This is a genomic window from bacterium (assembly GCA_036382775.1).
Lineage (GTDB): Bacteria > Hydrothermota > Tepidihabitantia > SM23-42 > JAOAFX01 > DASVHD01.
In genome coordinates, this window is sequence record DASVHD010000012.1 from 1 (window position 1) to 85,457 (window position 85,457).

General features: G+C 50.9%; 72 protein-coding genes, 1 tRNA gene and 1 pseudogene. 41 read left to right on the forward strand and 33 right to left on the reverse strand.

The window, feature by feature from the left end:
- Positions 1 to 481: 481 nt before the first annotated feature.
- Positions 482 to 4,774 carry a hypothetical protein gene (locus tag VF399_02165; GenBank protein HEX7319146.1) on the reverse strand — a complete coding sequence of 1,431 codons (4,293 nt, stop codon included), beginning with the start codon at positions 4,772 to 4,774 and terminating at the stop codon, positions 482 to 484.
- 263 nt (positions 4,775 to 5,037) lie between these two features.
- Here VF399_02165 and VF399_02170 point away from each other — a divergent pair, with 263 nt between their 5' ends.
- Positions 5,038 to 6,033, forward strand: a complete 996-nt coding sequence (locus tag VF399_02170; GenBank protein HEX7319147.1) for a LamG domain-containing protein — start codon at positions 5,038 to 5,040, stop codon at positions 6,031 to 6,033.
- 201 nt (positions 6,034 to 6,234) lie between these two features.
- Here the strand turns inward: VF399_02170 and VF399_02175 are convergent, their stop codons facing one another.
- Positions 6,235 to 7,047 (reverse strand): hypothetical protein, encoded by an 813-nt coding sequence (locus VF399_02175; protein ID HEX7319148.1) that lies wholly within the window; start codon positions 7,045 to 7,047, stop codon positions 6,235 to 6,237.
- Between the two features lie 192 nt (positions 7,048 to 7,239).
- Here VF399_02175 and VF399_02180 point away from each other — a divergent pair, with 192 nt between their 5' ends.
- The 5 genes from VF399_02180 to VF399_02200 all read left to right on the forward strand — a co-directional run bounded on the left by VF399_02180 (position 7,240) and on the right by VF399_02200 (position 13,458).
- A complete protein-coding gene (locus VF399_02180; GenBank protein ID HEX7319149.1) occupies positions 7,240 to 9,522 on the forward strand; it encodes a glycosyltransferase family 4 protein in 2,283 nt (760 codons plus the stop codon).
- 6 nt (positions 9,523 to 9,528) lie between these two features.
- On the forward strand, positions 9,529 to 10,500 hold the full coding sequence (locus VF399_02185) for a glycosidase (protein HEX7319150.1): 972 nt from the start codon (positions 9,529 to 9,531) through the stop codon (positions 10,498 to 10,500).
- A 671-nt stretch (positions 10,501 to 11,171) separates the two neighbouring features.
- Positions 11,172 to 11,378 carry a cold shock domain-containing protein gene (locus VF399_02190; GenBank protein HEX7319151.1) on the forward strand — a complete coding sequence of 69 codons (207 nt, stop codon included), beginning with the start codon at positions 11,172 to 11,174 and terminating at the stop codon, positions 11,376 to 11,378.
- Positions 11,379 to 11,651: 273 nt separating this feature from the next.
- A complete protein-coding gene (locus VF399_02195) occupies positions 11,652 to 12,938 on the forward strand; it encodes a radical SAM protein (GenBank protein ID HEX7319152.1) in 1,287 nt (428 codons plus the stop codon).
- Positions 12,939 to 13,245: 307 nt separating this feature from the next.
- The gene (locus VF399_02200; GenBank protein HEX7319153.1) at positions 13,246 to 13,458 is read left to right on the forward strand and encodes a cold shock domain-containing protein; all 213 of its coding nucleotides are present in this window, start codon (positions 13,246 to 13,248) and stop codon (positions 13,456 to 13,458) included.
- Positions 13,459 to 13,575: 117 nt separating this feature from the next.
- On the opposite strand, the gene VF399_02205 is transcribed toward VF399_02200, so the two are convergent.
- Positions 13,576 to 17,124, reverse strand: a complete 3,549-nt coding sequence (locus VF399_02205; protein ID HEX7319154.1) for a T9SS type A sorting domain-containing protein — start codon at positions 17,122 to 17,124, stop codon at positions 13,576 to 13,578.
- Positions 17,125 to 17,270: 146 nt separating this feature from the next.
- A complete protein-coding gene (locus VF399_02210; GenBank protein HEX7319155.1) occupies positions 17,271 to 17,771 on the reverse strand; it encodes a hypothetical protein in 501 nt (166 codons plus the stop codon).
- Positions 17,772 to 18,090: 319 nt separating this feature from the next.
- Between VF399_02210 and VF399_02215 the strand changes: the two genes are divergently transcribed.
- From VF399_02215 to VF399_02235, 5 genes are all read left to right on the forward strand, one after another.
- Complete coding sequence (locus tag VF399_02215) at positions 18,091 to 18,984, forward strand: efflux RND transporter periplasmic adaptor subunit (GenBank protein ID HEX7319156.1); 894 nt, start codon at positions 18,091 to 18,093, stop codon at positions 18,982 to 18,984.
- Positions 18,965 to 19,894, forward strand: a complete 930-nt coding sequence (locus VF399_02220) for an ABC transporter ATP-binding protein (GenBank protein ID HEX7319157.1) — start codon at positions 18,965 to 18,967, stop codon at positions 19,892 to 19,894. Before VF399_02215 ends, VF399_02220 begins: the two co-directional genes overlap by 20 nt.
- 175 nt (positions 19,895 to 20,069) lie before the next feature.
- Positions 20,070 to 20,984 (forward strand): ABC transporter ATP-binding protein, encoded by a 915-nt coding sequence (locus VF399_02225; GenBank protein HEX7319158.1) that lies wholly within the window; start codon positions 20,070 to 20,072, stop codon positions 20,982 to 20,984.
- 1 nt (position 20,985) lies between these two features.
- Entirely contained in the window at positions 20,986 to 22,116 is a 1,131-nt protein-coding gene (locus VF399_02230; GenBank protein ID HEX7319159.1) for an ABC transporter permease, read from the forward strand.
- Complete coding sequence (locus VF399_02235) at positions 22,116 to 23,246, forward strand: ABC transporter permease (protein ID HEX7319160.1); 1,131 nt, start codon at positions 22,116 to 22,118, stop codon at positions 23,244 to 23,246. Before VF399_02230 ends, VF399_02235 begins: the two co-directional genes overlap by 1 nt.
- 119 nt (positions 23,247 to 23,365) lie before the next feature.
- Here the strand turns inward: VF399_02235 and queA are convergent, their stop codons facing one another.
- The 4 genes from queA to VF399_02255 form a co-directional block, all read right to left on the reverse strand.
- The gene (queA, locus tag VF399_02240) at positions 23,366 to 24,526 is read right to left on the reverse strand and encodes a tRNA preQ1(34) S-adenosylmethionine ribosyltransferase-isomerase QueA (GenBank protein HEX7319161.1); all 1,161 of its coding nucleotides are present in this window, start codon (positions 24,524 to 24,526) and stop codon (positions 23,366 to 23,368) included.
- A gap of 120 nt (positions 24,527 to 24,646) precedes the next feature.
- Complete coding sequence (locus tag VF399_02245; protein ID HEX7319162.1) at positions 24,647 to 25,474, reverse strand: methyltransferase domain-containing protein; 828 nt, start codon at positions 25,472 to 25,474, stop codon at positions 24,647 to 24,649.
- A gap of 6 nt (positions 25,475 to 25,480) precedes the next feature.
- Entirely contained in the window at positions 25,481 to 28,228 is a 2,748-nt protein-coding gene (locus tag VF399_02250; protein HEX7319163.1) for a hypothetical protein, read from the reverse strand.
- Entirely contained in the window at positions 28,185 to 28,958 is a 774-nt protein-coding gene (locus VF399_02255; GenBank protein HEX7319164.1) for a hypothetical protein, read from the reverse strand. The genes VF399_02250 and VF399_02255 overlap by 44 nt, the downstream gene beginning before the upstream one ends.
- Positions 28,959 to 29,145: 187 nt before the next feature.
- Here VF399_02255 and VF399_02260 point away from each other — a divergent pair.
- The 6 genes from VF399_02260 to VF399_02285 all read left to right on the forward strand — a co-directional run bounded on the left by VF399_02260 (position 29,146) and on the right by VF399_02285 (position 34,051).
- Positions 29,146 to 29,218, forward strand: a tRNA-Ala gene (locus VF399_02260).
- A gap of 25 nt (positions 29,219 to 29,243) precedes the next feature.
- Positions 29,244 to 30,476 carry a tetratricopeptide repeat protein gene (locus VF399_02265; GenBank protein HEX7319165.1) on the forward strand — a complete coding sequence of 411 codons (1,233 nt, stop codon included), beginning with the start codon at positions 29,244 to 29,246 and terminating at the stop codon, positions 30,474 to 30,476.
- Positions 30,473 to 30,835, forward strand: coding sequence for a hypothetical protein (locus tag VF399_02270; GenBank protein HEX7319166.1), 363 nt, complete (start codon positions 30,473 to 30,475; stop codon positions 30,833 to 30,835). Before VF399_02265 ends, VF399_02270 begins: the two co-directional genes overlap by 4 nt.
- 13 nt (positions 30,836 to 30,848) lie before the next feature.
- Positions 30,849 to 31,355, forward strand: coding sequence for an HNH endonuclease (locus tag VF399_02275; GenBank protein HEX7319167.1), 507 nt, complete (start codon positions 30,849 to 30,851; stop codon positions 31,353 to 31,355).
- Positions 31,321 to 32,661 (forward strand): POTRA domain-containing protein, encoded by a 1,341-nt coding sequence (locus VF399_02280; GenBank protein HEX7319168.1) that lies wholly within the window; start codon positions 31,321 to 31,323, stop codon positions 32,659 to 32,661. Before VF399_02275 ends, VF399_02280 begins: the two co-directional genes overlap by 35 nt.
- Positions 32,662 to 32,695: 34 nt before the next feature.
- Positions 32,696 to 34,051 carry a hypothetical protein gene (locus VF399_02285; GenBank protein HEX7319169.1) on the forward strand — a complete coding sequence of 452 codons (1,356 nt, stop codon included), beginning with the start codon at positions 32,696 to 32,698 and terminating at the stop codon, positions 34,049 to 34,051.
- 279 nt (positions 34,052 to 34,330) lie between these two features.
- Here VF399_02285 and purH read toward each other — a convergent pair whose 3' ends face one another.
- Both purH and VF399_02295 read right to left on the reverse strand, forming a co-directional pair.
- On the reverse strand, positions 34,331 to 35,773 hold the full coding sequence (purH, locus tag VF399_02290; protein HEX7319170.1) for a bifunctional phosphoribosylaminoimidazolecarboxamide formyltransferase/IMP cyclohydrolase: 1,443 nt from the start codon (positions 35,771 to 35,773) through the stop codon (positions 34,331 to 34,333).
- Positions 35,774 to 35,839: 66 nt separating this feature from the next.
- Positions 35,840 to 37,033: a 2,3-bisphosphoglycerate-independent phosphoglycerate mutase gene (locus VF399_02295; GenBank protein HEX7319171.1), complete on the reverse strand. Its 1,194-nt coding sequence runs from the start codon at positions 37,031 to 37,033 to the stop codon at positions 35,840 to 35,842.
- A 517-nt stretch (positions 37,034 to 37,550) separates the two neighbouring features.
- Here VF399_02295 and VF399_02300 point away from each other — a divergent pair.
- Positions 37,551 to 38,255 (forward strand): UDP-2,3-diacylglucosamine diphosphatase, encoded by a 705-nt coding sequence (locus VF399_02300; protein ID HEX7319172.1) that lies wholly within the window; start codon positions 37,551 to 37,553, stop codon positions 38,253 to 38,255.
- Here the strand turns inward: VF399_02300 and VF399_02305 are convergent.
- Genes VF399_02305 through VF399_02315 form a run of 3 tightly spaced genes read right to left on the reverse strand, consistent with a single transcriptional unit; the run spans position 38,246 to position 43,706 of the window.
- Positions 38,246 to 40,252 carry a diguanylate cyclase gene (locus VF399_02305; GenBank protein HEX7319173.1) on the reverse strand — a complete coding sequence of 669 codons (2,007 nt, stop codon included), beginning with the start codon at positions 40,250 to 40,252 and terminating at the stop codon, positions 38,246 to 38,248. The two genes, VF399_02300 and VF399_02305, sit on opposite strands and share 10 nt — an antisense overlap.
- Positions 40,243 to 41,751, reverse strand: a complete 1,509-nt coding sequence (guaA, locus tag VF399_02310; protein ID HEX7319174.1) for a glutamine-hydrolyzing GMP synthase — start codon at positions 41,749 to 41,751, stop codon at positions 40,243 to 40,245. The genes VF399_02305 and guaA overlap by 10 nt, the downstream gene beginning before the upstream one ends.
- Positions 41,748 to 43,706 (reverse strand): HEAT repeat domain-containing protein, encoded by a 1,959-nt coding sequence (locus VF399_02315; GenBank protein HEX7319175.1) that lies wholly within the window; start codon positions 43,704 to 43,706, stop codon positions 41,748 to 41,750. The genes guaA and VF399_02315 overlap by 4 nt, the downstream gene beginning before the upstream one ends.
- A gap of 250 nt (positions 43,707 to 43,956) precedes the next feature.
- On the opposite strand from VF399_02315, the gene VF399_02320 reads away from it, so the two are divergent.
- The 3 genes from VF399_02320 (at position 43,957) to VF399_02330 (ending at position 47,565) form a co-directional block, all read left to right on the forward strand.
- The gene (locus VF399_02320) at positions 43,957 to 45,264 is read left to right on the forward strand and encodes a nucleotide sugar dehydrogenase (protein HEX7319176.1); all 1,308 of its coding nucleotides are present in this window, start codon (positions 43,957 to 43,959) and stop codon (positions 45,262 to 45,264) included.
- A gap of 103 nt (positions 45,265 to 45,367) precedes the next feature.
- A complete protein-coding gene (fbp, locus tag VF399_02325; GenBank protein ID HEX7319177.1) occupies positions 45,368 to 46,456 on the forward strand; it encodes a fructose-1,6-bisphosphate aldolase/phosphatase in 1,089 nt (362 codons plus the stop codon).
- A 98-nt stretch (positions 46,457 to 46,554) separates the two neighbouring features.
- The gene (locus tag VF399_02330) at positions 46,555 to 47,565 is read left to right on the forward strand and encodes a PorV/PorQ family protein (protein ID HEX7319178.1); all 1,011 of its coding nucleotides are present in this window, start codon (positions 46,555 to 46,557) and stop codon (positions 47,563 to 47,565) included.
- A 13-nt stretch (positions 47,566 to 47,578) separates the two neighbouring features.
- On the opposite strand, the pseudogene VF399_02335 reads toward VF399_02330, so the two are convergent.
- From VF399_02335 to VF399_02375, 9 genes and pseudogenes are all read right to left on the reverse strand, one after another.
- Positions 47,579 to 48,592 (reverse strand): annotated as a pseudogene (locus tag VF399_02335) (putative glycoside hydrolase).
- On the reverse strand, positions 48,501 to 49,124 hold the full coding sequence (locus VF399_02340; protein ID HEX7319179.1) for an endonuclease III domain-containing protein: 624 nt from the start codon (positions 49,122 to 49,124) through the stop codon (positions 48,501 to 48,503). Before VF399_02340 ends, VF399_02335 begins: the two are co-directional and overlap by 92 nt.
- Positions 49,125 to 49,180: 56 nt before the next feature.
- A complete protein-coding gene (locus VF399_02345) occupies positions 49,181 to 49,864 on the reverse strand; it encodes a hypothetical protein (protein HEX7319180.1) in 684 nt (227 codons plus the stop codon).
- Positions 49,854 to 50,312: a hypothetical protein gene (locus VF399_02350; GenBank protein ID HEX7319181.1), complete on the reverse strand. Its 459-nt coding sequence runs from the start codon at positions 50,310 to 50,312 to the stop codon at positions 49,854 to 49,856. Before VF399_02350 ends, VF399_02345 begins: the two co-directional genes overlap by 11 nt.
- 52 nt (positions 50,313 to 50,364) lie before the next feature.
- Entirely contained in the window at positions 50,365 to 51,453 is a 1,089-nt protein-coding gene (dprA, locus tag VF399_02355; protein ID HEX7319182.1) for a DNA-processing protein DprA, read from the reverse strand.
- A complete protein-coding gene (locus tag VF399_02360; protein ID HEX7319183.1) occupies positions 51,446 to 52,033 on the reverse strand; it encodes a HEAT repeat domain-containing protein in 588 nt (195 codons plus the stop codon). Before VF399_02360 ends, dprA begins: the two co-directional genes overlap by 8 nt.
- Positions 52,034 to 52,061: 28 nt before the next feature.
- A complete protein-coding gene (obgE, locus tag VF399_02365) occupies positions 52,062 to 53,009 on the reverse strand; it encodes a GTPase ObgE (GenBank protein HEX7319184.1) in 948 nt (315 codons plus the stop codon).
- A gap of 135 nt (positions 53,010 to 53,144) precedes the next feature.
- Positions 53,145 to 54,329 (reverse strand): MFS transporter, encoded by a 1,185-nt coding sequence (locus tag VF399_02370; GenBank protein ID HEX7319185.1) that lies wholly within the window; start codon positions 54,327 to 54,329, stop codon positions 53,145 to 53,147.
- A gap of 9 nt (positions 54,330 to 54,338) precedes the next feature.
- On the reverse strand, positions 54,339 to 54,728 hold the full coding sequence (locus VF399_02375) for a hypothetical protein (protein ID HEX7319186.1): 390 nt from the start codon (positions 54,726 to 54,728) through the stop codon (positions 54,339 to 54,341).
- Positions 54,729 to 54,845: 117 nt separating this feature from the next.
- On the opposite strand from VF399_02375, the gene VF399_02380 reads away from it, so the two are divergent.
- Together VF399_02380 and VF399_02385 are read left to right on the forward strand one after the other, a co-directional pair.
- Entirely contained in the window at positions 54,846 to 55,928 is a 1,083-nt protein-coding gene (locus tag VF399_02380; protein ID HEX7319187.1) for a hypothetical protein, read from the forward strand.
- Positions 55,929 to 56,258 carry a metallopeptidase family protein gene (locus VF399_02385; GenBank protein ID HEX7319188.1) on the forward strand — a complete coding sequence of 110 codons (330 nt, stop codon included), beginning with the start codon at positions 55,929 to 55,931 and terminating at the stop codon, positions 56,256 to 56,258.
- 298 nt (positions 56,259 to 56,556) lie between these two features.
- Here VF399_02385 and VF399_02390 read toward each other — a convergent pair whose 3' ends face one another.
- A complete protein-coding gene (locus tag VF399_02390; GenBank protein ID HEX7319189.1) occupies positions 56,557 to 56,793 on the reverse strand; it encodes a hypothetical protein in 237 nt (78 codons plus the stop codon).
- On the opposite strand from VF399_02390, the gene VF399_02395 reads away from it, so the two are divergent.
- Genes VF399_02395 through VF399_02405 form a run of 3 tightly spaced genes read left to right on the forward strand, consistent with a single transcriptional unit; the run spans position 56,761 to position 59,519 of the window.
- Complete coding sequence (locus VF399_02395; protein ID HEX7319190.1) at positions 56,761 to 58,557, forward strand: hypothetical protein; 1,797 nt, start codon at positions 56,761 to 56,763, stop codon at positions 58,555 to 58,557. The genes VF399_02390 and VF399_02395 overlap by 33 nt on opposite strands.
- Before the next feature lie 43 nt (positions 58,558 to 58,600).
- Positions 58,601 to 59,092, forward strand: coding sequence for an RNA polymerase sigma factor (locus VF399_02400; GenBank protein ID HEX7319191.1), 492 nt, complete (start codon positions 58,601 to 58,603; stop codon positions 59,090 to 59,092).
- A complete protein-coding gene (locus tag VF399_02405) occupies positions 59,079 to 59,519 on the forward strand; it encodes a zf-HC2 domain-containing protein (protein ID HEX7319192.1) in 441 nt (146 codons plus the stop codon). Before VF399_02400 ends, VF399_02405 begins: the two co-directional genes overlap by 14 nt.
- Positions 59,520 to 59,570: 51 nt before the next feature.
- Here VF399_02405 and VF399_02410 read toward each other — a convergent pair whose 3' ends face one another.
- Positions 59,571 to 60,137, reverse strand: a complete 567-nt coding sequence (locus VF399_02410; protein ID HEX7319193.1) for a hypothetical protein — start codon at positions 60,135 to 60,137, stop codon at positions 59,571 to 59,573.
- Positions 60,138 to 60,317: 180 nt separating this feature from the next.
- Positions 60,318 to 61,223 carry a hypothetical protein gene (locus tag VF399_02415; GenBank protein HEX7319194.1) on the reverse strand — a complete coding sequence of 302 codons (906 nt, stop codon included), beginning with the start codon at positions 61,221 to 61,223 and terminating at the stop codon, positions 60,318 to 60,320.
- 105 nt (positions 61,224 to 61,328) lie between these two features.
- On the opposite strand from VF399_02415, the gene rlmD reads away from it, so the two are divergent.
- The 8 genes from rlmD (at position 61,329) to VF399_02455 (ending at position 71,178) form a co-directional block, all read left to right on the forward strand.
- Positions 61,329 to 62,648, forward strand: a complete 1,320-nt coding sequence (rlmD, locus tag VF399_02420) for a 23S rRNA (uracil(1939)-C(5))-methyltransferase RlmD (GenBank protein ID HEX7319195.1) — start codon at positions 61,329 to 61,331, stop codon at positions 62,646 to 62,648.
- A gap of 63 nt (positions 62,649 to 62,711) precedes the next feature.
- A complete protein-coding gene (locus tag VF399_02425) occupies positions 62,712 to 65,345 on the forward strand; it encodes a hypothetical protein (GenBank protein ID HEX7319196.1) in 2,634 nt (877 codons plus the stop codon).
- Positions 65,346 to 65,434: 89 nt separating this feature from the next.
- Positions 65,435 to 66,505: a DNA replication and repair protein RecF gene (gene recF, locus VF399_02430; protein HEX7319197.1), complete on the forward strand. Its 1,071-nt coding sequence runs from the start codon at positions 65,435 to 65,437 to the stop codon at positions 66,503 to 66,505.
- Positions 66,486 to 66,776 carry a DUF721 domain-containing protein gene (locus tag VF399_02435; protein HEX7319198.1) on the forward strand — a complete coding sequence of 97 codons (291 nt, stop codon included), beginning with the start codon at positions 66,486 to 66,488 and terminating at the stop codon, positions 66,774 to 66,776. Before recF ends, VF399_02435 begins: the two co-directional genes overlap by 20 nt.
- A 98-nt stretch (positions 66,777 to 66,874) precedes the next feature.
- A complete protein-coding gene (gene gyrB, locus VF399_02440; GenBank protein ID HEX7319199.1) occupies positions 66,875 to 68,776 on the forward strand; it encodes a DNA topoisomerase (ATP-hydrolyzing) subunit B in 1,902 nt (633 codons plus the stop codon).
- Between the two features lie 66 nt (positions 68,777 to 68,842).
- Positions 68,843 to 69,901, forward strand: a complete 1,059-nt coding sequence (locus tag VF399_02445) for a M42 family metallopeptidase (protein HEX7319200.1) — start codon at positions 68,843 to 68,845, stop codon at positions 69,899 to 69,901.
- Between the two features lie 13 nt (positions 69,902 to 69,914).
- On the forward strand, positions 69,915 to 70,403 hold the full coding sequence (locus tag VF399_02450; protein HEX7319201.1) for a transposase: 489 nt from the start codon (positions 69,915 to 69,917) through the stop codon (positions 70,401 to 70,403).
- A gap of 97 nt (positions 70,404 to 70,500) precedes the next feature.
- Positions 70,501 to 71,178, forward strand: coding sequence for a class I SAM-dependent methyltransferase (locus tag VF399_02455; GenBank protein HEX7319202.1), 678 nt, complete (start codon positions 70,501 to 70,503; stop codon positions 71,176 to 71,178).
- Between the two features lie 36 nt (positions 71,179 to 71,214).
- Here the strand turns inward: VF399_02455 and VF399_02460 are convergent, their stop codons facing one another.
- The 6 genes from VF399_02460 to VF399_02485 form a co-directional block, all read right to left on the reverse strand.
- Positions 71,215 to 72,483 carry a T9SS type A sorting domain-containing protein gene (locus VF399_02460; GenBank protein HEX7319203.1) on the reverse strand — a complete coding sequence of 423 codons (1,269 nt, stop codon included), beginning with the start codon at positions 72,481 to 72,483 and terminating at the stop codon, positions 71,215 to 71,217.
- A 63-nt stretch (positions 72,484 to 72,546) separates the two neighbouring features.
- Positions 72,547 to 73,098 (reverse strand): lytic transglycosylase domain-containing protein, encoded by a 552-nt coding sequence (locus tag VF399_02465; GenBank protein ID HEX7319204.1) that lies wholly within the window; start codon positions 73,096 to 73,098, stop codon positions 72,547 to 72,549.
- 85 nt (positions 73,099 to 73,183) lie between these two features.
- Positions 73,184 to 74,863 (reverse strand): adenylate/guanylate cyclase domain-containing protein, encoded by a 1,680-nt coding sequence (locus VF399_02470; protein HEX7319205.1) that lies wholly within the window; start codon positions 74,861 to 74,863, stop codon positions 73,184 to 73,186.
- A gap of 42 nt (positions 74,864 to 74,905) precedes the next feature.
- Positions 74,906 to 75,829, reverse strand: a complete 924-nt coding sequence (locus VF399_02475) for a carboxypeptidase-like regulatory domain-containing protein (protein ID HEX7319206.1) — start codon at positions 75,827 to 75,829, stop codon at positions 74,906 to 74,908.
- A 15-nt stretch (positions 75,830 to 75,844) separates the two neighbouring features.
- Entirely contained in the window at positions 75,845 to 76,669 is an 825-nt protein-coding gene (locus VF399_02480) for a tetratricopeptide repeat protein (protein ID HEX7319207.1), read from the reverse strand.
- Between the two features lie 20 nt (positions 76,670 to 76,689).
- Positions 76,690 to 78,816, reverse strand: coding sequence for a serine/threonine-protein kinase (locus VF399_02485; GenBank protein ID HEX7319208.1), 2,127 nt, complete (start codon positions 78,814 to 78,816; stop codon positions 76,690 to 76,692).
- A gap of 128 nt (positions 78,817 to 78,944) precedes the next feature.
- Between VF399_02485 and VF399_02490 the strand changes: the two genes are divergently transcribed.
- From VF399_02490 to VF399_02520, 7 genes are read left to right on the forward strand one after another with little or no spacing between them, the layout of a single operon-like run.
- Positions 78,945 to 79,487: a LemA family protein gene (locus VF399_02490; GenBank protein HEX7319209.1), complete on the forward strand. Its 543-nt coding sequence runs from the start codon at positions 78,945 to 78,947 to the stop codon at positions 79,485 to 79,487.
- Positions 79,488 to 79,508: 21 nt separating this feature from the next.
- On the forward strand, positions 79,509 to 80,423 hold the full coding sequence (locus tag VF399_02495) for a M48 family metalloprotease (protein HEX7319210.1): 915 nt from the start codon (positions 79,509 to 79,511) through the stop codon (positions 80,421 to 80,423).
- Positions 80,424 to 80,449: 26 nt separating this feature from the next.
- On the forward strand, positions 80,450 to 81,127 hold the full coding sequence (locus VF399_02500) for a DUF3108 domain-containing protein (protein HEX7319211.1): 678 nt from the start codon (positions 80,450 to 80,452) through the stop codon (positions 81,125 to 81,127).
- The gene (locus VF399_02505; protein ID HEX7319212.1) at positions 81,114 to 82,163 is read left to right on the forward strand and encodes a sugar phosphate nucleotidyltransferase; all 1,050 of its coding nucleotides are present in this window, start codon (positions 81,114 to 81,116) and stop codon (positions 82,161 to 82,163) included. Before VF399_02500 ends, VF399_02505 begins: the two co-directional genes overlap by 14 nt.
- Positions 82,164 to 82,174: 11 nt before the next feature.
- The gene (locus VF399_02510) at positions 82,175 to 82,873 is read left to right on the forward strand and encodes an SPOR domain-containing protein (protein HEX7319213.1); all 699 of its coding nucleotides are present in this window, start codon (positions 82,175 to 82,177) and stop codon (positions 82,871 to 82,873) included.
- Positions 82,874 to 82,884: 11 nt separating this feature from the next.
- Positions 82,885 to 83,466, forward strand: coding sequence for an RdgB/HAM1 family non-canonical purine NTP pyrophosphatase (gene rdgB / locus VF399_02515; GenBank protein ID HEX7319214.1), 582 nt, complete (start codon positions 82,885 to 82,887; stop codon positions 83,464 to 83,466).
- A gap of 27 nt (positions 83,467 to 83,493) precedes the next feature.
- Positions 83,494 to 84,750 carry a hypothetical protein gene (locus VF399_02520; GenBank protein ID HEX7319215.1) on the forward strand — a complete coding sequence of 419 codons (1,257 nt, stop codon included), beginning with the start codon at positions 83,494 to 83,496 and terminating at the stop codon, positions 84,748 to 84,750.
- Between the two features lie 27 nt (positions 84,751 to 84,777).
- Here the strand turns inward: VF399_02520 and VF399_02525 are convergent, their stop codons facing one another.
- Entirely contained in the window at positions 84,778 to 85,011 is a 234-nt protein-coding gene (locus VF399_02525; GenBank protein ID HEX7319216.1) for a DUF167 domain-containing protein, read from the reverse strand.
- 31 nt (positions 85,012 to 85,042) lie between these two features.
- On the reverse strand, positions 85,043 to 85,457 hold a 415-nt coding region (locus tag VF399_02530; GenBank protein ID HEX7319217.1), incomplete at its 5' end, for a hypothetical protein.

Sequence of the window (85,457 nt, forward strand, 5' to 3'; positions counted from 1 at the left end):
CTAAACGGCAAGCGTGGGGAAATCATTCAGAGGCGAACAGAAAAACTGGCTCTGGCCAGGGTCAAACGGTCGGAATATTATAACCAATTTTCCACCTTAAATCCGACCCCTGTTTTGTCCGATTCCCGCTGAACCAGTACAGCGGTACTACCCAGCCAGCCGGTAAACAAAATCAATATCCCGAACAAACGGCAAAAACGAATAAATGACAATAGGCCTTTATTTGTTATAAGCATATATGTATTCAATCCTCCGGATCTATTACATGCATAATCCATGCCTGATAAAACCGCAAAAAGTTGTGATTTTTCTATCTATTCGGAGCGAGAGGTGTCTCAGCTGTTAAACCTGTCTCAAAACGATACAATGAATAAATCCTCCAATTACTAATTACGTAATCGTATAATTACTTTCATTTATCCAGTGCCACGCAGAGGAACGCGGGTTTAGTGTTTACGTAGCAGTGAATCGATCGTTATCGTTATATCTTAAGCGCCTTCACTACGAACTGATGAGTTCTTTTGCTGCCTTCACGAACTTCCATCATCAGGAAATAAACACCCGGTGATAATTTGTCACCATAGCTGATCTTGTGATATCCAGGCGAAAATGTTCCTTCGCAGATCTTATCGATCAATCGGCCCGAAATATCATAAACCAGCAACTTCATCCACGCCGGCGCGGGTAATGCCAACCTGATCACGCCTTTTTCATAAAATGGATTGGGGACAAAACCGGTCAGGGAGAATTCCGTAGGCACTGCGTTCGCAGGAGTTTCCATGATGCTGAGCGCTTCGATGACAAAAGAATCGCTGGTATAGAAGATCGCAGTATTGCTGCTGTTCGTGAGTTTTATCCGGGCGTCCATGGACGTTGCACCGCTCGGTATAGTCCACTCATAATTACCCTGATTTGTCAGGTTGGCAACGATCTGAGTATAGCTGCCACCGCCATCCAGGGAATACCCCAGGGTGACCTGCGCAATGCCGCCAAGCTGGTTCCACGTAATATAGTACTTGCGTGATGTGAACCATACATTGCCCAGAGCCGGTGAGGTGATAGCGAGTATCGGAGGAATAATGTTAAACGTATCACTCAGTCCACAAACCGAAGGAAGCGCCGTATTGGCAACCTTTATCCTGCTTACATATGAGAAGACTTCTGGTAGCGTCCATTCGTAATAACCGGAGTTTGTGACATTCGTCGCGATTGACGTCCACGTCTGTCCACCGTTCAGAGAATAGGAAATATCAGCATTGCTGAAGGAACCGACGGTCCGCCATGTAATGTAGTATTTCCTGCCGGAAATAAAGATATCGGCAGATGTCGGCGTGGTTATATCTATTATCTGTGGATGTATTGAGAAAAGTTCACTTTCATCATTGACAATCGGATTTTGGACGTTGATAACCTTTACCAGACAGACATCGGAGCTGACAGTTGGTGCCGTCCACTCGTAGCTGCCGCTATTGGTAACGTTGTTAACGATGTTTATCCAGCTGCCGCCGTTATCCGTTGAATACTGGATATTCACCGTCGCGATGGTTCCAGCCCATTGCCAGACGATAAAATATTTCCTACCCGAGATCATGTGGTCGCCGGTTTTTGGCGAAGTGACATTGATCATCTGCAGGGGGATCTGGAATATATCGCTCTGATCATAGACCGCGAGATTACTGTAGTTGGTGACTTTGACCACACAGTTATTCGAAGGCGTATTGGGAATGGTCCATTCATAACTGCCGGAATTAGTAACGGTCTCAATGATCGTGTTCCAGACATTGCCACCATCGGTCGAATATTCTATCTTAACATTCGCAAATGCGCCGGTATACCACCAGGTAATGTAGTATTTGCGGCCGATTATCCACTGGACGTTCAGAGCGGGTGATGTCACAGTTATCGTCTGCGGAATTATGGCAAAAGTATCGCTCCAGCCAAAACAGTCAGTATTGGCGGCGTTTATTACCCGAACGACCGCGAGATCGGTTGGCGTATTGGGAATGGTCCATTCATAGTATTGGCTGTTAGATATATTGGTCGCGACCTGAGTCCAGTTCAAACCGCCGTCGATCGAGTATTCGATATTGACCAAAGCAAATTCTCCCTGGTAATCCCACGTAACGTAATACTTCCTGCCGACAATGAAATCATCACTGGCTATCGGATAGGTGACATTTATTGTCTGTGGCCATATGGTGAAAGTCTCGCTGATGGCTTCAACGCCGGGATTTTCATAGTTTCTGATGCGTATCAGACACTCATTAGAGGGAGCATTCGGGATCGTCCATTCGTACTCACCGTCATTGGTTGTCGGGGACACGATATTTACCCAACTGAAACCGCCGTCATAGGAATAATCGATTACGGCACTTACAAAAGTACCGTTCGTTTTCCAGATAATGAAATATTTCTTACCTACGACCCAATAGCTTGCCGCCGTCGGGTATAATATCTGGATCTGCTGGTGAACTATTGAAAAATACCCGCTTTCAAAAAAATCGGAGCCACTGGTGTTTTGGACCCTGATCCGGCAACTATCGGTCGTATAATTCGGGACGTCCCACAAATAACTGCGCTGGGTATTACTCACCGTGGCAATACTGATCCAGGGACCGTTGTTGATTGAATATGAGATGGTTACCTGATTGGGCGCTGTAAAATTCTTACTGTACCAGGTTATAGGGCACTTTGCGCCGACCAGGAATGTATCGCAACTAAGCGGCGCGAGAACTCTGATCTGATATGGTATGAGCGAAGACGTATCCGCGATAACGAATTGATCGCTTGCGTCCCATATAGCTGAATTTTGTGCATTACCGACGTTTATAACGGCATTCGTCAGCGGAAAAGTATCGCAAGTCCATACATAATAGCCGGTATTCGGCGCGGACAATGTGATATTCCCCAGCGTATATGTTATCCATACGTTCGGGAACCCGCCGGCCCATTTCCACCTTATCGGATGCTTGTTTTTAATGAAGAACGTATCTACCAATGCTGGTCTGGTGACTGTGATCGTACCGTCACCTATCACGAATGTCGTATCACTCATGTCGTAACAGTCAATGTCGCTCGTATTTATTACTTTCAAAAGGCAGGTCGCCCAGACGCAGCTCGGGACTTCCCACAAATAATCGCCATCGTTAGCCGTACTGGCTATGATCGTCTGCCAGTTCAGGCCGCCGTCGATCGAATACTGCAGCATCACATTGGCAAAGCTTCCATTTGCATTCCAGTTAATCTGCATGCTGTCGCCCTCAATGAGAAATTCACCGCCGTTCGGATGGGTCACGGTTATGGTCGGTCGCACAATCCTGAAAACTTCGCTCAGATCATAGCTGTTCGCGTCGTCGTTACTGGTTATCTTTATACCGCAGGAATCGGAAATATAATAAGGCAACGTAACAATATAGCTACCGTCATTGGCAGTGCCGGCAGTGATCAGCCACCACTGTACTCCGGATTGGGTCTTATACCATAGTTCAAGTTTCACACTGCTCACGTTGCCGCGCCAGTTCCAATGGATGGGATAGATTTCGCCGGCTACCAGAGATTTTCCGCTGTCCGGGTCGAATATAGAAAATGTCGGGATCTGGACCGTGAAATTGCCATCACTTGCATCCCAGCAGTTGATATCGGCAGTATTTGTTATCTTGACGCGGCACTGATTCGATGGAATATTGGGAACCGTCCAGACATAATCACCATCATTTGTCGTCGATGCCACGATCTGATTCCAGTTTAGACCGCCATCCGAAGAGTACTCAAGCTTGACTGCGCTGATCGTACCGGTCCAGTACCAGTGTATCGGGCAGAGGTCTCCCACGACATAATTCTCCCCTCCATTAGGTGTTATGACCTGTAATCCGGTCGACAATATCGAGAAATTCGCATCGCTCATGTCAACACAGCCTGGATCTGCCGTATTTGACACCTGGACGCGGCAGTTATTGGAAGGCGTGTTTGGGGCAGTCCAGAGATAGCTTCCGTCATTTGGCGTAGAACCGACGATCGAAATCCATGTCGAACCGGCATCAGTCGAATAGTCTATCTTTACATTCACAATACTACCGGTCCAATCCCAATAAATTGGATAGGAATATCCGGCAGTATAACCTTCGCTGCCGTTAGGCGCGATCACCGTGATCGTATTGGACGAAATAGTAAAATCACCATCGCTTGTACCATAGCAATTCGCGTCAGTTGTGTTAGTAATTTTGATACGGCAGTTCGGCGAAGGGGCATTGGGAACCTGCCAGATATATTCACCGTCGTTTGGCGTCGATGCAATAACCGTTGTCCAGGAACTCCCGCTGTTCGTTGAGTACTCGATCATGACATTGGTAAACTGACCGGTCCAATCCCAGTGGATCGGGAAGTATTCGCTGATCCTTATGACATTACCTCCATCAGGTTTCTTGACATCGATCGTCGGACGCGCGACAGTAAAACTACCGTCGCTGAGATCATTAATGGCAGGATTTGCAACACTCGCTACTCTTACAAAACAGTTTGTCGAAACGGTATTAGGGATCGTCCACAAATAATCACCATCATTTGAGGTTGATGATGCAATAAGGAGCCAGTTACCACCCCCGTCGGTCGAATACGCGATCTCTACGTTGGTAATTGTTCCTTCCCAGTTCCAATGAACCGGATGTTTATTGCCAACAATCCACGATTCGCCTCCATTAGGCATTGTAACAGTGATACCTTGTCCCACGGCTACAACCATGGATATCAATACTAAAACAATCATCTTTTTAAACATAACAACCTCCTTGTTCTATAAAACTATAGCTTTATAGTTTTACAGCTATATAAAATATAACCATTCACGCGGTATTGTCAATATCTCGATTGAATGCATAATATATTCCCAAAACGCTCATAAAAACTTACGATTTTTCTATCTATTCGGAACGAAAGGTGTCTCAGCTGTTAAACCTGTCTCAAAACGATACACCGGTCAAATCCTCCAGTGCTTGACATTATTTTTCACGCAGATATAATTATCAGCGAGGTGAGAATACCATGATAGTTGACACACTTTTATTATCCACCGTTTTAATGATCTCCAGCGGTTTTGCTTTTGAAAATGACGCGCACACGGTCGCTTTGTGGCATTGCGACGAGGGCAGCGGGAATATTCTCAGGGACGCGAGCGGCAACGATCATGACGGCGAATTGAACGGCGGCGCCGGCTGGGACACAAAGGGCGCCTCCGGATCGTGCCTTTCGCTGGATGGCATCAATGATTATGTCGAAGTACCTACAAAGGACGATCTTATTCCGTTGAAGGAATTGACCCTTGAACTCTGGGTCAAGATCTCGGACTATCCTCCCACTCATTTCGCCCTTCTGTCCAAATCAGACAATTACCACGGCGGCAGCGGATATTTATGGGGAATTGAAAATACCGGCAAACCCAAATGCTATTTTAGAACCACCGACTGGAAATTTTCGCAGACCCAGGTGCCTCTTGATGAATGGGTATACTTAGCCGTGACGATAAGCCAAAAAAAGCTGCGGTATTATCTGAATGGCAAGGAAACTGACCATTTCGCTGTAGATACCAAAAACGATAACGCCTCCACGGAACTAAAAAACAACGATTTTCCGCTGATCATCGGTCGCACGGAGAATACCAATATTTATTTTTTGAATGGCCTGCTCGATGAGATACGAATATCCGACATCGTCCGTTCAGCCAAAGAAATCAACGACACATGGCTGCGCAATAAAGGTTTTAAACAAAAAACGTCTGTCATATTCCTGAAAAACGGTGATAAAATTTCCGGTGAAATAATAACGCCGGTCAAAATCGCATTTGAGACACCATACGGATTATTGGATGTGCCACTTATAGAAATAACAACGGTCGAATTTGGAGACAATCCAGGAACCGACCTGATGATAGTCCCTTCCGGGCAGTTCCAGGGTTCAGCTAAGGCAGATTCTTTCTATATTCAGAGCGATTACGGAAAGATGACAGTCCGCAAAGAGCAGATCCAAAGAATAGAACATTAAGTCCTTTTACCCTTAATTATTTTTAGGTAGTTCTCGACCCGCCAAATAGTGTGGCGGGCTCGAATAGTATTAACCTTCGAGTAGATTTTGTGTTCCTTACCGGGAATTAACTCGTAAGAGTTTTATAAAAGCCTTACGGCTTAACTCCATGACATTGAATAACCCAATTTCCAATTACATAATTACCGATTACTTAATAACTTATTTTTTCTCCTTTTCCAGCGCCACGCCGATGGGCGTGATCGAGGTTGTATGGGGCGGCCCCTCCCATCCCCAGTGCGACAATACCAAGGGAATGAAAATAACATTGGGATCGAACGGATCCTGGATAAATCCGGGTATGGAAAATCCGATCGCGACGTAATCACTGTATTTATCATAGATCACCTGACCGGAACCGCTCTGCCCGGACGTGCTCAGCGTAATTGCCAGGGAATCATAACAGGGAAATCCGTACGGGCTGCTGTCCGCTTCGACCCAATTCGTATCCGCACTCCACATGATGGTATCGTTTCTGTTATCATGCTTTGATACGATAGGGAATTTTAACAGTCTGATCATGCTCTTCTGCTGGATGAGTCCAAAACTGTCCAGCAGCCGGCTAAAAAACTTTTTGTTCTCGCGCCAGATCGTATCGAACGGAGTTTCAGTCCAATACTCTTTTTCCGGAGACAGCTGAACCAGGATCGTGTCATTCTTCGCGTCAAAAACATAAAGCGTCAGCCAGGCCATGCCGCTCGCGTCATAATCGTCAAAATAAGTAAAATATGCGAATTTACCCTGGCGCGACCAGCCGACCGGGAAGAACCTTGTCTCCATGAATGAGCCATACACGTTACTCGTATCACTGGCATCGACCGGCGGACTGTTATCATAAAAGCTGACTTCTTCAGGCTGCCGGTACATCATCGCCGATGTTTTCTGAGCCCACGCTGCTGGTGCCATGAAGATGATTGTGACAGTAACGGTGGTCGTGACTAAGATCATATTATGAAAATAACGTCGATACCTCATATACCCTTTTCGCATTTATCATTCTAATCTACGGATAGCCGTTGTCAACCAGTTGAATGTATTTGAGATTGCTTCGACTCCCTCGACAAACACGGGATCCTGCGATGACAGAACAACCGCGCCACGATAGCATTGACAGAGCATGCTTTTCCGGGTATCATAGATAAACATGATGATCAATAGAAAGATATAGTGGAACACACGAAGAAAAAGAAAGTAAAACGCATAGCTTTTATCGGCAACTATTTACCGCGTAAATGCGGTATCGCCACTTTCACAACCGATCTATGCGAATCCATCGCTTCCGAATTCAACAAATCAACCTGTTTTGCCGTGGCAGTGAATGACGCGGATTCCGCTTACACGTACCCGCCGCGGGTCCGATTCGAGATAACCGAAAGCGATATTGTATCCTACCGCCGGACCGCCGATTTTCTGAACATTAACAACGTGGATGTTATTTCGCTGCAGCATGAATACGGCATCTTCGGAGGCGTAGCAGGCAGCCACATACTCGCCCTGCTGCGCGAGCTGCGCATGCCGCTGGTAACCACCCTCCATACGGTTCTTCGCCAACCCGATCCCAATCAACGCAAGGTGGTGGAGGAACTGATCCGTTTGTCGGACCGGATGGTGGTCATGAGCCACAAAGCGGTGGAATTCATGCATGATGTCTACAAAGCGCCCCGGGAGAAGATCGAACTGATCCCCCACGGCATCCCTGATATTCCCTTTGTCGACTCGAATTTTTACAAAGACCAATTCGGCGTTGAGGGAAAGATGGTCCTGCTCACCTTCGGGCTGATGTCCCCGAACAAGGGCATCGAGAATGCGATCAAAGCCTTGCCTGCCATCCTCAAGCAGCATCCCAACACCGTGTATATCGTAGTGGGCGCCACGCATCCCAACACCCTGAAAAACGAAGGCGAAGCTTATCGTCTCTCGCTGGAACTTCTGGCCGAGGAATGCGGCGTCGAAAAGGGAATTATTTTTCATAATCGTTTTGTGAGCCTGGAAGAACTCATCCAGTTCATTTGCACGACTGACATCTACATCACGCCCTATGTCAATCCGGAACAGGTCGTCTCGGGAACTCTGGCCTACGTTTTAGGCGCAGGAAAACCTGTGATCTCGACCCCATACTGGTACGCGCAGGAGTTGTTGGCTGACAACCGCGGCGTACTGGTTCCCTTTAATGACCCCGAGGCAATCGCCACTCAAACGATTTCCCTGCTGGAGGATAATATTAAACGTCACGCGATCCGAAAGCGCTGCTATCTATATGGACGGGAAATGATCTGGCCGATAGTTGCCAGTCGTTATATGAAATGTTTTGAAAGCGCTTATGAAGAACGAATGAGGAAGAGACGATCCATTTTCGTGGCTAAAACCATGAGCCAGAGACCGCCCGATCTGCCGGTTCTGAACCTTAATCATCTTTTTTCATTAACGGATGATACCGGCATGCTCCAGCATTCTGTTTCGATCGTACCCAACTATGGAGAGGGATATACGACCGATGATAATGCCCGCGCATTGATCCTGACCACGATGATCGAAGAAATAACGCAAGACACAAGGCAGAACGTCGACAAGCTGGCGATCCGTTATCTGGCTTTCCTCCAGTATGCTTTTAATCCCAAACTCGGCCGGTTCCGCAATTTTCTTGCTTACAATCGCACGTGGCTGGAAGAATCAGGTTCCGAAGACAGTCATGGACGAGCCTTGTGGGCGCTGGGTATAATGCTGGGTCGGTCAAAATCTCAAAAGCTGCGCAACCTGGCCGGACTGCTCTTCAGCACCGCCTTACCCGCGTCAGTCAAATTCAGCAGCCCGCGCGCTTGGGCTTTCACGCTTATCGGCATCAATGAATACCTGCGACGTTTTGCAGGAGACCGGGCAGCCCAGAATGTTGAAGGGATCCTGGTCGAAAAACTAATGGAGCTGTACCGTAATAACAACACTGCGGATTGGCCGTGGTTTGAAGATATTCTCTCTTACTCCAATGCTAAGCTGTCCTATGCCATGCTTATGTGCGGACAAAGGTTGTCAAGGAACGACCTGAAAGACATCGCGTTCAAAACCCTTGATTGGCTGACAAAAATCCAGCAATCCAGGGAAGGTTACTTCGAACCCATTGGCAGTAATGGATTTTACCGCCGGGGTGGTGAACGCGCGTACTTCGATCAGCAGCCGATCGAAGCTTACGGCATGATCCTCGCCTGTCTCGAAGCGTTCCGTGTCACCGGCGAGAACCGCTGGTATAAAGAAGCCCAACGGGCGTTTGAATGGTATCTGGGCAGAAACAGCGGGCGGCTCCCGCTTTATGATTCAGTCACAGGCGGCTGTTACGATAGTCTGCATTCCGACCGGGTCAATGAAAATCAGGGTGCTGAATCTACGCTGTCCTTTCTGCTTTCTCTGCTTGAAATGCGCCAGGCCGAACATGTTATTATCACCCCAGCGTCCGAGTAGTCCGCGATGACCATGGATTCCCAGTCTAACGAACTAATCCAACGGCATCCTAAAAACCCGATCCTCACGGCCCAGGATTGGCCTTACCCTGTCAACAGCGTTTTCAATCCCGGGGCAGTACTCCTCCCTGACAAAACAACGCTGCTGTTATGCCGCGTTGAGGACCGAAGCGGGCGTTCCCACCTCTGCGCCGCCCGTTCGCCAAACGGCGTGGATTCCTGGCAGATTGATCCAAAACCTACTCTGCTGCCCGATCTTGATTCTCATCCGGAGGAGATCTGGGGCATCGAGGACCCGCGCATTACCAATGTTCCAGAACTTGGAAAATATATGGTCGCTTACACATCCTATTCAACGGGCGGACCAGGCGTGTCGCTGGCTCTGACTACCGATTTCCGCCAATTCGAGCGGCTTGGTTTCATCATGCTCCCGCCGGACAAGGATGCGGCTCTCCTGCCGCGGCGGATTGGCGGTCACTGGGCTTTGATCCACCGGCCGATGACAACTTTTGGAAACCACATCTGGCTTTCCTATTCACCCGACCTTTATCACTGGGGCAGACATAAACTGATTCTCAAAGCCCGGCGCGGCGCCTGGTGGGATGCTGACAAAATCGGTCTTTCTCCACCGCTGATCGAAACGTCAAAAGGATGGCTCATGATCTACCATAGCGTCCGGCAGACGGCAGGCGGTTGTCTCTACCGGTCCGGGCTCGCTCTTTTAGCGAGTGATAACCCGGAACGCTGCATCCTGCGCAGTAACACATGGATACTGGGGCCCGAAACACCCTATGAGCGCGGGGGTGATGTACCAAACGTAACTTTTTCCTGTGGCTGCACGATCGCGCCGGACAATGATACGCTCAACCTTTACTATGGCTGTGCGGATAGCTGTATCGCCCTTGCCCGGATGAGTATTAAATCTCTATTGGATTGGCTGAACAAGAACGGAAGCTCTCCTGAAGAATGCCAGGAATAAGAAAGCGCTGAAAAAGTTGCAGGGATGACGGGAAGTAGAAAAAGGAGTTAACTCGTAAGAGTTTTATAAAAGCCTTACGGCTTAACTCCAACGCTTAACGAAGTTCTCGACTTCGCTCGAACAGTATAAGAAAAAATCATAACCTTCGAGTAAGTCATGTGATACAAGACGCATCGAGAAGTACCTAAGATAATATTTTTAAGGTTTTCATCACTGCGCTGACATTGGCGTCCTTTTTCATCCATTTAGAATTCTATCTGAAAAATAGGGTAATCTTCAGTAAATCACTGTCATCATAGATTTCTGGTAATGCTGGAAATCTATAACAAGGGTATTGATGACAAAAAAAATCACTCTTTGCGGGGATCAATACTACATTTATCTTTAAATAATTCTTGAATGATAACAAGGGTATTGACGACCTTAAAAAAATCCTGTTAAACTGGAGTCAATACTACATTTATCTTTAAATAATTCTTGAATGATAACAAGGGTATTGACTTTTATCAGTATTTATGTATAATTAATAATAATAAGCGCACTAGATGTTTATTTATGTGCATGTTTGTAAAAGTTGGAATAAAATGGTAATTAGTGGTTAAAACCCCAATTTATCATTACTAGATCAACCCCAAACAGAATAAACTGACAGCAAGCTTGAAAGGAGAAAAATGCCTACACTAGGTAAAGTAAAGTGGTTTGATAGCCGTAAAGGCTATGGCTTCATCGAAAAAGAAGATGGCAGTGGCGATGTGTTTGCCCACTTCCAGGAAATCGTCGGTGAAGGCTATCGTTCACTTTCCGAAGGCGATCATGTGAAATTTGAAATCACAGCCTCGCCCAAGGGTGAAAAAGCCACAAAAATCGAACGTGTGTAATCTGTCGATAGACAGAGAATACGCGTAAGACAAAACAGAAAACCCCGCACGCCAGCACTTAAAGTGCAAAGTGTGCGGGGTTTTCTATAACAACAACATAGTTGACTAACGCCCAAAAATACGTATATTTTCACATGCATCCATTCATCAACATGCGAATCACTTGCAATCCCTTTCTATCAAGGATACGCGGGCTTTGATCAGGCAGCTCAGCCTTAAAACACCGTGAAAGTCCTCCTGGTTTCTCCCCGTTCTTCAGATGACAGAGCACCGGTGGGGTTTGTAATCCCGCAGCTGGCGCTCCATGTCCTGGCGGCCTTGACGCCGGACGATGTACTTGTGGACATTGTTGACGAGCAGTTCAGTGACGTTGATTTTTCCGCCAGCTACGACATTGTTGGGATCTCGGTCATGACGGCCACCGCAATGAGAGGCTACCGCCTGGCAAAAGCATTCAGGGATAAAGGAAGCACGATAGTTTTCGGTGGTATTCACGCGTCGGTAATGCCCGAAGAAGCCATCAGGTACGGGGATGCCGTAGTGATCGGAGAAGCCGAGAATTCCTGGCCCGCCCTAATCGAAGATTTCAAGAAAAATTCTTTGAAGAAATTTTATAAAAGCGAAGCGCCCGACCTGGCTAAAGCACCTTTGCCGAAAAGAAACATGAAGATCGATAAAAAAGTCCTCGGCTACCGGTGGCCTGGTTTCTACACCACTAAAGGGTGCCCGTACAACTGTGAGTTCTGCTCGGTCAGCAACGTGTATGGCAGGAAAATCCGCCACCTGCCGATAGCCGCAGTTATAAAGGATATTGAAAATGCAAAGTCAAAAATTTTCCTTTCGCTCGATGACAATATCGCGGCAAACCCCGCTTACGCAAAAAACCTTTTTAAAGCCATGTCCCACCTGAACATCAAATGGGGCGGTCAATGCACCGTTAAGATCGCTGACAACAAAGAATTACTAAAACTGTGTTTTGAATCAGGTTGCCGGGGTCTTTTTATCGGACTGGAATCAGTTTCGCTCGCGTCAATGGGCAGAATGCATAAAACATTCAAAACGATCCAGGAAAACGAAGACGCGATCAAAAAGATCCAGGATACCGGAATCATGTTCCATCCTTCATTTGTCTTTGGTCTGGATGATGATACAAAAGCGGTTTTTGATGACACATTGAGTTTTCTGTACAAAAACAAGATCATGAACGCGACGTTCAATATCCTCACGCCTTATCCGGGAACGAAGCTGTATGATCGGCTGAAAATGGAAGGAAGACTCCTCTCGGAGGATTGGAGCCTGTTCAACCATTCGAGCGTCGTGTTCCGTCCGAAAAACATGACGGGCAGAGAACTCTCTGAAGGTTATTTTCATCTTAAGAAAGAATTTTATTCATTGAGCAATATCTGCAGGCGTATCACAAGGTTCAGTGAGATCCCCCACCCGGGTATCCCCCAGTTTTTCTATATGCTTTTTAATAATATTGCGGGGGCGCAAACACTGTATGAAGCGTACAAGACCATGAATATTTTCAAAAAAAAGGACCAGGCAGCCGTTAATTAAACCGGGGTCAATACTACCGTGATCCTTTAATGATTTTTAAGTGTTACAAAGGTCTTGATTACATTGTTTATAAACTATTTATGCGGATATCAATACTTCATTGAATCTGGTAATATTGTTTGAGTGTTAACAAAGGTCTTGACAAAGTATAATATTTGTATATAATAAATACAATTAAGCGTACTTGATGTTTATTTGTTTGTCAGCGTTGGATTGGAATGGTAATTCGCGGTTAAAACCCAGTTTATCATTGCTCAGGTCAACCCCAAACAAAAATAAACTGACAGAAAGCTTGAAAGGAGAAAAAATGCCTACATTTGGTAAAGTAAAGTGGTTCGATAGCCGCAAAGGCTATGGCTTCATCGAAAAAGAAGATGGCAGTGGCGACGTGTTTGCCCACTTCCAGGAAATCGTCGGTGAAGGCTACCGCACGCTTCAAGAAGGCGATCGTGTGAAATTTGAGATCACGAGCACGCCTAAGGGTGCCAAAGCCACAAAGATCGAACGCGTAACCGAATAACCAATGCTATCGGATAAGACAGCAATGTTCTAATCCTGATGTATTGAAAAATACGCAAAGCAAAGCCCCGTGCGAAAGCACGGGGCTTTGTATTTTATGAAACCACTGCCCTCAATATCACTCGACCAGGATCGTCTTGACCGTCTTCTGATATTCCCCGGTTTCAATGGTAACGAAATAGATACCGGCTGACAACCCCTTACCGTTCCAGTCAAAACTATAGTACCCTGCTTCCAACTGCCGGTCCGCGATCTTCCCGGTTAACCGACCGCTGGCATCGTAGACGAATATTTTTACGTACTGCCGCTGCGGCAGTTGCAGCCGCATATAGAATTTATCTGTCCAGGGGTTTGGAGACGGACCGTATACGGCAAAATATCTGGGTATTGATCCATCCTGCAAGATACCTACCTGGCCGATGATAAAGAGGCTGTCGCTGACATCGTATGCCGAGTTGCCGGCGACATCGTAGCTCGTGACCCGGATCAAGCATTCGTAGGAAGTCGTTTCGGGTATGGTCCAGTCGTAGCTGGAGTCATCACCCGCGATGTGCACCACGAAAACCGGGTAGGTCGCGCCGCCGTCGAGGGAAAGATAGATATCGGCGCTGTCGATCCCGACGTTATCCATGGATAGCCACTGGATCGCGTGCACTTCGTTCCAGTACCAAACCTCGCCGCCATTGGGAACCAATACTTCCACAAAGGGCATCCCCGTATCGATGATCTTGAACAAAGAATCGGAGACATCGTCAACGCCGTTGTTGCTCAGATCAAAAGCTTCAGCTTTGATCAGGCAGCGCTCAGAGTGCACATAAGGCACGGTCCATTCATGCATTGTGTCGGATACCGGCGGTGAAACCAGATATGTCCAGTTCTGTCCGCTGTCCGGTGAAAACAAGAGCGCGACCGAATCCAGACCGATATTGTCCGTCGCCAGCCAGCGGATCGTATCGATCTCGCCCGGCGAGAATTCTTCTCCACCGTTCGGATAATGGACTGTGACGACAGGCGATATCGCGTCCCGGATCGTGAACACCGCATCGGAAACATCCTCGGCTGCATTAGGAAACTTGTCATAGGCGACCACCCTGACCAAGCACTGTTCTGATGGCGTTGCCGGGACTGTCCAGGCGTATGCCTGCGTATTAGCCAACCCGTGGGCAACGTTTATCCAGGAACTGCCGCTATTGGTCGAGTACCACAAGGATACGGTATCCACCGCCACGTTGTCCGTTGCGGTCCACCGGATCGTATCAACATCGCCGACATTCCAGATCTCGCCGCCATTAGGCATAACCACTGTGACTTGGGGAGGGATCAGGTCCGAAAGGATGCGGCTGGCGTAGATATCCCAGCTGCCATTCCGATTCGTCTGCCACAGCACCCAAACATACCCCGAATCATCCAGTGTTACCGCCGGCATGATATCCTTAAACGTGCTCGCGCTGATCACCGATGAATCCTGCCAGGCATCGTCCCGGTAGAACTTCGCCATCACCTCCCACTCGCCGGAACGGTCTGACTGCCAGATGCACCAGAGATAGCCGTCTCGATCAGTCACCAGTACCGGGTGTTCATCCCTGCCAGAATCGCTGACCACGGGCTGAGCGTTCGACCACGATACGCCATCGTAATGGCTTCCGTAAATGTCGGAATTACCGTTCCGCCAGGTGGTCCAGACAACCCAGACCGTACCGCTGCCATCAACGCAGATCTTCGGATCCTGGTCCTGACTTTGATTGCTCGTCAGCCGCCTTAGGTTCTCCCAATGTCCGGAAGCGGGATTGTAATTTTTCACATAGATATTTCGATTATATTCCCAGCGTTCACTCGTCCATGCCACCCAGGCGATGCCTGAACTGTCGGTCGCCATTGAGGGACGATAATCGTTCGCCGAATCAACGGTCACCGCGAACATGGGTTGCCATGTTGATCCATCGTAGTAACGGCAGTATATATCACCGTTGAGGTGGGTCCACCGTTCCAGCGTCACCCAAAAGCGCTTATCGCCGTCCAGGGTCATAGCCGGATACATATCGTTGGCTGCCCTGCTGCTTACCATCGTCCCCGTGCTCCAGGCGGAACCAGTATAATATGAATTGAAAACATCGTAATTCCTGCCGAAACAACGCGACCAGGAAACGGTCGCCCGGCCGAGCGAATCACAGTACATGAATGGAGAAAAATCCCAGTATTCGAACGCGTCGACGATCGCCGGCGTGGTCCATGATCCGTTGGCCTGGCGGCGTGACGCGCATATTTCCGTGCGGCCGTAAGTGGTCGACCGCCCGGTGACCCAGGACGCCCACAACCGCCCTTGACCGTCGACGATAGCGCTCACGAAGGCATCGGATTCCGCGTGCAGGTCAACCGGCTGGGGACTCGACCAGGAAAGAAGGCTGCTGAAGCCAGCTGGTCTTCGCGGGGATTTTACAGCATAATAACCGGTCTGTTTCGGCTTCAGGAGCGGATCTCCGCAAATGCACATTCCATAGAACCAGTCGACATCGGTGATCCCCCACTGGGCAAACCATGCCTCAAAAGCCTCGCCGATCGATATGCCGGTGTCGAGCCGCCCATAAAAATCGCTGAAATGGAGCATGCTTCCCACCTTGGCGGATCCGATCGCCAGCAATCCGTTCATTGTATTGTAAATGTAGCAACCGCCGATAAAATTTTCCTCCACGAACCTGGTGCCGCTGCACTGGAACAGGTTAACGAATAGGAATGTTGGATCGGCAAACCATTCTTCAAAATTGAAAACCGTGCCGGCATAACCGGAATTATTCTTGAACGTATTAGCCCATGGCGATGAATGACTGTTGATTTGCACCCACTCGTAAGGATCATTAAACCGGTTCCGGAAATCAGCGGCGGTCGTCGTGTTGTTACTGTTCACCACAACGACAGTATCATAAAGATAATCCAGATCACAATCGCCGAAACCGCTCCAGTCGTCATCATCATAAGCAAGAGCTTTTTGCGGCATGCCGAAACCGCCGGTGCGGTACCGGTGGATCTTGGACAGATAGTTGTTCGTCAGAGAGATCTCGTTGCCCCAGGTCATCACGGCGCAGTTGATCCGGCCCACCCATATTTCCGGCGCCCGGTCGCCGGTGTGACCATCATAAACACAATCCGCATCGCTGTCGACCCATGTTCCGTCAAGATCCATGAGGAAAAGCTCGATCGGGAACTCTTCACGTCCCTCGGCACTTTCGTATTCGTACCAGGCGAACGGCACGTTGCCAATGAAAACCGCTCCCACCAGTTCGCTGTCCAGCAGGGCTGCCAGGTGACTTCTCAGGCCCGTGGCGTTCCAGCCCCGGACCGTGTCGACGCGCACGTCATACGCTTCAAGGACGATATCACTGACATAGAGGTTTAATGAATCAAGGATATAGGGATAAAGAGGGGCATAAACAACGATGTCAACTAGCGGCGCTCGGCCTCCATTGCCGGACAGACGGGCAGATGCCGCCTTGCCGATGGCAAAAGGCTCCTGGATGAGCCGCTGATTCTTCAGGCACCATTCCTGGTAAGCCGTCTGCGGCTGTTCATAAGGATCCGTGTATCGCAGCCGTGTTATGCCGGCTTGACTGAATATCATTCCCGGCATGATAAAAACAGCCGTGCATATCAAAATATAAAATGACCTTTTCATAACAACCTCCTTACATGATTAATGGACAAAGGGTCAAAATAACAATATACCGATATCGGTTGTTGTCCATCTCAATATTATAATTCCAAATACGTTATTGTCAACAGACTTAATACTCGGAAAGCCGGCGCTATTACCAGACCTCCTCAATAGACGCGGTACTCAACCGTTGTCTTTTCGAATGAATCCAGGACATCCCTGCGCTTGATATATCTCAAGCCGAACAGCATGATGGCGAGACACGGCGATAAAAGTACCAGTATGGCAACGGTAATGAATATACTACCGCCCAGACCGTGTTTTCCCGCAAATGATATAATCGAGCAGAACGCCAGCACGCCCAGGAATGATTTGGCAGCTTTAGGGTAAAACTTCAGAGCCCAGCGCGCCCGCATCGCGATGCCCAAGACCGCCAGCGAGACCACCAGATGGTAAACCAGCGGAATATACATCAGACTGAACCTGAACGACACCGTACTGCTTGAGGACGGCGTTAAGATCGGGAAAATGAAGATCAGGGCACCGATCAGCAGGTAGACAAGTACAACGGCAAAATATGCGATCATGAACCGGTCCTGATAGACGGCTATTTCAAAATCCCATTTTCCTTTTTTCTGCGGGTCATTACCGGCATTACCAATTGTCATTTACCAGTAATATTAGCACAACAAATGATAGATGTCAAGGTGTCAAGGTTATGTAAAAAAGAATTTTTAAAAACCCTTATTACTGCGCTGCCATTTGCGTCTTACATCATTCTCGTTTTTGCCAAAATATTGAGTATCCCTTACCGGGGCCGTTTCATCAACTTAGAAATCTATGATAAAAAACGGGGTAATCATCCTTATATCACTGTAATCTCAATTGACATCAGACTTTCTTTTGTTATAATCTGGCCATGGACGCCGAAATGATTGAGAAACTCGCCCGGCAAACACAGATCGTTAAAAACGGGTTGCCGGACAAATGAAGTTGAAAAAAAAGACCATTGCGCTCGTAGCCGGTATCGCCGCTTTCATTGCCGTATTATTGCTGCTTATCTTTTGCGTTTTCAATAAGAAATCACGCGGTATTACCGGTTCAGGCATGATCGAGGTCTTGGAAATACAAATTTCTGCAAGGGTCGGGGGTCAGATCCAGTCGCTCAAAGTTAAAGAGGGCGACAGCATCAGGGAAGGGGATACTATAATGATCCTTGACCACCGCGAACTGATAGCCCGGGAAAAAGCAGCATCCGCCGGTCTGGTTATCGCCGAACAATCCATCCAGGAGATCAAGGCGAAGAAAAACGATCTGGAAAAGAATGTTGAACGCTTCCGCGGGCTTCACGATTCCGGTGATGTTCCGGACAATGAATACGAAGCCATCCTGACCCAGTGGAAAGTCATCCTGACGCAGGAAACCAGAGCAGATGCCAGCCTAAAAGCAGCCCGGGCGCAGCTTGAACTGATCCAGACCCAGATCGCCGATGCCTACATTGTCTCACCGCTATCAGGCGTGATCCTGGCGCTCAACTATGACAAAGGAGAAACCGCCTTTCCGGGATTCGTGCTCGCGAAGATCGGCGATCTCCAGACCGCAACGCTAAAGGTCTTTGTGCCGGAGCAGGATGTCGGAAAGATCACCCTTGGACAAAGCGCGCGGGTCTTCGTTGACGCCTACCCGGCTCAAATTTTCGACGGAAAAGTTACCTGGATCGCCAGTGAATCGGAGTTCACGCCCAGGAATATCCAGACCAGAGATGAACGCGCCCAGCTTGTTTTTGCGGTCAAGATAACAATCCCCAACAAATCACAAAAACTGCTGCCGGGGATGCCAGCTGACGCCGAGATCGTGGACCATGGCAATAGTCGCCAGTAATGGTCTATACAAGACATTCCAGCAAACAACCGCTGTAAGCAACATAGATCTTTCCATAAATAAAGGAGAGATATTCGGGATCATCGGTCCGGACGGCGCCGGCAAAACGACCCTGCTCAGATTATTGACCGGCATCCTCAGACCCGACCGCGGCAGCATCCAGCTCTGCGGTATCGATATCGCCGCCTCGCCCGAAGCGATCAAAGAAAAGATCGGCGTGGTGCCCCAAAATTTTTCCTTATATCCGGACCTGACGGTCGATGAAAATCTGTCGTTTTTCGGGCAGATCTACCAGATACCAAGGAGCGACTTCCATGAACGGCGGCAAAAACTCCTGCAAATAACCCGTCTGGAGCAATTTACACGGCGCCGGGCGGAAAAATTGTCCGGTGGCATGCAGAAAAAACTGGCGCTGATGTGCAGCCTGCTCCATACGCCCGAGGTGCTCATCCTTGATGAACCGACAACCGGCGTTGATCCCATATCCCGGCGCGAGCTGTGGGATTTTCTGTATGAGCTTCTCGCCGGCGGCATAACCATCATCGTCTCAACCCCCTACATGGACGAAGCGGAACGATGCTCGCGCGTCGGATTCCTGTACCAGGGCGAACTGCTCTTGGTCAGCACGCCCAATGAGGTCAAGTTGGGATACCCATACTCGCTGTACGAAGTCGAGCTGAAAACCGGTGATGTCACGGCGCTGGTCCAGGATCTGCGCGCGCAAAAGGAAAGCATCGTTGACGCCTACCCGGTGGCGAGGACCATTCATATGGTTGTGCAAAAAGACGGTCAGCACGCCGTGGAAAAACTGCTTGCAGCCCGGCCCGAGCATCCGGATTTCAGGCAAATGGCACCGAATTTTGAGGATGTGTTCATCTCGGTCATCAGGGGGAAAAATGCCAGTGCGTGATCAGGAACAAGGAGCTTCTCCCGTTATGCGGGATACTCGGTTTTGTAGCCCAATCACAGATTTGGGTAAAAACGGTATCGATGCGTCCCCCAATCAGCGTGGCGGACTTACTCGAAGAATAAAATGTTATACTGTTCGAGCGAACAAGGTGAGTCGAGAACTTCCTTGATATAACATGAAAGCGATCGAGGTCAAAGAGTTATCCAAACATTTTAATCGGTTCACGGCGGTGGATAACATCACTTTTGCCGTTGACCAAGGAGAGATCTTCGGATTCCTGGGCCCGAACGGCGCTGGCAAAACGACCACGATCAGGATGCTTTGCGGTATTCTCAAACCGACATCAGGCAGCGGTCATGTCGCTGGCATGGACATCGTGCGTGAAAACGAGAAGATCAAGGCACATATCGGGTACATGACCCAGAAATTCTCGCTGTACCAGGACCTGACGGTCGAGGAGAACATAGCATTTTTCGCCAGCATTTACCACATCGATCCTGAAAAAATAGATACCGCAAAAAAGCGCGCATTGGAGACCGCGGGGTTGATCAATATGAAAAAGCACCTGACCAGGGATCTGCCCGGAGGGTTCAAACAGCGTCTATCGCTGGCATGCGCGCTCATGCATTCGCCGTCCATCGTCTTCCTGGACGAACCAACCGCAGGCGTCGACCCGCTGGCGCGGCGCTGCTTCTGGGACATAATCTACCGCCTTAAGAACGAGGAACACACTACGGTCTTTGTGACCACGCATTATCTGGACGAAGCCGAGCATTGCGAACGGATCGCGCTTATCAGACAGGGCAGGATCGCCGCCCTGGGCTCGCCCGCCGATCTGAAAAGCCGCGTTCGTGACAGGGTCATGGTTGTGCAAGGAAACCCGTTCGCCTCAATGAAGCATTTTTTTGAAAAAGAACCCGGGATCACGCAAGTCATACCGTATGGTCTATCACTGCACGTTTTTACCCGCGATGACAAAGATCCAGATGACCTGAAGGCAGGGCTTCACAGATCCGGCGTTACGGTCTCTCGCCTGGAAGACATAAGTCCGTCACTTGAGGACGTCTTCATTTCCCTGTCATCGGAGTGACATGCGCACGATCGCGATCATCAGAAAAGAAATATATCATATCCGCCGGGACATCCGCGTCCTTTATTTCGCTTTTGCCTGGCCCGTGATGCTGCTGATGCTTTTCGGCTACACGGTCAGCTACGACCTCACGAACATCCCGATCGTATTCTGCGATCTGGATAGAACGAGCGTCAGCCGCGGATTAATCGGCAAGTTCGACGCGACCGGGCTTTTCAATGTCAAGCTAAAGGACCGGTTCTCGTGGGAAATAACCCGGTCCGTGCTAGACCGCGGCGTGGCCAAAGCCGTTATTATAATCCCTTCAGGTTTCAGCAGAAAACTCGACCGGCTTGAACCGGCGGATCTCCAGATCCTCGTCGATGGCAGCGACAATAACAGCGCCGGCGTCCTGCTCGGTTATTCAAACGGCATTATCCAGGATTTTTCGACCCATAATACTCAGGACGAGTTCAACCATCATGGTCTGCGGGCCGGATCAACGCCGCCCGTTTCCCTGGACATGAGATTTCTTTACAACCCGTCGCTGAAAAGCCAGAATTTCACCGTGCCCGGGCTGATCGCGGTCATCATGATGATCATCGGCACACTTCTGACCTCGCTGACGATCTCCACTGAATGGGAACGAGGCACCATGGAGCAGTTAATGTACACGCCGGTGAAACCTTACGAGCTGATCATCGGAAAACTCGCGCCCTACCTGGCGATCGGTGTGCTGCAGATGACGCTGGTCCTTTGCATCGGCATCTTCGTTTTCGGCGTTCCCTTTAAAGGCAATCTGCTCCTCTTTTACCTGAGCTCGTTCCTGTTCCTCGGTGGCGCTCTTGGTGTGGGTCTGTTCATATCGCTTATTTCCCGGTCGCAGCAGCTCGCGGCTATGATCTCGTTTTTAACCGCTTTCCTACCCGCGTTCATGCTGTCAGGTTTTATCTTCCCGATATCGAATATGCCCCTGGTCCTGCAGGGACTGTCCTATCTTGTGCCGGCACGGTACTTCCTGCATATCGTGCGCGGACTGTTCCTAAAGGGTTCGGGACTGGATATCCTGTGGCCGGAATTCCTTGCCATGCTGATATTCGCGTTGGTATCCGTCATCATCAGCGTCATAAGGTTTAAAAAAAGGCTGGCCTGATGAAAATACTCGCGGCCTTTATAAAAAAGGAGCTGACGCAGACCCTGCGCGACACCAGGATGAGGTTCGTGCTATTCGCTGCACCCCTGATCCAGCTCATCATCTTCGGCTATGTCGCGACAACCGACGTGAAAAACATCGCCTTTCATGCCGTTGACTTCGACCGCACATCGGCCAGCCGCACCCTGGTCTCCGCTTTTACGGCCAGCGGCTATTTCAAGGAGATCCTTGCTGATGACGACAGTCGAAAGAACGTAAATGCCGATCCGGAAATTGCGCTGCGCTCCAATCAGGCCGACGTAGTCCTGGTCATACCACCTGACTTTTCACGGAAGTTATCAACGAACATCACCGCTCATATCCAGGCTCTGGTCGACGGCTCTGACGGTAATGCCGCCACTATTATCAAGGGGTATATCGAACAGATCTTTTATGAATGGACACAAAAACAAATAATGGCCAGCCTGCACTCCCGCGCCACAACGCCGTCCATCAATCCCCGGATAACGGTCCTTTTTAACCCCGAGCTAAAGAGCTCGCATTTCATGGTGCCAGGCCTTATCTGCATGATCCTTTTGCTGTTGACCGCCATTCTGTCCGCGATGGCGATAACGCGTGAAAAGGAACTCGGTACATTGGAGCAGATCCTTGTTTCACCGCTCAAGCGCTGGGAGTTCATCGTAGGTAAGACCCTGCCATTTGTGCTGGTCGGTTTTGTTGATGTTCTGTTGATCCTGGGCGTGGCAAAACTGCTTTTTGACATACCGGTAAGAGGCAACCTGCTTTTGCTGTCTTTCTCAAGCCTTATATTTCTCTTCACAAGCCTGGGTATCGGGCTGATCGCGGCGACCGTCTCCAGAACCCAGGCGCAGGCGATGCTTACGGTCATGCCCATTATGATGCCAGCATTTTTATTATCCGGACTTTTCTTCCCCGTTGCCAGCATCCCGGAGGTCCTCCGCTGGATCCCCTATATCAATCCCATCACGTATTTTCTCATCATCGTACGGGGGATCCTGCTCAAAGGCCTGGGTATCGGCATGCTGTACCGAGAAATATCAGTGCTCATTGTTTTTGGCATCGGTTTCCTGACCATCAGTTCGATGTTTTTCCAAAAAAAACTCGGATAATCCGTCATCTGATTATCCGTCATTCCATGCTTGACACGGAATCCATGGATTCCCGCCTCCGCGGGAATGACAAGAAAATAAAAGCTGCGGGGTTATGGGGATACGTAGAACGCACGACATTAAATAATTAGCATCGAATCACCATAAGAAAGAAAACGATACTTGTTCTTCACCGCTTCCTTGTATGCCTTGAAGATCAGCTCTTTACCGGCAAAGGCGCAGACCAATAAAAGCGGCGTGGAACAGGGCAGGTGAAAATTGGTGATGAGATGGTCAATAACCTGGAACCGGTGCCCGGGAAAGATGAACAGGTCGGTAAAACCGGAAAATGCAGCTACTGCTTTATCCCTGCAGTTGTCGCCGAAGCCACGGTTTGCGTAGGGCAAACCTTCAGGTTTGCATTCAATTTGGTTGCCCTTTTTATCAGCAAGGCTAAAGCCCCGCTGCGCGGGATCATGACCTTGCCCTACATTCCCCCTTTTGGATAAGAGGATATCAGGGGGATTTGATAAAATTGACTCCAACGTGCGTGTGACCGAGGTCCCGACCCCGATCACTCTCCTGGCAGCGTTGATCGCGTCCGCTGTTTCCTGAGATATTTCCGCGTATTCGGCGTCCATGACATGCCGCTCGATATCTTGAGTCCGGATCGGCTTGAACGTCCCGGGTCCGATATGCAGGGTCAACTGGCAGATCTTCGTGCCTTTTTTCTCGATCTCTTTAAGGATCTCTTTCGTAAAATGCAACCCGGCCGTGGGCGCAGCGATCGAACCTTGGGGATCCGCGTACACGGTCTGGTAGGTCTGCTCATCCTGCGGCACGGTATGGCGCCGGATATAATGCGGCAGAGGGACGATGCCGTATTTCTTAATCATCTCCATAGCTGGCGCGTTAAACTCGACCACGCACCTTCCGGGCATTTTGTTAACGACAATGGCAAAGCTTTTATCATCGAAAAAGATCTTGGTGCCGATCTTGAGCCGTTTACTGCTGTGAACAAGAACTTCCCAATTCCCTTTTTCAATTTCGCGCACCAGGAGCATTTCCACGTTCCCACCAGTCTCCTTTTTTCCCTTCAGGCGCGCCTTGAAAACCCTGGTATTGTTCAGAACCAGGACATCTCCGGGTTCGAAGAATTCAGCGATCTCGGAGAAATGCCGGTGCCGGACCTCACCGGACTTTCGGTCGAGCACCAGCAGCCTTGACTGATCCCGCTTATCCAGCGGGTACTGGGCGATAAGTTCCGGTGGCAGTTCGTAAAAAAAATCCTGAAGTTTCATCTGCACATCACAATTTCATAGGAGTTAAGCCGTAAGGTTTTTAAAACTCTCACGAGTTAACTCCTTTAAAAATCGCAGGAACCGCGATTCGCATAATTCACTGTCATTCGGTGTCCTCGCTTATATTTTTTGTAGTAAAACATAGGTTCTTCTACCTTCCTTGAATAATATTCGCAGAAATCTCGAGAATCCGAAAACATCAAGGGCCTGGAATATGTTAAGCTCCAATTTATGAATCGCTCTCAACAGCAAGTAATTCAGTTTTGAATATGGAAAAAGCTTCGTGCCCAGGAAAGCAGCCATGTTCGAAAGCATGACCAGAAGTCTGTTCCAAACCCTCATTTCATGTTCGAATCCACCCGATTCCTTGACCGCAAACCCGGCCTGCTTAGCCATAGATGCCAACTCACCGGGTTTATAAGCGGTATGCAGGTAGCGGTCACCGGTACCATCGGGCCCTTTCCGAATCCCGAAACTCCTTACGATTCCAAGCTCCAGGTACTTGGGGCGAGTACGCGAATAACCCGGGCAGGTGACCAAAACCTCTCCCCCGTGTTTCATGGCTTTATACAGACCCTTCAGGAATTCGCGCGGCCGGTCGAGATGCTCGATGACCTCGATCACGATCGCGCTGTCCATGGTCATGGGTTTTAGAAAATCCAGGTTCCGCGCGTCGCCGTTGACGAAGTTGACCAAGGGAAATGCGCGTTTTCCCACACGCAGAAGGCTCAGCGAGATATCAACGCCAAAAATAGCGCCTCTTTCCCAGTGTGAGCCGAGCCGGCCGATATTGCAGCCGCAATCCAGGAGGCATCCGGCAGGCATTGTGTTTATTTTATTGAGGACCCATTTTTTACGGATGATGCCGCTCAGACTGGAATAAGTTATTTCGTCCTCGGGATAATATCTCCCTGCCATTTCGTAAAAAGAACCGTATTTGTCGCTCATGATATCTTAAAACCGGATCCGCGTCTGGAAATTCAGGGTCTGGGAATAATCATCACCGGACGGAAATCGGACCCAGTAAGCCAGGTTCAATACCGTGTTGCTGCCGACGCCGATGCCGATCACGACGCCAAGATTTTTGCTCAAGCCAGGCGGTTCTGTTGCAGTAAAGAAATAAGGCACATCAGTGCGGTCATACAGGCGGTGGACGAGTTCACCGGTCACCTCAACCCGTCCGGTCTTCTTAAATGGATAGATGACCGTCAGCATAAGCTGCGGCGCGCGCAGCACCAGGTCCAGGGATTCAAAAAACTGCGAATACAGGTAAGAATGGGTGTAGCCCGCAAGCGGTCGCAGGATCGGTTTCTGAAAAAATTCCACCGAGACATCGCTCCGATAATCGGTCCTTCGCTCTTTCAAAAAATCCCCCTCTTTTTCGATCTGCTCCTCTTTTTCGGCATGAGCGTGCGCACGCCGGTATGAAGGATCGATCCGGTACGAACGTCTTGTCAGGATGTTAGCGGCCAGCGCGTACCGCGCATCGTTTGAAAAATCCTGGCTCGCTGCCAGGACGAGTTCGGCAGGGTCGCCCGACAGGGAAACCTGTGCCTCCTCGGCGTGGCTGTAGAAATCCGTTTCCCGGGCATAGTCAAACCGGCACATGCCGTCATAAAATCCTCGTGTATGGCCCATTTCAAACCCGGCATTCCGTGTCGTCACGCGCTGGTAATCTTTGAGCAGGATTATCCTCCTAATATGATCGCCGCCTTGTTTCGGTATGTAACTCTGGGTCGTGCTGTCATACACATAACTGCCGGTCCCGTCGTCGACCTTGAAATAAGCCTCGTCTTTTTTCTGGGAGTACGACTGGGTCTGCTGGACCATGCCCATCAGCCGGAAGCCGCTGTACAATAGCGTCAGCGTGGAAGCGCCGAAGAGAAAGGTCGTGTCATTATAATTGCGGTGGCCGACCGACACGCTCAACGGCACGCTCGCGAAATCCAGCCGGGATGTTATCCCCCGCTCCCGCTCGTTACGGTCGTATTCGCCGCTGAAACCAACGCGGCTCTGGCCGCCCAAAGCATACTGCACTGCGTACAGGGCATATTGCGCGCCTCTGGCATATTCGTACCGTGAGCTGACCGAGTATGACCGCCAGGTGGTCGCCATGCCGGCGAAATAGCGGTTCAGGGTGTCGATCATGCTGAAGCCGAAATATGAAAACCACGGCTTGACCATTATCGATTTCCGGTGGTGGCTTTGGTTCAGTACTCCGTATGCCAGGTCCGCTCCCAGTACCGGCACGGGTTGAATGCCCAGGTTCACCTGCGCCAGTTTCTGAAGAGTATCAGACGTATTCCATTCATTGTTGAATCCGATGTATTCGCGGGAACGCGGCAGCGCGAGATCATGGTCATAACTTAAATAAGTACCGTCCAGCGAGAGATATTTCATCTGCCTCTGCAAATTGATCTCAAACCCCATGGCACCGTTATCAGCGTCCTCCAGAGGCGAAAAGGTATTCTGGTCAAACTTCGAGCTGTATAAGGTTGTGGTCAGCGTGTTGTAACTAGTCAAGCTTACGCCATAGAACTGCTGGTCCTGCGGGAGCGGCGTGAACCGGGTGGGTGAATAGTTGCCCAGTCCTGCACCCTGGTATACAAATCCATTACTGACTGGATCATAAGCATAATCGCCCTGGTTTTCACCGGTATAAAAGAAGGTTACGACATAATGCCCGCTGCCTTCGCCTACGAACACGAAGTGCCCGTTCTCCAGATCATAACTGCCCTGCGACGATGTATCGTAATAAACGTGGGCGTACGTTATGCTGTCACCGGCTGCCTGCAGGCTCTCGATCTCAGCCGGGCTCAGAACGAAACCCATCGGGTCGGTGCGGTCATCCATGGTCCTCCGAACCATCGCGGTAACCGAGAAATTGTTCAATGCGGTCCGCGTATCAAGTTCTGAAAATATCCTCGGATATGTACTTGTCGCTTCGGTATACTCGACCGTGATGCGCGACCGGTTCGTTATTATGACACTATTCGTGAACGTTATGATCGCCTGCTCGTAGTCGATAAGATAGTCGGCGTCCCGCTTGAGCAGCGCCGGGAGCTCGAATCCCTGTGTGACATAGACGCGTTCGGTGCCGGCGACTACCCGTCCATCAAGAATATAGGGACCCTGCTTGCCTTCACTGCCGCTGAATTCCATTCTCCGGAAAGAACCGCGGTTCAATGCGTAAGCTGCGTTCACGCAGTTCTTGGAATCCCAGGTGGTCATACCGATCCTTCCGCCCTGGATCTCGTCCTGGATGCCAAAGGGAAGAGGCAGTGTCAGGTCGCCCAGACCGGCGTTGAAATTAGCGGTCGAAGCCCGCAGGCTCATCTTCTCGATATCACTGATCTGCATGGTCTGCGAAGGCGCAGCCTGGTCAGAAAGATTCCCTTCGACCTTAACTCCTTCGATCTCGCCGTTAACGGCAATGCTAAGTCCCTGATCGAACCCTTCGTTGGTGTCGAAAAAAAAGTCCTTGACCCCGCTGAGACGCAATCCCGCTCCGGTCTCATCAGCCGGGAGTTCCGGACCGGCTGCCCCAGGTTCGAAAACAAGCGCGGCGGAGTCACGCTTAGCGCTGTCCATTATTACCCGGTAACGGTAATAAAGCGTATCGAGCTGAAACGCTGACCAGCCCGAATCAGGGACCGGATCAGAATTCTGACCAATTATAAAACAGCAAATGAGTGCCAGCATTATCCAGCATCACCATGGTTGAATCGAGCACGGCCAGGTCGCGGATCGATCTGCCGAGCTCGATCTTTCTCCACGATCCATCAGTGGTGTCATGATCCGAAGCGCGGTCATCATAAGTATAAAAATAGTCCCTGGCCTGAGAAAAAAGGTACAGTTTGTGGCCGGCTGCATACAGCCGTTCCAGGCTTTCAGGCAGCGAAATTTCGCCCGTGCTATTCCCGTATTCGTCGCATCTTATGATCTTCTTTCTGGTCAGTGCGTAAACCATCTTCTCACCGCTTTTGACGTCGATTACGGCGACATCGCTGAGCCTGTTCATTACCCTGGCGTTGGTATTCAGGAAGACCAGCTCTTCTTGCCCGTAGTCCGCATAGCATATATCCCAGAAGCCGGTCAGGGTGAAAGAAGAAATCTGCTCGCCCTGGCAAACGGTTTCGGTTGTGCCCGCGGAAAAAAAATATTTTTCGATCGTTTTCCCGTTGTTGATAAAGATGAAAAATGGCGTTACTTCAAACTGCAGTATCCGGTAGTTTTCCTGACGGGTAAAGTTCAGGGGTTCCATGTTATCGGCCCGAGACTGTCCGCGTACCGGTTGAAAGCGATAAATACCTGCCCCAAAAAAAGGCGCTACGTAGACCAGGCTATCATGTACTTCCAGCACCCCATATTCCGCGGGCATCGTTATCACGAACGCTGGATCCACGCAGAACACGAATAACAGCACCGCCATGCGATATATAATAGTGAAAATCGCCCGAAAGTCAATCCGGTTTCATGATTTATACGGAAACCGGTGATTACAGCGATTTGGCATTTTAAGATCACCGTCATCTTAAGGGCGATAACTTTGTTTTATCGCCCTTTGATATTGACAAGTGCACCATAATATATACAATACAGATTAGATTGATTTTGATGGGGCCGTAGCTCAGTTGGGAGAGCGCTTGAATGGCATTCAAGAGGCCACGGGTTCGAATCCCGTCGGCTCCATTTTTCACTCACAAAGGAACTAATTATGCACGCGGATCTGAATTTATCAAAGAACCATCGGTGCACGGCGATCGCATGTATCGGCATCTGCCTGAGTATTATGCTTTGCTGCACGTCGGGCAAAGCAACGATGCCCGGCACCCCGGGTAGAGAGCCATCCGCGGACGCGAAACTCAAGGCGGAAGAGGAATATTCGATCGGTTACGAATATATGAAACAGACGCGTTTTGCCGAAGCAGTCCCGCATTTCCGGACCGCGATCGAACTCTGGCCCGCTTACTACGGCGCTTATATCGCGCTCGCCCAGGCATACCGCTCACAGGGTGATTTTACCAACGCCGAATCGACCTACACCAGAGCAAAGGGCATCGACCCTGCCGACACCAGAGCATATGAGGGCATGGGCGTTCTTTATTTTTCAGATCTCAAGAAATATAATGAAGCGCTCGCCGAATACCATGCGGCCCTGGCTCTTGATACAACGAATGTCAATATTTTGAATAGCATCGCTTCGATCTACGCCATAATGAAAGATTATGACAACGCTTTTGCTTTTTACAACCGAAGCCTTTTCTACGAACCCGAGAATATATCCAGTAGTTTCGCCGTGGCCAAGCTCTACGTTGAAAAGGGGGAACCGGAAAAAGCCGTCAGTTATCTGGAGACGCTGAAGGCGAAAAAACCGGAAGTCTCCGAGATCAGAAAGCAACTGGGTGAAGTCTACCTGCAGATGAAAAAATACGACGAAGCCACAAAGGAGTACGATTGGCTGCTAGTCAAGTACCCGGACAACGCATACTACCATCTGCAGCTCGGGCTTATCCTTCAAAAACAGAAAAAATACCAGGCCGCGCTTAAGGAATACGAAGAGGCGCGTCGGCTTGCACCCGGCGATGCGGCCGCGCTTTATTATCTGACGGACCTGAACATCGTACGCGGAAAATACGCACAAGCCGAGGCCCGCGTCCGCGAAGCGCTTGCGCTGGCGTCGGACAGCTCCTACGCGTTCATCCTGCTGGGCGATATCTACGAACGCAAGGGTTACAATGCCAAACTTGCCTGGGAGAAGAAAAAGATCAAAGAGAACCAGTCGTCGGGGATCTCGGCCGTGGATCTCCTGAACCAGGCGATCGCCTACTATGGCCAGGGAAAAAATAACGGCCAGTACGCTTCATATGCGTCGGCGGAGATCGACCGATGCGGTACTTGGGTCAAGCAGATCAAGGAAGAATTATGGTACATAGGAGTCAAACCATGAAACCAAAGGGCATATCGGGAATCGCAGCGATCATCATTATCATCATATTACTGCTGATTGGATACGTGGCGTATCAGATGGGACGCTTACAATTCACCTATAGCGCGGTCAAGGAAAAAGTTACGGATGCCGCCAAGATCGGGCTCGCGCAAAGTGACCAATCGATCACGGAAGAGCTTATTAAAGAGTCGAAAGATCTCCACGTTGTGCTGAAACCTGAACAGATCTATGTCGATCACGGCATCTTTGATTCACTGCGGATCTACGTAACCTACGATGATTCATCGAATATTTTCGGCATGATATACCACAAGAGCTTCGTGATCGATGTCATCCAGCCGATAAAGGTCCGGTACTAAAGAGAAACAGGCGATGCTGCATAATCCAGTTCTCCTTCTTAACCAGAATTACGAACCACTCACCGTGCTCAAGGTTAAGCGGGCGATCACCCTCTTATTCCTGGGCAAGGTTGACCTGATCGAAAACGCGGATGGGAAGATGCTGCACGCCATCACCATGAACTTACCCGTACCCTCGGTCATCAGGCTCCGCTACTTCGTCCAGATAAAACGCAAAGAGATCCCTTTGACCAAGAAGAACATCATTAAACGGGATAACCACGAATGCCAGTATTGCGGTAAGAGAGCCGGCATGATGACGACCGACCATGTCAATCCCAAGGCGCTGGGCGGCGAAGAATCATGGGAGAACCTGGTTTGCGCATGTCTGGAATGCAATAATAAAAAAGGGAACCAAACATTACAGGCCGCGGGTCTCAAGCTGGTCAAAAAGCCCAAAAAGCCGAATTATTTCACTTTTGTACTACGGGAACTCGGTAATCCCAATGATAAGTGGCGGCCTTTTCTTTTTCAATCTTAGCGTATCTATTTTTACCGCATCGGTACCATCCGTTCCTGTCAAAATCGCACTTTCCGGCAACAATTTTTTTTCTTCATCTTATCTACTCCGGAACAACCGTGACCTGATGTCCGCCGCCGATGTGGAAAAAACCATCAGCCGCATCCTGGATCTCTACGCAGAAGCCGGTTTTGCTTTGTGCTCGGTCGTACCCGTGGTAAACCATAATGACAGTGACCGGATATCGGTGCTCCTTGAAATCAATGAGGGCGCGAGAATAAAAGTGAACGATTACGAATACCGGGTGACCGGCAAAACATCGCCCGCTGCCCTGCGACGGATCTCCCTGCTGCACGACGATGTCTATTTCAACCTCAGGGATATTGAAAAGGCAAAATCCATATTCCTGAACACGGGCGTGTTCAGCTCGGTCAGCGAGCGAATCGTGGAGAAACAGGATGACTTTTTCGTTGTCTTCGACCTGGTCGAAAACCCGGCCGACTACATAAATGGATCCGGCTCGATCGCGCAGGACAATGTGATCCTGGGCGCGGCTTACCAGACCGCCAGCATATTGGGCACGCTCCGGCGATTTTCCTTTATCTATGAATCGGGCACACTTACCGACGTACCGGGACAGCTGAAGAACCTTTTTGCCCTTTCATTCTCTGATCCAGTATCGATCGCGCCGGTGATCCTGGATATTAACTTTTCCCTGACCGCCTATGATACGGCCCGTCTTTCCCTGATCAGCGGCCGGGTCGCGGCGCCGGTAGGCGCTCATGTGAAAACCTCGGTGCTGTCAGGACTGGAAATAGTCGACTATCTGGTCGATACATCGCGCCCGGGCTACCGCAACAGTCTCGTGGGGCTGGGCATGGTCGCATCATTCAAGAATGATGCCGCAGAATTGACGCAGAATTTCGATATTGATTACCTGTTCAGGTCCAGCGACCGTCTTCGGTTCAGGTATGACGGCTTGCTTGCATGGCAATCGCTCGACTTAAGACCGCACGCAGTCTGGACATGGACCGATCGTTTTGAATTTTTCGATTACTGGCGTCTCGGTGGCGCTCGTGATATCCGCGGTTACCAGGATAACGAATTTGTGGTGGCACGCGCGGGCTGGTTGAACATTGAATATAAAAAACTGCCCATATATCCGCTGCTAGACATGGCGTGGCTGGACAGCGGTTTTTTCTACGCATATGGATTGGGAATAGACGCGAAAAGCAGCTTTGCCGATGCGACGCTGGTCTTTGCCTGGCCCAAAGACGGGTCATGGAACGATGGCAAGGTTCATTTTATGCTGCAAAAGGGATTATGAATATAGACCGTGATGGGTCGGAATGGAGGCTAACATGTTGATCCTGGCAGTTTTGTTCGGTTACCTGCTTCCCCTGGATTCGCCAATGATGGAGAATATGGACTATTTGTTCATAAAAGGATTCCTGCGTTATTCGCTCATCAAGCCCTATGATATAACGGAATTGATGCCGCAGTTTGATGAACTCGTTGCCGGCGAATATTTTTATGACCGGACTGACAGCCGCATGATCTCGCGATTTAACCGGCTATTGGTCAAGCGTAATGATTATACCTGCCTGGTACAGTTCAACTCAAACTATGACCGCGAAACAGGATCGTGCTTCTACTTTGATGAAATGATGGGAGGACGGATCATCTCAAACCTGTCATGGAATCAGGCGATCCGGTTCAGGTTCGCCGGCGAGATCGACAGCCTGGGCCCGAATCCATGGAAAGATGCTGCGCAGGCATATCTGCGGGAAGGCAACCTGTATCTGGATACAGACCGGTTCAAGGCACTTTTCGGCCGCCGTAATTACCTGCTTGGTCCGGGTGATGATTACGGGTTATTGTTATCACCGGCCAAAGAGGGCTATGACGGCCTTATGATCAGGATACCGGCAAAGTATTACGAATTCTACACTCTTTTTTCCATCCTTGACGCTTTTGACCGGCGGTACCTGTCGGTCCACCGTCTGGGTTTAGACCTGAAGAACTTCACTTTAGGTTTCTCCGAATCGATCTTGTTCACGCATGACCTTGAGCCGCTTTACCTCAATTTCCTCCTTCCCTATTATCTGAGCCAGTGGGGTCTTGACCGCGACGACAATATCATGTGGAACCTTGATATCGGTATCCGCGCCTTCAACACGTATTGCTACGGCGAGCTGCTCATCGACGATTACATGTATGAAGATGACCCGCATCCCAGCAAGTTAGCTTACCAGGTGGGCTTCAGATCCCTGATCGCGCGCTCTTTCTTGATAAAAGGAAATTACGGGTTCGTCGACAAATGGGTCTACACACACGAGGATGCGTGGAATACCTATGAAAATAACGGTATGCCCCTGGGTTTTCCCCTTGGCAATGACTGTGATCGTTTGTCCGGATCGGTATCGTTCATCCACTGGCTGGGGATCACGCCCTCGGTCATGGTGAACTTCACGCGTCAGGGCGAGGGTAGCATATACCTTCCCTATGAGACCGAAGGTGGTAACTGGAATCCACCCTTCCCCTCGGGTGTCGTGCAAAAAACCCTGGGCGTCACATTTTCAGCCGAGTACAGCGTCCAGGGGATAGTCTTCGTCAAAGCCGGTGTGGGAAAAGAGTTCGTCACGAACCAGGATCACGTACCGGGGAATGACACGGACGACGTGACCTTGAATGCCAGTCTCTGGCTGGTGTACTGAAAAACCAGCAAATCCGAAACTCGAAATACTAAATTCTAAACAATACTCAAGCACAAATGTTCAAATTTTAAAACGTTTTGAACATTAATATTTTGGATTTGGGATTTGTCTAGGATTTCGATATTAGGATTTAGTGCTTAAATGTTTGCCGGGATAAGGCCTTACCTCACATGCTGATACAAAACCACTGATCCCCATATCCACCGATCCCCTGATCCACTAATCCCCGCCTCCCTTACCCTCCCCCTCGAGGGGGGAGGATCAAGGTGGGGGTGAAAATCAGTGCCGGAAATGCCGGAAGCCGGTAAAGACCATGGCGATGTTGTTCTCATTGCACGCCGTTATCGACTCCTCGTCTTTCTTTGAACCACCGGGCTGGATGACCGCGGTCACGCCCGCTTTCACGGCCGCGTCAATGCCATCCCGGAACGGGAAGAACGCGTCCGAAGCCATGACAATCCCTTCCTGCTTGCCGCCGGCGTGCTTTGCCGCCAGTTCCACAGCGCCGACCCGTGATGTCTGTCCGCCGCCGATCCCGACGGTCCTGCCTTTGATCGCGAAAACGATCCCGTTCGACCGCACCCACTTGACGACCTTCCATGCGAACTCCAACGCTTCGGCTTCGTATTGACTGGGCGCGCGTTTGGTCGCGACCTTCCAGTCGGTAAAATCCTGCCGATCATTATCCTGCACCAGGATGCCGCCGAACACTGATTTGAAGACAACCGACTGGATCAGGCGGGGATGTGCCTGCACGATCCTTAAGTTCTTTTTTGTTTTGAGTATTTCCAGGGCCTTGGGCTCGTAACCGGGCGCGATGACCACTTCATAAAATATTTTGGCGATAGCTTCGGCGGTATTGACATCAACATTGCGGTTCATGCCGACGATCCCGCCGAACGCGGATACCGAATCGGCCATGTACGCCCGTTCGTACGCTTCACCCAGATCGGCGCCGATCGCCACTCCGCAAGGTGTCTGGTGCTTGATGATCGCGCACGCAGTATCCGAATAATCATGGGCGCAGGCGAACGCGATCTCCGCATCCAGGATGTTATTGTACGATATTTCCTTGCCCCCGTGGATCGCGAAATCCTCCTGCAAAAGACGGTTGAGATAAAATGCGGCTTTCTGATGCGGGTTCTCGCCGTAACGCATGGGGATGAACAGTTCGGCGCCGCTCGAGAAAAACTCTCGCTTACCCGATGCCTTGTTGAAATAGTCCGATATCACCGCATCATACCAGGCGATATAATCAAAAACTTTTCGGGCCAGGTTCAAGCGGTACTCTTCATCATACTTATTGTTTTTCAGTGCATCGATCAGGCTGTCATACTGCGACGGGTCGAAGACGACGCCGACATTTTTGTAATTTTTCGCTGCCGCGCGGATCATGGTCGGACCGCCGATGTCGACGAATTCGATCATTTCATCAAGGGTCTTGTCCTTCTGGGCAAAGAACGGATAAAGATTGCAGACGACCAGACTGATCTCCCCGGTCTCGAGTATCTCCTTGGCAACCCGCTGGCTCAAGGTCTTCACCCGCTCGCTTTCGGTGCCGCCCGTGTAATCGCCGATCTTTACGGCTTCGATCCCGTTATCCTGGAGCAATTTTTGGGTGCCGCCGGTGGCGATCAATTCAAAACCAAGTTTCTTCAATTCCCCGGCAAATTCCACGATCTTTTCTTTATTGGCAACGGATATTATCGCTTTTTTGTTCATAAAGATGTTTCCTCCTTATCTCCTATCCACCCATCCCCATATCCACATATCCCCATCTTATATTTATCACGCTCCATATTTCTGCAATTTCAAGGCATTCGCCAGCAGCAACGGCATGACATCCAGGGCATTCATAGTACCGAGATTTCCCTGGCTGCAATTTTTCTCGGTCAGGGTCATATTGTCCGGGATCACGTACGGCGAATGCAGCACCAGTGGATTGGGATGCCATGAATGCGAGTGCAGAACTGTCGGTGTTGAATGATCGGCGGTCACGCACAGCACATCGGGTTTCAGACCGGTGATCCCGGGTACGACGGCGTCAAACGCCTCAATCGCCCTGATCTTAGCCGCGGCATCCCCGTCTTCTCCGGCTTTGTCCGTTGCTTTGTAGTGCACATAAAAAAAATCATACTTCGTGTAATTGCTTTTCAATACCGTGATCTGATCGGCCAGCGTATCACCCACCGGCAGGACGTCCATTCCGGCGATCATCGCCAGCCCCTTGTACATCGGGTAGTTCGCGACCGCCGCGGTGCGTAGACCGTACTTAACGTTCATGGATGGCGGGCTTGGAAAACGTGCGTATCCTCTCAAAAGAATTGAATTTGCTTTCTGTTCATCCTTGAGCACGACCTGGACTTTTTTTATAAAGGAATTGATGATATCGGCGCTGGGCTTGGCTGAAGGCGAAAGGGCTTGAGCAAATACGGGTGGTTTGTTGTCCTTTTGAGGATCGGCATCGGTAAGCTCTTCAGACAAGTTACCTTCCTTGAAGACCACAACAAAACGGTGCTCTTTAGCCGGTTTTATGATGACTTCGATCCCCTGGATTTCCTTGACCGCATCCTGCAGTTTAGCGCAGAGCCTTGCGCATTCATCAGTGGAGATCCGGCCGGCCCGGCGGTCAATGATTACGTTGTTTTGCATCGTGGCAAAATTCGCCCGGATCGCCAGATCACCGTCTTTGATCTGCATGCCGATCCCCAAAGCTTCCAGTACGCCTCTGCCGATTTTATTTTTCAACGGATCATACCCGAAAAGCGCAAGGTGCGCCGGTCCTGAACCAGGCGTGATCCCGGCACCGATCGGAACGGTCAGTCCCAGGGCGCTGCACTGCGCGAGCTTGTCCAGGTTTGGCTTGCGGGCAAGTTCCAGAGCGGTCTTGTCGGGATGCGGCAGGTCACCCAGGCCGTCCATGACGATCAGGATGATCCGGCTGTCATTTTTACTTATAAGTTCGGGTAAAATATCCTGCATTTGGCTCCTTTGGCATTGATCAATGATCTCAAACGACAGGCTAATATTACACTAAAACACGCTAAAGTCAATCCTATTAAGGATAGATAGTTGGCGGTTGTTAAACATGACAGCCAACATATATGCTAATATCGTTACCAGTAGTAGACGAGAATGGTCCCAACCTTGTCAACTAGTTTCTAATTTCGAGGGCTGACCCCATATTCCATACTCCCCTTACTTACTAAACACCTTACGTACATCACTACGCTTTAAAAAAACTATCCCGTATACGCAAAACAATATCCATAATCCATTGAGAACAATTACATAAACCAGATATTGCATTGCTGAAACAACATCAATCCTATGAGTAATAATACGCATTGTGTATAAACTAGCAATAGCAGCCAAACCACAAATACAACTCATTATATAAAGTATGCGCCCCCATTCTTTGCGTAACGTGAGACCAATGCTACCAAATCTTGGTTTTCAATCATTGACGTCTTCGGCTTAATAGATATACTAATCTACAATGCATGTTTTTATCAGCGACGCGCATATCCGCAAGGACGACAGCCCAAGGGGTGAGAAGCTCATCCGGTTTTTGACCGAAATGAGGCCAAAACTGACATCCCTTTATATCCTGGGCGACCTGTTCGAATTCTGGTTCGAGTACAACGTCGTTATTCCCAAGGATTATTTCCGGACGCTGGCGACCCTGTACAACCTGATCCAGGACGGCATCCCTGTCCATTACGTGTTGGGCAATCATGAGGTTATGATCGGTGATTTTTTGAAATATTTCGGATTCATCGTGCACAATGACACGGCCGTGCTCACCATCCACAATAAGAAGGTCTTCCTCGCCCATGGCCATAATATCGATAAGCGGCTGTGGACGTCCATCTGGCAGCAGTTCCTCACATCGAAACTGAACCACGAGCTCTACCGCATGCTCCATCCGGATATCGGCGTATTCATTGCCCAGGCTATCGCCTACCTCTCCCGCAAGCAAAAACGCAATACTAATATTGCCAGCGGATTGGAACATTACGGACTCAAAAAACTCAATGAAGCCGGCTCCGGGTTGGATGTCGTCATACTCGCCCACTCTCACATCCCGGAAATAAAAAAATATGTAAACGGGAAATATTACATCAATACCGGCGACTGGATCGACCATTTTTCGTACGCGGTCATGACCGGCGACGACATATCGCTGCGCTACTACAAGTGACCGCTTCCCCCGACCGCGTTCTTGGCGATCATGATCTTGTCCCGGCCGGTCTCCTTCGCCACGTAAAGCGCCTGGTCGGCTTTTTCAATGAGGTCCATGCGGGTCTTCGCGTGCCGCGGGCAGTGCGCGATCCCGACTGAAACGGTGATCTTTATTTTAATTTGATTGTATCTTATATCCGCCTTGATCAAGTGGTCTTTAAGCTTCACCGCAGTCTTGATACCTTTATCCAAATTGACGCCAGGCAGGATCAGGGCGAACTCCTCGCCTCCATATCGTGCGGCAATGCCGGTCTGAGACACTAAGTGGCCAAGAAATTTCAAGACTTCATCTCCGGCTTGATGACCATAGGTATCGTTGACCATCTTGAAATGGTCGATATCGAACATGATCAATACGAGTTCCCGGTGTTTCTCAAGTTCCTTTTCAAGCGCTTCCTGAAAATGGCGGTGATTATACAAGCCAGTCAGCCCGTCACGGATGGATTGCTCTTTAACCCGCTCGTGAAGGATCGCCCTCTGCCAGGCCAGGGTTAATTGCGAAGCCAGCATGTTCAAGGCCTTGAGATCGTCTTCATTGAACCTTTTTCGACGATGATCTTCAAGCCAGATAACACCGAGGAGTTCATCGCTCTCTTTATTCGTCGCTCCGGCGAAGATGGGGACCCCGACAAAAGAACCGGTATTGCTTTTCTGACCTTTTTTTAGCACGACAAAATCGCCATCGCCGAGGTCTTCTTTCAAGATATAATTTTTATGCCGGCCGATCAAACCCACCAGACCGTCGTCAAAAGAAAACCTGGTGTTCTCCTTGACGCGCGTTGACTCCAACACGACCCCCTCTTCGTTCAGTTCGTCCATGGATGCGATCGACATATCATCGCATTTCAGAACATCTTTGAACGCCTTTACCGTATCAGCCAGGATCTCCTTCAATTCAAGCCCCCGCTGCAATTCCTTCACCAGCGTGGCGATCGATTTCAAATAGGTCGCTTCGTAGCGCTCCTTTTCATAAAGCCGGAGCATGGCGAGCAAGAATCCGGTCCCCAGAGCGGCTTCATCGAACCGCATCTTTTCCTCTTCCGTGAACTCCCCATCCTTGCGGTCAATGACAAGCACGCCCTCGATGCGATCCATGATCATGATCGGTGCGATGATCGCGGACGATATTTTCAATTCACCTTTATAGTAACCTAGTTCTTCGGGATTTTGGGTGAATTCCCTGATCAATACCGATTTCTGCTCGGCAATGATCTGCCGGTACAGACCGGACCTGAGATCGACCACGGCCTGCGGCTGGAATAATTCCGATCTTGAAAATCCCTGGATCAGGGCCAGGTTGTTGTTGTGATACGCGAAGATCGCGGTCGAATACGCGTGAAATGATGAGTGGATGAATTTTATGAAGTAAAGCAGGGGACGCTCGATGCCCGGGTGGCGGTCAATATCCTTCATCGAAGTGATGATCGATTTCACCTCGAAATCGGCCGGGCCGAAAAACTGGTCCCTGGTCTCGTACTTTATGAGCGCGCGCCGGATCATGAACTCTCGGTCCAACCATTTTTTGCCGATGACACCGGCGATGACCGCACCGGTCGCCAGCAGCACCACGGGCAATGTGACGAAAGAATGCCGGAAGATCGATGCCAGCACCTCGATCCCCGTGATCCCTGATGCCACGATCCAGTAATCGCGGTACGTGTCTTTATATGCGACGACCGGCACGATAAGCAGGTATAGCGGGAATATCGCCGAACCCAGTCCGCCCGTGACCTGCACGCAGGCATTTGTCAGCATGCCCAGCAGCATGCTGTCGTGTAGTTTTACTTTCCTCTTAGCAGCATAAAGTAGAGCGCAAATCGCGCAAAAGACCGCAAGGACATACACAAATTTACCATCCAGCGCCGGTCCAAGGCGCGGGGTCAGGGACTGGACGATCCCGGTCGCACCAAGAACCGTGTACACAAAGGAAATAATAAAAAAGATCGTTATTCCCATTCGATCGTTGCCGGAGGCTTTGAGGTGATATCCAACACCACCCGGTTGATGCCCTTTACCTCGTTGGTGATGCGGCGGGAGACCGCGGCCAGAAATTCCCTGGGCAGACGCACCCAGTCGGCGGTCATGCCGTCCTCGCTTTCTACGGCCCGGATCGCGATGACCGAATCATATGTGCGCTGGTCGCCCATGACGCCCACGCTGCCCAGCGGTAAAAGTACGGTAAATATCTGCCATATCGCGTGATAGTGTTTTAACTTCGCGGCTTCTTCGAGCAGTATCCGGTCGGCCTGCCTTAATATCTCCAGGCGCTGGGGCGTGACCGGGCCGACAATGCGGACCGCCAGACCAGGACCGGGGAACGGCTTGCGCTCGATGAACGATTTGGGGATCCCCAATTTTTTGCCGAGCTTTCTCACTTCATCTTTGAAGAGCATACGCAGTGGTTCGATGACCTTCAGCCTCATGCGGCTGGGAAGGCCGCCGACATTATGATGGGTCTTGATGGTATCGGACGGACCGATCCCCATCCCTGATTCTATAACATCGGGATACAGGGTGCCCTGGACCAGATACTTTATGCCCTGGATCTTGTCCGCTTCCCGCTCGAAGACCCTGATGAATTCCCGCCCGATGATCTTTCTTTTCCGTTCCGGGTTCTTGACGTTGGCCAGTTTCTTTATGAACTGCTGCCGGGCGTCCACGATCCGCACGCGGACGAAACGTGAAATGATATTCTTCACTTCACCTTTTTCGTTGTGCCGGAGCAATCCGTTGTCCACGAACACGCCGATGAGGTTCTTGCCGACCGCCCGGGCGGTCAGGGTCGCGGCTACGGTCGAATCCACGCCGCCGCTGATCGCGCATAATATTTTCCCGTCGCCGGCCTGGATCTTGATCTCCTGCACAGTGTCATGGATGAATTTTGACATGGTCCAGTTCTTGCGGGCATGGCAGATCAGGGTAAGAAAATTCTCGATCATCTTTTTCCCGCCCTCGGTATGTTTCACTTCGGGATGGAACTGGATGCCGTAAAAGTTGCCGCGCTGGAAACCGGCGACCGGTGTCGTTTCGGTCCGGGCGATGATCCTTGAACGTTCCGGTGCTTTCATTACAGTATCCCCGTGGCTCATCCAGACTCGTATCGATCCCGGCAGACCGTAAAACAAGGGACTGGCGTGTGTTCTGATAATGGCCGGTCCGTATTCCCGCGTACTGCTTCGTTTAACCCGTCCACCGTAGATCTGCGCGGCGAGCTGCATGCCGTAACAGATGCCCAGCACCGGGACGCCGAGACAAAAAAGCGATCGGTACCGTCGGTGATCAACGCGGTATACGCTGGCTGGCCCCCCGGAAAGGACGATGCCCTCGGGTTTCAGGCGGCTGATGGTTTCTGCATCGGTGTGGCAGCTGAATATCTCGGAGTATACGCGGCACTCGCGGACCCGGCGCGCGATCAGCTGCGTGTACTGTGAACCAAAATCAATGATCGCTATCATCCAAGACGCTTGAGCGCGGCTGATGCCAGGTTGGCGAGCATCTTGTCTTTGGCCTGGCTGAGTTCCTCAAGACAGAGCTTGGCCATGGGTCCGCCGATCCGGATGATTGTAGACACGCCCAGTTCGCGCAGTGACTGCGCGGTCGTATCATTCCGCGCCTCGAGCGCCTGCAGCATGTCGGTGATGGGAGTTATTGCCTCGGGCAGTTTCTTTTCGCTGACGATCTTCAACAATTCCAGATGGATACTATCGCCTTTTCCATTGAACAAAGACAACAGCTCAACGATTTTTTCCCTGGGCATATCTTTTTTCATACTACGGAGGACCTCAGCCCTAACCTCCTGCGAGACATCGTTCATGCATTTTTCCAGCCCTTCTTCGTAGTTCAATTTACTATAGGTCCTAACCAATTCGAGCCTGACCCGGTCGTCCGGATCATCAGCCAGGTGTATGAGTTTCGGCGCCACGTCCTGGTCGCCAATGTCAGCCAGCATCGCAATGATATTGCGTCTTAAAAACCATTCTGAAGCATCCAGATTATTCAGCAGGATTGTGGTTGCCTCCGAGCCGATGTTTTTGATGATATCAACCAGCTTCATCCTGAGAGAATAATCCTCGGCTTCTTTAAGCGTCATGAGCGCCTCAAGAACCGCATCTTTACCGAATTTGATAATTGCCGCACGCACGTCGGGATATATGCCGACTTCCCACAGGAAGGTAAATAATACAGGCAACGCTGTGTGGTGGCCGGTATCGCTTAAAAATTTAATACCCGCTTTTTTAAAATGCACCGATATGCCGGGCCGACCCATCATCTTGCCATAGGGTTCAATAAGCAGCTGGCACAGTTTATCCTGGTTTCTCTCGCGGCATGCCTGGTATAAATCCTGGATCGAATCCATGACGTGTATAACAATCTCCTCGACCGCTTCCTGTGCGATCGCGGCGCAGATGCGGTTCGCGATATCTTCGGCCAGCGAGTCGTTCCCCTGCTTGACAAAACGTGTGGCCAGGGTTAACAGCGACCGCAACGCTTCTTCCCTGACTTTGGCGTTGGGCGTGTCCAGCATCGCGTAGTAGGGCCGGATCGAAATCTCCAGGTCTTCGCGCGAAACATTCGACGTGATTTTTTCGCTGAGCAGCAGACCGACCTTGGCAAGGTACTCATAAATATCCGGGACCAGCGGCTTGAGTTCCGGCAGCATTGTCGAAAGTTTATCTTCGCCCATCGCGCTGATTATCGGACCGATATCACTCTGCTTTTGCCCCTCAACCTTGGAAACCACCAGCTGCTTGATGGTCTCTTCGTCAACATTGGCCAATACTTTTAGAACGAATGATTTAAGCTCGGCGTTTTTGAGAATGTCAAGGCGCTGCTCCTTGGGTAGGCCCATGATGATCTTGGCTACAGCCTCGCTATAAGGCTGAAGGTTCTGGTCCGACATCCCCTCGGTGCTGGCAGTCAGGGAAATGAGTTGTTCCTGGAACGTCAGCGTGGAGATGCCTTTTTCCACGAGGTCCTTGAGGCCGCGAATCGAATCGATGATATCTTTTTCCATGTACTGCCTGGTCACGGCCTGCGCTTCCTGGGCGTTCTGCACCGCGCTGCCGCCCTGGATGCCGAATTTGACGGCGTTGATCCTGATACGCTCGGTCCCTTTGCAACTCAGCATGGTCGCGGCATCCCCGTATTCCTTGATCTTGAGTTTGCCGCTCGTCATGACTTCATACAGGTTCTTCAAATCGCCATTGTTCACGCTGGGCGCGAAGGTCAGGCTGTTAATATCACTTTTTCTCAGTGCCTCCAGCAGCGACACCACGGCGATGTTTTTCGAAAGATCGATACGCTCATCCTGGAAGATCAGCGTCTGCTCCAGGAAGTAAAGGGAAAACCCGGGATATTTGTTATACAGCTTGTTAAGCACGGCAAGTGTGCTGCTTACAACTTTTTCCATAACCGGATGTTCAGGGGGATATGATTTGGCGGATTTATATCCGACCGCAATTTCTTTCAAAAAATCAAGGATTAACGACTGCTCCATGCGTAATATTAATTATATTTTCAGTGTTGTCAATGACACGTAATTCTTGAAAAAATATTTACCCGAAAGCGCCCTGTTAGACGCTTGATTCGGCTTCGTTTTTGTGTATAATGATCCTGGTAAATGATTAGTGTAAGACCGCTTAAATCAAAAGGAGCCATGCATGCTGAAAGACCTTATTCTTAGCAAAAAAGCGAGCGTCGGGATAATCGGCCTGGGCTATGTCGGACTGCCGCTCGCCATAGAGATATTAAAAAAAGGCTTTTCCGTGATCGGCGTGGATATCGACAAAACACGAGTCGCGCGGATAAATCAGGGCCGTTCGTTCATCGACGATGTTGAATCACGCGCGCTTAAAAGTTTTGTCCAGACAAAAAAATTGCGCGCGACCACAGATTATAACCAGCTACGCAAATGCGATATCATCATCATCTGTGTTCCCACACCGGTCAATGCCAACAAGGAACCGGACATGGAACCGGTTATTGCCAGCGCCCGCGGCATCCAGAAGATACTGAGGAAACAGCAGCTGGTGATATTAAAAAGCACGACGTATCCGGAGACCACTGAAAAACTGGTCCTCCCTATCCTCAGCACGACCGGTTTGAAGGTTGGCACTGATTTCTACCTTGCCTTTTGCCCGGAGCGTATTGACCCCGGCAACAAGAGGTTCGGCGTGGCGAACACGCCGACCGTGATCGGCGGGGTCACGCGCAAATGCACTGACATGGCTTGTCTTTTTTACCAGCAGTTCATCCGCCTTGTGCATCCTGTTTCCTCGGCGCGGACCGCGGAAATGACCAAAATCCTCGAGAACACGTTCCGCAACGTCAATATCGCCCTGGTCAACGAATTCGCGCAACTCTGCGAGCGGATGGGCGGGATCGACATATGGGAGGTCATTGACGCCGCCAAGACTAAGCCTTTCGGCTACATGCCTTTCTACCCGGGACCAGGAGTGGGCGGGCACTGCATACCGATCGACCCTTATTACCTATCGTGGAAGGCAAGGGAGTATGATTTTCACACGGTCTTCATTGAATTATCGGCGCGGATAAACGAAGAAATGCCGTTTTTCGTGGTCAATAAGGCGATCGACGCGATCAGCCGCTCGGGCGGCTGCCCGGCAAAGGCGCGCGTCTTGATCCTCGGTATGGCTTTTAAAAAAGATATTTCGGACCTCAGGGATTCGCCGGCGATCCGCGTTTTCGAGATCATCAAACCCAGGGTCAAAAACGTACGGTACAACGATCCCTTCGTGCCCAGTTTTCACTCGGGCGACGGTAAAGCGGTCAGATCGGTCAGACTGACGCCGCAGGAATTAAGAAAAGCCGATGCGATCCTGATCCTGACCGACCACTCGGCATATGATTACCGGTTTGTCGTAAAGCACGCGCGGCTCGTCATTGACACGCGCAATGCTGTAAAATTCAAGTCAGCCAAGGTCAAAAAACTGGGCAGCGGTCTGTAAGTCTAACCGGATCATTGACAATAGCTTTCTTTTTTATTATAATTCATCTGCGACATGTTTATTGAAATATACGCCACGTTTATCAAAACTGCAAGGAGGATAAATGGCTAAAATAACGATCAGCGTCATTAAAGCTGATGTCGGAGGATATGTCGGTCATTCCAGCATGCATCCCAGTTTAATGGCTCGCGCCATCCAGTCGCTCGATGGGCATAAGAAGAAGGGCACGGTCGTGGACTTCCATGTCAGTCATTGCGGCGATGACCTGGAACTGATCCTGACCCACCGCCTGGGCAATGACAACAGCGATATCCACAAGTTGACCTGGGACATCTTTGTTGAATGCACCAACGTCGCCAAGGAACTCAAGCTTTACGGCGCCGGCCAGGACCTGCTGGCGGACGCCTTCTCCGGTAATGTCAAGGGGATGGGTCCGGGCTGCGCGGAGATGACCTTTGAAGAACGCAAGAGCGAACCGGTCATAATTTTCGCCGCGGACAAGACATCGCCGGGCGCCTGGAATATGCCCCTGTACAAGATGTTCGCCGATCCGTTCAACAGCATCGGACTGATCATCGACCCGAGCATGCATGACGGCTTTGTCTATGAAGTACTCGACATTTTTGCGAACAAGACCTGCAAGATGAATACACCCGAAGAAATGTATGACCTGCTCTGCCTGATCGGCGCTTCCGAGCATTACATCCTGAAGAATGTTTATAAAAAGAATGGCGAGATCGGGGCCACGACCTCGACCCAGCGCGTCAACCTGATGGCTGGCCGTTATGTCGGCAAGGACGATCCGGTCATGATCGTCCGCAGCCAAAGCGGCCTGCCCGCGGTCGGCGAAGTGCTCGAACCATTCGCGTTCCCTTATATGGTAACCGGCTGGATGCGCGGCTCCCACTGGGGCCCGTTCATGCCGGTATCAGTCGCCCAGGCGAACCCCACCCGGTTCGACGGTCCACCCCGCGTGATCGCTCTCGGTTTTCAGATCTGTAACGGTACGCTGGTTGGTCCCCGGGACATGTTCGATGACCCCAGCTATGACCATGTGCGGCAGAAGGCGAACGAGGTTGCCGATTATATCAGACGCCACGGGCCGTTCGAACCCCAACGCCTGCCGCTTGCGGACATGGAATACACAACCCTGCCGCAGGTGCTGAACAAACTGAAAGAACGGTTTAAATAGATGGACAATGGGTTAGGGTTGGGATGCTTGAGATATGATATTTCCAGCTTCTCAACCCTTGCCCGATTACAAACGATGACGGCAGCTTGTACCTCATAATGAAAAAATATATATTTCTGATTACGTTCTCGATCACGGTTTCTATCTGTACAGCCCAGATCCTGGGTCCGGGTACCACTGCCTATACGTTCTTAAAACTAGGCGTCGGCGTCAGGCCGGTCGCCATGGGCAACGCCTTTACCGCGATCAGCGACGATGGCAACGCCGTGTTCTGGAACCCGGCCGGATTGGGTCTCATCCAGAGCTACTACGTCTCGGGCATGGCCATGAACCATCTGACTTACTGGAATTATTATAACCTTACTTCGGCGATCATGCTGGGCAAAAAAGCCGGCGGGCTCGGCATCGGCCTGGCATATATTAGCGCTTATGATACCGAGTACGACGAATTCGGCGAGATGGGTAATGATTTCAGAAATTCGGATATGCTGCTCAACGTCGGTTACGGGAACGCCATCGGCCGGAAACGGCAGGTGGCATTCGGCGCCAGTGTCAAGATCCTGCGCAGCCAGCTATATCACTACAGCTCATACGGCTTGCTGGCGGACGGCGGGATCGTGCTTAACCCGGTGAAGTACATATATTTGGGTTCGGTCGTCAAGCATTTCGGCGCAAAAACCAATTACCTTGAGATGTGGGAATATGCGCCCGTGAACTTCCGACAGGGGATCGCTTTCAAGCTGCCGTTCCGCTTGAATCACTTCCTGGTGAGCATGGATTATTCATTATACCCCGATGTCAACCCGACTTTATCGGTCGGCGCCGAACTGCATATTCGGGAACCCAAGATCCTGCCCACGGCTACCAAGGCGGTATTTGGTCAGGACGCGAAAATTTCCGGATTTTCCTTGATGGCTGGCTATCAGTCGGGGTATCAGTCAATGGGCTGGTCGGGATTGTCGTTTGGTTTTTCGCTTGAGATAATGATGCTGGAGGCGCTGTATCTCGATATAGGAGGAGTATTTCTCTCATACGGGTATCTAGGCAATTCGGAACGGATCGGCATTGGATTAAATTACGCGCCCACCGCAAAGGGGTCCAAGAAGTAGAGTAGTTGCTTGCCGCATTCCAGATTAAAAAACCATCTGCGTACGAACCCAGCAGGCCGTTCATTTGCGCCGAGATATATTCGTGACCGTAATCCTCGGCAAAAAGGTCAAAGCCCTGAACGAACGGGATGACCTTGACCGATAACGGCACTTTGACGAACGCCTCTCTCACCGAATCATAATAGATCCAGTAATTCCGCCAGTATTCGCTGACCTCCTTTAAAAATTTTGGGTGGAAATGCGACGGATACAGCATCGGGTAGAATACATCGGCGTATTCGCTCAGCGTATATATGTACTGACCGATGCTGGTGATCTCGTACCAGACAGCATAGCCGTATATGCACATGCCGATCTCCACGCCGGGCGCCATCTTGCGGATCTTTTTCAGCAAGCTGATGATCGGCTTGGAGCGCGGTCCCTTGACATTGGCAAGCTGGATCGCCTTGATATTCCCGTCGGTGGGGAACCGAATGTAATCAAGCGCGATGGATCTTATGCCGTGCTGGTCGAGTTCCTTGATCACGCTTACCAGGTAGTCGTTCACGCTGTCAACATAGGGGTTGACCCATGAACTGCCGGTGTTGTCCTTCCAGATCCTGCCCCGTGAATTCATCATGCCGAACTTATGATACTTGGCAAGATAATTATCCCGGTAGCAGACCACGCGGGCGATCACCTTGATCCCATGCCGCTGCGCCCGCGCGACCAGGGAATCAAGGTCGATGTACTTTTTCACGGCTTTAATCTTCTTTGCCAGTTCCAGGTCCGTATCATAGCAAAGGTAGCCATAGTCGCTTTTGAGGTCGACCACGATCGCATTAATAAAGCCTGAATCCGCCCGGGCATAAACGCCCTCCATGTAATCGCGGCGGCACGCCTTCCAGGGATTTATGTAGATCCCCCGGATCAGGCTGTCGGGGTCGTTATAACCGCTAAGAACGCCTAAGAGGACACTCAGTACATACAGGGTCATGTTTCTTGCAGTAGGTTTTCCCCACCCGAACAAGCAGGGCGTGATATTCATTATAAAAACGGGAGACGGGCTTAAAACACCGGTTGAACAACGCCTGCATATTGTCATAAGTCATCGCTGCGTTCGCAATCCTGTGCCGCGATAGTATCCTCCTGGTGTAGGCATCGATCACAAAAACCGGCCGGTTGAGGGCATACAGGAGCATGGAATCGGCGGTTTCGGGTCCGATCCCCCAGACATTCAGAAGTTCTTTACGGATAACGCCGGTCGGCCTTCGCTTGAGCCGTCGTAAATCGCCGCGGTAACGGGAAAGAAAATATTTCAGGAAGGCAGTCAGCTTTTTCACTTTTTGCCTGTAAAAGCCGGATGGTTTGATCAGCGCCGGCAAGCGGCGCCTGTTCAAGTACATCCTTTCCGGATTCATCAAGCGTGCTTTCTTTAAGTTGGTGATAGCTTGTTCCACATTCCGCCAGTTCGTGTTCTGTGTCAGGACCGCGCCGACCATGACCTCGAAGCGACTTTCTGCGGGCCACCAGCGCTGCGGGCCGAAACGCTCATACAGCCGTGGATATGCGGTGCGCACGAAAATCCTTGCTGATGGTGAAAATCTTGACACTGGGTTGCGGATACCTGGTGTACCTAATACAACTGATAATCGCTTAGGTTGAAGTCGCCCTCGTCATCGATGAACCGTACGAGCCCGATCCCGGGCGCGTAATATTCCTCGACTGAACTCGTACTGGCGATCGTCGTGTCGGGCGCAATGATAGTTTCTCTGGTATTGATGATTATTTTGTAAATATTACCGTACAGGCTATTATCCTCGTACTCGGAAACCAATCCATCGATCCGGCACTTTCCCTGGATAAAAACGCCGCCGACATTCACCGAATCACTCATCGAATCCGCATAAATACTGCCCTGGACCATAGGCAGCTTGATCCTGGTCAGAAACGACCGCGCGACAATATAATCATCGCCCCCGAAATCATAGATCAGTTCCTTGTATTCGCGGACCGCCCGTTCATCCCTGACAATATAGTGCACTACGCCGGAATAACTCACCGGGTAACAATCCGTGTTCATCAGGGATGTCAGACTTTCAACTTCCACGTAAACCTGGTGCGGCTCATAGATGTTATCATCCGAATACCGCCACCAACTGCCGGTTTCAATGGGGAAATAGTCGCTGGCTGCGCGCTCAATGATCCGGTTATCGCAGGAAATAAAGACCGCTGCGACAATCGCCCACCAGAACAATAAATCCTTTCTTTGCGGTCTCTGCGCTTTATATTTCTGCGGTCTCCGCGTTTTAGAGTTCATATAAGATCCTTAGTTTAAACGTGAAAAACCCACCTTGGGCAGCGAGATCAGAGACGCCCTCATAGCAGAATTTTGGATATATATGCAGGGATTCGTAACGGAATTTTATCATTAAGCCCAAACCATAGCCCAGGGTATATCCACTTTCCGCCGCCTGATCGAGCTTACGCTGGCCGTAGTCAAATCCGGCATCCAGTACCGGTGAGATCCGCCAGTTATCTTTGTGCAGACCTAACCTTGCTCCATAACTGGTGAACGAATAACCGGGATTTTCCCCGGGGATAAAAGAACCCTGTAATGCCATGGATAAAGCGAGATCATGGGTCTGACCCGAAACTACCGCGTCGATCACCGAACCGGTTGCGAGATCATCGAACCCCAGGACCGGCGCTTGCATGCCGCCTTCGATGCCGATGGAAAGACTGAACATCAAGTACGTATACAACATGAGATATTGTACTAAATAATTTCTTTATGTCAAGTGACGACCGGATAAACGGTCACTCGAATTTCCGCACGAAGCTCATGCCCGGCAGCTGTTTGATCAGACCCTTGATCTCAAGTCTGAGCAGGACCCCAAGGAGCTGGGGCGTGGATATCCGCAGTTGATCCGACAATTCATCGAGGATAACGGGATCGCAGGATAATGCATCCCAGACGTTTTTTTCGTCCGGCGCCAGTTCTACTTCCCGTATTTCACGTTCCTGTCTGGTATATTTTATGCCCAGGGCTTCCATGACTTCATCGGCCGATGTCACGGGTGTGGCGCCGTCCTTTATCAGTCGGTTTGTGCCCTGAGAGGTTTTCGCATAGATATTACCCGGTATCGCGAAGACATCTTTGTTCTGGTCCAAAGCCCAGCTGACCGTGTTCATGACCCCGGACTTCTCCTTGGCCTCGATAGCCACGATCCCCTTTGACAGGCCGGATATGATCCGGTTGCGCTTGGGAAAGTTCTGCGCCAGCGGCGGGGTGCCGATGTTGAACTCTGAAATGACCGCGCCGTGCTTGATGATCTCCGCCATTAGATCCCTGTTCTCGGGCGGATAGACGGTGTCCAATCCGCAGCCCAGCACGGCAATGGTCCGTCCTTTGGCGCGGAGCGCGCCCCAGTGGGCCGCGGTATCGATTCCGCGCGCCATCCCGCTCACCACGCTCACGCCGGATCCGGCAAAGTCACGGGCGAAAGTTTCAGCGATGTTTTTGCCGTACACTGTGGCGCCGCGCGTGCCGATGATCGCGACCGCCACTGCATCATCGGGCAGGATATTTCCGCGAACGAAAAGCACGGGCGGGAAGTAATCGACCGCCTTCAGCCATTGCGGATAATCATCCGCGTAGTACGGGACCGCCCGGATATCGAGCTGTTCCAGCGTTTTGTATTTTTCCAAAATCTCGTTGTCCGTCTTGAGCGATGCTATGGACCGCGCGATCTCTTCGCCCACCACCTCGGCGCAGAGCGCGGGTGGAGACTGCAGGATACCCTGGGGTGTTTTAAACCGCTCCAGCAGGGCGAGCATCCTCGTTTCGTTAAGCCTGGCCATCGACATGAGGAGTACAAAATCCCGGCTTTCGTTTGGATCAGTCATTTATTTTTTCCGGGTACCGTGCATGATAGCGTTCCGAACCACGCGGTTGCAATGCCGGCATTTCCACGATCTCGCTTACGGTCTGGGCCAGACCGGGCTCGGCGCTTTGCAGTACATCCATGATCACGGCGCGGTCTGAGCCATCCTTTATACCCTCCGCGATCCGCCAGGCAGATCCCTGCGGATCTTTCAGCACGATCTTGACCAGCGCGATCCTTGCTTCCTTGGCCACGGTCGGGTTGTCATCTTTCAGAACAAGTTTCAGAATCGGCGGCAACGCCGCGGGATCGCCGATCTCACCAAGGCTCAAACAGGCCGCTGCCCGGGTGAACCAGTAACCCTTGGAGCACAACCGCATCAGGCGCGGCATGACTTTGGTGCCCAGCCTGGCAAGCTCATGGGCGCTCTTTTCCCTAAGGCACCAGGAACCGTTTTCCAGCACTTTGAGCAGGATCTTGGTCCGGTCGATCTCATTAAGGTCGTTAAGTTTGCTGAATACTCTTAGCTTTTTGCTCATTTCCGTATTCTTGAGCAGCTTGAGGATCGTTTCCTTGTCCGGCTTAAGCGTGATCTTCATCATGTACCATCGGCCTTGGGATCTTTTCCCGCTACGCCGGCATCAGATAGCCGATCAGCGTTTCCAGCCCCTGACGCTTCAGGGCGGAGATGAAACAGTTTTTTTCCTTGATCACAAAATCCGGCAATTTGTCCAGCAGGTCAATTTTGTTAAAAACCACCAGTCTTGGTTTTTCTACCAGGCGCTTGTCATAACGACGAAACTCATCCAGCAGGCCGCGGTACTGCGCCATTGGGTCGGGCGCCGAAACATCGATCAGGATGATCAGCTTTTTGGTGCGCTCGATGTGCCGGAGGAAGGTCAACCCCAATCCTTTGCCGGCATGCGCGCCTTCGATAATGCCGGGCATGTCCGCAAGGACAACGCTCTGCAGTCCCTGCTTTAAAACACCCAGGTTCGGCGTCAGGGTGGTGAATGGATAAGCCGCGATGCCGGGCTGCGCGTTGGTGATGGCTTTTAGGAGGGTTGATTTTCCCGCATTGGGAAAACCGACAATGCCAATGTCCGATATGATCTTGAGCTCGATCCGGTATTCGTGTTTCTCTCCTGGTTCGCCGGGTTCGGCAATACGCGGCGCCTTATTATACGATGAAGCGAAACTGCTGTTCCCGCGGCCGCCTTTACCGCCGCGCGCCACCAGTAACTGGTCGTGCTCGGTCAGGATCTCACCCGCGGCCTTCTCCCCCTCGTATACGACGATACCCAACGGTACCTTGATGCGGGCGTCGTCCCCGTTCCTTCCATGCATGCCCTTGCCCTTGCCGTGCAGGCCGCGGCCGGCCCGGTAATGCGGCCGCAGTTTAAAATCGTATAAGGTCTGGAGGGACCTGGTTCCAATTAGAAAGACCGAACCGCCGTTACCACCATGACCGCCGTCCGGACCGCCCCGCGGCACGAATTTCTCGCGGCGGAACGACACGCAGCCGTTCCCTCCGGCACCGCCCTCGACTATTATTTTGGCTTCGTCAACGAACTTCATTGGCAGATTATAACGAATATCAGGGTAGTGTCAAGAAATCGCAGTCAGCGTTGTTTATTTCTTTTTGCCTGGACATGGAAAATTCAACATTTTATGGCAGGGCGGAATATGGAGAAATCGTCAGATTGTCGTGGCTTACTTTTTTTTACCCAGCAGCGCAAACAGCAGCACCGCGGACATGAACGAAAGCGCGGCGCCGACGAGCAGCGCATGGCTGAACCCGACTTTCTGCCAGAGTAGACCCATGAGCAGGTTGGCGGGCAGCAGGGTGACGCCGATGATCGTGTGATACACGCCAAACATAGTACCCCGGACGCCAGCCGGGGTCAGCTCGGCAACGTACGCTTTCAGGTTGCCTTCGGTCAAACCATAGTACAATCCATATATAACGAATATTATCCAAACACCGGCAGCGTGCTTCGTATACGCGAGCGCGCTATAGCATAATGAAAAAACAAGAAAACCCAGGACGATGGTCTTGTTCCTGCCGATGCGGTCGGAAATGACACCGGCCGGGTACGACCACGCGAAATAGGAAATATTAAAGGCGAGCCAGAGCAGGGGGATATGGATCGCGCTGATGCCGATCTCCTTTGCTCGCAGCAGTAAAAAAGCATCGGATGAATTGCCCAGCGTAAAAAGCACAATAATGCAGAAAAATATCCGGAGCTGGCTGTTTACATCTTTTAGAGAAAACGAAAAAGCACGAGCTTGCGTTTCCGGGATCTTTTCCCTGACGCCGAAAATGATAATTAAAACCGCGATGATCCCCGGAACCAAAGCCAGGCCGAATAACAGCCGATAGTTCTGAGACGATAACGCCAGGATCAAAAACGCCAGGGTTGGACCGAGCGCAGCACCCAGCGTGTCCAATGCGCGGTGGAAGCCAAACGCCCTGCCCAGGTATTCTTTACTCGAGGAGTCGGCGATCAAAGCATCCCGTGGCGCTGTCCGTATTCCCTTGCCAAAGCGGTCGCCGAAACGGACGACCAGAACGTGCCATCCCTGGGTGGCGAACGCGAGCAGCGGTTTCACGATAGTGGACATGGTGTAGCCGACGAATATGAAGATCTTCCGCTTGCGGCACCGGTCTGATATATAACCGGAGAACGCTTTCAGCACGCTTGCCGTGGATTCGGCGATCGCTTCAATGAGCCCGATAAAGACCGGCTGAACCTTGAGGACTTCCTTTAAAAAAATCGGTATCACAGCATATGACATCTCGGTCGAGAGATCCGTAAAAAGGCTTACCAGCCCCAGACTCAGGATATTCCGGCCCAGCCAGGCAAAATGTTTCTGGGATCTAGAAGGCTGTTCCACGATCAAAAACTATGGAGTTATGTAGTAGTCTATTGTGTCGGTTGGACCGTTTAGGTCAATATACTGATATTGAGAGGTATAGCCCGGATTATCCGTGCTGTCGATCAATATCCAGACGATCTGACTGCCCTGCATGCTGCTGGTGGCGTAGCATACGCTATCCATTTCGAAGAATCCATGCAACGAATCCGAGCTGTGAGCCGTGATAGTTTCACGGACCCTCATAATATCAGTGTCTTCCGGATCAATATCGCCGATCTTCAGAGTTAGGTCGTTGATCCCGGAGCCATTGGACTCAAGTTTGGCGAACCCATACATGTGGGTCCAGTACAGTACTTCCTTCTCGGTGCAATTGGTATAGACGCAGACCGCGCAGATCAAAGCAATAAAGTATTTCATCGCTTAACCTCCTAAGGATTTCACATCCTCGGCATGCCGGACATACATCGTTCAGCTGCCGTAGTTTATTATAGTTACTGCTCTTGAAATGTCAATATTAATTCATATAATATTTGTGTGAGGATCCTTGTGCTTGCAGTGCCGATCGGCGCTGGTCATATCAAGGCCGCGACCGCGGTCACGGACGCGATCCAGATCCTTGATCCTTCGGTCAAGGTCCGTGTTGAAGATTGTTTCAAATGGGTATGGTCGGCGTACGGGCAAGCGTACAAGAAGATCTACGATTACGGCCAGCTTCATTCCCACCGCTTACTAAAGGTATTGTACAGCGGAGCGGACGTTAAACGGGGTTCCAGCCGGCTGCTGTCCTGGTTCCATAAAAAAACGGCCGTCAGGTTCCATCGGCTGCTGCTCGAATTCCAACCAGATTACGTCATCTGCGCTCATTTTTCACCGGCTTACTACGCGTCGGTCTATAAACGCGAGTTCGGGTATCGGCTGGGGGTCGTGGTTACAGATTACTACGTACACCCGCAGTGGATCAACGACCCCATTGACCACTTTTTTATCCCGCATGAAAGCCTGATAAAGCAAATGCTCAGGCTTGGAGCCAGATCCGACCGCATTTTTCCCCTGGGCCTGCCGGTAAACCCGGTTTTTGACTTAGGGATCGACGCTGCGAAAGCGCGGCAGCGTTTCGCGATCGATACCAACCGTATTGCCGCCATGGTCATGGGCAGCCGGGTATTCGGCGGCGAGTGGTTCGAACTCGTCCGCGAGATCGTTGATTTCGACTACGACCTGTTCGTCCTGTGCGGCGATAACAAGGCCGCCATGAACCAGATCAAACAGCTGAAGGGCCGCGCCCGGCTGACGACATTGGGTATGGTCGAAAAAGTGTACGAACTCATGGCGGCGAGCGACATTTTGATCACCAAGGCGGGCGGCATCACCTCCACCGAAGCTACGAAGATCGGGCCGTGCCTGCTGTTCACTAATTCGATCCCGGGCCTGGAAGACAAGAACGAAGACTTTTTCATCGAGCACGGTGCGGCCCAGAGGATCACCGTGGCGAACGCGCGGTCGGTCATGGAAGGACTGCTGTCGCACCCCAATATCATGAAGGTCCTGCGGCAAAACCTTCTCCATATGAACAAGCGCCGGTCCGCTGAGAACATCGCGCGCGTCATCCTTTCCTGAATGGATAAGGAAAATTTCGAACTGGCGGTAAAAAAAGCGATCAGCGCTCTGCCAGCGGTGCTCCGCAAGAAGCTCGAGAACATCGAGATCGTAATCGAAGATGAACCAATACCTCAGAAAAATCTCCTGGGACTTTACCAGGGCGTGCCGCTGAAGCACCGCAGCATCTGGTACGGTAATGTCCTGCCGGATAAGATCACCATCTTCAAACAAAATATCGAGCGTATCGCGGGGAATGACAATGATATCCAGCGCATCGTCGAGGATGTCGTTTTCCACGAGATCGGCCATTATTTCGGGTTTGACGAGGAAGACCTGCAAAACTTATAACGAATATGGCAAATGACAGCGAATTATGCGAATAATAACATGTAAACTATATTACAAGGTAGGGTTCCCGATCTTATATAAAATCCGGACTGAACTTTTTGTTTAATAATAAGATTATACATTATATATCTCCAGGAGGCTGCATATGAAATACATTAAATTCATTATACTGGCATCTATGCTAATCCACTGCTCGGGCAAAATGGTCGAGCAGATGATAGCCGTCAAAGGTTCGACTATTATCAATCTGAACAAGGCAAAACTTGTCATCCCTGAAGGCTGCGGTTTAGAGAGCACATTAGTCTCTTTTGAACAGAGATCCGTTCCCTCCCGGTCCTTCTTTGGCGGGTATCGCATGACCGGTCAGGCCTTTGTTATCAAACCCGACAGTCTGCTTTTCACCCAGCCCATCCGGTTCTCCTATCCGGTCGGGAGCCAGGCAAACGTCAAACTGGCCGTCCGGATCGCCCATGGGTTCGTGCCCCTTGCCGGGTCCGGGGTCGTGGGCGAAACCCTTCAGGCTGATATTAATCACGGCGGTGAATATTATCTCATTGAGGCGCCAGGAGAATACGGTATTATTGACGCTCAAAAAGCCGATTCAGCGTTGCTTATTATCAGTGATATTTATATCAGCAACTACATTGAAAATTTCAAGAAAACTCTCGGGCGATCAGCCTACAAATATCCGATCTGGACCTTTATCAGTTCCCCTAATGCAACCATTGAAGAAAATGCAAAAAATCTTGCTTGGGAATTAAAAAAATCACACGAACAATTTGGCAGTTTCAGATTAGATGTCGTCAGTTTCGGAATTGGGGGATTGATCGCGCATCGGTATGTGGCCGACTCAACTCTTTATCAAAAAGATATTTCTTCTGCTATTATTGCGGTAGGAACACCATTTAAAGGAACAAATTTTGCTGATATAGATAGCGCAAAACAGGGAAGCAGCCCTTTTAGATTCTTTTTTATCGATGGGTATGGCGATAAATCAGAGGAACTGAATCCTAACTCCGCATTGATAAAATGGATCGCGGAAAATTCAATTTTTCTCGGATTTTCCGAAAATGAGGATGAAACAAAAAATTTCGCTTCGATCAGAGGGAAAACGCAGTTTCTCGGCAGAATGCCAGAGGAATCAGAAGGCGATGGACTCATTAGCGTTAACTCAACGTTTCTCACACCCGTAGAACCAAAACCATTTTTCGCAGATCACTTTGAGCTATTTGAACGCAATGATGTGCTTAATAGTATCTGCGAATTCATTAATCTTTATCGCAGCTACACTTGGCCTTCTTTGTTCAGGGCAGTCTGGAAGGGACAAGAAAGCATCTCCAAAGTAGGAGAAACGTGGATAAAAGAAGCGAAACTGCACTATCCAGGCATCGATTTTGAAGTATTGCTCGAATGGGCAGAAAACTTATTAAGATCAACGCCTCAAGATGCAATATTGATAACAAACGGTGACAACGATACGTATCCGCTGTGGTACCTGCAATCACTTAAAGGAATAAGGAATGACGTGATCGTGGTTAATTGGTCGCTTCTAAATACTGCGCAATATATTCGGTATCTTATCAAGAATGGCTTGCCACTGGAAATAAATGATGCAGAGATCGACAGTCTTCGTCCCTATATGGATAAAAAAAATGATCGACCGGTATTCGTGGCCGATCAGATCATTTCATATCTTGTTGCGCAAAATAAAGGGCCCGTCGTGTTCTCAACAACTCTATATGATCCGGAGAAACTGGGCTATCCCCTGTGTTTGACCGGCATTGTATATGAACTCAATAAAAACGGCGCAGAATGGGTTAACCGCTATGTAAACATTGAAAAAACAGAAAGACTGCTCTATGAATCGTTCAGCTACGATAAGTTCTTCTCGGCATCTTATGATTCGTTATGTACTGACATACAAGCCATTCTCAGCAACCATGCATCTTCAGCATTTGCACTGGCAATGGTTTTGAAAAAGCAACAAAAGTATGACGAAGCGCTGAAGGCGATCGCATTCGGCAAAAAATTAGTTCCGCCCCAGATGATATCTTATTTTCTTCATCTGGAAGCATCAATATATCTTAAAAAGAATTCCATCGACAAAGCCGACAGCCTTTTCAATGAATTACTGGGCATGCCCGGCACTGAAGCTCGCCACTATAAAGAAACCGCCAGGATCTACCATGATGAACTAAATAAGAAAGACCGGGCAATCCTGATCCTTGCTGAAGCCCTGAAACGATATCCTCAAGACAAGGAGATCACCGAACTGATCAAAAAATACCAGGAGGATTAGAATCGCCGACTACGCTGATATCCCGCCGTTCCAACTGTACCGGCTGTACAAGCATGGCGATGATGGCGCTTTCCGCCAGCTATACGAGCTTTACAGCCCCGGGCTTTTCAATTACCTGGTAAGGCTCGTCAGCGACTGGCATCGCGCCGAGGATATGCTCGTGGAGACATTTACAAAACTGGCCCGGTCTGACCTTGATGAGCGGGGTACTGTTAAAGCCTGGCTTTACCGGGTCGCCACGAACCAGTGTTACAAGTGGTTCCGAAAGAATAAGCACCAGGAAGTGGAGCTCAACGAGGACACATGGATCCCCTTGCAGCAGCGCGACCATATACCCCGGTTCGAACGGGAGATCAAGGTCCAGAAAATACTGCACCGATTGTCCGATCAGCACCGCGTGGTGATCGTTATGAAATTCTACAATGAAATGAGCTATCAGGAGATCGCTGACGTACTGTGCATCCCGCTGGGAACGGTCAAATCCCGCATGCACGAAGCGATGAAAGCTTTGAGGAGGCTACATGAACTGCCGTGAAGTCAACGAATATCTGGACGATCTTATACTGGGTGAATTATCACCGGAGATCGAGATCAAGATCCATGACCATCTTGAAACGTGCGCGTCGTGTGGCAAGGAACTCTCAGCCCGCGAAGCGGCAGCGGCATTTTTAAGAACAGGCAATACGCTAACGCCGGAAAGCCGGCTGTACACCCGCATTGCGCAGCAGCTGCCGCAGGCAGAACGCAAACCGACGGGGGCGTCATCCTGGCCGAGAACCCTCGCCTTTGCGACCGCCACATTTGTGCTGGGCATAATCTGCATGCGCGCCGCCGATGTCTTCATCATGAACGCGAAGCTTACGCCAACTGCCGAGGCCCGTTACCGGCCCGCTTTCCGCGCGCCCTTTTCCGACACGGTCCTGTTCCACGCGGCGCCGTCGAAACACCTGGTGAAGCTCTGATTGCGAATTCGACGAATTAAAATATACGAATGGGACGAATGTTTTCGGCGGTTATTCGAGTTCTTTCTTCGCGGATTCGGTGAGGATCTTGGCAATAACGGGGTGGTTCAAGAGGACACGCGCATCTTCGTATATTTCGGCATTTCTGTTTTTTAGCATATCGATGAAGTTCTTTATTTTTTTGTAGCTCGGCTCGATCTTTTTCAGTTCTTTCTGGATCTCCCTTAATTCTTCAACTATCAATTCTTTGAGATCATCGCTCAATTCGGGAAGGGTTTCAACCTTCTCTGCCAGCTTTTCAAAATCCTTGAAAACATTCAGCTGGATCGATGTCGTGTCTTTGGGCACGGGAAAGAGCGTGTCGAACTTGTACTCGTCCTCGACCAGATCAATGCCGCGAACGGTGATCTTCGCGCCCACGAAGAGGCTGCCTTCGAGCGGTTTTTGAAGTTCGAGGTATCCTTTTTCCTCGAGGTAAATGATATTGTAGTGCAGCTGCCGGATATCGATGCCGAGCGCGTCCTTGAACTCCTTCGGCGTGATACGGTAGTACGGATGCTCCTGGAAGCGCTCGTGGGTCATTTCCAGGATCTTCCGCCGGATCTCGATGTTGGTCATCGTGTTCTTAGTGTACCCAAATTTGGCTGTTTGTAAAGGATTCCAATTATCCCCCCCACCCTAACCCTCCCCCTCGAGGGGGGAGGAAAAAGGAGGGGGTGTATTGCAGCCATAAAGGGAGAGATCTAATGTCATAGAATTAAAACAGAATGCTGGGAAATTTAGGACTTGATCTGGAAACTATTTCGGTTTTTCGCTGGAACGCTTGTCGCGGAACTGATAATACAGTGATACAAAAAGATTGACCAGGTTCTGGACACCGGGATCTTTGACAACGAACTCATCCTGGAGGTAGATCAAGGCCGTGGACACGATGAGCTTGTCCCGGAAAACGGCGATCTCATCGGCCTTCACCTTGTCGGCATTGATAAGCCGGTCCAGGCACACGAACACGATCCTCATTTGCCGCTTTAAAGGCTCATCCTTTTTGTTGAACGCGGCGCCTTCCTTGACCTTTTTAATGGCGTCGCTCAGCGCGGTTTCAAAAAAGGTATACTCCATAGCGAGGGTAGCTTGATCGCTTTCCGAGATCTCGGGCGTTTCGTATTCAACGTTCAAGATCCGGTCTGATTGCAGCTGGCCGAAGACCGTCGCGCAATACACGACGTAATCATCCAGGGACGATGAAAATTTATCCTTCAAACCGGCATTGAACCATTTCAAGAGCAGCGCCAGCAGGATATATTCCTTCAGGTTCTCAAAAGTCGGTTTGCATTCCGCCTTGAGCGTTTTTTCGAGGATCGCGAACGATTTGTCATTTATCGGCGCGCTATCGCCCAATTTGTCCCGTAGGTAGCCGTACAGCTTCTGCACCCGAATGTCCTGGATCATGGGATCGAATCCGACATATGTACGATCGATAAAGAATCGTATGAGCTGAAGATCAAGTTTGAGCGCCTTGGGTACTTTCGGCGCGGACAGCACGAACTGCAGGTAGGAAACGAAATTCTGGATGTCACGGCACAGCACCTTGAAATCGACCAGGACATGCAGTTTCGCGCCCATGACCTCGATCACCTGCTTGGACTTGATCTCTCCAAGCGCGTACGAAAGCAGTTCCTCCAGCCTTTCTATATGGTTTTCCATCCTGTTATATTGTATCTAAAAAAACACCCTGGTCAACGGGTGGTCATGTTAACGCATATTTGTTCTTGCCTTTCGCCTTTTTGCCGATATAATTGACAAATACCCATGGCAACTACGAAGGAACTGAGGATCGAGAAGTTAACCCTGGGCGGGCAGGGCATCGGGCACATCGACGGCAAGATCTGCTTTGTCGACCGGGTCATACCCGGCGAGCTGGTCCAGGCCGAGATCGTGATCGAGAAAAAAGACTACAGCGTCGCCAACGCGCTCAACGTACTAGAGCCATCGTCCCATCGGATCACGCCGATCTGTCCGGTATACAACCGATGCGGCGGCTGCCAGCTCCAGCATATCCAGTACGAGCATCAGGTCGAGCTGAAAAAAGCAATGTTTTCAGACGCGCTTAAACACATCGGGAAGTTCGAAGCCGCGACCGATGCCTTAGTCCATGACGATCCCTGGCATTATCGCAGCCGTACCCAAATCCCGGTTCAGTTTCGCAACGGCCTGCAGATCGGTTATTACCAGTCAGGAACGCATAAGGTGATAAACCATGAGACCTGTCCCCTGCATGATCCCCTGATCAACGAGACCGAAAAGGTCGTAAGGCAAAACGTGATCGATTCCGGCATAACCATCTATGATGAATCCAGCGCGACCGGCGAACTGCGACACCTGTTGATTATGACCGGTGCCCGGACGCGTCAGGTGTTCATAACCTTTGTCACCCACGGATCAAATGTCCCGGTTACGCTTTATAAACAGCTTGATAAAAAGATCCCCGGCCTTGCAGGCGTGATCCACAATATAAACCCCGCGCGCACCAACCGCATAACGGGTGACCGCGAAAACCTGCTCCTGGGCAGAACATATTATGAAGAAAAGATCGGTAATATGCTCTTGCGCATCAGCTCAGGGTCATTTTTCCAGATCAACACGCCGGTGTTCCAGCAGATCCTGGAGACGATCAAAAAGAATACCCGGTTGACCGGCACAGAGACCGTCCTTGACCTGTACGCCGGCATGGGCGTGATCGGCTTGTATTGCGCGTGCGACGCCAAGCGGGTAATAGGTATTGAGGAAAACCCGGCGGCGATCCGGGATGGCCGCGACAATGCCCAGAGCAATAAAATGGGTAACGTGGAGTTTATGGAAAGCACGGTCGAGTCGGGTATCAATAAAATAGCTGCAGCCGACATTGTCTTTCTTGACCCGCCCAGAAAGGGCGTTGCCGAACCCATCCTGGAAAAGATCACCGAACTGGGGGTTAAAACTATCGTTTACCTTTCATGCAACCCCGCAACTTTTGCCCGGGACAGCCAGCGCTTGATGATCAGAAACTACAGAATAACCAATCTGCACCTTTTTGATATGTTCCCCCAGACCTATCACATCGAATCCCTGGCCTTCTTTGAAAAAACCTGATTACATAGATAACGAAAAGATGACAGTGATAAAAACCGAATGATCACAACGATAAAATAAAATATGACATTTTTATTTTTTTGCGCACTGATCAGCTGGTTTGACTGGCAGGTCATCAAAGATAAAAACTTCACGGTCCTATATAAACCCGGCTATGAGTGGGAAGCCCTGCAGGCGCTTGCCGCCGCAGACCAATGCCGCACTAGCGTCTGGCAGCTTACGGGCAGCAGACCAGCGCATCTGCCTTTGGTCATCGAAGACATCGGCACATCTACCAACGGATTTGCCGATCCGGTTTTTTACTCCGTGCATTTATTCACGTATCCGCCGGCTGCCGGTTCTTCGCTGGAGAGTATTGAGAACTGGTATCGCACCGTCGCGACCCATGAATACACGCATATCGTTCACCTTACGACCACGACCGGAATTTCACGTTGCCTGACCGCGGTCATGGGACGGCTTTTCCAGCCAAATATGTATTCGCCCGGATGGATCATCGAAGGCATCACAGTATATGCCGAATCCCAGACCTCTCCGTATGAAGGCAGGTTAAACGATGGCTTCTTTGAAAGTTTTATCAGCTGCCGGGCATCTGATGGCTCGTTCCCCTCAATCATCGAGGCCACGAATGAACCGCGCGCATTTCCTTCGGGCAAGATATACTTATACGGCGGGACGTTTTATGAGTATCTCACACAACAGTACGGAACCGATGCGCACGCGCGTTTCTTCAAGACTTACGGTTCTTATCCCTGGGCGCCCGTATCGGCCTTTTTCCCGGCCCTGGGCCTGGATATCGCGGCCCGGCGTATTTACGGTCGATCGTTCCCCGCGCTCTTTGATCAATGGCGGCAGTATGAAGAAAAAAGGAATGCGTCGTGGCATAACCAGGGAACAAAGATCACGCGGCACGGCTGGCATAACACATCGCTGGTCGAGAACAACGGGTTCCTCTACTTTGCATATACAATGCCGTTAGCGACCGACGCGTTCCAGGAGGTTACGGTCACGAAGATCATGGAATTGGATCCTGAAACCGGAAGGGAACGAATTTTGTGCACGCTTGATAAGGCGATCACATCACCGCTTAAACTGCATGACGACCATCTCTATTTCACCACCCCGGAGATCCGCCGGGCCGCGAACGTGTCGGAACGCGGTTTCGGCATGACCTCGGTGCTGCACCGCCTGGACATTAAAACCGGATGGTTGGAGACTTTGTTTCGCGAGGACATCAGGGGGTTCTGCGTCCTGCCCGGCAATGCGGTCCTATATTCCAGAGACAGACCTCATGCATTCGGCTCTGAACTGTGGCGTTATGACAAGAATACCGGCCACCGGCAAATGGTCTTTGAAAGCGACTACCTGATCAATGAACTGGACGCTGACTCTTTGCGTATCATGGCGACGGCTCGGCAGAACAATGAGAACTGGGATCTCTATTTATTTGACGTCGAAACAGGTCTGAGCCCCCTGGTCACGTCACCATGGTCAGAAGGCAACATAAATCTAAAGGACGATGCCTGCGTTTACTCGGCTAATTACGATTCACGGTACGCCGTCCATCTCTGCGACCTGTCCGATACCGCTCTGTACGCCTTGACCGAAGCCGGCTCGGCGTACGCTGGAGATATCATCGGCGATGCATTATACTACATCGGTCTGACCTCGGATGGCTTTGATATCTATAAAACGCCGCTTGACTGCCGGCCGATCCCACCCTTTCCGCCGCGATCCCAAATCACACCGCCTTCGCAACCGGGTTTTCCGTCGTATGCGCGCGGCAGTTACCTTGATGTCTGTGCGACCATGGTCCCCGCGATCAGAATACCGTTCATCTTCCCGGCGGATACTACATGGCATTCATGGGTTTATGGTGGGCTCCTTGCGGGCCAGGACGCGACCAACGAGAATTACTATACCCTTGTCATGGGTTATGATCAACTTGCCCAAAGACCGGTCATTGATCTATTGCTGGATTCCTATTTTTTCGCTCCGGTGCCGGTGTCTATCAATTACCGCTACTCTGACGAGATGAATGTCCGGGCTGACTATCCCTTTTTCTATCGTCTCCAGCCGGGGTTTTCGCACCTCATTGTATCCTGCAATGTGAGGGCATTCGATTCCCTGCAACGATCAGAATTCACGCCCATATTACAGGCTGGTTATCACCTGCCGTTCGTCCGGATTTCCGGGGCGGCGCGCTTCCCCCTGGAGCGGACAACACTGGGTTCGGACCTGAACCGCACCGGATTTATCGCTTCCTGTGGCGCAGATCTGGTCATTGGCGGCGGCTCCCTGATCGCTACTGTTACCGGTTTCAACGACGCACAGAACCCGGACACACCGTCCGTAAAATTACACGGACTTGAGACCTCGCATTCTGCCCCCCACGGTATGATCATCAAAACACGCTACGCACACCGCCTCTTTTCGGTACGCTGGGGACTCTGGAACCCTAATATCTATTTTGAGGACGCCTTTTGTACGTTTTTCTATGAAACAGCCTTTTTAGGACCGCAAGACCGGCATTCCAGTCTGGGTATTGAGATCAAAATTGAAACAAAAACAGGGTTCGGTTTTATACCCCTTGCGCCCTCGGTCGGCGTCGCCTGGGACCCTGACCCGGATCCGGACCATGATGACGCATTGGTGCCGCGAGTGTTCATGACCCTGATATCTGTGCTGAACTTATGACGACGGATGAAAAAAGTGAAATAAAATGTTAACCGAACCGGCGGATTGGCTTGACTTTCCAGTATAATTGAGTATAATATAGGGAAGATATGGTGCTTGCGAACATCGAATACCAGGGTTTTCGCAACCTCAAGGATGCATCGGTCGAATTCAATCACAGTATGAACTTGGTGATCGGTGCCAATGCCGCTGGCAAAACTAATTTTTTGGAAGCGATCTTTTTTTCAGCGTTCGCGTCGTCGTTTCGCGCGCATGAAGACAGGAACCTGATCCGTTTCAACGATAATTATATACGGGTAAAGGCAAGCACCAGCGAGAAGACCGGCAGCGTATTCTATAATGGGGACAAGCAACTGACCCTGGACGGTCTGGTAAAACAACGGCTCAGCGATTACGTCGGCTGGCTTCTGGTCACCATCCTTTCACTCGAGGATATCTGGCTGGTGCGCAGCGCACCGTCGAACCGCCGGGCTTTTCTCGACTGGCTGGTGGCTAAGCTCACCCCAATGTACCTGCATGATTTGAGCGAATACCGGAAGATCCTGAGGCAGCGCAACCGGGCATTACAGATGGTGCGCGAGAATGGAGATGAAAACCTGCTGGACGTTTACGATGAACAACTTATCAATTTGGCGAACAAGATCTATATGGAACGGAGCAAAACCATGCCCGAATTGAGCGCGACCGTCAACCGAGTGGCTGACGAACTCGGACTTAAGCTTCTTGCGGTCGACTATATCAGCACCTGCCCTTCCATGACGCTTACCGGTGAGGCATTAAGGAAAAACCGGCATTGCGAGATCCTGTGGGGCGAGACGACGATCGGCCCGCACCGCGACGATATTGCGTTCACTTTGAACGGCAAAGCCCTTAAGTATTTCGCGTCCGAAGGTGAAGAACGTTCAGCGGTCATTGCATTGAAGCTCGCCGAAGCCGAGATGCTGTACGCCCGAACGCACCAGCAACCCGTCCTACTGCTCGATGAGGTCGCGGCCGAGCTTGATGAAAACAGGAAAAGGATCTTCCTGAATTTGATAAGTGAACTGATCCGGCGTGATCAGGGACAGGTTTTTTATGCAAGCACGCGCATCCCTGATTTTCTCGAGCCGAGCCATTATCAAACTATCAACGTGAGGGACGGTGAAATTGAAGTTTCCTGAAAGGATCGACCGGATCATGCCGCGAGTCCTGAAATCGCTGGAGCTCGAGGACCGGATCAAGAACATGATCATCCTGGAAAAGTGGCAGGAGATCGTCGGTGAGAAGATCGCCCAGCATACGCGGGCGACCAGCATTGATTCGGAAAACCTGTTCGTTACGGTCGATAATCCGGTATGGCAGGGACAGCTTTTTTTGATGAAAGACAAGATCTTGAAAAAAGTCAAAGAATATGGTATCTCCATTAAAGATATTAAACTAGCGATCATGTAGGAAAGGAGCAAGAGGGAGCGTTAATGAAAAAGAGCGATAAAGACGAAGATAAAGAGCAACTGCCCGGGGAAGACGACAATCCGCAGGAGAAGGTTGAAATGCCGGAAAAGGTCAAGGACCGCTACGACGCGTCGAAGATCCAGGTATTAAAGGGTCTGGAGGCGGTCCGGCGCCGGCCCGCAATGTACATCGGTGATGTCGGTTTCCGCGGCCTCCATCATTTGATATTCGAGGTCGTTGACAACAGCGTCGATGAAGCGCTTGCCGGTCACTGCGATTACATCAAGGTCATGATCGACAGGGATGTCGTGACGGTCGAAGACAACGGCCGCGGCATCCCCACCGATATGCACCCGACCCAGAAAAAAAGCGCGCTGGAAGTCGTTTTGACCATGCTCCATGCCGGCGGGAAATTCGATGACAAAGCGTACCGGATCAGCGGCGGTCTGCACGGCGTCGGCGTATCCGCCGTCAACGCTCTCTGCGAATGGCTGAAGGTGGAAGTCTACCGCGAAGGCAAGGTCTTCTTCCAGAGTTATCACAAGGGTGACCCTGACGCGGCCGTGAAGGTCACCGGCAAGGCGAAGAAAACGGGCACCACCGTGATCTTCAAACCGGACCAGGAGATCTTCAATAAGATCGAATACAGCAAGGATATCATCAGCCAGCGTCTGCGCGAACTCACCTTCCTGAACAAGGGGCTGAAGATCGATTTTGAAGACGTCGAATCAAAAACAAAAGAACGCTTCTTTTCCACCGGCGGCGTCATTGACCTGGTGAAATACCTCGATTCGGGCCGGAACCGCCTGCACAAACCCATCTATTTCCACCAAAAGCAGAACGGTATCGAGGTTGAAGTGGCACTGGAATACAACGATTCATACCTGGAGAATATCTTCACCTTTGCCAACACCATCAACACCCATGAAGGCGGCTCACACTTGGTCGGGTTTAAATCAGCCCTGACGCGCGTCCTCAACGAATACGGGCGCAAGCACAACCAGTTAAAGGAAGACCTGTCCTTGACCGGCGAAGATACCCGCGAGGGTTTGACCGCGGTCGTCTCGATCAAGATCCGGGAACCGCAGTTCGAGGGTCAGACGAAAACGCGGCTCGGCAACCCCGAAGCAAAAGGGGCCGTGGAATCTCTGGTCAACGAAAACCTTTCGGCGTTCCTCGAGGAGAACCCCCGGTACGCCAGCGTTATCGTCCAGAAGGTGCTTGCCGCGGCTAAATCACGCGAAGCTGCGCGCAAGGCGCGCGAACTCACCCGCCGTAAATCCCTGATCGATAACGAATCGTTGCCGGGCAAACTGGCGGATTGCTCTTCTAGCAACCCCGACGAGAGCGAAATATTCGTGGTGGAGGGCGATTCGGCCGGCGGCAGCGCCAAGCAGGGACGCGACCGGGCCTTCCAGGCGATCCTGCCCCTGCGTGGCAAGATCCTGAACGTGGAAAAAAGCGGTTTGAACAAGATCCTCGGCAACGAGGAGATCCGGACCCTTATATCGGCGATCGGGTGCGGGATCGGCGAGGACGAGTTCGACATAACCAGGATCCGCTACAAGAAGGTCGTTATCATGACCGATGCCGATGTCGACGGCGCGCACATCCGGACCCTCCTCCTTACCTTTTTCTTCAGATTCATGAAGGAGCTCATCGAAGCAGGTATCATCTATATCGCCCAGCCCCCGCTATACCGCCTTAAGCATGACCGGAAAGAGGATTATTTCTATGCCGATGACGATCTCCAGAAATTCCTGAAGAAGCACGCCAGCGAAAAACATGAGATCCAGCGCTACAAAGGCCTCGGTGAAATGAACCCCCAGCAGTTATGGCAGACGACCATGGATCCTGAAAAACGCATCCTGAAAAAAGTAACGATGGAAGATGCAGCGCAAGCCGACCGGCTTTTTTCGATCCTCATGGGCGATGAGGTCGAACCGCGCCGCAAATTTATCGAAGAAAATGCACGGTATGTGGTAAACCTTGATGTTTAGCTATTATTCAATAATAAGTGGAACGCGGGAAACAAAACCGCGATCGCAGGAGGTAACTTGGATACGATGCAGATATTAAAAGAACTCGCTGATGCGTTCGGTATTTCCGGATACGAGGAAGAGATCGTCAACATCATGAAAAAGCATTTCCATAATCGCGCCGAGATAGGCCGCGACCGGATCGGCAGCATAATCGGGAAAAAGTCCGGCACCGCACCCAATCCAAAGATCATGTTCGCCGCGCACATGGATGAGATCGGCTTCATCGTTCAGGAGATCACGAAGGAAGGTTTTATAAAATTCCTTCCGATCGGCGGCTGGTGGGAGGGTAACCTACCGGGCATGCGCGTGAAGATCAAGACCCACAAGGGTGAGATCGTCCCCGGCGTCATCGGCCAAAAACCGATCCACGAGCTCTCGCCGGAAGAGCGTAAAAAGCTGCCGGAAATCGAGCACATGTACATCGATGTCGGCGCCACCAAGAATTTTCATCCCGGCGACAAACTCGGGATAAAACCCGGGGACCCGATCGTACCCGACATGCCGTGCACGCCCCTGAAGAACGCCGACCTGTGCATGGCAAAAGCCTGGGATGACCGGGTGGGCTGCGCCTTACTCATCGACCTGCTCAACAACCTCGCCGCGACCGAACATCCCAACACTGTCTACCTGGTGGGCACGGTCCAGGAGGAGGTCGGGATCCGCGGTGCGAAAACATCGGCCTTTGCCGTCAATCCCGACATCGGGATCGCCCTGGACGTCAGCATCTGCCGGGACACGCCCGGCAGCAGCGCCGATTCGGTCGAACGCCTGGGCAGCGGTGTCGGTCTGATCATTTATGACCGCACCATGATCCCACATATCAAACTGAGAAACTTCGTCTGCGAGCTCGCTGAGTTGAACAACATACCGTTCCACCTCACCGCGATCAAAGGCGGTTATGACACGGGCGCCATCCATCTCACGAACTTCGGCGTACCCAGCCTGGCGCTCGGCATCCCGACCCGGTACGTTCACTCCGGTGCGAGTATTATTTCAATGGTAGATTATGATAATCTTTTGCAGCTCTTAACCCTGATCGTCAAGAATCTGGACCGGGAAGCGCTGCAGGAGATCTTGAGTTAACCAAGGAGGGTTCATGGCAAAAAGAATAATAAAACCCGGCGCAGTCTATTACATATGGACGACCACCAAAGAATGCATTGAGATCCTGCACGATCCGCACTGGGCTCGGTTCTTGCTCTTGTCGATCGGTTATCACCGCTACATGCTCAATTACAAAATATTCGGCTATCTGATCATGCCCGAATCCTTCTACCTGATGATCCAGCCCGGGAAGATGTTCACTGTTTCAAAGATCATGAAACTGATCAAAGGGAATTTCGCCCGTAAGTACAATGAATTCAAAAAGCGCGAGGGTACGGTCTGGAGCCAGAGTTTTGATGCCGAACTGGTCGAAAATCCAGAACAGTTCAAAGAACGGCTGGACCACATTCACATGCTGCCGGTGCAGCGGGAGCTGACCAAAGATCCGGGCGATTATGAATTCTCCAGCTTCAATAATTACAACCGCGCCCGCCGGACCACGATCCAGCTCGTGATCGACGCGGTGCCGGAAAAATATTAGTTGTAAAGGACTGATAATAGCACGACCCACCTCTGCTACCTGGGATGATTTCTGGGCCAATAAGGACCCGGGATCCATCTACCCTCCAGTTTGCGATATCACCGCGGAATTACTGAAATGCACGAAGATCGCCGGCAAGAAGATCCTTGAGGTCGGTGCCGGCACCGGCCGCGACAGCATAAAGATGGCGCAGGCCGGGGCTTTTGTCTGTACGCTTGATTATTCGAGCGAAAGCCTGCGGCTCGTGCGCTGCGACCCCCAGGGCCGCCTCACGAACCTGGTCATGGCGGACGCCCTGGAATGCCCTTTCCTGGATGAAACCTTTGACATCGTCTTTCACCAGGGGCTGCTCGAGCATTTCGCATCGCCCCACCATCTCCTTATCGAAAACCGCCGCGTTCTGAAAAAGAACGGCCTGCTCGTTATCGACGTACCGCAGACCTTTCACGCATACACGGTCATGAAGCAGGCTTTGATGATGTTGGGACGATGGTTTGCCGGGTGGGAACGTCAGTTCACGCCAGGCTCGCTCCGGCAACTTGTTGTCGGGCATGGATTTGAAGCGGTCCACCAGTACGGTGCTTGGTCCCGGCCCGGCATTTTCTACAAGGCCATCCGGGAAGCAGCTAAAAAATTCAATTACGATCTACCGATGTATCCGCGGCCATGCTGTTCATTGAGCCGCGGTTGGCTCGACCTGCAGCAGCAGCTGCGCCATAAAAGATTGTTCCAGTATACAGAACTATCGATCGGCATTATCGCGCGCAAGAAATAAATCCCGCGCCTGCCGGTTCTCCGGCAACCCAATAGCTTACGGTTTAAGAACAGTAAATTTAGCTCGTTGCCGGCGGTCGCCGTCGTCGATATTGACGAAATAAACGCCTGCCGGGAGCGGTGACGTATCAATGCAGAAGATCTCCCCCTGCCGTACGGCCGAGCCGACCAATTGACCACTGGAGCTGTATACTACGACCCGGGCGCGGTCAGAGACCATGGACGCCGGTATTATACTTATCCGGCCGCAGCCGGGAGTGGGAAAAACTCTGGCGCGCGATCCGATGGCAGACGGTTCATGTTCTGCGACCGCCAGATCGGCTGAGCGTTCGAAATAAACATCGTTGTTCGTCTCATATACGATCGCATGCGCCCACACCAGATAAACGTCCCCGGATTCCACGAAGAAGTGAGGTTGTGTATTGTAGACCGCATCAGAAGTGATCTGCTCCTCAGTCAACCAGGTCGTGGTGTTGTAAGAACGCCGGCGGTACAGATTGTATGCCGGGCTTACGTATTTGGCATAGTACACGACATAGGCACCGTCCGCGCCTTCGTTAGGGAACGGATCGTGCGAATTCAGGTTCGTGGTCAGCCGGACCGAGTCGCTCCAGAACACGCGGTCGGTAGCGGTCTTGATGAAAACATCATAGTCATACTGACCCGGGCCCGACCGCCGGTGATACGCGTAAAGGTAAGTCCCATTGGCATGCTTCATTACGCGAGTCCGGTTGCCGGACGGCGCGACCAGCGTTCTCAATGTATCCCAGTTTCCATGATTCGGGCAGTGCGCGATATAACCGCCCGACCCCTGGACACGATAGCTCATGGTCAGCGAGCTGTCGGGTTCAAGGATGACGGTCGGATCATAATAGGTCGAGGATGAAGACCACCCCAGGTCGATGGCGCCCTGACGGATCCAGGTCAGCCCGTCGAGCGAATAAGCCGTGTAAATGGCATAATTCCCGGCTTCGTTCGACGCATACCAAACGCGCAGGGTGTCACAGGGTAGCTGAACAAAGGTCAGTGTGGCCTGATCACCGGTTTCGATAATGATCGGCGTAACCGCCGCCCAGGTAACGCCGTTATCCGTGGAAAACGTGACGTACAGGTCTCCGGATGCCCAATCCGGGTTCCGGTCGAATATAACCATGAGCCGGCCGTCGTTCATCCGAATGATCCATGATTCATAGTCATTATCGGGGCCGCCAGAAACCACGACCGGCGCAGCGCCGGTCAGGACGGGTATTATGAATGCCGCCAGAAGATACCATAAAAATATTATCCTTGATTTATAGATGATCATCTCAACGCCCTCCTGCTCATTTTTTCAAGCCTAGAATCTAAACCCTATGATCTAGAGCCTGCTTTATTTCGGTCGGTTCGTTAAGAGCGGTGTTCCCTCATCGGTGAGGGTGAAATACATTTCTTTTCCCGGCGCGCCGCTATAGTGGGACAGGATGTAATCCACGTACTCGATCGTCTCAGGTATGGATGGCACGCGGTTGACTCGGCTTACCGTGCCTGGTCCGGCATGGTAAGCCGCCAGCGCCAGCTCCAGGTTGCCGCCGAACATATCGAACATGCTGCGCAGGAATCTGACCCCGCCTTCAATGTTCTGACCGGGATCGTAAGGGTCCTTGACGCCCAGGACTTCGGCGGTCTCCGGCATTAATTGCATTAACCCGATCGCACCGCTGCGTGACACGGCGTTGGGATTGAACTGCGATTCTTTGTCGATCACGACCTTCACGAGCTCGGGATCCATGCAGTACATTTCGCAGTAGTAATCGATCCAGGGATCATACTTCCCGTCGTATCCAGCTTCTGTCCTGGCAGGTACTGAACCCAAAGGCGGAATATTGGTTATCAATGCATTACCCGTGGTTGTCGCGGCCATGACCTGACCAACCAGGATCATTAGGATCATGCTGAATTTTATCGCATTTTAACAAATTGTCAATATCGGTAATCGAAGACGAGAAGTTAACAGGCGTGATCCTTGCTTATTTACCGGCCGGGTCAGGCGGCCGCAGCAGGCCGGTCACCTCATAGATCACAACCGAATTCTTTATGTTTTTCAACTGCACTGCCATCAGTTTTTTTGCCTTTACCTGGTCTTTGACCAGATCATAGGTTTCCTTGCTGATAATGATCTGCCGGGGCTCGGCAATGCTTTCGAGCCGGGACGCCAGGTTGACGGCCGTGCTGACGACCGTGTATTCCATACGCTTGATGTTCCCGATGTTCCCGGCGATCACCTCGCCCGTATGGATGCCGATGCCGATCTCAAAGGCTTCAATGTCCTGGATCTTCAATTTTTCGCGCCACTGGGCTTTCAATCTGGATACGCGCTCCTTCATTGCCAGGGCAGCCCGCACGGCCCGTATCGGGTCATCCGGATGCGACACGGGTGCGCCGAAGATCGCCATCACACAGTCGCCGATATATTTGTCGAGCGTGCCCTCTTCCTCGAACACGGCCTCAGTCATGCTGCTCAGGAAATCGTTCAGTATCCCGACCGCGACCATCACGTCGATCCGTTCGGTCAATGACGTGTAGCCGCGAATATCGCAGAACATGATCGTCACGACCCGGTGCTCGCCGACCAGCATCATGCCCTTTTCCTCAGCCATGATCTTGTTCATGACCCCGGGCGAAAAGAACCTTTGCAGGCGTTCCCGGATCCTTTCTTCCTGCCGGATCTTGTCGTAAAGCTGGGCGTTCTCGATCGCGATCGAAGACTGGTTGGCGAATGAGACCATGAACTGAATATCATCGCTCGTGAACGCGTTCTGACCGGCCGGGTTATCCAGGTACAGCACGCCGAGCCGTTCCTTCTCTTTCGACAAGAGCGGCACGCAGATGACATAGCCGATCGCGTAGCTGATCACACTTTCCTGACTGCGGAAACGCTCGTCCTTGGTGGCATCCTCGGTGGTGATCACTTCGGTCTTTTCAAACGCCAGCTGGGCGATGGTCCGGCTGATGCCCGCGGATTTGCCGGCCTCACGATCGGATCCCATGTTCCGCGCCACGCGGACCTGGAGCTGGTTCGTTGGCGGGTCGTACAGCATAATGAAACCGCGGCGCGCGTGAATGATCTTGAGCGCCAGGTCCATTAAGAGATTCAGGAGAACGTTTAGATCAAAGACGAAATTGATGATCTTCCCGACCTCGCACAGGGTCGAGACGACTTCCCGGGATTTTTCAATTTCACCTACTTTTTCCTGGTATTGCCTGAACCCCTGCTTAATGCTGGCAAGCGCGCTGATAATGGTCTCTTTTTTCTCACCCCTGGTAACCTGGGACACCAGCGCGTTTATCGCCGCCTCGGCATCGAACATGCCGCCGGCTTTCCTCGTGATCACCTTTCTTTCCGGGATGTAATCGAGCGTTTTTTCGTCCACAAAGGTGATGATGGTATTGCCGATCTGGATCTCGTCGCCGTAACTAAGTTCCAGTTCGGTCACGCGCTCGCCGTTAACGAACGTGCCGTATCTGCTTTTTCTGTCCCGGATCAGGTACCGCGCGATTTTTTTCTCCACCTCGGCGTGATTGCGGGAAACGAAGACGTCATCGATAACGATATCGTTGTCGTCTTTGCGTCCCAGCGTGATCTTATCCTTATCCAGCTTGATGACCTGAGTCTCGTCGTCCGGTTTGTGGATCAGGAACGTCGCCATCGTCTTCGCGTAGTGAGGTGTACTGCCGACCGCTTCTTTTTACTAGTCGAATGTGACGTTGTCAAAATGGACGGTTGATGATGCGTTTGCCCCTTTGGCGATGTATAGTCCATTCCTTCCTTCGGTAAAAGTGCTGTCGGTTGCTTCTATTTTACTGTCGCCATCCAGATATACATAAAAATTGCTGCCGCATGCGTCAACATCCAGATTGTACCATTCATCGGTATTGATAGTCATCGATGAAAATCCGATCACTGTCGGTGTCCCGTTTTCCCATTTTTCAAGATGCATTACACCTGCACTCACCGACAGGGAATAGTAGTTCTGAGAATCTACATAGCGGAGTATGAACCCTACGTTCCACAATGTATCGGGACCGATTACTTTGAAATCAGCGCCAAAGCAGAAGTTTGAGAAATTACCGATCAATGCCGCAAAACCATCGTCCATGGTCGCGCAGCTGTATACGTTTGGCAATGAGGGAGCTGATTGATCTTCCACAACACCCCAATCACCGTAGAAAACCTCAAAATTGAACGGTTCGATCGTGCCGATCGATTCATTGTCAAACGTGAACAGCCAATGCATGAATACATCAATAACGGCCGCGGTATCCGCCTTCAGGCTTTCCGGATAACATTCCTGCGGATAATGATATTCCGCTTTGGTGAATATCTTGTAGATACCGGGGTCAAGTTCCTCAAAAGAATATTTACCGTTGGCATCGGTCGTATCAATGCATACATCGGTCGTGTCGTAATCGGGGATCATGTGCACGATCGCTCCGGGGATAATGTCATCAGGACCATATACCGTGCCGCTCAGGTGCGCCTTGAGCTTGTTGTCCGGATCATATTCGTTGTCATGCGGCGGGTTCAAGCAGGCGACCACAGCGACAAGCAGCAGGGCAATACATAAGAGGCCGCGGGGATAACTAGCTAACAAATCATGAATCAATGCTTTCATGGCATCCTCCTTTACCTAAAACCTGCAAATGTAACCAAAACCAATGTGTTCGGCGTCGACATCACAGTACATATGGTCTTTCAACAACTCATTCATGGATGACCCGGTCTTTGCCCTGGAAAAAAAGATATCGTACGCGTTGTAGAGATACAAGCCCCCCAGGCATAGCCAGGACGTAAAAGCTATGTTATCCCATCGTTTGTAAGCCTTATAAGCATTCTCAATTGCGTCCGGATCGCCCGGCTCAGCATCAAGATAAGCCTGATGTTTGACCTCCATCACCAGCGAACTGATGATAGAAGAAGACCACAGTACGCCGGTTGTGACCATTAACATGGTGCCTTTACCACTTTGGCCCCGGTCCCTCTGCCCCAAGCCCGGCAGGCAGCAGGATCCAACGGTTGAAAAGCAACTGCGCCCTTCTGCGGGCGCGGCTGTGACCGGCTTGACCGGTGGTTTTACCGGCGGTTTGACCGCGATCTCGGATTTTACCTCTTCAAACACCTTTATGATCTTGGGCGATACGGTCAGGGGGTCCAGTTCCATTTTGGGATCAAGGGCGAGTGCCTTGCGGAACTGTTCTTTCGCTTTTCCGGTCTCGCCGAACGCCACGTAGCTGAAAGCCAGGTACTTGTACGCTTCCACCTGATCGATCTGGTTGAGCTGTTTTAAGAAGGTCAGCGCTTTTTCCAATTCGGTTATCGCCTTTTCATAGTCTCCGCCGTTGTAATAGGTCTTCGCGTATTCAAGTAGCTTTACCAAAGAATCACCCGATACTTGCTGGGCATAGCCGACACCGGCCAGCCCGATGATCAATATGATCGCAGTTTTTTTTATCATCCTACCTCCTATTTTTACCTTTATTTTGACACCAATTCCACTGACTTTTTCAGCATTTTGTTAGGTGGGATCTCGATCGTCTCTTCATAAACCCTATAATTAGGATTGACCAGCTTCAGAACATGCTTCCCGGTTGAAAGTTTGATCGGCTCGGCAATGGGAGTCGTCTCAATGAACTTCCCGTCGATGTAGACATCGGCCCAGGGCTTGACCGTCAGCTTGAGCATTCCTTCGATATTTTCAAGTTTCACGTCGATCGTAACGGTCTGCCCCGGTTTGAAATCATAACTTTTTTGCCATACCTTGAGATTCGGGTTTTCAAGTTTGACCACATGCTGTCCTGAATTAACTTTAAGCGTGCCGGCAATGGGGGTTGTCTCAATGAACTTCTCGTCGATGTACACGTTTGCCCAGGGCACCACTGTCACCTTAAGATACGATGTGCCGGTTACCGGCTTAGTGACCACGGCCATGGTGACATTCAGACGCAGCGGCTTTAAGGCACTGACCGTCCGTTCGATCTCGGTCAATTCATATCCGGGTTTACTGAATTTAAACCGGTGGATGCCGAGACTGACGCTTTCCAGCGTGCACGGTGTCTTGGGGTCAAGCAGGATATTATCCAGATATACCGCGGCTCCGGTCGGGATCGACTGGATCACGACCTTGCCGAATTCTTTGCTTTTGACGGTCGCTTCCAGCACGAGCGCGGGATTAAGAACAAATGTATCGCCACCCTGTATTTCAAATGCCTGTGATACTGGTTTAAAACCAGCCTTTTTCAGTTCTAGCGCGTGCTGTCCTTTAGATACGCTGTCAAGAAGGGTCGGTGTTACCGCGCCACTGCTTTTCCCGTCGATGAATATATCGGCACTATCAGGCGTTGAGTTGACCCGTGCAAAACCGTAGAGCGGAACGGGAATGACTGGAGTTTTCCCCGGCTTCAGACCGAACACGACAAAAAGCACGATAGCCGCCACCGCGCCCCCGCCGATGATCAGGACCGGCAATGGTTTTATCCTCGCACCGCGTACCGGCTCTGTCTTTGCCTTGACCTTCGACTTTACCTTGGCTGCTACCGCCTTAACATCCTTTCGTTTCTTTTTCTCCTTCAGCTCAGCCACGTACTTTAACGCCTGGGCGTCCTGCGCGTCAAGATGCAGTATCTTCTCGAACTCAGCCAGGGCATCATTGAGCCGGTCTTCGCCCAAGGTCATGAAATAAAGCCCCCGCTCAAAATGCTTTTCCTTGCGTTTTTTCAGCAGGGCCTGGAACTGTTCGACCGGCTGTTTGATGAAATGACCAATGTCTTTTCGTAAAACCTCGGTTTTGGACGCGCGCATTATGGCGTTGATGCTGCTGCCGAAATCGGCGATGCTCTGCTGCCGCTGATCCGGGTCCTTGACCAGCAGGTGCTCGATGATCGCGCTGATCTCCCTGGTCAGCAGAGGGTTCGCTTCCACCGGCTTGGGCGGGACCACGGTCATGATCTCGTGAATGATCGATGAATAGTTCTCGCCCCGGAAGGGCTTGATGCCGGTGATCATTTCGTAAAAGACCACGCCCAGCGAGAAGATATCGGAGCGGTGATCGACCTTTTTGCCCCCGGCCTGCTCCGGCGACATGTAGGCAGGCGTCCCCACGATCGCGCCGGTCACCGTGACCGAGGTGAGATCCTGAGCCTGGGCTAGGCCGAAATCGGCGATCTTCACGACGCCGTCATAACCGATAATGATATTGGCGGGCTTGATGTCACGGTGCACGACCCCTTTTTCATGGGCGTGCGCCAATCCCTGGCTGATGTCATACGCGATCTTGAGCGCGATGTCCTGGGGAATGAATTTTACGGAATTGATCAGGTCTTTGAGGCTTTTGCCATCGACATATTCCATGGCGATGAAATACATGTCGTCGGACTTTCCGTAGTCGATAATATTGACGATGTTCTCATGCTTGAGATTAGCCGCGGCCTTGGCCTCTCTTTCGAACCGAGTGATAAAATCTTTGTCCTGGGCGAGATGGCCGTGCAGGATCTTGATCGCCACGATCCGGTCCAATGACACCTGGACCGCCTTGTAGATCGCGGCCATGCCACCGGTCGCAATGAGTTCTTTTATCTCGAAATTACGTATCGTTCGGTTTATCATAAATTTTTATTATAATTATAGCAAAACTATTATAATTAAATATATTATATAGTCAAGATAACTAAGGATTTCAGGGTATCTTGACAAGAGACAAAAATCTGATTAAAATATCACGAAATGGAGGCAAAATGATCATTATTCTTATCATTATCATTGTGCTCGTGATCATTGCCATCGCCATGTACAATGGCCTCGTCGTCAAGAGAACGAGAGTTGAAAATGGCTGGGCACAGATCGACGTACAGTTGAAGCGCCGCTATGACCTGATCCCGAACTTGGTGGAGACCGTTAAGGGTTACGCCGCGCACGAAAAAGAAGTACTGGAAAAAGTAGCCGAATTACGCTCGCGGGCAATGGGCGCCACCAATCCCAAGGAATCTGCCGACGCTAACAACATGCTGACCTCGACCCTTAAAACCCTGTTCGCCGTCGCTGAAAACTATCCCCAACTCAAGGCCAATGAAAACTTCATGCGGTTGCAGGAAGAACTGTCCGCTACCGAGAATAAGATCGCCTTCGCACGGCAGTTCTACAATGACGTGGTCATGGATTACAACGCCACTATCCAGAAATTCCCGCAGACCGTCATTGCCTCGATCTTCGGCTTCACTGCAAAAATATTCTTTGAAGCTCCGGCTGGAGAAAAAGAAGCGCCTAAAGTCAAGTTCTAGCCGCCGCCCGGACTGCATAAAATGCCTGAAAATCTATACCGCCTGATCGGCGCGAACAAACGCAAGACCTACATATTCATTTTTATCACGAGCTTATTCCTGGGCGCGCTTGGTTCCGCTATCATCTATCTCATGCATTGGGGGATCTCGGCGTACGTGTTATTTGGCATCTTCATCATTGTCTACAATATCGTGCTCTATTACAACTCGGACAAGCTCGCGCTTACTTCTACCGGCTGCGTACCCGCTGATCCCGAAGAGTTCAAACAGCTTCACAATGTCGTGGAGGAAGTATCCATCGCCGCGGGCGTGCCGAAACCCAAGGTTTACATCATGCCCACGCCCGGCCCCAATGCGTTCGCCACGGGCCGGAACCCGCAGCATGCGGCAATGGCGGTCACGACCGGTTTGCTGGAGATCATGAACCGCGAGGAACTGCAGGGTGTCGTCGCCCATGAAATGGCTCATATCAGGAACTATGATATCCTCCTGATGACCGTGGTGTCCGCGATCGGCGGGCTCATAATTCTCCTGCGGGATTTCTTCCTGCGCTCTATGTTCTGGGGCGGTGGTGGTCGGAAGCGCGACGACCGCCGCGGCGGCGGTCAGCTGGGACTGATACTGCTGGTCGTCGGCCTGGTCCTGGCGATCATCGCACCGATCTTTGTCGCCCTGATCAGGGCCGCCATATCGCGGCAGCGCGAATACCTTGCCGATGCTTCGGGCGCCTACATAACCAGGTATCCCCAGGGGCTCTCCCAGGCCCTGAACAAACTCAAAAACTCCTATGAACCAATGGCAAAGGCATCTCATTCCAACGCGCACCTGTTCATTGCCAGCCCTTTTGGCAAGGACCGGTTTGACGTAAGCAGCCTGCTGGCAACGCATCCTCCGCTCGAGAAGAGGATCAGCCGGCTGAACAGCCTGGTAGTATGAAATAGTCCAGTCTGTCAATACAAAATATGATCACGGTCCTGTTCCTTATCAGCTTTCAACTCGGGGAACGGCTTGAATACACGGCAAAGTACGGTGTCCTGAGCATTGGCACGATGGTCCTGGAGGTCAGCGACACCATGACCTGCGGCAACCAACCATGCTACCACATCGTCTCCCGGCTCACTTCGTCATCGAAGTTGGGGTTCATCTTTACCCTGAATGACACAATCCAGGTCTGCACGACGCTTGATTCCCTGCTGCCCGTATGGTATGAGGAGAGACTTCATGAAGGCAAGTACCACAACCAGGAGGCTCTGTTTTTCGACCAGCAAAACCACAGTGTGACGTACGACGATACCCTGAACTTAGAGACAATGGAAAATACCCGCGACCTGCTGAGTTTTTGGTACTATCTCAGAACTGTACCCCTGCAAGAAGGGGATACGATCATTGTCAATGTCCATAAATCAAAGCAGACATCGGCCATTGAATGCCTTGTGCTTGCACCGGAAAAGATCAAGACCGGCCTCGGTTCGTTCAGCGCGATCCGTGTAGCGCCCCAGACCCAGGGTAAGGGTATTTTCGGGAAAAAAGGCAGCATGGAGATTTGGTACGCGAATGACAGCTCGCGGTATCCGGTTCAGATAAAAACACGGTTCAAGTATGGCAGTATTATCTTCAAGCTTAAGAATGTCGAGCCATAACTTGAAAAGGTTCGCGATCATACTCGCCGGCGGTCAGGGCGAACGGTTCTGGCCCATGAGCCGGCCTGATATGCCCAAGCAATTCCTTACCATCTTCAACAACAAACCATTGATACAACAGACTCTGGAGCGCTTGAACCGCTTTTTCAAGAAAGAAGAAAGGATCCTGATCATTCCCCGGCAGCTCAAGACCATTACCCGTCGGTTCGCGAAACGATCAACGATCTTCATAGAACCGATGCGCCGGAACACCGCGCCGGCGATCTGTCTGACCGCCATGACCCTGGAACGCAAATACGGCGACGGCATCATGCACGTAATGCCAGCCGACCACATGATCTGTCCCACAAGTTTGTTCCTCAAAGCGCTTGCATGCGGCGAGGACCATGCGGTCAGGGGACGGCTGATCACATACGGTATCAAACCGACTCGGCCGGAAACCGGCTACGGATATATTAAGGTCGGCGATCGTGTCGATAAGAACAGGTCCCGTTCAAATGCCGTTGCGGTCTTTGCCAGCGAGGGGTTCATGGAAAAACCAACCCTGAGCCGGGCGCGCCAATACCTGAATGCCGGTAAATACCTGTGGAACGCCGGCATTTTTACATTTCGCATCAGCACCGTGCTGAGTGAGATCAAACAATACATCCCTGAGGTCTTTGAGGGCGTCAGTGCGTACCTGGCGACCAAAAATATAAGATATTTTGCCCGGATCCCTGATGTCTCGATCGATTACGGGATCATGGAAAAAAGCTCAAAGATCAACGTGGTCTTAGGCAAATTCATCTGGGATGATGTCGGCTCATGGTCTGCGCTGGGCAGATATTTCAAAAAAGACGCCCGCCATAACATCTGTATCGGCGATGCGATGGGTCTTGAAATGAAAGACACTTATATATATACTTATGGAGCACCAGTCAGGGTATATGGTGTCAATGGTCTGATTATAGTGGCGAGCCCTTATGGTACCCTGGTCTGCAAAAAAGAAAGGGCCGCCGATCTAAAAAAATTGTTGAAATTAAAAAACCGCAAATAAAGGAGGCTGAGATGAAGAAGCTCTTTACATTGGTGTGTGTCATACTCCTGGTTTCATGCGTCGCTAAGAAACCGATAGTAAAGACCGAGGGGCTTGAGGAAGTCGTGGTCTTCGGCGAGGATACTAGCAATGTATCTGAAGAAGCCGTCCTCCCCACCCCAACAGAACCGACCGTAGCCACCCTGCCGTTAGAGGAGATCGCGCCGCCGGTCAGCGGTGAAGTAACGCTGCCGCCAGCACCGGTCGAAGAGGTCGTTGTTCCTCCGCCCGTGATCGAATATACACCGCCGCCTGTCACCGAAGTCATGCCGCCGGTCGAAGAAGTAATTCCACCTCCGCCCGTGGTCGTTTATGCCCCGCCCCTTGAAGAGGTTTCTCTGGCCACTCCACCTGTGCCCCCGGTACTGGAAGAAGGCGGACCTATGGTCACATTGACCCCGCCGCCCCCGACACCTGCGACCGCTCCCAGCCAGATCTTCGGGTTCCGCGTGCAGATCTTCGCGTCATCAACGGAAAAAAATGCTAACCGCGTCGCCGATGACGCACGCAGCCCGTTCGGCGGTAAAGTATACATCGAGCACGTTGCTCCCTACTATAAGGTCAGGGTGGGTGATTGCCTGACTTCGGAAGAAGCGCAGGCAATAAAATCGAAAGCGGTTAATCTTGGTTTCAAAGGAGCGTTCGTCGTCGAAACGATGATCAATCCGTAGCCATAGATTATTTGGGCAATAGTTTAAAATTACTTCTAGCTACCAAGAATACGCACAAGCTGGAAGAGATAAAAAATATCCTCGGTAAGGCCGCGGGAATTACTTATCTCAGCCTCCATGATTTCCCCGGCTTTGCCATAAAGGAAACCGGAAGATCCCTCCTGCAAAACAGCCTTCTGAAAGCCGAGTTCGCGTTCAAGGTCACCGGCAATCCGTCCCTGGCTGATGATTCAGGACTTTTCATTGATGCGCTTGACGGCGAACCAGGAATCTTCTCTTCCCGTTTTGCTTCCACTGACCAGGCAAGGATCGATAAAGTCCTCAATATGATGCGGTCACGAACCAATAGAACTGCCCATTTCAGGGCGGTTTTTGTCTATTATTTTGCGCCGCAGCGATACCAGGCATTTGAAGGAATGTGCCCGGGTACCATCGCCCTTGAACCTAGGGGCGCCAATGGTTTCGGGTACGATCCGATCTTCATACCGGATGGACATAAGAAGACCTTTGCGGAGATGACGCCAAAGACCAAGAACCGCATCAGCCACCGTTACCGGGCGCTGCGTAAGTTCAAGGCTTACTTGCTGCGATAATCAGCCTAATCGTTCAAGGAGGGCAGTATGAGAAAAAATACCCTTTGCACCTTCCCGTTATGCTTCGCATTAGTTCTCATTCCGGTCATGTTGCCAGCCCAAAATGACGCGACGCCTCGAAAGCCGGAGCTATTATGCATCTTCATCGACTGTGAAGACTGCGATCTCGATTTCATGAAAACGGAGATTGATTTTGTGAACCACGTGACCGACCGCGCCGTAGCGGATCTGCATATTCTCATAACCACCCAGGAAACCGCCAGCGGCGGCACTGAATACACGATCATTTTTTTCGGACAAGGAAAATATGCCGGCATGACCGACACCATGACCTACATCGCTGGTTCGGATGATTCGGAGGATACGATACGCCGCGGTCTCGCTCAGCGATTGAAGATCGGATTGATGCGATACGTCGCGCAGACCCCAGTTGCCGACAATATCAATATTGCGGTGCGAAACAAAAATGTCTCAATTAATCCCGAAGACCGATGGCATAACTGGATATTCAGCATCGGTATTGATACTTACCTCAATGGCGAGAAATCCTACAAGTACAATTATATTTTCGGATCGATCAGCGCTAACCGCACGACTGAAAGCTGGAAATTGCGGAATGAGGTTTATTACGACTACACGAAAACCTATTACGCGATCGACGAGACGACAACGATACCCAGTTTGTCCAAGAGTTATGGTGTTGATGGTCTTGTTGTCAAAAGTTTCAATGATCACTGGTCAGCAGGTCTTTCAGCAGACATTTATTCAAGTACCTATTCGAACATTGAAGTTAGCGGTTCGGTTCAGCCGGCGATGGAGTACGATATCTTCCCTTACCGTCAAGCAACAAGCAGGGAAATCAGGGTACTCTATAACCCCGGTCTGCGTTATTATCAATATTTCGACACGACTATTTACGACAAAACCACCGAGATTATGCCGTTTGAATACTTGTCAATCACCCTCGACACCAAGCAGCGATGGGGTTCGGTTGCCATTTCTTTATCAGGCCGGCATTTCCTGCCTGATTATAAAAAAAACCGGCTCACGATCAACGCCGATCTATCACTGCCGGTAGTCAAAGGCCTGGCATTCACCGTAGCCGGATGGGCATCTCTCATCCATGACCAGATATCACTGCCAAAAAGGGGATTAACGCCCGAAGAGATCCTGCTCAGGATACGGCAGCAGGCCACGCAGTATCAGTACTATTCGAGCATCGGACTGAAGTATTCCTTCGGTTCGCGCTACAGCAACATCGTGAACCCCCGGTTCGGGGATTAAACGACCGGCCGGTTCGTTCCCGACCGATCAAGATTCGATACTAACGATCTTTTCCCGCGCAAACTCTCCCTTAATGATAGCGACCGAAGATCTGCTCACGTCGTAGTGGCTGGCGATCAATTCAATAAGCTCTTTGTTCGCTTTGCCTTTTTCCGGAACCGAACGCAACTTTACCCGCAGCGAGCCGTCAGGCATGACGATCAATTCCTGTTTTTTAGAACGCGGAATAACTTTGATTTTTATCTGGATCTTTTGAGGCATTTTACCTTCGGCCTGCGAATGACCGCACTGATCAGTTTCTTCCCAGACTGTCGCTCTCGGTATCGGTTTTTGGTTCCGAAAGATCCACGTACATCTGTGTTCTCCGACCGCGCACGGTCGGGGGAGCCATTTGCTGCCCTTCCAGCTGCTTTTCCAGTATGGTATCTTCTTCGGGCACGATCGTGTTCCCGGTCACGACCTTGATGATCTTGCCGGTTGAGTCGACGATGGCACGGACCACCTGATTTTTAGGCACTTCGAGCTGGGCGACCGCGGCCGGAGCGCCCTGACCGCCGGTACCTGCCGTCATTGTCTCCACTTCATCGGCTTTGCCCGCGTCGACATCCTTTCTGGATTCCGAAGCTACGAGCGGACCAAGTTCCACGTCTTCGATCTCTCTTGCCAGTTCGCCGCCGCTCTGTGACGGTGCTGACGGAGGCGGCGTG

Bases quoted from the DNA above. Each gene is read 5' to 3' on its own strand.
- dprA (HEX7319182.1), bottom strand. From the start codon at position 51,453: ATGACTGATCCAAACGAAAGCCGGGATTTTGTACTCCTCATGTCGATG.
- VF399_02495 (HEX7319210.1), top strand. From the start codon at position 79,509: ATGCCTGAAAATCTATACCGCCTGATCGGCGCGAACAAACGCAAGACC.
- VF399_02330 (HEX7319178.1), top strand. From the start codon at position 46,555: ATGAAAAAATATATATTTCTGATTACGTTCTCGATCACGGTTTCTATC.
- VF399_02360 (HEX7319183.1), bottom strand. From the start codon at position 52,033: ATGATGAAGATCACGCTTAAGCCGGACAAGGAAACGATCCTCAAGCTG.
- purH (HEX7319170.1), bottom strand. From the start codon at position 35,773: ATGAACAAAAAAGCGATAATATCCGTTGCCAATAAAGAAAAGATCGTG.
- VF399_02320 (HEX7319176.1), top strand. From the start codon at position 43,957: ATGCTGAAAGACCTTATTCTTAGCAAAAAAGCGAGCGTCGGGATAATC.
- fbp (HEX7319177.1), top strand. From the start codon at position 45,368: ATGGCTAAAATAACGATCAGCGTCATTAAAGCTGATGTCGGAGGATAT.
- VF399_02375 (HEX7319186.1), bottom strand. From the start codon at position 54,728: ATGAAATACTTTATTGCTTTGATCTGCGCGGTCTGCGTCTATACCAAT.
- VF399_02450 (HEX7319201.1), top strand. From the start codon at position 69,915: ATGGCAAAAAGAATAATAAAACCCGGCGCAGTCTATTACATATGGACG.
- VF399_02190 (HEX7319151.1), top strand. From the start codon at position 11,172: ATGCCTACACTAGGTAAAGTAAAGTGGTTTGATAGCCGTAAAGGCTAT.
- VF399_02275 (HEX7319167.1), top strand. From the start codon at position 30,849: ATGCTGCATAATCCAGTTCTCCTTCTTAACCAGAATTACGAACCACTC.
- VF399_02405 (HEX7319192.1), top strand. From the start codon at position 59,079: ATGAACTGCCGTGAAGTCAACGAATATCTGGACGATCTTATACTGGGT.
- VF399_02465 (HEX7319204.1), bottom strand. From the start codon at position 73,098: ATGATCCTGGTTGGTCAGGTCATGGCCGCGACAACCACGGGTAATGCA.
- VF399_02295 (HEX7319171.1), bottom strand. From the start codon at position 37,033: ATGCAGGATATTTTACCCGAACTTATAAGTAAAAATGACAGCCGGATC.
- VF399_02490 (HEX7319209.1), top strand. From the start codon at position 78,945: ATGATCATTATTCTTATCATTATCATTGTGCTCGTGATCATTGCCATC.
- VF399_02345 (HEX7319180.1), bottom strand. From the start codon at position 49,864: ATGAACTCTAAAACGCGGAGACCGCAGAAATATAAAGCGCAGAGACCG.
- VF399_02525 (HEX7319216.1), bottom strand. From the start codon at position 85,011: ATGCCTCAAAAGATCCAGATAAAAATCAAAGTTATTCCGCGTTCTAAA.
- VF399_02510 (HEX7319213.1), top strand. From the start codon at position 82,175: ATGAAGAAGCTCTTTACATTGGTGTGTGTCATACTCCTGGTTTCATGC.
- rlmD (HEX7319195.1), top strand. From the start codon at position 61,329: ATGGCAACTACGAAGGAACTGAGGATCGAGAAGTTAACCCTGGGCGGG.
- VF399_02265 (HEX7319165.1), top strand. From the start codon at position 29,244: ATGCACGCGGATCTGAATTTATCAAAGAACCATCGGTGCACGGCGATC.
- VF399_02385 (HEX7319188.1), top strand. From the start codon at position 55,929: ATGGATAAGGAAAATTTCGAACTGGCGGTAAAAAAAGCGATCAGCGCT.
- VF399_02215 (HEX7319156.1), top strand. From the start codon at position 18,091: ATGAAGTTGAAAAAAAAGACCATTGCGCTCGTAGCCGGTATCGCCGCT.
- VF399_02410 (HEX7319193.1), bottom strand. From the start codon at position 60,137: ATGACCAACATCGAGATCCGGCGGAAGATCCTGGAAATGACCCACGAG.
- VF399_02425 (HEX7319196.1), top strand. From the start codon at position 62,712: ATGACATTTTTATTTTTTTGCGCACTGATCAGCTGGTTTGACTGGCAG.
- VF399_02220 (HEX7319157.1), top strand. From the start codon at position 18,965: ATGGCAATAGTCGCCAGTAATGGTCTATACAAGACATTCCAGCAAACA.
- gyrB (HEX7319199.1), top strand. From the start codon at position 66,875: ATGCCGGAAAAGGTCAAGGACCGCTACGACGCGTCGAAGATCCAGGTA.
- VF399_02280 (HEX7319168.1), top strand. From the start codon at position 31,321: ATGATAAGTGGCGGCCTTTTCTTTTTCAATCTTAGCGTATCTATTTTT.
- VF399_02175 (HEX7319148.1), bottom strand. From the start codon at position 7,047: ATGAGGTATCGACGTTATTTTCATAATATGATCTTAGTCACGACCACC.
- recF (HEX7319197.1), top strand. From the start codon at position 65,435: ATGGTGCTTGCGAACATCGAATACCAGGGTTTTCGCAACCTCAAGGAT.
- VF399_02170 (HEX7319147.1), top strand. From the start codon at position 5,038: ATGATAGTTGACACACTTTTATTATCCACCGTTTTAATGATCTCCAGC.
- VF399_02225 (HEX7319158.1), top strand. From the start codon at position 20,070: ATGAAAGCGATCGAGGTCAAAGAGTTATCCAAACATTTTAATCGGTTC.
- VF399_02520 (HEX7319215.1), top strand. From the start codon at position 83,494: ATGAGAAAAAATACCCTTTGCACCTTCCCGTTATGCTTCGCATTAGTT.
- VF399_02505 (HEX7319212.1), top strand. From the start codon at position 81,114: ATGTCGAGCCATAACTTGAAAAGGTTCGCGATCATACTCGCCGGCGGT.
- VF399_02415 (HEX7319194.1), bottom strand. From the start codon at position 61,223: ATGGAAAACCATATAGAAAGGCTGGAGGAACTGCTTTCGTACGCGCTT.
- VF399_02185 (HEX7319150.1), top strand. From the start codon at position 9,529: ATGACCATGGATTCCCAGTCTAACGAACTAATCCAACGGCATCCTAAA.
- VF399_02230 (HEX7319159.1), top strand. From the start codon at position 20,986: ATGCGCACGATCGCGATCATCAGAAAAGAAATATATCATATCCGCCGG.
- VF399_02315 (HEX7319175.1), bottom strand. From the start codon at position 43,706: ATGGAAAAAGTTGTAAGCAGCACACTTGCCGTGCTTAACAAGCTGTAT.
- VF399_02475 (HEX7319206.1), bottom strand. From the start codon at position 75,829: ATGAAAGCATTGATTCATGATTTGTTAGCTAGTTATCCCCGCGGCCTC.
- queA (HEX7319161.1), bottom strand. From the start codon at position 24,526: ATGAAACTTCAGGATTTTTTTTACGAACTGCCACCGGAACTTATCGCC.
- obgE (HEX7319184.1), bottom strand. From the start codon at position 53,009: ATGAAGTTCGTTGACGAAGCCAAAATAATAGTCGAGGGCGGTGCCGGA.
- VF399_02250 (HEX7319163.1), bottom strand. From the start codon at position 28,228: ATGCTGGCACTCATTTGCTGTTTTATAATTGGTCAGAATTCTGATCCG.
- VF399_02210 (HEX7319155.1), bottom strand. From the start codon at position 17,771: ATGACAATTGGTAATGCCGGTAATGACCCGCAGAAAAAAGGAAAATGG.
- VF399_02460 (HEX7319203.1), bottom strand. From the start codon at position 72,483: ATGATCATCTATAAATCAAGGATAATATTTTTATGGTATCTTCTGGCG.
- VF399_02285 (HEX7319169.1), top strand. From the start codon at position 32,696: ATGTTGATCCTGGCAGTTTTGTTCGGTTACCTGCTTCCCCTGGATTCG.
- VF399_02300 (HEX7319172.1), top strand. From the start codon at position 37,551: ATGCATGTTTTTATCAGCGACGCGCATATCCGCAAGGACGACAGCCCA.
- VF399_02235 (HEX7319160.1), top strand. From the start codon at position 22,116: ATGAAAATACTCGCGGCCTTTATAAAAAAGGAGCTGACGCAGACCCTG.
- VF399_02350 (HEX7319181.1), bottom strand. From the start codon at position 50,312: ATGTTGTATACGTACTTGATGTTCAGTCTTTCCATCGGCATCGAAGGC.
- VF399_02255 (HEX7319164.1), bottom strand. From the start codon at position 28,958: ATGGCGGTGCTGTTATTCGTGTTCTGCGTGGATCCAGCGTTCGTGATA.
- VF399_02165 (HEX7319146.1), bottom strand. From the start codon at position 4,774: ATGTTTAAAAAGATGATTGTTTTAGTATTGATATCCATGGTTGTAGCC.
- VF399_02485 (HEX7319208.1), bottom strand. From the start codon at position 78,816: ATGATAAACCGAACGATACGTAATTTCGAGATAAAAGAACTCATTGCG.
- guaA (HEX7319174.1), bottom strand. From the start codon at position 41,751: ATGATAGCGATCATTGATTTTGGTTCACAGTACACGCAGCTGATCGCG.
- VF399_02270 (HEX7319166.1), top strand. From the start codon at position 30,473: ATGAAACCAAAGGGCATATCGGGAATCGCAGCGATCATCATTATCATC.
- VF399_02480 (HEX7319207.1), bottom strand. From the start codon at position 76,669: ATGATAAAAAAAACTGCGATCATATTGATCATCGGGCTGGCCGGTGTC.
- VF399_02305 (HEX7319173.1), bottom strand. From the start codon at position 40,252: ATGGGAATAACGATCTTTTTTATTATTTCCTTTGTGTACACGGTTCTT.
- VF399_02245 (HEX7319162.1), bottom strand. From the start codon at position 25,474: ATGAGCGACAAATACGGTTCTTTTTACGAAATGGCAGGGAGATATTAT.
- VF399_02470 (HEX7319205.1), bottom strand. From the start codon at position 74,863: ATGGCGACGTTCCTGATCCACAAACCGGACGACGAGACTCAGGTCATC.
- VF399_02200 (HEX7319153.1), top strand. From the start codon at position 13,246: ATGCCTACATTTGGTAAAGTAAAGTGGTTCGATAGCCGCAAAGGCTAT.
- VF399_02500 (HEX7319211.1), top strand. From the start codon at position 80,450: ATGATCACGGTCCTGTTCCTTATCAGCTTTCAACTCGGGGAACGGCTT.
- VF399_02445 (HEX7319200.1), top strand. From the start codon at position 68,843: ATGCAGATATTAAAAGAACTCGCTGATGCGTTCGGTATTTCCGGATAC.
- VF399_02205 (HEX7319154.1), bottom strand. From the start codon at position 17,124: ATGAAAAGGTCATTTTATATTTTGATATGCACGGCTGTTTTTATCATG.